Source organism: Acidovorax sp. Root217, from assembly GCF_001428645.1.
Taxonomy (GTDB): Bacteria; Pseudomonadota; Gammaproteobacteria; order Burkholderiales; family Burkholderiaceae_C; genus Acidovorax.
In genome coordinates this window covers 56,442-166,182 of record NZ_LMIH01000024.1, presented here as the reverse complement: position 1 = coordinate 166,182, position 109,741 = coordinate 56,442, and the positions used below count along the sequence as shown (strand labels likewise).

The 109,741-nt window shown below is 67.1% G+C and carries 112 protein-coding genes, 1 tRNA gene and 1 riboswitch; of the genes, 48 read left to right on the top strand and 65 right to left on the bottom strand.

Features of this window, described 5'->3' with window-relative positions; all coding sequences use genetic code 11:
• Positions 1–12: 12 nt before the first annotated feature.
• A complete protein-coding gene (locus ASE31_RS22405; protein ID WP_057204008.1) occupies positions 13–1,164 on the top strand; it encodes a GGDEF domain-containing protein in 1,152 nt (383 codons plus the stop codon).
• Positions 1,165–1,299: 135 nt separating this feature from the next.
• On the top strand, positions 1,300–2,760 hold the full coding sequence (locus ASE31_RS22400; RefSeq protein ID WP_082604305.1) for a GGDEF domain-containing protein: 1,461 nt from the start codon (positions 1,300–1,302) through the stop codon (positions 2,758–2,760).
• Between the two features lie 6 nt (positions 2,761–2,766).
• Here ASE31_RS22400 and ASE31_RS22395 read toward each other — a convergent pair whose 3' ends face one another.
• The 4 genes from ASE31_RS22395 to ASE31_RS22380 all read right to left on the bottom strand — a co-directional run bounded on the left by ASE31_RS22395 (position 2,767) and on the right by ASE31_RS22380 (position 5,878).
• Positions 2,767–3,876 (bottom strand): zinc ribbon domain-containing protein, encoded by a 1,110-nt coding sequence (locus ASE31_RS22395; RefSeq protein ID WP_057204006.1) that lies wholly within the window; start codon positions 3,874–3,876, stop codon positions 2,767–2,769.
• Between the two features lie 68 nt (positions 3,877–3,944).
• Complete coding sequence (locus ASE31_RS22390) at positions 3,945–4,733, bottom strand: DUF2145 domain-containing protein (protein WP_369819487.1); 789 nt, start codon at positions 4,731–4,733, stop codon at positions 3,945–3,947.
• Positions 4,734–4,852: 119 nt separating this feature from the next.
• Complete coding sequence (locus tag ASE31_RS22385; RefSeq protein ID WP_369818262.1) at positions 4,853–5,317, bottom strand: hypothetical protein; 465 nt, start codon at positions 5,315–5,317, stop codon at positions 4,853–4,855.
• A 78-nt stretch (positions 5,318–5,395) separates the two neighbouring features.
• Positions 5,396–5,878 carry a YiaA/YiaB family inner membrane protein gene (locus tag ASE31_RS22380; RefSeq protein ID WP_057204004.1) on the bottom strand — a complete coding sequence of 161 codons (483 nt, stop codon included), beginning with the start codon at positions 5,876–5,878 and terminating at the stop codon, positions 5,396–5,398.
• Positions 5,879–6,316: 438 nt separating this feature from the next.
• Here ASE31_RS22380 and ASE31_RS22375 point away from each other — a divergent pair, with 438 nt between their 5' ends.
• Positions 6,317–7,492 carry a trans-acting enoyl reductase family protein gene (locus ASE31_RS22375; RefSeq protein ID WP_057204003.1) on the top strand — a complete coding sequence of 392 codons (1,176 nt, stop codon included), beginning with the start codon at positions 6,317–6,319 and terminating at the stop codon, positions 7,490–7,492.
• A 13-nt stretch (positions 7,493–7,505) separates the two neighbouring features.
• Here the strand turns inward: ASE31_RS22375 and ASE31_RS22370 are convergent, their stop codons facing one another.
• Entirely contained in the window at positions 7,506–8,024 is a 519-nt protein-coding gene (locus tag ASE31_RS22370) for an Lrp/AsnC family transcriptional regulator (RefSeq protein WP_057204002.1), read from the bottom strand.
• A gap of 184 nt (positions 8,025–8,208) precedes the next feature.
• Here ASE31_RS22370 and ASE31_RS22365 point away from each other — a divergent pair, with 184 nt between their 5' ends.
• Together ASE31_RS22365 and ASE31_RS22360 are read left to right on the top strand one after the other, a co-directional pair.
• Positions 8,209–9,225: a 1-aminocyclopropane-1-carboxylate deaminase gene (locus ASE31_RS22365; RefSeq protein WP_057204001.1), complete on the top strand. Its 1,017-nt coding sequence runs from the start codon at positions 8,209–8,211 to the stop codon at positions 9,223–9,225.
• A gap of 263 nt (positions 9,226–9,488) precedes the next feature.
• Positions 9,489–10,487: a tripartite tricarboxylate transporter substrate binding protein gene (locus ASE31_RS22360; RefSeq protein WP_057204000.1), complete on the top strand. Its 999-nt coding sequence runs from the start codon at positions 9,489–9,491 to the stop codon at positions 10,485–10,487.
• Between the two features lie 178 nt (positions 10,488–10,665).
• Here the strand turns inward: ASE31_RS22360 and ASE31_RS22355 are convergent, their stop codons facing one another.
• Genes ASE31_RS22355 through ASE31_RS22345 form a run of 3 tightly spaced genes read right to left on the bottom strand, consistent with a single transcriptional unit; the run spans position 10,666 to position 14,081 of the window.
• Positions 10,666–11,190: a hypothetical protein gene (locus ASE31_RS22355; RefSeq protein WP_235514722.1), complete on the bottom strand. Its 525-nt coding sequence runs from the start codon at positions 11,188–11,190 to the stop codon at positions 10,666–10,668.
• Positions 11,191–13,161 carry an MFS transporter gene (locus tag ASE31_RS22350; RefSeq protein ID WP_057203999.1) on the bottom strand — a complete coding sequence of 657 codons (1,971 nt, stop codon included), beginning with the start codon at positions 13,159–13,161 and terminating at the stop codon, positions 11,191–11,193. It lies immediately after the preceding gene.
• 44 nt (positions 13,162–13,205) lie between these two features.
• A complete protein-coding gene (locus ASE31_RS22345) occupies positions 13,206–14,081 on the bottom strand; it encodes a hypothetical protein (protein ID WP_057203998.1) in 876 nt (291 codons plus the stop codon).
• Between the two features lie 119 nt (positions 14,082–14,200).
• Between ASE31_RS22345 and ASE31_RS22340 the strand changes: the two genes are divergently transcribed.
• The 8 genes from ASE31_RS22340 (at position 14,201) to ASE31_RS22305 (ending at position 21,087) form a co-directional block, all read left to right on the top strand.
• On the top strand, positions 14,201–14,932 hold the full coding sequence (locus ASE31_RS22340) for a helix-turn-helix transcriptional regulator (RefSeq protein ID WP_057203997.1): 732 nt from the start codon (positions 14,201–14,203) through the stop codon (positions 14,930–14,932).
• A 156-nt stretch (positions 14,933–15,088) separates the two neighbouring features.
• Positions 15,089–15,934 carry a TetR/AcrR family transcriptional regulator gene (locus ASE31_RS22335; protein ID WP_057203996.1) on the top strand — a complete coding sequence of 282 codons (846 nt, stop codon included), beginning with the start codon at positions 15,089–15,091 and terminating at the stop codon, positions 15,932–15,934.
• Positions 15,931–16,485 carry a DUF2867 domain-containing protein gene (locus ASE31_RS22330; RefSeq protein ID WP_057203995.1) on the top strand — a complete coding sequence of 185 codons (555 nt, stop codon included), beginning with the start codon at positions 15,931–15,933 and terminating at the stop codon, positions 16,483–16,485. The genes ASE31_RS22335 and ASE31_RS22330 overlap by 4 nt, the downstream gene beginning before the upstream one ends.
• Complete coding sequence (locus tag ASE31_RS22325; RefSeq protein ID WP_057203994.1) at positions 16,482–17,813, top strand: AarF/ABC1/UbiB kinase family protein; 1,332 nt, start codon at positions 16,482–16,484, stop codon at positions 17,811–17,813. Before ASE31_RS22330 ends, ASE31_RS22325 begins: the two co-directional genes overlap by 4 nt.
• Before the next feature lie 28 nt (positions 17,814–17,841).
• Complete coding sequence (locus tag ASE31_RS22320; RefSeq protein ID WP_057203993.1) at positions 17,842–18,222, top strand: DUF6463 family protein; 381 nt, start codon at positions 17,842–17,844, stop codon at positions 18,220–18,222.
• A gap of 147 nt (positions 18,223–18,369) precedes the next feature.
• On the top strand, positions 18,370–18,810 hold the full coding sequence (locus ASE31_RS22315; protein WP_057203992.1) for a YXWGXW repeat-containing protein: 441 nt from the start codon (positions 18,370–18,372) through the stop codon (positions 18,808–18,810).
• 135 nt (positions 18,811–18,945) lie between these two features.
• Positions 18,946–19,389 carry a YXWGXW repeat-containing protein gene (locus tag ASE31_RS22310; RefSeq protein ID WP_057203991.1) on the top strand — a complete coding sequence of 148 codons (444 nt, stop codon included), beginning with the start codon at positions 18,946–18,948 and terminating at the stop codon, positions 19,387–19,389.
• A 181-nt stretch (positions 19,390–19,570) separates the two neighbouring features.
• Positions 19,571–19,679: riboswitch (glycine riboswitch) on the top strand.
• Between the two features lie 94 nt (positions 19,680–19,773).
• Positions 19,774–21,087: a D-amino acid dehydrogenase gene (locus tag ASE31_RS22305; protein ID WP_057203990.1), complete on the top strand. Its 1,314-nt coding sequence runs from the start codon at positions 19,774–19,776 to the stop codon at positions 21,085–21,087.
• A gap of 12 nt (positions 21,088–21,099) precedes the next feature.
• Here ASE31_RS22305 and ASE31_RS22300 read toward each other — a convergent pair whose 3' ends face one another.
• On the bottom strand, positions 21,100–21,405 hold the full coding sequence (locus tag ASE31_RS22300) for a cytochrome c (RefSeq protein WP_057204135.1): 306 nt from the start codon (positions 21,403–21,405) through the stop codon (positions 21,100–21,102).
• A gap of 28 nt (positions 21,406–21,433) precedes the next feature.
• Entirely contained in the window at positions 21,434–22,648 is a 1,215-nt protein-coding gene (locus tag ASE31_RS22295; protein WP_057203989.1) for a sulfite oxidase, read from the bottom strand.
• A 231-nt stretch (positions 22,649–22,879) separates the two neighbouring features.
• Between ASE31_RS22295 and ASE31_RS22290 the strand changes: the two genes are divergently transcribed.
• Positions 22,880–24,034 (top strand): rhodanese-like domain-containing protein, encoded by a 1,155-nt coding sequence (locus ASE31_RS22290; protein ID WP_057203988.1) that lies wholly within the window; start codon positions 22,880–22,882, stop codon positions 24,032–24,034.
• A 15-nt stretch (positions 24,035–24,049) separates the two neighbouring features.
• Here the strand turns inward: ASE31_RS22290 and ASE31_RS22285 are convergent, their stop codons facing one another.
• The 3 genes from ASE31_RS22285 to ASE31_RS22275 all read right to left on the bottom strand — a co-directional run bounded on the left by ASE31_RS22285 (position 24,050) and on the right by ASE31_RS22275 (position 26,824).
• A complete protein-coding gene (locus ASE31_RS22285; protein ID WP_057203987.1) occupies positions 24,050–25,354 on the bottom strand; it encodes an FIST N-terminal domain-containing protein in 1,305 nt (434 codons plus the stop codon).
• 62 nt (positions 25,355–25,416) lie between these two features.
• Complete coding sequence (locus ASE31_RS22280) at positions 25,417–26,244, bottom strand: PhaM family polyhydroxyalkanoate granule multifunctional regulatory protein (protein WP_057203986.1); 828 nt, start codon at positions 26,242–26,244, stop codon at positions 25,417–25,419.
• 88 nt (positions 26,245–26,332) lie between these two features.
• A complete protein-coding gene (locus tag ASE31_RS22275; RefSeq protein WP_057203985.1) occupies positions 26,333–26,824 on the bottom strand; it encodes a copper chaperone PCu(A)C in 492 nt (163 codons plus the stop codon).
• A gap of 223 nt (positions 26,825–27,047) precedes the next feature.
• Between ASE31_RS22275 and ASE31_RS22270 the strand changes: the two genes are divergently transcribed.
• Together ASE31_RS22270 and ASE31_RS22265 are read left to right on the top strand one after the other, a co-directional pair.
• On the top strand, positions 27,048–27,692 hold the full coding sequence (locus tag ASE31_RS22270) for a glutathione S-transferase (RefSeq protein WP_057203984.1): 645 nt from the start codon (positions 27,048–27,050) through the stop codon (positions 27,690–27,692).
• Between the two features lie 39 nt (positions 27,693–27,731).
• Positions 27,732–28,145, top strand: a complete 414-nt coding sequence (locus tag ASE31_RS22265) for a VOC family protein (RefSeq protein ID WP_057204134.1) — start codon at positions 27,732–27,734, stop codon at positions 28,143–28,145.
• A 70-nt stretch (positions 28,146–28,215) separates the two neighbouring features.
• On the opposite strand, the gene ASE31_RS22260 is transcribed toward ASE31_RS22265, so the two are convergent.
• Positions 28,216–28,764 (bottom strand): Rrf2 family transcriptional regulator, encoded by a 549-nt coding sequence (locus ASE31_RS22260; RefSeq protein ID WP_057203983.1) that lies wholly within the window; start codon positions 28,762–28,764, stop codon positions 28,216–28,218.
• Between the two features lie 157 nt (positions 28,765–28,921).
• On the opposite strand from ASE31_RS22260, the gene nhaR reads away from it, so the two are divergent.
• On the top strand, positions 28,922–29,818 hold the full coding sequence (nhaR, locus tag ASE31_RS22255) for a transcriptional activator NhaR (protein ID WP_057203982.1): 897 nt from the start codon (positions 28,922–28,924) through the stop codon (positions 29,816–29,818).
• Positions 29,819–29,855: 37 nt separating this feature from the next.
• Here the strand turns inward: nhaR and ASE31_RS22250 are convergent, their stop codons facing one another.
• Both ASE31_RS22250 and ASE31_RS22245 read right to left on the bottom strand, forming a co-directional pair.
• On the bottom strand, positions 29,856–30,809 hold the full coding sequence (locus ASE31_RS22250) for a sugar kinase (RefSeq protein ID WP_082604303.1): 954 nt from the start codon (positions 30,807–30,809) through the stop codon (positions 29,856–29,858).
• Positions 30,802–31,194, bottom strand: coding sequence for a RidA family protein (locus tag ASE31_RS22245; RefSeq protein WP_007849612.1), 393 nt, complete (start codon positions 31,192–31,194; stop codon positions 30,802–30,804). Before ASE31_RS22245 ends, ASE31_RS22250 begins: the two co-directional genes overlap by 8 nt.
• A gap of 111 nt (positions 31,195–31,305) precedes the next feature.
• Here ASE31_RS22245 and ASE31_RS22240 point away from each other — a divergent pair, with 111 nt between their 5' ends.
• From ASE31_RS22240 to ASE31_RS22175, 14 genes are all read left to right on the top strand, one after another.
• Positions 31,306–32,907 carry an ABC transporter substrate-binding protein gene (locus ASE31_RS22240; protein WP_057203981.1) on the top strand — a complete coding sequence of 534 codons (1,602 nt, stop codon included), beginning with the start codon at positions 31,306–31,308 and terminating at the stop codon, positions 32,905–32,907.
• 24 nt (positions 32,908–32,931) lie between these two features.
• Positions 32,932–33,879 carry an ABC transporter permease gene (locus ASE31_RS22235; RefSeq protein ID WP_057203980.1) on the top strand — a complete coding sequence of 316 codons (948 nt, stop codon included), beginning with the start codon at positions 32,932–32,934 and terminating at the stop codon, positions 33,877–33,879.
• A 1-nt stretch (position 33,880) separates the two neighbouring features.
• A complete protein-coding gene (locus ASE31_RS22230; protein ID WP_057203979.1) occupies positions 33,881–34,750 on the top strand; it encodes an ABC transporter permease in 870 nt (289 codons plus the stop codon).
• Between the two features lie 61 nt (positions 34,751–34,811).
• The gene (locus ASE31_RS22225; RefSeq protein ID WP_057203978.1) at positions 34,812–35,876 is read left to right on the top strand and encodes an ABC transporter ATP-binding protein; all 1,065 of its coding nucleotides are present in this window, start codon (positions 34,812–34,814) and stop codon (positions 35,874–35,876) included.
• Positions 35,873–36,865: an ABC transporter ATP-binding protein gene (locus ASE31_RS22220; RefSeq protein WP_057203977.1), complete on the top strand. Its 993-nt coding sequence runs from the start codon at positions 35,873–35,875 to the stop codon at positions 36,863–36,865. Before ASE31_RS22225 ends, ASE31_RS22220 begins: the two co-directional genes overlap by 4 nt.
• A gap of 42 nt (positions 36,866–36,907) precedes the next feature.
• Positions 36,908–38,194: an amino acid deaminase gene (locus ASE31_RS22215; RefSeq protein ID WP_057203976.1), complete on the top strand. Its 1,287-nt coding sequence runs from the start codon at positions 36,908–36,910 to the stop codon at positions 38,192–38,194.
• Between the two features lie 14 nt (positions 38,195–38,208).
• The gene (locus tag ASE31_RS22210) at positions 38,209–39,171 is read left to right on the top strand and encodes a MurR/RpiR family transcriptional regulator (protein ID WP_057203975.1); all 963 of its coding nucleotides are present in this window, start codon (positions 38,209–38,211) and stop codon (positions 39,169–39,171) included.
• A complete protein-coding gene (locus ASE31_RS22205; protein ID WP_057203974.1) occupies positions 39,171–40,637 on the top strand; it encodes an amidohydrolase family protein in 1,467 nt (488 codons plus the stop codon). The genes ASE31_RS22210 and ASE31_RS22205 overlap by 1 nt, the downstream gene beginning before the upstream one ends.
• Before the next feature lie 99 nt (positions 40,638–40,736).
• Complete coding sequence (locus ASE31_RS22200) at positions 40,737–41,099, top strand: hypothetical protein (RefSeq protein WP_157412608.1); 363 nt, start codon at positions 40,737–40,739, stop codon at positions 41,097–41,099.
• A 151-nt stretch (positions 41,100–41,250) separates the two neighbouring features.
• Positions 41,251–43,434 carry a TonB-dependent siderophore receptor gene (locus tag ASE31_RS22195; protein ID WP_057204132.1) on the top strand — a complete coding sequence of 728 codons (2,184 nt, stop codon included), beginning with the start codon at positions 41,251–41,253 and terminating at the stop codon, positions 43,432–43,434.
• A gap of 20 nt (positions 43,435–43,454) precedes the next feature.
• Entirely contained in the window at positions 43,455–44,195 is a 741-nt protein-coding gene (locus tag ASE31_RS22190; protein WP_057204131.1) for an ABC transporter ATP-binding protein, read from the top strand.
• On the top strand, positions 44,192–45,619 hold the full coding sequence (locus ASE31_RS22185; RefSeq protein WP_057203972.1) for a DUF3526 domain-containing protein: 1,428 nt from the start codon (positions 44,192–44,194) through the stop codon (positions 45,617–45,619). The genes ASE31_RS22190 and ASE31_RS22185 overlap by 4 nt, the downstream gene beginning before the upstream one ends.
• Complete coding sequence (locus tag ASE31_RS22180) at positions 45,616–46,980, top strand: DUF3526 domain-containing protein (protein ID WP_235514721.1); 1,365 nt, start codon at positions 45,616–45,618, stop codon at positions 46,978–46,980. The genes ASE31_RS22185 and ASE31_RS22180 overlap by 4 nt, the downstream gene beginning before the upstream one ends.
• A gap of 127 nt (positions 46,981–47,107) precedes the next feature.
• A complete protein-coding gene (locus ASE31_RS22175) occupies positions 47,108–47,500 on the top strand; it encodes a 4-oxalocrotonate tautomerase family protein (protein WP_057203971.1) in 393 nt (130 codons plus the stop codon).
• Between the two features lie 120 nt (positions 47,501–47,620).
• Here the strand turns inward: ASE31_RS22175 and ASE31_RS22170 are convergent.
• From ASE31_RS22170 to ASE31_RS22050, 25 genes are all read right to left on the bottom strand, one after another.
• Positions 47,621–47,697, bottom strand: a tRNA-Met gene (locus tag ASE31_RS22170).
• Positions 47,698–47,717: 20 nt separating this feature from the next.
• Positions 47,718–48,116 carry a 50S ribosomal protein L17 gene (rplQ, locus tag ASE31_RS22165; protein WP_057203970.1) on the bottom strand — a complete coding sequence of 133 codons (399 nt, stop codon included), beginning with the start codon at positions 48,114–48,116 and terminating at the stop codon, positions 47,718–47,720.
• Positions 48,117–48,289: 173 nt separating this feature from the next.
• The gene (gene rpoA / locus ASE31_RS22160) at positions 48,290–49,282 is read right to left on the bottom strand and encodes a DNA-directed RNA polymerase subunit alpha (protein ID WP_007861735.1); all 993 of its coding nucleotides are present in this window, start codon (positions 49,280–49,282) and stop codon (positions 48,290–48,292) included.
• Between the two features lie 116 nt (positions 49,283–49,398).
• Positions 49,399–50,022 carry a 30S ribosomal protein S4 gene (gene rpsD / locus ASE31_RS22155; protein ID WP_057203969.1) on the bottom strand — a complete coding sequence of 208 codons (624 nt, stop codon included), beginning with the start codon at positions 50,020–50,022 and terminating at the stop codon, positions 49,399–49,401.
• A gap of 90 nt (positions 50,023–50,112) precedes the next feature.
• On the bottom strand, positions 50,113–50,517 hold the full coding sequence (gene rpsK / locus ASE31_RS22150) for a 30S ribosomal protein S11 (RefSeq protein WP_005793662.1): 405 nt from the start codon (positions 50,515–50,517) through the stop codon (positions 50,113–50,115).
• Positions 50,518–50,535: 18 nt separating this feature from the next.
• Positions 50,536–50,901, bottom strand: coding sequence for a 30S ribosomal protein S13 (gene rpsM / locus ASE31_RS22145; protein ID WP_008906516.1), 366 nt, complete (start codon positions 50,899–50,901; stop codon positions 50,536–50,538).
• 23 nt (positions 50,902–50,924) lie between these two features.
• On the bottom strand, positions 50,925–51,038 hold the full coding sequence (gene rpmJ / locus ASE31_RS22140) for a 50S ribosomal protein L36 (RefSeq protein WP_057203968.1): 114 nt from the start codon (positions 51,036–51,038) through the stop codon (positions 50,925–50,927).
• 145 nt (positions 51,039–51,183) lie between these two features.
• Positions 51,184–52,503, bottom strand: coding sequence for a preprotein translocase subunit SecY (secY, locus tag ASE31_RS22135; protein WP_057203967.1), 1,320 nt, complete (start codon positions 52,501–52,503; stop codon positions 51,184–51,186).
• Positions 52,504–52,527: 24 nt separating this feature from the next.
• The gene (gene rplO / locus ASE31_RS22130; protein WP_057203966.1) at positions 52,528–52,959 is read right to left on the bottom strand and encodes a 50S ribosomal protein L15; all 432 of its coding nucleotides are present in this window, start codon (positions 52,957–52,959) and stop codon (positions 52,528–52,530) included.
• Positions 52,960–52,969: 10 nt separating this feature from the next.
• On the bottom strand, positions 52,970–53,152 hold the full coding sequence (gene rpmD, locus ASE31_RS22125) for a 50S ribosomal protein L30 (protein ID WP_007861725.1): 183 nt from the start codon (positions 53,150–53,152) through the stop codon (positions 52,970–52,972).
• A 13-nt stretch (positions 53,153–53,165) separates the two neighbouring features.
• A complete protein-coding gene (gene rpsE, locus ASE31_RS22120; RefSeq protein WP_057203965.1) occupies positions 53,166–53,684 on the bottom strand; it encodes a 30S ribosomal protein S5 in 519 nt (172 codons plus the stop codon).
• 17 nt (positions 53,685–53,701) lie between these two features.
• Positions 53,702–54,067: a 50S ribosomal protein L18 gene (gene rplR, locus ASE31_RS22115; protein WP_007861721.1), complete on the bottom strand. Its 366-nt coding sequence runs from the start codon at positions 54,065–54,067 to the stop codon at positions 53,702–53,704.
• 11 nt (positions 54,068–54,078) lie between these two features.
• Positions 54,079–54,612: a 50S ribosomal protein L6 gene (gene rplF, locus ASE31_RS22110; RefSeq protein ID WP_057203964.1), complete on the bottom strand. Its 534-nt coding sequence runs from the start codon at positions 54,610–54,612 to the stop codon at positions 54,079–54,081.
• 25 nt (positions 54,613–54,637) lie between these two features.
• The gene (gene rpsH / locus ASE31_RS22105) at positions 54,638–55,033 is read right to left on the bottom strand and encodes a 30S ribosomal protein S8 (RefSeq protein ID WP_057203963.1); all 396 of its coding nucleotides are present in this window, start codon (positions 55,031–55,033) and stop codon (positions 54,638–54,640) included.
• 20 nt (positions 55,034–55,053) lie between these two features.
• Complete coding sequence (rpsN, locus tag ASE31_RS22100; protein ID WP_007861712.1) at positions 55,054–55,359, bottom strand: 30S ribosomal protein S14; 306 nt, start codon at positions 55,357–55,359, stop codon at positions 55,054–55,056.
• 8 nt (positions 55,360–55,367) lie between these two features.
• On the bottom strand, positions 55,368–55,907 hold the full coding sequence (rplE, locus tag ASE31_RS22095) for a 50S ribosomal protein L5 (RefSeq protein ID WP_057203962.1): 540 nt from the start codon (positions 55,905–55,907) through the stop codon (positions 55,368–55,370).
• A 9-nt stretch (positions 55,908–55,916) separates the two neighbouring features.
• Complete coding sequence (gene rplX / locus ASE31_RS22090; protein ID WP_057203961.1) at positions 55,917–56,237, bottom strand: 50S ribosomal protein L24; 321 nt, start codon at positions 56,235–56,237, stop codon at positions 55,917–55,919.
• Between the two features lie 9 nt (positions 56,238–56,246).
• Positions 56,247–56,615, bottom strand: a complete 369-nt coding sequence (gene rplN / locus ASE31_RS22085; RefSeq protein WP_057203960.1) for a 50S ribosomal protein L14 — start codon at positions 56,613–56,615, stop codon at positions 56,247–56,249.
• 194 nt (positions 56,616–56,809) lie between these two features.
• Positions 56,810–58,402 carry a glycerol-3-phosphate dehydrogenase/oxidase gene (locus ASE31_RS22080; RefSeq protein WP_057203959.1) on the bottom strand — a complete coding sequence of 531 codons (1,593 nt, stop codon included), beginning with the start codon at positions 58,400–58,402 and terminating at the stop codon, positions 56,810–56,812.
• Between the two features lie 175 nt (positions 58,403–58,577).
• Positions 58,578–60,308: an ABC transporter substrate-binding protein gene (locus ASE31_RS22075; protein WP_057203958.1), complete on the bottom strand. Its 1,731-nt coding sequence runs from the start codon at positions 60,306–60,308 to the stop codon at positions 58,578–58,580.
• A 101-nt stretch (positions 60,309–60,409) separates the two neighbouring features.
• Positions 60,410–60,718: a DUF2160 domain-containing protein gene (locus ASE31_RS22070; protein WP_057203957.1), complete on the bottom strand. Its 309-nt coding sequence runs from the start codon at positions 60,716–60,718 to the stop codon at positions 60,410–60,412.
• Positions 60,719–60,730: 12 nt separating this feature from the next.
• Positions 60,731–61,543 (bottom strand): carbohydrate ABC transporter permease, encoded by an 813-nt coding sequence (locus ASE31_RS22065; RefSeq protein ID WP_057203956.1) that lies wholly within the window; start codon positions 61,541–61,543, stop codon positions 60,731–60,733.
• A complete protein-coding gene (locus ASE31_RS22060; RefSeq protein WP_057203955.1) occupies positions 61,536–62,432 on the bottom strand; it encodes a carbohydrate ABC transporter permease in 897 nt (298 codons plus the stop codon). Before ASE31_RS22060 ends, ASE31_RS22065 begins: the two co-directional genes overlap by 8 nt.
• Positions 62,429–63,520: an ABC transporter ATP-binding protein gene (locus ASE31_RS22055; protein WP_057203954.1), complete on the bottom strand. Its 1,092-nt coding sequence runs from the start codon at positions 63,518–63,520 to the stop codon at positions 62,429–62,431. Before ASE31_RS22055 ends, ASE31_RS22060 begins: the two co-directional genes overlap by 4 nt.
• Position 63,521: 1 nt before the next feature.
• Positions 63,522–64,598, bottom strand: a complete 1,077-nt coding sequence (locus ASE31_RS22050) for an ABC transporter ATP-binding protein (protein ID WP_057203953.1) — start codon at positions 64,596–64,598, stop codon at positions 63,522–63,524.
• Between the two features lie 204 nt (positions 64,599–64,802).
• Here ASE31_RS22050 and ASE31_RS22045 point away from each other — a divergent pair, with 204 nt between their 5' ends.
• From ASE31_RS22045 to proC, 3 genes are all read left to right on the top strand, one after another.
• Positions 64,803–65,567, top strand: a complete 765-nt coding sequence (locus tag ASE31_RS22045) for a DeoR/GlpR family DNA-binding transcription regulator (RefSeq protein WP_057203952.1) — start codon at positions 64,803–64,805, stop codon at positions 65,565–65,567.
• 16 nt (positions 65,568–65,583) lie between these two features.
• The gene (glpK, locus tag ASE31_RS22040) at positions 65,584–67,077 is read left to right on the top strand and encodes a glycerol kinase GlpK (RefSeq protein WP_057204129.1); all 1,494 of its coding nucleotides are present in this window, start codon (positions 65,584–65,586) and stop codon (positions 67,075–67,077) included.
• 76 nt (positions 67,078–67,153) lie between these two features.
• Positions 67,154–67,990, top strand: coding sequence for a pyrroline-5-carboxylate reductase (gene proC / locus ASE31_RS22035; protein ID WP_057203951.1), 837 nt, complete (start codon positions 67,154–67,156; stop codon positions 67,988–67,990).
• Positions 67,991–68,007: 17 nt separating this feature from the next.
• Here the strand turns inward: proC and ubiA are convergent, their stop codons facing one another.
• Positions 68,008–68,892 carry a 4-hydroxybenzoate octaprenyltransferase gene (ubiA, locus tag ASE31_RS22030; protein ID WP_057204128.1) on the bottom strand — a complete coding sequence of 295 codons (885 nt, stop codon included), beginning with the start codon at positions 68,890–68,892 and terminating at the stop codon, positions 68,008–68,010.
• 173 nt (positions 68,893–69,065) lie between these two features.
• Here ubiA and ASE31_RS22025 point away from each other — a divergent pair, with 173 nt between their 5' ends.
• The 4 genes from ASE31_RS22025 to ASE31_RS22010 are packed head-to-tail and all read left to right on the top strand — an operon-like array spanning position 69,066 to position 75,092.
• The gene (locus ASE31_RS22025; RefSeq protein WP_057203950.1) at positions 69,066–72,500 is read left to right on the top strand and encodes a response regulator; all 3,435 of its coding nucleotides are present in this window, start codon (positions 69,066–69,068) and stop codon (positions 72,498–72,500) included.
• A complete protein-coding gene (locus tag ASE31_RS22020) occupies positions 72,497–73,339 on the top strand; it encodes a protein-glutamate O-methyltransferase CheR (protein WP_057204127.1) in 843 nt (280 codons plus the stop codon). Before ASE31_RS22025 ends, ASE31_RS22020 begins: the two co-directional genes overlap by 4 nt.
• Complete coding sequence (locus tag ASE31_RS22015; protein WP_057203949.1) at positions 73,339–73,947, top strand: chemotaxis protein CheB; 609 nt, start codon at positions 73,339–73,341, stop codon at positions 73,945–73,947. Before ASE31_RS22020 ends, ASE31_RS22015 begins: the two co-directional genes overlap by 1 nt.
• Positions 73,944–75,092, top strand: a complete 1,149-nt coding sequence (locus ASE31_RS22010; RefSeq protein ID WP_057203948.1) for a hybrid sensor histidine kinase/response regulator — start codon at positions 73,944–73,946, stop codon at positions 75,090–75,092. Before ASE31_RS22015 ends, ASE31_RS22010 begins: the two co-directional genes overlap by 4 nt.
• A gap of 37 nt (positions 75,093–75,129) precedes the next feature.
• On the opposite strand, the gene ASE31_RS22005 is transcribed toward ASE31_RS22010, so the two are convergent.
• The 5 genes from ASE31_RS22005 to recG all read right to left on the bottom strand — a co-directional run bounded on the left by ASE31_RS22005 (position 75,130) and on the right by recG (position 81,501).
• Entirely contained in the window at positions 75,130–75,504 is a 375-nt protein-coding gene (locus ASE31_RS22005) for a response regulator (RefSeq protein ID WP_057203947.1), read from the bottom strand.
• Between the two features lie 183 nt (positions 75,505–75,687).
• Entirely contained in the window at positions 75,688–76,188 is a 501-nt protein-coding gene (locus ASE31_RS22000) for a Dps family protein (RefSeq protein ID WP_057203946.1), read from the bottom strand.
• Between the two features lie 123 nt (positions 76,189–76,311).
• Positions 76,312–78,048, bottom strand: a complete 1,737-nt coding sequence (locus ASE31_RS21995; RefSeq protein ID WP_057203945.1) for a dipeptidase — start codon at positions 78,046–78,048, stop codon at positions 76,312–76,314.
• Between the two features lie 164 nt (positions 78,049–78,212).
• Entirely contained in the window at positions 78,213–79,178 is a 966-nt protein-coding gene (locus ASE31_RS21990) for a LysR substrate-binding domain-containing protein (RefSeq protein ID WP_057203944.1), read from the bottom strand.
• A 202-nt stretch (positions 79,179–79,380) separates the two neighbouring features.
• Positions 79,381–81,501 carry an ATP-dependent DNA helicase RecG gene (gene recG, locus ASE31_RS21985; protein WP_057203943.1) on the bottom strand — a complete coding sequence of 707 codons (2,121 nt, stop codon included), beginning with the start codon at positions 81,499–81,501 and terminating at the stop codon, positions 79,381–79,383.
• A 109-nt stretch (positions 81,502–81,610) separates the two neighbouring features.
• Here recG and ASE31_RS21980 point away from each other — a divergent pair, with 109 nt between their 5' ends.
• Positions 81,611–82,903 (top strand): HD-GYP domain-containing protein, encoded by a 1,293-nt coding sequence (locus ASE31_RS21980; RefSeq protein ID WP_057203942.1) that lies wholly within the window; start codon positions 81,611–81,613, stop codon positions 82,901–82,903.
• Positions 82,904–82,977: 74 nt separating this feature from the next.
• Positions 82,978–84,108 (top strand): tRNA preQ1(34) S-adenosylmethionine ribosyltransferase-isomerase QueA, encoded by a 1,131-nt coding sequence (gene queA, locus ASE31_RS21975; protein WP_057203941.1) that lies wholly within the window; start codon positions 82,978–82,980, stop codon positions 84,106–84,108.
• Here the strand turns inward: queA and ASE31_RS21970 are convergent.
• The 5 genes from ASE31_RS21970 to ASE31_RS21950 all read right to left on the bottom strand — a co-directional run bounded on the left by ASE31_RS21970 (position 84,095) and on the right by ASE31_RS21950 (position 88,351).
• Entirely contained in the window at positions 84,095–84,709 is a 615-nt protein-coding gene (locus ASE31_RS21970) for a hypothetical protein (RefSeq protein ID WP_057203940.1), read from the bottom strand. The two genes, queA and ASE31_RS21970, sit on opposite strands and share 14 nt — an antisense overlap.
• 37 nt (positions 84,710–84,746) lie before the next feature.
• On the bottom strand, positions 84,747–84,995 hold the full coding sequence (locus ASE31_RS21965) for a helix-turn-helix transcriptional regulator (RefSeq protein ID WP_057203939.1): 249 nt from the start codon (positions 84,993–84,995) through the stop codon (positions 84,747–84,749).
• A 53-nt stretch (positions 84,996–85,048) separates the two neighbouring features.
• Positions 85,049–85,618 (bottom strand): DUF2975 domain-containing protein, encoded by a 570-nt coding sequence (locus tag ASE31_RS21960; RefSeq protein ID WP_057203938.1) that lies wholly within the window; start codon positions 85,616–85,618, stop codon positions 85,049–85,051.
• 115 nt (positions 85,619–85,733) lie between these two features.
• Complete coding sequence (locus ASE31_RS21955; RefSeq protein WP_057203937.1) at positions 85,734–87,356, bottom strand: gamma-glutamyltransferase family protein; 1,623 nt, start codon at positions 87,354–87,356, stop codon at positions 85,734–85,736.
• 8 nt (positions 87,357–87,364) lie between these two features.
• Complete coding sequence (locus ASE31_RS21950; protein WP_057203936.1) at positions 87,365–88,351, bottom strand: tripartite tricarboxylate transporter substrate binding protein; 987 nt, start codon at positions 88,349–88,351, stop codon at positions 87,365–87,367.
• Between the two features lie 201 nt (positions 88,352–88,552).
• Between ASE31_RS21950 and ASE31_RS21945 the strand changes: the two genes are divergently transcribed.
• A complete protein-coding gene (locus ASE31_RS21945; RefSeq protein ID WP_057204126.1) occupies positions 88,553–89,464 on the top strand; it encodes a LysR substrate-binding domain-containing protein in 912 nt (303 codons plus the stop codon).
• Here ASE31_RS21945 and ASE31_RS21940 read toward each other — a convergent pair whose 3' ends face one another.
• The 9 genes from ASE31_RS21940 to trpE form a co-directional block, all read right to left on the bottom strand.
• Positions 89,465–90,175, bottom strand: coding sequence for a uracil-DNA glycosylase (locus ASE31_RS21940; protein ID WP_057203935.1), 711 nt, complete (start codon positions 90,173–90,175; stop codon positions 89,465–89,467).
• Between the two features lie 17 nt (positions 90,176–90,192).
• On the bottom strand, positions 90,193–90,993 hold the full coding sequence (trpC, locus tag ASE31_RS21935) for an indole-3-glycerol phosphate synthase TrpC (RefSeq protein ID WP_057203934.1): 801 nt from the start codon (positions 90,991–90,993) through the stop codon (positions 90,193–90,195).
• Between the two features lie 96 nt (positions 90,994–91,089).
• Positions 91,090–91,632 carry a hypothetical protein gene (locus ASE31_RS21930; protein WP_057203933.1) on the bottom strand — a complete coding sequence of 181 codons (543 nt, stop codon included), beginning with the start codon at positions 91,630–91,632 and terminating at the stop codon, positions 91,090–91,092.
• 69 nt (positions 91,633–91,701) lie between these two features.
• Entirely contained in the window at positions 91,702–92,277 is a 576-nt protein-coding gene (locus tag ASE31_RS21925) for a hypothetical protein (RefSeq protein WP_057203932.1), read from the bottom strand.
• Positions 92,278–92,292: 15 nt separating this feature from the next.
• Positions 92,293–93,324: an anthranilate phosphoribosyltransferase gene (trpD, locus tag ASE31_RS21920; RefSeq protein ID WP_057203931.1), complete on the bottom strand. Its 1,032-nt coding sequence runs from the start codon at positions 93,322–93,324 to the stop codon at positions 92,293–92,295.
• Positions 93,325–93,349: 25 nt separating this feature from the next.
• Positions 93,350–94,018: a LysE family translocator gene (locus ASE31_RS21915; protein ID WP_200961153.1), complete on the bottom strand. Its 669-nt coding sequence runs from the start codon at positions 94,016–94,018 to the stop codon at positions 93,350–93,352.
• Positions 94,015–94,599: an aminodeoxychorismate/anthranilate synthase component II gene (locus tag ASE31_RS21910; RefSeq protein ID WP_057203930.1), complete on the bottom strand. Its 585-nt coding sequence runs from the start codon at positions 94,597–94,599 to the stop codon at positions 94,015–94,017. The genes ASE31_RS21915 and ASE31_RS21910 overlap by 4 nt, the downstream gene beginning before the upstream one ends.
• Positions 94,596–94,949, bottom strand: coding sequence for a chorismate mutase (locus tag ASE31_RS21905; RefSeq protein ID WP_057203929.1), 354 nt, complete (start codon positions 94,947–94,949; stop codon positions 94,596–94,598). The genes ASE31_RS21910 and ASE31_RS21905 overlap by 4 nt, the downstream gene beginning before the upstream one ends.
• Positions 94,946–96,445: an anthranilate synthase component I gene (gene trpE / locus ASE31_RS21900; RefSeq protein ID WP_057203928.1), complete on the bottom strand. Its 1,500-nt coding sequence runs from the start codon at positions 96,443–96,445 to the stop codon at positions 94,946–94,948. Before trpE ends, ASE31_RS21905 begins: the two co-directional genes overlap by 4 nt.
• Positions 96,446–96,797: 352 nt before the next feature.
• Between trpE and ASE31_RS21895 the strand changes: the two genes are divergently transcribed.
• A complete protein-coding gene (locus ASE31_RS21895; RefSeq protein WP_057203927.1) occupies positions 96,798–97,388 on the top strand; it encodes a chalcone isomerase family protein in 591 nt (196 codons plus the stop codon).
• A 233-nt stretch (positions 97,389–97,621) separates the two neighbouring features.
• On the top strand, positions 97,622–99,256 hold the full coding sequence (locus ASE31_RS21890) for a methyl-accepting chemotaxis protein (protein ID WP_057203926.1): 1,635 nt from the start codon (positions 97,622–97,624) through the stop codon (positions 99,254–99,256).
• Positions 99,257–99,263: 7 nt separating this feature from the next.
• On the opposite strand, the gene ASE31_RS21885 is transcribed toward ASE31_RS21890, so the two are convergent.
• From ASE31_RS21885 to ASE31_RS21875, 3 genes are all read right to left on the bottom strand, one after another.
• Positions 99,264–99,977: a phosphoglycolate phosphatase gene (locus tag ASE31_RS21885; RefSeq protein ID WP_057203925.1), complete on the bottom strand. Its 714-nt coding sequence runs from the start codon at positions 99,975–99,977 to the stop codon at positions 99,264–99,266.
• 77 nt (positions 99,978–100,054) lie between these two features.
• A complete protein-coding gene (locus ASE31_RS21880) occupies positions 100,055–101,521 on the bottom strand; it encodes a hypothetical protein (RefSeq protein WP_057204124.1) in 1,467 nt (488 codons plus the stop codon).
• Between the two features lie 53 nt (positions 101,522–101,574).
• Positions 101,575–102,900: an SPFH domain-containing protein gene (locus tag ASE31_RS21875; RefSeq protein WP_057203924.1), complete on the bottom strand. Its 1,326-nt coding sequence runs from the start codon at positions 102,898–102,900 to the stop codon at positions 101,575–101,577.
• A gap of 229 nt (positions 102,901–103,129) precedes the next feature.
• Here ASE31_RS21875 and ASE31_RS21870 point away from each other — a divergent pair, with 229 nt between their 5' ends.
• The 3 genes from ASE31_RS21870 (at position 103,130) to ASE31_RS21860 (ending at position 106,547) form a co-directional block, all read left to right on the top strand.
• The gene (locus ASE31_RS21870) at positions 103,130–103,864 is read left to right on the top strand and encodes a response regulator transcription factor (RefSeq protein WP_057203923.1); all 735 of its coding nucleotides are present in this window, start codon (positions 103,130–103,132) and stop codon (positions 103,862–103,864) included.
• Positions 103,861–106,008 (top strand): HAMP domain-containing sensor histidine kinase, encoded by a 2,148-nt coding sequence (locus tag ASE31_RS21865; protein ID WP_235514719.1) that lies wholly within the window; start codon positions 103,861–103,863, stop codon positions 106,006–106,008. The genes ASE31_RS21870 and ASE31_RS21865 overlap by 4 nt, the downstream gene beginning before the upstream one ends.
• A gap of 149 nt (positions 106,009–106,157) precedes the next feature.
• Complete coding sequence (locus ASE31_RS21860) at positions 106,158–106,547, top strand: hypothetical protein (RefSeq protein WP_057203922.1); 390 nt, start codon at positions 106,158–106,160, stop codon at positions 106,545–106,547.
• Positions 106,548–106,569: 22 nt separating this feature from the next.
• Here the strand turns inward: ASE31_RS21860 and rpe are convergent, their stop codons facing one another.
• Entirely contained in the window at positions 106,570–107,250 is a 681-nt protein-coding gene (rpe, locus tag ASE31_RS21855) for a ribulose-phosphate 3-epimerase (protein ID WP_057203921.1), read from the bottom strand.
• A 29-nt stretch (positions 107,251–107,279) separates the two neighbouring features.
• Between rpe and apaG the strand changes: the two genes are divergently transcribed.
• The gene (gene apaG / locus ASE31_RS21850) at positions 107,280–107,687 is read left to right on the top strand and encodes a Co2+/Mg2+ efflux protein ApaG (RefSeq protein WP_057203920.1); all 408 of its coding nucleotides are present in this window, start codon (positions 107,280–107,282) and stop codon (positions 107,685–107,687) included.
• On the top strand, positions 107,684–109,669 hold the full coding sequence (locus ASE31_RS21845; RefSeq protein WP_057203919.1) for a site-specific recombinase: 1,986 nt from the start codon (positions 107,684–107,686) through the stop codon (positions 109,667–109,669). The genes apaG and ASE31_RS21845 overlap by 4 nt, the downstream gene beginning before the upstream one ends.
• Positions 109,670–109,741 lie beyond the last annotated feature (72 nt).

Genomic DNA, 109,741 nt, shown 5'->3' with positions numbered 1-109,741 from the left:
GCACACGACTCCATGGACTTCCAGCTCGACCTGGCCACCGTTCTCCTTCTCTACAACACCTCCCTCATCGCCGGTGCCCTGAGCATCTTTCACATTCGCCGCCACTCGTGCCGACCGCAGGGCCTGGCGCCTCTGGCTACGGCCTATCTGATGCTGGCGGTGGGGGCGATCCTGGCTTGGCGCGGCGAAAGCGCAGCCCTGCCGATGTGGATGTGGACCCATGGCAGCCTGCTGCTGGGTACCGGCGGATACGCCCTTTTCTGGGCGGGGGTGCGCGGCTTCAGCGGCCGCAGGCGGGTGCCCTGGCGGGCCGTGGTGCTGCTGCCACTGGCATGCCTGGTGGTGGGCATCGCCACGGGCTTTCCCCTGCAGAACCTGCTGCGCGCAGGCGCCTTCCACGCCACAGCTACACTGGTGCTGGCCGCCTGCACGTTCGAGATACTGTGCGACCGCCGCAGCGAACCCCTGCCTTCACGCATGCTGATGGCCGCCTTTCTGGGGCTGAGCGGCAGCATCTATGCCTTGCGGCTCGCCTACATCCTCAGCGGCACGGCAGGCTCCACCGGCTTTGCCTGGGCGTTCTCTGTGCAGATGTTCTGCCACTTCGGCATGGCACTCATGGTGGCCGCACTGTCCAATGAACGCGCCGAGATCCGGCTGGAACAGGCGGCCCACACCGACCCGCTGACCGGAACCGGCAACCGGCGCTGGCTGGAATCGCGGCTGCCCGCCCGGTTGCCAGCCCAAAGCGCCATCGCCCAGCTGCACCTCGACCACTTCAAGCAGATCAATGACCGCTTCGGCCATGCCGTGGGTGACCGGGTGCTTGTGGAGTTTGCCCGGTGCCTGCAAGGGCAGTTGCGCAGCTCGGACCTGCTGGCGCGCATGGGAGGCGAGGAGTTCGTGGTCTACCTGCCGGCGGTGACGCAGGCGGAGGCCCAGGCGATTGCCGAGCGGCTGTGCGCCCAAGTCGCCCTGCTGCGCATCGAGGCACAGGGATCGCCGATTTCCGTCACGGTGAGCATAGGCCTGGCCTGGGTGCATGACACAGGCATCTCCGCGGACACATGGTTCAAAAGAGCTGACGATGCCCTGTACCAGGCCAAGCAATCGGGGCGCAACCAAGTCGTTCTGGCGGCAGGCACTGCCGCGCAGGCGGCCTGAGCGCCTGGAAATGTCCCACCCGGACACAATCTTCCACAGTTGTCGGCAGTGTTTGCTGCCGAGCCCCCTGGGGCGCTGAGAGATTTCGCGGCTACAGTGGGTCCAAATCGCCTTGGGCGCCCTGAACTTCAACGCATGCCGTCTTTGCTTCGCCCCCCTTCACCCGGCACCGCCGCTGGCCCGCTGACGGGCTGGGGCCTGTGCGCAGGCATCGGCCTGCTGGTCTTTGCCGCGTCGCTGCTGGGCATCGTGACCCGGCCGCTGGGGTTCATGGCCGCCTTCTGGCCCGCCAATGCCCTGTTGCTGGGTTTGCTGGTGCGCTACCCACGCCTGGCGGCATCGGGCACCTGGGCTGCGGCTACCCTGGGCTATGTGGCCGCGGACCTGGTGACCGGCACCGCCCCCCTGGCAACGCTGTGGCTGGCCAGCGCCAATCTTTGCGGCGTGGCCATGGGCTGGTGGCTGTTCGGCCAGGTGCCGGTGGCCACACGCTTCCTCAAGCGGCAGATGTCGGCGGTGCTGATGTTCGGCATCTGCGTGGCCAGCAGTGCGGCGGCGGCGCTGGCGGGTTCGGGCACGGGCCCATTGCTGTTCAACACCACCTGGCTGACGGCACTGGGCATGTGGTTCTGCACGGAGCTGATCAACAGTGTGTTGATCCTCCCGGTGATCCTCAGTCTGCCGACCCCGCAGGAGGCGCGGCGCACGCTCAAGAAGCGCCGCTGGTCCCGGCGCCGCTGGAAGTACGCGGCGCCCCTGCTCGCGTTGGCGGCCAGCGAGGCGGCGGCGATCGCCATTGGCGGCCCCGGGGCGCTGGCGTTTCCGGTGCCGGCACTGCTCTGGTGCGCACTCACTTACGGCGTATTTGCCACCAGCGTGCTGTCCATGCTGACCTGCTTTGGCCTGGCGATCGCGGCCGGCGCGGGCATGCTGGAGCTGGCGTTCGCGCCCAACCAGGCCTGGGCAGTGTTCTCGCTGCGCGTGGGGATCTCCTTGCTGGGGCTGGGCCCGCTTTCGGTGGCCACGGCCAAGGCGGCGAGCGTCGAGGCCATGCGCCGCCTGCACCGCGTGGCCAGCCACGACTTTTTGACCGATGCGCTGGCACGCCGCGCCTTCATGGCCCAGGGCAGCAAGCTGCTGGCCCGCCTGGCGCGCGAGCGCAGCAGCGTGGCCGTGCTGATGCTGGACCTGGACCACTTCAAGCGCGTGAACGATACCCATGGCCATGCGCAGGGCGACAAGGTACTGCATGGCTTTGCCGCCACGGTCAGCGAGGCGCTGCGGCCCGGTGACCTGTTCGGCCGGCTGGGTGGCGAGGAGTTCGCCGTGGTGCTGCCTCGCATCCGCCAGGCCGATGCCATGGCGGTGGCGCGGCGCCTGTGCAAGCAGGTACGCAACCATCCGTTCGCCGTGCCGGGGCAGCGCGACCCGCTGCACGCCACGGTCAGTATCGGCCTGGTCGTGTGCACCGGGGTGTCTCTGCAGGACTCGCTGGGCGCGCTGATGTCCGATGCCGATGCCGCGCTCTACGAAGCCAAGGCAGCCGGCCGTGACCGCGTGCAGCTGCATGAGCCCCAGCAGGCGCCGGGGCGCTGAAGGGGATCAGGACACACCGCCGGGCCCTGCAGGTACGGCAGGCGTGGACGCGATCACGGGCAGGATCTGCGGTGCCGGAGCGCCGCTCGCACCGGTTCCACAGGCGTGGCAAAAGCGGGCGAATGCGCTCTTGCGGGTGGTGCACACGCCGCAGTGGTCGAACAGGCCGATGCCGCAGTGCGGGCAGAAGTCGATCTTCTCGCTCTTCAGGTCCACCGGCCGCTCGCAGCCTGGGCACACGCTCTTGGCCAGGCGCGCCAGGGCCACGTCGTAGCTCAGCTCCTTGCGGCGCTCCTGGTCGGGCAGGGCCTCGGCGAGCTTTTGCCGCTCCAGGTAGCGGTTGAGGGCCACGATGGCATAGCGCCCCACCAACACCGTGATGCCGATGCCCACCACGTAGCGCACATAGCCGCCGTAGCTGGGCAGGTAAGGCACCAGCTCCACGAAGAAGGCGAACAGCGCGAAGAAGATGAAGCCCCAGACGAAGGGCCAGTAGGTGCCCTTGCGCTTCTTGACGAACAGCCAGCCGGCAATGGCCAGCAGCGGCAGCGTGAGCGCCAGCCGGTACAGGAAAACGCGCAGCTCGAGCTTGCGCTGCTCGACGGACATGCGTGCATAGCCCTCGGACTCCATCTCGCTCTGGCGCTGCTGCGCGGCAGTGGCGCCCTGGTGCGCGTCGAGCGAAGCCTGCTGCTGCGCCTCCACGGCCTGCTGGGTCTTGCGCTCGGCGAGCTTGAGCACGTCGAGCCGCTGCGTGCGCGCGATCACCTCGGGGTCCTGGTCGGCGCGCTGCGTGGCGCTGCGCGTGGCCAGCCAGTTGTTGAAGGTCTCGCGCTCGGCCGCGCTTTCGCTGCGCGCCTTGCTGCGCTGCAGTTGGGCCTGCTGCAGCGCGGTCTCAGCGTCTTCCTCGGCCTTCTGCGCCGTGCGCACCTCGTTGCGCACCGCGTCGAAGGCGGCCTTGTCGACGAAATCCTCGACCTGCAGGCGCTTTTCGACCTGGGGCAGGTCACCAACGAGGGTGCCGCCCAGCCCGATCAGGAAGCCCGCGAAGACGAAGGCCACCAGCCACAGGCCGCGGCGGAACCATTTTTCGGACAGGCGCAGCGATTTGCTCATGGGCACATCTCCCTCGTGTTGGTGGCAGTCAAAGGCATCTGGCGTGCAGACGCATTGTCACGAAAACTTCAGTTCTTGAGCACCAGGGTGGCCGGCGCCGAGCCCAGCTGCGCACGCTGCAGCCACGCCAGCATCGAATCGACGGTCACGGTCTCGATGCGGTCCGAGTAGCGCTTGTCGTTGGGATGGTCGTCGAACGCGATGTTCGCCGAGCCCACGCGCCCGCCCATGCGGGTCAGCGGCCCGATCTTGAGCGTGGTGGGCTCGTAGCCCTTGAACTTGAGCCAGGCCTGCGCCTGCTCGCGCGAGTTCACCGAGGTCGGCTCCATGGCGGCGGCCAGTGTCTCCAGCGCCCACTGGTTGGACTGCTGGTACTTGGTGCCCCAGGCGTAGCTGACCATGCTGTAGGCAGGCTGGTTCATGACCTTGGTGCGGCCCTTGTCCTGCAGCAGCACGAACAGGCGCTGCTGCACCTCGGGGCTGGGCACGGCCCATACGGCTTCGTAGCGCCACAGGTCATCGAGGAAGAACTCGCCCAGGCCCTGGCGGTAGACATGGCCCACGGCGGTGCCGCATTCGTTGAGCTTGTGCGCCACACGCCAGGGGCCCTCGGGCGTCTTGTAGGCCCAGCCCAGGTGCGAGTAGCGCACGCCGTACTTGCTCAGGTCCTGGCCGGCGCGGCCCAGCATCACGACCTGGGCGCCGGTGGCGTCCAGCGCCTGGGAGGTGCGCTCGGCCAGCTGCATGCCGCGCTCCACACTCTTGGCCGGTGGCGGCTTCTGGGCCTCGCACGAGCGGCCTGCATGGGCCTGGGTGGCCGTGAACACGGCGGCACCGGCAATGAGCGCTGCGCCCATGGCCCAGCGCATGGAAGCGCGGCGCACGGCGCTGCTGCGGCGCGAAGCAGGCTGCAGCGGCAACTGGATGGGCATCTGGATGGCGCGATGGACGGTGGTTGGCATGGTGGCGGACCTCATCACAGACGCTCGTTGTACAGCAGCGCGCGGCCGATGGCATTGGGCACGAAGGCCAGGGCCTCGCCGGCCACCGACAGCACCACACCCGAGCCGATCACGGTGCAGACCACGACCGTGCCGACGGCATGGGCCGAGGCGCCCACGCCTTTGCCCACCACTTCGACGCTGACGCGGGCGCCGTCCGAGGCGCGCTCCAGCACGTACACCGTGCCGACGGCGGAGACCTCCACGGCCCGCACGGCCAGCACGGCGCCACCGACCGACAGGGCGGCAGGCAAGGCCACGATGGCACCGGCAGCCGCCGAGCCGACCGAGGCCGTGCCCACGATGGAGGCCACGGGCAGCAGCGACAGCGCGGCCGAGGCCTCGCTCTGTGCACGGACCGGCAGGCTGGCCATGGCCGTGAGGAAGCTGGCGGCCAGCAGCATGCGGGCCAGGGTACGTTGCAGGGTCTTGTTCATCATGATGGATCACTCCTTCGGGTTGGGTGGGCCCGGCGCACACAGGCGACGGGCCATGGATTCAAAAACCGGCGGCGCGGCTCAGCCGTTGTTGCCGGGCGCAACCTGGGCGGCTTCGCGGCGGCCTTGCAGGCGGGCATCGAGCAGGTCGGCCTCGTGGCGGTCGCGCAGCATCTTGGCCAGCGTGAAGGCGGTGGTGATCAGGTACAGCCAGCTCACCCCGAGGAAGGCCTTGTAGGTCTGGTTGACCTCCATGCTGAACAGGCCCCAGCCCGTCAGGCCCATGGCGACCGCAAAGCCGCCCCACACCACCAGCTTCCACATGGGGGTGTCGCCAGCGCCACGGCGGCCAGCGCTTTCGTTGTCCCGCACGAACTTGGCCAGCACGAAGGCGGCCGAGAGGCAGAACACATAGCCCATCACCATGAACGCGCGCTCCAGCTGTTCTCCGGGCAGCCAGGCCAGGCCGACTGCGCACAGGAACACGGCAATGCCGAACGAGATCCAGACCTGGAGCTGCCAGGCACGGGTGTCACGCTGAACGACGAAAGGAGATGCTGACATATAGGCGGGTGGCCCTGGGGCCTTGGTTGAACACGGAACGAATAGTGGCAAAGCCCCATCCGGCTGTCCGCATTGAACCACCACAGTGGCGTTGCGCAGGCTGCCGGGTATCGTTTTCCGGTACTTGGTCACACTTTGACACCCTTATCCAATCCGAAAGTTGCGTGCTGGTGCGTGCGCGGCAGAAGGCATCGAAGCGAAACGCCCGAAAACCGAGGATCGCTGGGTAGTACCGACAAGCCCGGGGCGGCCCCCTGGGCGCCGGAGGTGATACCCGGCGAGACCGGTTTTTCGGGCGTTGCAGCCGGTGCTCCTTCTGCCGCACACGCTCCTGGTCACCCACCGAAGCGCATGGGCGACAGCCGATGCCTTCCCCGTCTTCGACAATCCCGCCGATCACGGGCCCGCCCCGTACCCCCCGAATTTCCAGGAGCCCCCATGACCAAACCCTTTGACATCGTCGTCCACGGCGCCACCGGCTTCACCGGCCGGCTGGTGGTGGAGTACCTGCTGCAGCGCTACCCCGTCGGCAGCGGCCTGCGCTGGGCCATGGGCGGGCGCAGCGCCGACAAGCTGGCCGCCGTGCGCGACGAGCTGGGCGCCCCGGCCGATACACCCCTGGTGGTGACCGACAGCGCCAGCATGGAAAGCCTGCAGGCGCTGATGGCGCAGACCCGCCTGGTGCTGACCACCGTGGGCCCCTACCAGCTGTACGGCAACGAACTGGTGGCCGCCTGCGCTGCGGCCGGCGTGGACTATGTGGACCTGTGCGGCGAGCCCGCCTGGATGCGCCACATGATCGACGCGCACGAGGCCACGGCCCAGGCCAGCGGCGCGCGCATCGTGTTCTCGTGCGGCTTCGACTCGATCCCGTTCGACCTGGGGGTGTTCGTGCTGCAGCGCGAGATGAAGGCACGCTTCGGCCATCCCGCCAGCCGCGTGCGCGGCCGGGTGCGCAAGATGAAGGGGACCTTCTCGGGCGGCACGGCGGCGAGCCTGAAGGCCACCATGGCCGCCTCGGCCGCCGACCCCAAGGTGCTGGACCTGCTCAAGAACCCGTTCTCGCTCACGCCGGGCTTCGAGGGCCCGCGCCAGCCCACGGGCCACAAGCCCATGTTGGACGAAGCCCTGGGCATGTGGGTGGCGCCCTTCGTGATGGCCGCCATCAACACGCGCAACGTGCACCGCTCCAACTTCCTGCTGCAGCATGCCTGGGGCACGGATTTCGTCTACGACGAGATGCTGGTCACCGGCCCCGGAGAGAAGGGCGAGGCCATCGCCAATGCCGTGGCCGGCGACAAATCCATGGGCTCGGACAAGGGCCCCAAGCCGGGCGAAGGCCCTTCGCGCGAGGAGCGCGAGGCCGGGTTCTACGACGTGCTGTTCCTGGGCGATGATGGCCAGGGCAACACCCTGCGCGTGGGCGTCAAGGGCGACCGCGATCCGGGCTATGGCTCCACCTCGAAGATGATCGCCGAGGCCGCGGTCTGCCTGCTTCAGGAAGCCACCGGCACTCCCGGCGGCATCTGGACCACCGCGCCCGCCATGGGCGAGCCGCTGGTGGCGCGCCTGCAGGCAAATGCCGGGCTGACGTTCGCCGTCGAGACGGCTTGATCCCCGCTGCTGGTCACAAGGCCAGCGGCAGCTCCGTGGTGGACAGCACGTTGCGCAGCACCATGAAGGAGCGCACCTGCCGCACGCCCGGCAGGTAGATCAGTTGCTCGGCGTGCAGGCGGTTGAAGCTGTCGCTATCGCGCGTGCGCACCAGCATGAAATAGTCGAACTCGCCCGTGACCACATGGCACTCCATGCAGCCCGAGATCTTCACGGCGGCCTTCTCGAAGGCCGCGAACGACTCGGGCGTGGAGCGGTCGAGCACCACGCCGATCATCACCAGCATGCCGGCCCCCACGGCCTTGGGGTTGAGCAGCGCCACCACCCCATCGATGAGCCCCAGGCGCCTGAGCCGCTCCACCCGGCGCAGGCAGGCGGGCGGGCTCAGGTGCACCTTCTCGGCCAGGGCCACATTGGACAGGGAGGCATCGCGCTGCAGCAGGCGCAGGATGGCCTTGTCGGTGCGGTCGAGCTCGTCCGTCATTCCAGCGCTGGCCGGCACGCTCTTGTCACGAACTTTTGTTGCGCACATGGTTGGTTTCGTGGAATCAATAGGAATTAATTTCCATTTTCACATACCAAAACTCTGAAATCCACTCCATTTTCACAACCACGTTAAACGCAGCTTTTCCTACGATGGAGGCACTGCAGGCAAGGCGCCACCGAAGCGCCCCTGCGAGTGATTCCTCACCCTTCCATCGCACACGAGAACCGCCATGAACCTGCAGAAATTCGCCCGCCACCCGCTGACCTTCGGGCCCTCGCCCATCACGCCGCTGCCGCGCCTGTCGGCCCACCTGGGTGGCAAGGTGCACCTGTATGCCAAGCGCGAGGACTGCAACAGCGGCCTGGCCTTTGGCGGCAACAAGACGCGCAAGCTCGAATACCTCATCCCCGAGGCGATTGCCGGCGGCTACGACACGCTGGTCTCCATCGGCGGCATCCAGTCCAACCAGACGCGCCAGGTGGCGGCCGTGGCGGCCCACCTGGGCATGAAGTGCGTGCTGGTGCAGGAGAACTGGGTCAACTACTCCGACGCGGTGTACGACCGCGTGGGCAACATCGAGATGTCGCGCATCATGGGTGCCGACGTGCGCCTGGACGCCGCAGGCTTCGACATCGGCATCCGCCCCAGCTGGGAGCAGGCCATGGACGACGTGAAGAAGGCCGGCGGCAAGCCCTTCCCCATCCCCGCTGGCTGCTCCGAGCACCCGTACGGCGGCCTGGGCTTCGTCGGCTTTGCCGAGGAAGTGCGCCAGCAGGAGAAGGAACTGGGGTTTGCGTTCGACTACATCGTCGTGTGCTCGGTCACGGGCAGCACGCAGGCCGGCATGGTGGTGGGCTTCGCGGCCGATGGCCGGGCGCGCAAGGTGATCGGCATCGACGCCTCGGCCAAGCCCGAGAAGACGCATGCCCAGGTGCTGCGCATCGCGCAGAACACCGCCAAGCTCGTCGAGTTGGGCCAGGAGATCACCGCAGAGGACGTGGTGCTGGACACGCGCTACGGCGGCCCTGAGTACGGCCTGCCCAGCGAGGGCACGCTCGAAGCCATCCGCCTGTGCGCGCGCCAGGAAGGCATGCTCACCGACCCGGTGTACGAAGGCAAGTCCATGCACGGCATGATCGACATGGTGCGCAAGGGCGAATTCCCCGAAGGCTCCCGTGTCCTGTACGCGCACCTGGGAGGGGTGCCGGCGTTGAACGCCTACAGCTTTCTTTTTCGCAACGGCTGAAGCACCGCGCGATGAAACGGAGCAGCAGCGCCTGGACCGACTGGCGGGCCTGGCGCTCATCTGAACCCCTCTGACTCCCACCATCGACCCGGGCATGCCCACGGGTCGCCGCCATGATCCCGTGCATCCACGGCCATGGCGGCTGCGCAAACATCTGCAGCAGCGACAGGCATGGCCGGTGCGAGACGAAGGCTGGTGCGCCCTGCCGCCTGTTCGCAGCCAACAACGGCCGGCCGACCAGCCCTCACCCGAAGGATCGCCAAATGAAGTGCTTGCATCTGAACCGACGCACAAGCGTCGCCGTGTTCGTGGTAGCCATTGCAGTGACAGGGCTGGGTGGAGGGGCCAAGGCACATGCCGATGGCTACCCCGTCAAACCGGTCCAGCTGGTTGTGCCCTTCCCGCCTGGCGGGGCCGTCGATATCGTGGGCCGCCTGATCAGCAAGAAGCTGGGCGAGCGCCTGGGCCAGCCGATCGTGGTCGAGAACAAGGCCGGGGCAGGCACCATCGTGGGCGCATCCTTCGTGGCCAATGCTCCTGCCGATGGCTACACGCTGCTGATCAGCTCCGGCTCCACCTTCACCGTCAACCCCGCGCTCAACAACAAGCTGCCTTACGATCCACTAAAAAGCTTCGAGCCGGTCGGCATGGTGGCGCGCGTGCCGCTGATCCTGCTGGCCCATCGCGATGTGCCTGTGGACAACCTCAAGCAGCTGATCACGGCAGCGCACCAGGCTCCCGACAAGTTCTCCTACGGCTCGTTCGGCAGCGGCACCACCGGCCATTTCGCCGCCGAGCTGATGTGGTCTGCCACAGGCATCAAGCTGCTGCACGTGCCCTACCGGGGAAGCGCGCCGGCCATGAGCGACCTGATGGGCGGGCAGATCCCGTTCACCATCGACACGGTGGCCGCGGCGCTGCCGCAGCTCAAGTCGGGCAAGATCAAGGCCATCGTCGTCACGGGCGCCGCGCGCGCCACGCGGTTGCCCGATGTACCGACGGTGGCGGAAAGCGGCTTTGCAGGTTTTGCTGCCGACTCGTGGCTGGCCGTTGTCGCGCCCCGCGGCCTGCCCGCCCAAGCAAAGGCCAGGTTGGAAAAGGCGCTGTCCGAAACCATGGCGGATGCCGAGATACGCGGCAAGCTCATCGCCAGTGGCCTGGAGCAGGCCTACGCCCCCGGCAACACCGTGCTCGCGCAGATCGAGGACGAACTACCGCGCATGCGGGCGATTGCCCAGCGCGCGAACATCCGCGCGGAGTGAACGCGGCCACGCAGCACCTGGGCAGCGTGCTCGAAAGCTGCTTTGCAGGTGGCGGGGTCTGCCTTGCAGGGCGTGATCGGGATGGCCTGGTCCAGGCTGAACAGCCAGCCACGAAGCGCAGCAGGCACTCGGGCACCAATGGGTATGAGCCCCCTGACCGAATCGGCAAGGCCCGGGTTCAGGAGCGCAGCCAGGCCATGAGGTGCGGATAGGGAGTGGCCCCTGCCGATGCCTGCGCGGGCGTGGCCGCCAGGCCCGCCGACACCAGCCCAGCGGCGCCCAAGTAGACGCCCAGCTCGAAGGTGGTGCGCAGGCCCTGGGACCGGCCATGGTAGCCACCGTCATGGAACAGCACCTCGGACGGCAACTGAAGGTGCCGCAGGGCCGCCCAGGCCCATGCCGTGGCCTCGATCTCGCCGCCATGCGGCACCGGGGGCAGTTCGGCGAGCGCGTCGTCCATGTGGGCACGCAAGGCTGCCGGCACCACGGCCAGGTGCCCGGCTTCGTGCAGCAGGTCACCCGGCCAGCGCAGCTGGTCCAGGTCCACCTGCAGGCCACCCTGCACGATGCGCAGGCCCAGCAGGAAGCTGTCAGCTGGCACCTCTGCCTCGGTCACCTCCAGGCCAATCCCGCGCAGAAAGGCCACGATCCGGCGCGCCAGCGCCACGCGCTCTGGCGCTTGCAGGGGGTCGGCGCCCAGCACTCAGGTGCCCAGCAGATCGGCCACACGCGAGCGCAGTAACGCGGGCTGCACGTCCGACGACGCCACGGCGTGCCCCACGTTCAGGCCCACGCGGCTGTAGAAGCCGCGGCGGAAGGGGCGCACCATGGCCCCGCCCTGCTCGATGCGGCTGAAGTACGAGCCCCACAGGTTGGTCAGCGCCATGGGGATCACGGGGGCGTTGATGCCTTCTTCGCGCGCCCGCTCGATGATCTTCATGATGCCGCCCTTGAACTCCTGCAGTTGCCCGTCCTTGGTGATGCCGCCTTCGGGGAAGATGGCCAGCAGGTCGCCTTCGCGCAGCACCTGGGCCGCGCGCTCGAAGGCAGCGTCGTAGATGGCGGGGTCTTCCTTGTAGGGCGCGATCGGGATGGCCTTGGCCAGGCGGAACAGCCAGCCGAGCACCGGCACGCGGAAGATGCGGTGGTCCATCACGAAGTAGATGGGCCGGGGGCTGGCGGCCATGAGCAGCACCGCGTCGATGAAGCTCACGTGGTTGCAGGCCAGGATGGCAGCGCCCGTGGTGGGCAGGTTCTCATCGCCCTGCACCTTGAAGCGGTAGACGAAGCGCGAGGACACCCAGGCCACGAAGCGCAGCAGGTACTCGGGCACCAGCATGAAGATGTAGAACGCCACCACCGCATTCGCCAGGCCGGTGAACAGAAAGATCTGCGGCACGGTGAAACCGGCACCCAGAAGCGCGCCGGCGATCAGCGAGCTGGCGATCATGAACAGCGCGTTCAGGATGTTGTTGGCGGCGATGATGCGCGCGCGGTGCGTGGGCTGGCTGCGCATCTGGATCAGTGCGTACATGGGCACGCTGTACAGGCCGGCGAACAGGCTCAGCAGCGCCAGGTCAAGCATCACGCGCCAGTGCTGGCTTTGCGCGAGGAAGGCCCCGAGACCCATGATCTCCGACGGCGGCAGGCTGCGCGCGGCAAAGTACAAATCGATGGAGAACACGCTCATGCCGATGGCGCCCAGGGGCACCAGGCCGATTTCCACATGGCGGCGCGACAGCACCTCGCACAGCAGCGAGCCGATGCCGATGCCCACCGAGAACACCACCAGCAGCAGCGAGGCCACCTGTTCGTTGCCGTGCAGCACCTCCTTGGCCAGGCTCGGGAACTGCGACAGGAACACCGCGCCGAAGAACCACATCCAGCTGATACCGAGCAGCGAGCGGAAGACCACCATGTTGCCGTGCGCCAGCTTGAGGTTGCGCCAGGTTTCGGTGACGGGGTTCCAGTTGATGACCAGGCCCGGGTCGGTGGCCGGGGCCGAGGGAATGGCCTGCGCCACCACCCGTCCGACCAGTGCCAGCGCCACGCAGGCGATGGCCACCGTGGTGTGGCCGATGCCCGGCAGCGCCACCAGCAGGCCGCCCGCCACGTTGCCCAGCAGGATGGCGACAAAGGTGCCCATCTCCACCATGCCGTTGCCGCCGGTGAGTTCGCGCTCGGTCAGCACCTGGGGCAGGTAGGCGAACTTCACCGGGCCGAACAGCGTGGAGTGCATCCCCATGAGGAAGGTGCACAGGAGCAGGATGGGCACGTTGCCCATCACGAAGCCCACGGCCGCCACCAGCATGATGGCGATCTCCAGGTTCTTCACGAAGCGGATCATGCGCGTCTTGTCGTACTTGTCCGTGAGCTGGCCCGAGGTGGCAGAAAACAGCAAAAACGGCAGGATGAACAGCGCCCCGATCACCAGCCCCGCCATGGCCGGCGGCAGCCAGTCCACGCTCAGCTGGTAGGTCACCATCACCGTGAAGGCAAACTTGAACAGGTTGTCGTTGGCTGCGCCGGAGAATTGCGTCCAGAAGAAGGGCGCAAACCGGCGCTGGCGCAGCAGGGCGAACTGGTTGGGGTCCTCATGGCCGCCGTGGCTGCCCTGAACGCCGGGGCTGCCGTGCAGGGGGCTCACGCCCGCAGAAGGGGTCTCGGTGCTCATGCGTCTCTCCTCGTTGGCATCTTGGTGTGTAAGAACGACATCTCTCAGGCGCCCTGGCGGCGTGCATTGCGCGCCGTGGTCGACCGGCTTTGCGTCCGGTGCTGGCCGCCATTCTGCCCGGTTGCGACGACAGTGCGAGGGGCATTCGTGCGTTGCAGCAACGCTGCCAGCGCAGACAGCACGGGCAAGGCAGCGCCGGCCGCGATCAGGTGCTTGAGGCTGTGGCCCGACACCCACTGCCCCGTGGCCTCCAGGATCGCATGGTCGGCGGCCTCGAACAGCTTGGCCACGCCGTAGAAGGCGATCACTGCGCCCAGGTGCACCGCCAGGGAACCCGCGCGACGGGGCAGCACGGCCAGCGCCAGCACCACCAGCATGCCCCCCAACTGCACCACCGCCCAGGGCAGCACGTTGCCGGACAGCGCCCACCACAGCACGGCAGAGGTGCCGCCCAGCAGCACGGCAACCGCCGTGGCGATGCCGGCCCGCGGGCTGACGCGGCCCGCGGCCGCCAGCCCCAGCAGGCCTGCGAACGGCAGCACCATGCCCAGCCGGTCCCAGAACAGGCCGAAGTCGCTGGGACGCCAGTGGTAGAAGGACGAACCCACCGAAGTGCACACCAGCCCGGCCAGGAACAGGGCAACGAGGGCGCGGGATACCCCGTCCATCGCGGCATGCGGCAAGCGCACCAGCCAGGCCAGGCCCAGAATGCCCGCGATGGCAAACGGAAGGTTGCTCAGCACGTCGACCGCACAAGGAATGCCCAGCAGCGTGCGCTGGTCGGCAAACCCGTGCTGGTGGGCACTGTCCAGCATCGCCGGCCCGAACAGGGCCATGCCCAGCAAGGCACAGGCGCCAACCAGAAGGCAGGCCTCTGGCCGGGACAGGCCCGTGGTGGAAGGAGCGGAGGGCAGTGGCATGGTGCGGCGTCTCGGGAGTGGTTGATGCAGCGCAGTGTGGGCAGGCTCCACGCCGAACGAGTACCGAAATCAGTGCAAAGGGCTACCGGAAACACCGCAGGTACCGATAATCGATACCCATGAGCACCACCGCCGACCTCGTCACCGCCCTCAAGAAGGAACTCAAGACCGCGCAGATGACCTACGCCGACCTGGCGCAGCAGCTGGGCATGGCAGAGTCCAGCGTCAAGCGCATGCTGGCCAAGGGGGACATGCCGCTGTCGCGCATCGACGCCATCTGCCGCGCGCTGGCGCTCGACTTTGCCGACCTGGCGCGCCGCGTGGCCGACAGCCAGCCCCTGCTCAAGGAGCTGACGCAAGAGCAGGAAAAAGCCGTGGTAGCCGACAAGCGGCTGCTCTTGATGGCCATCTGCGTGCTCAGCCAGTGGACGCTGGAGCAGGTGACGGGCACCTACCGCCTCTCGGAGGCCGAAGGCATCAAGTACCTGGCCCAGCTCGACCGCATCGGCATCATCGAGCTGCGGCCGCTCAACCGCTACCGGCTCAAGCTGGCCAAAACCTTCCGCTGGCGGCCCCATGGCCCGGTGATGAACTACTTTCGCGAGCATGCGCTGCTCGACTACTTTGCCGGCGGCTTCGATGGCGCGGGCGAGGGCGTGCTGTTGGTGCACGGCACCATCAGCCGCAGCCTGGCCCCCGCCTTCATGGAGCGCATGCAGCGCGTGGCCCAGGACTTTGCGCAGCAGCACCTGGCCGACCAGAAACTGCCGGCCCGCGAGCTGGAGGGCTATACCTTGCTGCTGGCCCTGCGAAGCTGGGAGTTCGAGGCTTTCACAGGCATGCGGCGCTGAGCAGCACCGCTGCTTTTCCGACAGCGAAACACCTCGCCAACCTGCCTGGACATGCCGGCAGATGGGCTTCATGTTGCCTGCGCGCTTCCGAACCCGCTTGACGGCTTAAACAGAATTAACTATTCTTTAAATACCAAATTAATGGGATTTAAAGAAATGAAAACCACTCGCCAGCAGCAGGACGCTACGCGCCGCCAGATCGTGGCCAGCGCGGTCGATCTGATGACGCGCCAGGGCTTCGACGGCACGACGATGAAGGACATCGCGCGCGCGGCCGGCATTGGCGATGCGACGATCTACAAGTATTTCCCGACCAAGGACCGCATCGTGCTGGGCTATCTGGACGAAGCGGTGCGCAGCGCCCTGGCCGATACGCTGGCCACACCGGGCCTGGCGGACTACGGCCTGCAGGAAAAGCTGCAACGCCTGACCGACGCCGTGCTCGAGCGCCTGCTGCCCGACCGCGAGTTCGTGGCCGGGGTGCGCATCCTGGCCAGGCGCTCGCCGCTGTCCATGCTGGCCGAGCCGCTGGCGGCACGCCAGGCGCTGCGCGAGGCGGTGACGGGCTTCATCGAAACGGCCGAATCCCAGGGCGAGATCGAGCCCTGCGATTTCAAGGGGGTGGCCAGCGGCCTGTACGGCGACTACCTGGCGGGCGTGGTGGCCTACTGGCTGGCCGACGAATCGGACGAGTTCGCGGACACCACGCAACTGGTGGACCTGTCGCTGGGCGTGCTGGTGCTGGCGCTGCGCGCGGGCCTGGTGAACCGCGTGCTGCAGCTGGGCGGCTTCATGCTGCGCAGCCAGATGGCGCGCTTCATGCAGCACGGCAGCGGCCTGGTGGGCGTGCTGCGCATGGCCAAAAGCGCGTTGGGGGACACGATGGTGCCCGCGATGGATACGCCGCCGCGCACACCGCGCGCGCGCCCGTCGGCCCCGCCCCCCGTGGCCGATGCGCCCAAGCCCGCTCGCAAACCCCGTGCCCGCAAGGCCGCGCCATGAGCCCCGCCCGCACCGTCCGCGCCACCGCACTGCCCCAGGGCAGCGTGATCGCATCGCGACTGCCCGGCGCACAGTTCGCCGACTGCTTCGAAGCGGCCGACCCCACACCCGACAGCAGCGCGCTGCAGACCTGGCTCGACATGGTGAAACAAACGCCGGGCTGGGCACGCGCGCTCATGGCCCTGCGCAACCGCCTGGTGCGCATGGTGGGCCTCAAGGCTGTGGGGCAATTGCATGACGGCACCCGCCAGACTGAGGCGGGCTACCGCGTGGGCGATCTGGTGGGTTTCTTCGAGATCCGCCACCTGGGCGAGCGGGAGGTGGTGATGGGCGTGGACGACCGCCACCTGAACGTGCAGGTGTCGCTGCACAAGCGCATGCAGGACGGGCAGGCCGTGCTGGCTCTTTCCTCCGTGGTGCACATCCACAACGCGCTGGGCCACGCCTACATGGCCGTGATCGCGCCGTTCCACCGGCGCATCGTGCGGACCCTGCTGGCCCGGGCACAAGGCCTGGCTTCGGCAGGCACATTGGCGCAGCCCCGCGCATGACAGGCGCCAAGCCACCCCGCACCGGCACGCTCGCGCGCGGCACCATCACCGGCATCACGGCCGCGCGCCTGGGCCTGGCACAACTGGGCCAGCGCTTGCGGCCTGCCCACGCCGACGAAGTGGCACAGGCCGATGCCCAGGCCCGCCACGAGGCGGCCATGGGCCGCATCCTGTTCCAGGCCATGGGGCAGTTGCGCGGCACGGCGCTCAAGGTATCGCAGATCCTGAGCATGGACACCAGTTTTTTGCCCGAGGGCGTGCGGCGCGAGCTGGCGCGCGCCTGCCACCAGGCCACGCCGCTCAACCGCGCGCTGGTGGGCCGGGTGTTCCGCCAGGCCTTCGGGCAGGAGCCCGAGGCCCTGTTCACCCGCTTCGAGCCCCAGGCCTTTGCCGCCGCCAGCCTGGGCCAGGTGCACGGCGCCGAGCTGGCCGGGCATGGCGCCGTGGCGGTCAAGGTGCAGTACCCGGGCATTGCCTCGACCATCGCCTCGGACATGCGCCTGTTGCGCACCACCCTGCGTGCCCTGGCGCACAGCGACCTGCCGCTGCCCGGCGATGTGGTGGTGGAACGGGTGATGCAGGAGATCGAGCGCACGCTGCTGCACGAGGTGGACTACCTGCACGAGGCCCGGCAGCTGCAGTGGTTTGCCGAACATGCGGCGCTGCCGGGCATCGTGGTGCCGCAGCCCATCGCCTCGCACACCCGCGCGCAGGTGCTCACCCAGCAGTACCTGCCAGGCGTGCACCTGGGTGAATGGTTGCGCAGCGAGCCCACGCAGGCCGCACGCAACCAGGCCGGCCAACTGCTCTGGGACTGGTTCATGCACTGCACCTTTGGCCTTGGGCACATGCACGCGGACCTGCACCCGGGCAACTTTCTGTTCCTGCCGGACGGGCAACTCGGCGTGCTCGATTTCGGCTGCACGCGCGAGCTGTCGCCGGCCTTTCGCACCGGGGTGCTGCAGGCCTGGCGCGCGCTGCTGCAACCCGCGTCGCCTACCCATGCCCAAGGCGCGCTGCGGGCCTACGTGGCGCTGGGGCTGGTCGATGCAGCAATGGATGTCACCACCTTCACCGACGAGCTGATGCCCGCCCTCTCGATCATGCAGGCCTGGCAGACCGAGCCCTTCACAGAGCCGGTCTTCGACTTCGCAGGCAAGAGCCGGCCACCCGCCCCCGTGGCGGCGCAGCAAAAAGTGCTGGCCAGGCACCTGGCCGGCGTACCGCCCGAACTGCCGGCTTTCGAGCGCGCCTGGCTCGGGCTCATGCACCTGCTGACCGAAATCCGGGCGCAGGTACGCACGCAGGCCGACCGCTGGATCGGCTGACCGCCGCCCCACCCACAAGGAGAACTCCATGCACAGCCTCGCCCCGACCCTTGCCATGCTGGCCGCCCGCCCCTGGAAAGGCCGCTGGCTGCTGGCGGTGGCACTGCTGCACACGCTGGTGGCCGCCGTGCTGTTCGCGCCCCAGTGGCAGGCCTTGTGGCAGCGCGGCGTGTTCAATGCAGTGGCGGGCGATGTCCATATGGGCAACGCCATCTGGTTCCTGCTGTTCGGTGCCGTGCTCGCCCTGCTGGCCTGGGAGGTGATGGCGCTGGAGCGCAGCCAGCCGGCCGTGGCACTGCGCCCCATGGGCTGGTGCCTGCTGGCCCTGGTATTGGCCGGCGTGGTGCTGATGCCGGTGTCCGGCTGCTGGCTGGTGCTGCCGCCGGCCCTGGCCTTGCTGGTCCGCTGATGTGACATAAATCACGCTTTGGGCGCGCAAGCCGCGCCGCAGCAACACCCGCTTACAACTCTTCGCACGAGCACTACACCGGCTTGACGCAAAACGCCCACGATCAAGGCTCCGGTTCCGAAAGGAATCATTTCCAAGGAGACCTTCATGGCCCGCATCGCCCTCGCCGTCGCTTCCCTGGCCTTGCTGTCGCTGGGTGCCGTTGCCCCGGCGCTGGCATCCCCCAGCGCCACCGTCGTCATCCAGACCGGCAACCCTTACTACCAGCATCCCGTGCAGCGCCCCGCCCTGGCGCCGCTGCAGGTCACCCCGGTGCAGTACCACGCACCGCCCCCACCCCGCTACGAGGCGCCACCCCACGCGCGCCGTGGCATGGCCTGGGTGCCCGGCCATTGGGAATGGCGCGGCGGTCGCCACGTGTGGATCCAGGGCTACTGGGTCAAGGCCCGCCCCGGCTACAGCTACCGTGAACCGCGCTGGGAAGAGCGCGACGGCCGCCACCACATGCGCCCCGGCGGCTGGGACCGCGATGGCGATGGCGTGCCCAACCGCCACGATCGCCGCCCGGACAACCCCTACCGCAACTGACGGGGGCCTGCCGGCTGCCCTGGTGGCGCCGGCCCCGCTCGCCTACAGGGACCAAGGCGCAGCGCCTACAGACGTGGCGCCGCTGCCTGCCCACCATACAAAGGCGATACAACAACATTGAAGAAGGAGTCATCCATGGCTTACAAAACCACTTACGCAGCCCTTATTGCAACCACTCTGGCCCTGGCAAGCCTCTCGTCCGTAGCCACGGCCCAGCCGGTGCACCAAGGTACCGTGGTGATCCAGTCGGGCCCCCAGGGGTACCAGGTGATCCCCGCCCCTCCACCACCCCGCCGTGAAGCGGTGCCACGCCCACGCCGTGGCCAGGTCTGGGAAGAAGGCCATTGGGACTGGCGTGGCGGCCGCCACGTCTGGGTCGCCGGCCACTGGGTCAAGGCCCGCCCGGGCTACGCCTACCGCCAGCCCACCTGGCAGGAACGCGATGGCCGCTGGGAAATGCGCCGTGGCGGCTGGGACCGTGATGGTGACGGCGTTGCCAACCGCAACGACCGGGACCGCGATGGCGATGGCGTGTCGAACCGCCGCGACAGCAACCCTGACAATCCGCGCCGCAACTGACACCTGACCGGGCCACTGCCCGGTCTTGTATCAGCAACGAACGCCGCACATTAGCTGCGGCGTTCGCTTTTGTGCGCTGGCCTCGCCCTAGAATGGCCCCCGCAGGAGAGCAAGCGGCACCGCCCGCTTCACCGAAGGCGCAAACTCCCATGCACGCTCAGGTTCCGTACTGCACCATTCATCAAGGCCGTCTGGAGAGCCGCTACGCCATGTAGCGCACCGAAGGAGCAAGCCGCAGCCCATGAGGGGCGGCGGTGAATCTCTCAGGTACCAAGGACAGGGGGAGCGGCAGCCGGGCCATGACGTGCCCGCTGCGCGTTGTTGAGACCCACACCCGCAGCGACACCGACAGGCCCGGCGATTGCCCTTCCAGAGGCTTTCAAAATGCGTGTGATCGTTCTTGGCGCCGGCCTGCTCGGCGTGACTTCGGCCTATTTCCTGCAGCAACTCGGCCACGAGGTGACCGTCATCGACCGCCAGGGTGCGCCCGGTGCGGAAACCAGCTTTGCCAACGGTGGCCAGATCTCGGTGAGCCATGCCGAGCCCTGGGCCAACCCCAGCGCGCCACTCAAGGTGCTGCAGTGGCTGGGCAAGGAAGATGCCCCCCTGCTGTTCCGCATCCGCGCCGACATGCGCCAGTGGCTCTGGGGCCTGTCGTTCCTGCGCAACTGCACACCGGCACGCACGCGCCACAACATCGAGCAGATCGTGCGCCTCGGCACCTACAGCCGCGACACGCTGCAGCAGCTGCGCGCTGCCACCGGCATCGCCTACGACCAGCGCACCCGGGGCATCCTGCACTTCTATACCGACCAGAAGGAGTTCGATGGCGCCCTGGCCCCGGCCGAGCAGATGCGCCAGCTCGGCTGCGAGCGCCAGGTCATCAGCGCCGACGAGGCCGTGCGCATCGAGCCGGCCCTGGCGCACATCCGCCCGCAGCTGGCTGGCGCCACCTACACCGCGGAGGACGAGTCGGGCGATGCCAATACCTTCACGCGCGAGCTGGCACAGCTGTGCGAGGCAGCGGGCGTGCAGTTCCGCCTGGGGCACCACATCACGGCGCTGCGCGAGGCCGGCGGGCGCATCGACCATGTGGAGGTGACCACCGCAGAGGGCCGCTTCGAGCGCGTACACGGCGACGCCTTCGTGCTGGCCATGGGCTCGTTCAGCCCGCTGCTGGCACAGCCCCTGGGCATCCGCCTGCCCATCTACCCGGCCAAGGGCTACTCGGTGACCATGCCGGTCAAGGACGCATCGATGGCGCACCAGGTGAGCCTGACGGACGATGAGTACAAGCTGGTCTTCTCGCGCTACACCAGCGAACGCGGTGACCGCCTGCGCATTGCCGGCACGGCCGAACTCAACGGCTACAACCGCGACCTCAACCAGGTGCGCTGCGACGCCATCGTGCGCCGCGTGGAGCAGTTGTTTCCCGGCGCGGGCGATGCCAGCCGGGCCCAGTTCTGGACCGGCCTGCGCCCCGCCACGCCGAGCAACGTGCCGCTGATCGGCAAGACGAAACTCGGCAACCTGTTCCTCAACACCGGCCACGGCACGCTGGGCTGGACGCATGCCTGCGGCTCGGGCAAGTCGGTGGCGCGCATCGTGAGCGGCCTGGCGCCGGAACTGGACTTCGCGTTCACGGGCATGCCGCAGAGCAGCGTGCCCAGCCTGTTGCCTGCGGCGTCGAAGGCCTGAGCAAGCGCACGGTCAGGGCGCGGCGCCCGAGGCCTGCGCGACGAAACTCGCCAGCGCCCGCATGTCCTTGTCGCTGAGCTTGTCGGCATAGGACGGCATGACGCCGATGCCCGCGCGCAGGGCACGCAGCACGCGCTCGGCGTTGGGCTTGAGCTCGTCCAGGATGGGGCCCACCTGCCCCTCGGCTCCGGCCGCCTGCAGCGTGTGGCACACGGCACAGGAGGGCTGGATCTTGCCGAACAGCTCCTTGCCCCGTGCCAGTTCGCTGGCGTCGGCGGCCCCAACGGCGCCGGTGACCAACGCCAGCAGCGCGGCCATGGCCGTGGTGCGCAAACTGCTCACCACCTCAAGCGACTGCCACGGTCACACCGTGGTCGCGCCAGCTCGTGTTGTTGTAGCCGCCCAGGTTTTCCTCGCGCTGCTCGGGCTGCACGTTGCCAGCCGTGTCGGTGGCGCGGCTGAGCAGTTCGTGCGAGCCTGCGGCCAGGCGCACGGGCAGCACGAACTGGCGCCACGCAAAGCGGCCCAGGTCAGGCCCGATGAGCTGGGCCGCCTGCCAGGTCTTGCCGCCATCCACCGAGACGTCCACGCCCTTGACGCCGCGCGTGCCGCCAAATGCCACGCCATGCACCTGCACCTGACCGGCCTTGAGCGTGCCTTGCTCGGGCAGGGGACCGTTGATCCAGGACTTGGTCGTCATCTCCCACACCGAGGGCTGCTCGGGGCTGGCCTTGGTGCCGGGCGGCGACATGCGGTAGCCGTGGGACATGATGCGCGCCTGGGACTGCTCGGCACCGAAGGCCACGCGCTTGACGTACTTGATGTTGTTCACCCCCTGGTAGCCCGGCACGATCAGGCGCAGCGGCCCACCATGTGCCAGCGGCATCGGCTCGCCGTTCATCTCCCAGGCCAGGATGGCATCGTCCAGCGCCTGGATGGGCACCGAGCGCTCGACCACCACCGTGAGGGGGTCCACGCCCTCGGGCAATTTCTCGCCACCCGTGCCGGTGAGGTAGGCAGCACTGCCCGCCAGTCCACCCAGGGCGGCCACCACGTTGCGCAGCGGCACGCCGCTCCAGACCACGCAGCCTGCCGCACCCACCGTCCACGGCGTACCGCTGGGCTTGCTGGGGAAAAAGCCGCGCCCGTTGCCCGAGCACTGCAGCACCGTGGTCACGGTCTCGATGCCCAGGGTCCGCAGTTCGGCCAGGGTCAGCGTGCGCGGTGCCTTTACGCCCTCGATGGAGACGCTCCAGGCATCGCGGTCGGCCACGATGGCGGCATCGGGCGCGGGCAGGTTGTTGCGGATGTACAGCTGGCTCGATGGCGTGACCACGCCCGTGCCGAACGCCGCGCGGCGCGTCTCCAGGGTGCTGCTGCTGTGCACGATCAGGCTGCCAGGGTTCTTCCATCCCGCATAGGCGGGCAGCGGCTTGGCCGCTGCGGCCGGCACGGCCTGGGCATGCACCCCCCTTGTCCATGCGGCCAGCCCCAGGGCGCTCAGTGCGGCAGCGCTGCCGGTGAGCAGGTGGCGGCGCGGCAAGGTCACGGGATTCTTCATGGAACGGTCCTCCAGAGTTGACAAAGCAAAGGCAGTGTTTCCGCAGTCGGCACCGGTCGCAGACGGCCGCCAGGATGCAGGGCATATCCCATTCTGGTATGGCAGCCCCGATTTGCCCTGGGGGTTTGTGAGAGCAGGTGTAAGAAATGGCAACAACACCGCGAAGGACGTGTGTTCGGTAGCGCCCTGGTGCATATTTGACATCGGCTGACAGACTCCGGAGGAGACACCATGTACCGCACAACACGCCCTGCCTTGCTGTCCCTGTTGCTGCTGTTGCTCAGTCCCCTGGCCCAGGCCCAGCTCACGGCCATCGTGGCCGTGGAGCCCACGGCCACGATGGCCGCGCACAGCATCCTGCGCAGCGCGTTCGAGTCGGGCCTGTCCAAGGCCGCGGGCCAACCCGCCACCGTGGCCACCAGCGAAGACCTGGCCGATGTCATGCGCGCCACGCGCAGCGCGGGCTACGACGTGTTCATCGGCCCGGCCCAGGTGGCAGCCTCGGCGCTGCAGCGCGGGTACGAGCTGGTGGGCGCCACCCAGAAATCGGACCTGTACCTGCTCGTGGGCTCCCCCCAGGTGGCCAATGTGGCGGCGATGAAAGGCCAGCGCCTGTACCTGCCCCAGCAGGACTCGATCTACACCTACATGGCACGCGGCATGCTCAATGAAGCCGGCCTGTCGTTCCAGGACCTCAAGTCGGTGCTGCACGAGAAGCACCCGCAGGCGGGCTTGAGCGCGCTGGTGCTGGGCAGCACCGATGCCACCGTGGTGCGGGCGGATGACTGGGCCGAATGGTCCGCCACCCACAAGGGCGATGCGCGGGTGCTGGCGACCTCGCAGCCGGTGCCGGGTGGCTTCTCGATCACCGTGAAGAAGGACTTGCCCGCCGACGTCAGGGCACGCCTGGCGCAGTGGTTCGCCTCGGGCTCCAGTACCGTGGGGCTGAGCCCGGTGGCCCTGCGCCCCGAAGCACAGGAGTACCGCCGCGTGGCGGAACTCGGCCTTTTCACCCCCAACAGCCTGCCTGGCGTGAACCGCATCACGGCGCGCGAGGCGCAGAAGCTGCAGGCGCAAGGAGCGGTGGTGGTCGACACGCGCACCGAGAAGGAATTCAAGGCCAAGCGCATCCGCGGCGCCGTGTTCGCGGCCTACGTGGAGAAAAGCCTCAAGGACGTGGCTTTCAACGCCGCTCAGGATGACTTCCAGGCCCTGGAGAAAGTGGACCGCAGCAAGCCCGTGATCTTTGCCTGCAACGGGGCTGAATGCTGGAAGTCCTACAAGGCGGCCAAGGTCGCGGCCAGCAAGGGCTACAAGACGGTGTACTGGTTGCGCGGCGGCCTGCCCGAGTGGGATGCCGACGGGCTTCCGACCGAAAGTAGCTGACCAGTCTGCCGGCCTTCAGGTGAAGACCGTGAGCACGCCCGTGTAGCCGTACAGGTGGTGGTGCGCGATCTCGCCGCCCGCGAAAAAGCCCGTCAGCGGCACGTCGCCCAGCGCATGGCGCACGATCTGCAGCTCTGCGCTGGGTCCGCCGAAGTGCGGGCCACCGCGGCCTGAGCAGCTCACGTAGATGGCGCCGCGAATGCGCCGACCGCCCTGCGCCGCGGCCGGGCCATGCGCCGCAGCTCCGGGCGCCGGGGCCATGGCGCGGCCCGTATGGTCCTGCGACTCCAGGGGCGCAGGCTCCAGTTCCTCGGGCTCCAGCTCCTCGCGGATCTCGGCGCAGATGCGCATCAGGTCGGCGCGTGCCGCCGATACGTTGCGCTGGCAGAAGGCCAGGTGCATGCCGGGCTCCACCCGGTCGCCAAGGGCCACCCCCCGGCGCGCGCCGTCCAGGCCGACGATGTGGCGCACGCGGGTGTCGGTGCCAAAGTGGCCGGTGCGCTGCGGGCCCCGGGGCTGCTCTCCGGCATCCACCAGCCCGGCCAGCGTGGCGCGCACCTTGCGCAGCGCGGGCTGCGGATCACCGTCGAGCGATACCTCCAGCGTGTCGAGCAGCACGTCGAGCGCCGGCTCGCCATCGAGCTGCAGCACCACGTTCTCATGCGCAGCAGTCACACGGCGCAGCGGCCCCACGGGCTGGCAGCCCTGGGTGACGCGCGAGACCAGGGCCACCCCGGAGCCGAAGGCCACCCCCGACATGCCGCCATCAAAGACACCGCTGGCACCACCCTGCCCGGCAATATTGCCGTCACCGGCGACCGCGAACTGCACGCCCGCCCCGCGGCTGGCGCTCAGGCCGCCAAACAGGTAGCCGGTCTCCGTGCGCGCAGCCATTTCGGCCAGCAACTCGGCCAGCTCGGGTGTGTGGCCGTCGGCATGCACCAGCGCCGTGTGGGCCACGAAGCCACTGGACGGTTGGCGCGGCAGCGGGGCCACGCCCGAGAACACGCGGTACTGGTCGGGCGAGACATCGAGCAGCATCACGGACAGTGCAGGCTCGTCGAAATACTCGGCATTGTTGACGGCCACGCCCACGCCCACGGTGCCGCTCCAGTCGGTCACGCCGGGCAGCTCGCTGGCCAGGTGGTCGAGCAGGGCCTGGGCATCGCCCGCATAGTGGTCGGTGATGTAGAGCAGGCCCAGCGTGGGGGCACTCGCGTACTGGGGCAGCGCCATCTGCGCGCGCAGCTGCGCCAGCGCCAGGGCCGCAGCCATGCGCCACTGGGGGTGGGTCGCATGGCCGGAGGGAAAGAGTGTCATGGTGTGTGTCTTCTCGCAGGCGGTTGCGCGGCGCCCGCCCGCGCGGGACGCACAGGCCGGGGTCAGCCTGCGCTCTTGCGCGGCGCGCGCTTGGCCGCAGCCGTTGCCTTTTTCGCGGCCGGCCGGGCCTTGGCTACAGGTTTGGCCGCTGCCTTTTTGGCGGCGGGCTTGCGCTCGCCCGACATGCTCTTCATGCCTTTGGCAGCGAACTGGCTGGCCATGCCGGTGGCCGTCTTGATGGCCTCCTTGGCCAGGCCGGTGGCCATGTTCTTGGTGGTATCGAGGGCAGTCTGCTTGGCCGCATCCTTCATGGCATTGGCGGCGATCTGCTGGAACTGGCCGGTGAGCGCGCCCCACCACTGCAGCGGGTCCACCACGGAGGCGTCCGGTGCCGAGGCAGCGGACTTGCCTTTCTTGGCCTTGCCAGGCGCCTGCACCTCGGGCTCGGCCTCTGCCTGCTCAGGCTCCTCTTCCTTCGCGCGGCCGGTGACGCGGGCAGCCGCACCGGCGACGGCCCCGGCCGCACCACTCACCGTGTCGGCCGCCTTTTGCACGCCGCTCATCACCGTATCGGCGGTCTTCAGTTTGAAGGCGTTGGCCACATCCCCCATGCTGAAGTTCATGCCTTTGAGGGTGGCCAGGGTCATCTTCTGCACCTCCAGCGCCTGGATGGTAGCGGCCAGCGCGCGGGAGTTCTGCTCCAGCCAGAATTGCACGGCCTTGAGTTCGTCGATGCGCTTGTCCAGTTCTTCGACGCTAATGGTCGGTGCCACCCAGTTCGAGAGGTTGGGCAGTTGCGGAATGCTGGTCGACGCACCCTTGGCCAGGCTCTGCAGGAAATCGAAACCGGGGACGAATTTGCCGAAACCAAAGTTGGATGTGTCGCTCATGGCTGCTCCGCAAGAAGGGGGTTGGAACCTGTCTTGACAGCTTACCCCAATGAGTGGCGGCTGGCGATGGCCTGCACAGGCCCCTGGCTCAGTGTTTGTGCCCATGCGCCGGGGCTGCCGCCCCAGGCTGTGCACCCGGCGCGCTGGCCGCCACGGGCACGGTCAGCTCGAGTTTGCTTTCAACTCCCTTGGCGTCCTTGAACGTCAGCGTGAGGGGCACGGTGCTGTCCTTGGCCAGGGGGGCCTTGAGGTCCAGCAACATGACGTGAAAGCCACCGGGCTTGAGCTCCACGGCCTTGCCTGCGGGCAGATCGAGCACCGGTACGGCGCGCATGCGCATCACGTCGCCATCGACCTTCATCTCATGCACCTCGGTCACGCCAGCGGCGGGGGATGAAGCGCTGACCAGGCGCGCGCCCTGCGGTGCCGTGAGCTTCATGAAGGCACCGGTGCCCTTCTGGCCTGGCACGCTGGCGCGGGCCCAGGCGCCCTCGACCTTCACGTCGGAAACCTGGGCCAGCGCGGGGGCGGCCAGCAGGGCGCACAGGGTGAGGCCGGTGAGGGTGCGGGAGAAAATCATGCAATAGGCTCCTGGAGAACGGTGGCGGCGCGGATGGCGGGGCCAGGGCGGCCGCTCCTGAGAATGGAAGGGATTGCGCAGCAAGCGCGTGCTCCCTCATTGTAGGGAGGGCCCCCTGGCACGCCGCCGCGCGTCATCTGCGCGACGCGCCCGGCCCCGGCCAGCCCCTAGCATGGCGGCTGGCGCACACCAATGGCCCCCAAGGCAATACAGGAGACACCCCATGCTCACACTCTGCGGCTTTTCGGCCAGCAACTACTACAACAAGGTCAAGCTCGCGCTGCTCGAAAAGGGCGTGCCCTTCACCGAGGAACTGGCCTGGATCGGCGAAACCGACCGCAGTGCCAGCCCGCTGGGCAAGGTGCCCTACCTGCGCACCCCGGGCGGCACGCTGTGCGAGTCGGCCGTGATCGCCGACTACATCGAGTCGGCCTACCCCGCGCATCCGCTGATCCCGGCCGACCCGTTGGCCGCCGGCAAGGTGCGCGAGCTGATCACCTTCATGGAACTGCACCTGGAACTGGTGGCGCGCAATCTGTACCCGCAAGCCTTTTTCGGCAGCACGGTAAGCGAGGCCGCGCGCGAAAAAGTCGGCGCCCAACTGGCCAAGAACGTCGCGGCATTCGCCCAGCTCACGAAGTTCAGCCCCTTCATCGGCGGCGACACGTTCACGGCGGCGGACTGCGCGGCCATCGTGCACCTGCCCCTGGTGTCCTCGGCCACCAAGATCATCTACGGCCGCGACTTCTTGGCCGACCTGCCGGTGCGTGAATACCTGGCCCGCATGAATGAGCGCCCCCATGTGGCGCGCGTGAACGCCGACCGCAAGACCAACACCGCTGAAATGCTGGCCCGCCCCAAAGGCTGACGTCGCAAGGGGGTGCGCATCGGCTGCTATCCTGCGCCGATGCACAGCCTTTTCCACCTTGCCTTCAACGTCACCGATCTCGACGCAGCCCGCCGCTTCTACGGCGGCGTGCTGGGCTGCCGCGAAGGCCGCAGCACCGACACCTGGGTCGATTTCGACTTCTTCGGCCACCAGATCTCATTGCACCTGGGCACGCCGTTCGCCAGCGCCGCCACCGGCCATGTGGGCGAGCATCTGGTGCCCATGCCGCACTTCGGCGCCATCCTCGAATTGCCCGCCTGGAAGGCCGTGGCCGAGCGGCTGCGCGCGGCCGGCACGCCCTTCGTGCTCGCGCCCCAGGTGCGCTTCGAGGGGGAGCCCGGCGAGCAGTGGACGATGTTCTTCCGCGACCCGAGCGGCAACCCGATCGAGATGAAGGGTTTCAAATCCATGGAGCAGGTGTACGCGGCCTGAGAGGCTTAGCCGACCCCTGCCCTGAAAAATCGGGCGCAGGGGGTGGCCACCCTCCCCCTGGCACGCCTCTTCAGCGCCGCTGCATCAGCGGCATGGTGCCCAGTGCGAACACCGAGTTGGGCACCCCCACCCCGGCCATGCGCGGCTTGGGCTTGCTTGTCGGCACGGCGCGGGCACGCTGCTGCGGCTCGACCGCATCCACCACCACGCCACGCTCGATCTCCTGGGCCACCAGTTCCGCCAGGCTCACGGACTGCAGGTAGTCCATCACCCGGCTGTTGAAGGTGATCCACAGCTCGCCCGTCATGGCCGTCATCTGCGCGGCCTGGCCCTGGCCCAGCCCCTGGGTGTCATCGCCCTTGAGGTTCTCCACCGCCAGGATGATCTCGGCCACGGACACCTGCTCGGCGCGGCGCGCCAGGGTGTAGCCGCCGCCGGGGCCGCGCGTGCTGTCCACCAGCCCGGCGCGCCGCAGCGCGCTGAACAGCTGCTCCAGGTAGGACAGCGAGGTGCCCTGGCGTGCACTGATGGTCGACAGTGCCACAGGACGCATCTGCTGGCGCAGTGCGAGATCGGTCATGGCCGACACGGCAAGTTGCCCTCGGGTAGTGATACGCATCTTTGACTCCTTGTGAACGTTGTATGGCCAGGGTTCGGTGCCCGAAGGGGCGTTCCGCGATCTGTCCATGTACGTACTGTAGGGATCTTGACACTTCGCGTATATTCGATTTATTGAGTTTTTTACTTCGATTTTTGCGAAGTATCAAGGAGACGGCATGAACTTCAAACACCTGCGCTACTTCTGGACCACGGCCAAGGCGGGCGGCATCATGCGCGCTGGCGAGCAGCTCAACACCTCGCCGCAGACACTGTCGGGCCAGATCAAACAGCTGGAGGAGTGGCTGGGCCATGACCTGTTCAGGAAGCGCGGCCGGGGGCTGGAGCTGACCAGCGAAGGCCGGGTGGCACTGGGCTATGCGGAGCAGATCTTTACCCTCGGCGACGAGCTCGAAAAGTCCATCCGCCTGGCACGAGGGCAGTCGCGCCCGATCACCTTCCGGGTGGGCGTGGCAGATTCGGTGGCCAAGTCGGTTGCCTATCACCTGCTGGAGCCGGCGATGGGCCTGGCCGAGCAGGTGCACATGACCTGCCACGAAGGCAAGTTCCCCGAGCTGGTGGCGCAGCTGAGCCTGAACCGGCTGGACCTGGTGCTGGCCGACGAGCCGGTCTCCAAGAAGATCGGTGTCAAGGCCTTCAACCACGGCCTGGGCACCAGTTCCATGAGCTTCTTTTGCGCGCCGACCCTGCGCAGCCAGCTGCAAGGCCCGTTCCCCAAGTGCCTGCACGGCGCGCCGATGCTGATCCAGGGGCCCATGTCCTCGGTGCGCCAGCAGCTCGACCACTGGTTCAACAAGCACCAGCTGCAGCCACGCCTGGTGGGGGAGTTCGACGACAGCGCGCTGATGAACGCCTTTGGGCGCGAGGGCCGCGGGGTGTTCACCTCGCCCACGGTGCTGGAGGAGGAGACCCAGGCCCAGTTCGGGGTGGAGGTGATCGGCCGCTCTTCGGAACTGGTGGAGGAGTTCTTCGCGATCTCGGTGGAGCGGCGCATCAGCCACCCCTGTGTGGCCGCCATCACCAAGGCGGCGCGGTCCGACCTGTTCGCGCAGTGACGGCGCGGGGCACCGGCCCCGCACCACCCACCGCTGCCTACCCTGCAGCCACCTGCACCTGGCGCGCGTACGGGAGCGGCGCGACGGCGCCATAGCCCTGCACGGCCAGTGCGGCCGCCGCGTTGGCATAGCGCGCCGCCGCGAACACGTCGTCGCCCTGGGCCAGGCGGGCCAGCAGGTTGCCGCAGAAGCAGTCGCCCGCACCGGTGGCATCCACGGGGGTGACACGCTGGCCGGGCATGCGTTCGCGGCGCTGGCCGTTGCTGGCCAGCGCCCCCTCGGCCCCGAGCTTGAGCACCACGGTGGCCGCGCCCCGGGCATGGCCCCAGTCGACGATGGCGTCCGGGTCGGACAGGCCCGTCAGGGCCTGCATGTCCTCCAGGCTGGGCAGGAAGATGTCGCACAGCGCCACGGCCTGCGCGATGCAGGCCTGGGCCCGCGCCAGCGGCCAGAGCTTGAGGCGCAGGTTGGAGTCGAAGGCCACCAGCGTGCCGGCCTCGCGCGCCAGGCGCATGGCCTCGAAGGCGGTGTCGCAGGCCTGGGGCGAGATGGCCAGCGAAATGCCCGACAGGTGCAGAATGCGCGCGGCCTGCAGCACGGCGGTGGGCTCGCCGGCCAGCCATTGCGGCGACATGCGGCTCGCGGCCGAGCCCGCGCGCAGGTAGCTGAACTCGTGCCCGGCATCCCCGTGCGAGACGAAGTAGATGCCCGTGGGGTGTTCGCCATCGCCCTGCACCGCGCGGGTGTCCACGCCCTCGGTGTGCCACAGCGCGGTGAGCGCCTGGCCGAAGCTGTCCTGCCCGATGCGCGTGAGGTAGGCCACGCGCGCGCCGGCCCGCGCCGCCGCGATGGCGGCGTTGCTGGTGTCGCCGCCGAAGCCGCGCAGGTACTGCGGCTGGCCGGGGTGGATCTGGTTGAACTCGACCATGGCCTCACCCAGCGCGGCCACGTCGAAGCTCCTGCCCTTGGAGGTGTTGGCGCGCTCAGGCACGGGGCTTGTAGGCGGTGACGTCGATCTCGACCTTGGCGTCGATCATGAGGCGCGACTCCACCGTCGAACGCGCGGGCCGGTGCTCGCCGAAGCACTCCATGTAGACGCGGTTGAAGCTGCCGAAATCGCGCGCATCGGCCAGCCAGACGCTGACCTTGGCCACGTCGGCCAGGGTGCAGTCGGCCAGCGCCAGGGCATCCTTGACGCGCTGGAACACCTGGCGCGTCTGCGCCTCGATGCCGCCGACGATGACCTGGCCCTGGTCGTCCGTGGGCACTTGGCCCGAGACGAAGACGAAGTCGCCGGCGCGCGTGGCGGGCGACAGGGGCCGCGCCTGGCGGTCGGAGGCGATGGGGGACTGGCCCAGCAGTTCTACATGGCTCATGCAAGCTCCTTGTGTAATGAATTTACATAAATCATCGAAAAAAACCCGTTTGACTTTCACAAACGAGTCATCTACGATTAAAAATGTAATTTTATTACTTATGGAGCCACGATGCAATCCTCATCCATCCGTGATCGGTTGACGCTCGCAGTGCCTGTGCAAACCGCACGGCGCCGTGTTCTTGGCCTGGCGGCAGCCACTGCCGCCATGGTCGTGGCCCTCGGCTCGGGCCTGCCGGCCCAGGCGGCCCCTGCCAAGGGGGGCGCAGCCAACCTGGCGATGGTCGGCGAGCCCCAGGGGCTGGACCCCATGGTCAGCACGGCCGACCTGGTCGGCACCATCATGCAGCACGTCTACGAGCCGCTGTACACCTTCGACGCGAACTGGGCCGTGGCGCCCATGCTGGCCGAAGGCCTGCCCACCGTGTCCAAGGACGGGCTGACCTACACCATCGCCCTGCGCAAGGAAGTCAAGCTGCACAACGGGCGCGACCTGAACGCCGACGACGTGGTGGCCTCGCTGCAGCGCTGGATGGAGCTGTCGCCGCGCGGCAAGGCAGTGGCCAAGGAGGTGGCCTCGCTCACCGCCAAGGGCCCGCTGTCGGTGGAGCTCACGCTCAAGGCGCCCTATGCACCGCTGCTGGCCCAGCTGGCGTTGCCCAGCGGCATGGCCGCCATCATGGCCAAGGAAAGCATTGCGCCGCAACTCAAGGACTTCATCGGCACCGGCCCCTACAAGTTCAAGGAGCGCCGTCCCGACCAGTTCACGGTGCTGGTGCGCCACGACAGCTACAGCGCCCGCAAGGAGGCGCCGAGCGGCTATGCCGGCCGCCGCGAGGCCCTGCTCGACGAGCTGCGCTTCGTGCCCGTGCCCAATGCCAACACCCGCGTGGAAGGCGCCCTGTCGGGCCAGTTCCAGTACGCCGACCTGCTGCCCGTGGAAGCGGCCGGCCGCATCGACAAGGGCGCCCCGGCCGTGGTGCCCATCGTGACGAAGAACTTCGGCTTCCCCTACATCGTCTTCAACACCAAGGAAGGCGTGCTGGCCGCGCAGCCGCTGCGCCGCGCGGTGCAGACCGCCGTGGGTTCGGGCGAACTGCTGGCCGCAGGCTTTGGCGACAACCGCTTCTTCGTGGTGGAGCCCAACTTCTTCCCCAAGGGCACGCCCTACTACTCGGACGCGGGTGGCAAGCTGTACAACGAGCGCAATCCGCAGGCCGCCAAGGACCAGGCCGCCAAGGCCGGCTACAACGGCCAGCCGGTGCGCATCATGGCCAGCCGCCAGTACGAGTTCCACTACAACATGGCGCTGGTGATGGCCGAGCAGCTCAAGAAGGCCGGCTTCAAGACCGAGTTGCAGGTGGTGGACTGGGCCACGCTGGTGCAGCGGCGCAACGATGCCAAGCTGTGGGACGTGTACTTCACGCACTCGGGCCTGTTCCCCGAGCCCATGCTCTCGCCGCCACAGCTGGGAGAAGGCGCGCCGGGCTGGTGGGACTCACCGGCCAAGAAGGCCACGCTCACGGCCTTCAACCAGGAGACCAACATCGCCAGGCGCGGCCCACTGTGGGGTGCCGTGCAGCAGGTGGTGTACGACGAAGTGCCCTTCATCGAGGTCGGCAAGTTCAACGGCCTCTCCGCGCGCTCGGCCAAGCTCGAGGGCTACACGCCGGCGATCTGGCCGTTCTTCTGGAACACCGGCCTGGCCAAGTAAGCCCACCGCACAAGGTTCGTTGCCATGCGTTTTCTGATGACCCGCCTGGGCGGCGCCCTGGTGGTGCTGGCCCTCGTCGCGGTGCTGGTGTTCGCGCTCACGCGCCTGGCCTCGGGCGACCCGGTGGCGCTGCTGCTGGGCGAGCAGGCCACGGCCGAGGACATCGCCGCGGCGCGCGTGCAGTACGGGCTCGACAAGCCCCTGCCCACGCAGTTCGTGCTGTGGATCGGCGAGTTGCTGCAGGGCAACCTGGGGCAGTCGATCTTCCTGCAGCGCCCGGTGGCGCAGGCCCTGCTCGAACGCGCTGAGCCCACGCTGTTCCTGGCGCTGTTCGCCGTGGGCATCGCCGCACTCATCGGCATCCCCTGCGGCATGGCCGCAGCCATCTGGCGCGGCAGCCCCGGTGACCAGGCGCTGAGCGGCGTGGCCATGCTCGGGGCCAGCGTGCCCAGCTTCTGGCTCGGGCTGATCCTGATCCAGCTGTTCGCGGTCAAGCTTGGCTGGTTTCCGGCCTCGGGCTATGGGAATCCGGAGTCGCCGCTTGCGGAACGATTGACCCACCTGCTGTTGCCGGCGCTGGTGCTGGGCCTGCTCAATTCGGCACTGATCATCCGCTTCACGCGCGCCTCGATGCTCGACATCCTGGGCGAGGACTATGTGCGCACCGCGCGCGCCAAGGGCCTGGCCGAGGGCACGGTGATGGTCAAGCACGTGCTGCGCAATGCGCTGGTGCCCATCGTCACGGTGCTGGGCCTGACACTGGCGCTGATGATCGGCGGCACCGTGGTTACCGAAACCGTGTTCAACCTGCCCGGGGTGGGCAACCTCGTGGTGCGCGCCGTGCTGCGCCGCGACTACCCGGTGATCCAGGGCACGCTGCTGGTGATCGCAGCGATCTACGTGTTCATCAACCTGGCCATCGACTTCCTGTACACGCTGGTCGATCCGCGCATCCGGCTGGAGGGCCAATGACATGGTGCAACGCCTGATCCGCAATCTCACAGACTACTGGCTGCCGCTGGCGCGGCGCCTGTTCTCGCGCAAGGTGGTGCTGGCCTCGGCCATCCTGCTGGCGCTGGTGGTGGCCGTGGCCACCGTGTTCCCCTGGGTGTCGGATGCCGACCCCAATGCCATCTCGATCAGCGAGCGGCTGAACGCGCCCTCGGCCGCGCACTGGGCCGGCACCGACGAGCTGGGGCGCGACGTGATGCTGCGCATCGTGCACGGCGCGCGCTATTCGCTGCTGATCGGCGGGCTCACCGCCGCGGGTGCCGTGCTGTTCGGCACGCTGCTGGGCATGTTCGCGGGCTTCTTTCGCCGGCTGGACGCGCCGCTGATGCGCGTGGTGGACGCGATGATGTCCTTCCCCGACATCCTGCTGGGCATCGCCCTGGTGTCCATCCTGGGCGCCTCGCTGTGGAACGTGATGCTGGCGCTGGTGATCGTCTACACGCCGCGCGTGGCGCGGGTGGTGCGCGCTAGCACGCTGGTGCTGCGCGAGCTGCTGTTCGTGGACGCAGCACGCGCCCTGGGCGTGCGCACGCCGCTCATCTTGCTGCGGCACATCCTGCCCAACCTGGTCTCGCCCATCCTGGTGCAGGTGACCTTCATCTTCGCCTACGCCATCCTGGCCGAGGCCGGCCTGTCCTTTCTGGGCGTGGGCGTGCCGCCGGACATCCCCACCTGGGGCACCATGATCGCCGGCAGCCTGGAGTCGGCCGACCGTGCGTTCTGGACCATTCTCTACCCGGGCCTGGCCATCGTGCTCACCGCCCTGTCGCTGCAGATGCTGGGCGACGGCGTGCGCGACCTGCTCGACCCCAAGCTCAAGAAAGCCTCGTGAGCCCCGCTTTCGCCCCACCCACGCAAGCGCCCGCCCGCGGGCGCGCTACGAAGGTATCTCCATGACCACCCACACGGCTGCCATGGCCGCCCCGCGGCTCGAAGTGCAGGGCCTGTCCACCTCGTTCGCCACCGACGCCGGCCGCATCCAGAGCGTGGCCGACGTGTCTTTTGCCATCCACCCGGGCCAGACGCTGGCGCTGGTCGGTGAATCGGGCTCGGGCAAGTCCGTCACCAGCCTCACGCTGATGGGCCTGCACGCCAAGACCTCGCAGGCGCAGGTGGACGGCCAGGCCTGGTTCACCCGGCGCGACGGCCGGCGCGTGGACCTGCTGGCCCTGCCCGAGGCCGAGCGCCGTGCCCTGCGCGGCAACGAGATGGCGATGGTCTTCCAGGAGCCCATGACCAGCCTGAACCCGGTGCTCACCGTGGGCGAGCAGATCGCCGAATCCGTGCGCCTGCACCTCAAGCTCGACCGCAAGGCCGCCCTGGCCCACGCCCAGCGCATGCTGGAGCTGGTGGAGATACCGGCCGCAAAACAGCGCGTGCACGAGTACCCGCACCAGTTGTCGGGCGGCATGCGCCAGCGCGTGATGATTGCGCTGGCCATGGCCTGCAGCCCGACGCTGTTGATCGCCGACGAGCCCACCACCGCCCTGGACGTGACCATCCAGGCGCAGATCCTCGCGCTCATGGGCCGGCTGCAAAAGGAGACGGGCATGAGCATGCTGTTCGTCACCCACAACCTGGGCGTGGTGGCGCAGTACGCCGATGCGGTGGCCGTGATGTATGCGGGGCGCATCGTCGAGTCGGCATCCGTGCACGACCTGTTCGCCAAGCCCGAGCACCCCTACACGCGTGGCCTGCTGGCCTGCCTGCCCGGCGTTGCCCGGCGCCATGCCGTGGCGGTGGCCGGGCAACGGCCGCGCCTGGTGGCCATACCGGGCCAGGTGTCGAGCCCGCTCGCGCCGCCGCCGGGTTGCGCCTTCGCGCCACGCTGCGAGCGCCGCATCGCGGCCTGCGATGCGCGCATGCCGGCCCTGTCCGACGAGGGCAGCGCAGGCGCCAGCCGCCGGGTGCGCTGCATCCGTGTGAATGAGCAGCCCATTGAAGAGGTGGCTGCATGAACGCCGTGTCCATGGCTCCGACCCCGGGCGACAACCTCATCGAAGTGCGCGGCCTGCGCAAGTATTTCGGCAGCGGCCCGCACCCGGTGCGCGCGGTGGACGATGTGAGCTTTGCCATCCGCCGCGGCGAAACACTGGGCCTGGTGGGCGAATCAGGCTCGGGCAAGAGCACCATCGGCCGCCTGCTCACCCGCCTGGTGGACCCCACGGCGGGCCAGATGCTCTACCACGGCGAGGGCGCGAGTGGGCAGGACCTGGCCGGAATGAGCCAGGGCCAGTTCCGCCCGCTGCGCTCGAAGATCCAGATCATCTTCCAGGACCCGTACGCCAGCCTGAACCCGCGCATGCGTATCCGCGAGGTGCTGGGCGAGGCGCTGGACACGCACAAACAGGCGCGCGGTGCGGCACGCCTGCCGCGCATCCACGAGCTGCTCACGCAGGTGGGCCTCAGGCCCGAGCATGCGGAGCGCTTTCCGCACGAGTTCTCGGGCGGGCAGCGCCAGCGCATCGGCATTGCGCGCGCGCTGGCCGTGCAGCCGAACTTCATCGTGGCGGACGAGCCGCTGTCGGCACTCGACGTGTCGATCCAGGCCCAGGTGGTGAACCTGCTGGGCGACCTCAAGGAGCAGTTGGGCCTGACCTTGCTGTTCATCTCGCACGACCTCGATGTGGTGGAGTACCTGTGTGACCGCGTGGTAGTGCTCTACCTGGGCCGCGTGATGGAGATCGCGCCCACCGGCGCGCTGTATGCGCAGCCCGCGCATCCCTACACGCGCGCCCTGCTCGCGGCCGCGCCCATCCCCGATCCCGCGCAGCGGCGTACCATCCCCCTGCTTCAGGGCGACCTGCCCAGCCCCGCCAATCCGCCCTCGGGCTGCGTGTTCCGCACACGCTGCCCGCATGCGGTGGCCGAATGCGCCAGCGCCGACATGGCCCTGCGCCCCGTGGGGGCGGACCACTGGAAGGCCTGCTGGCGCGACGACATCTGACCGGCGCAGCCCCGCTGCGCCCCACCAACATGACGAAACCACATGACCACCACCACTGACTTCACGCTGGACGCCACCAGCAAGAGCTTTCCCATCGCGGCAGCGCCCTGCCGCGCCAGCGAGATCGGCGCACGCGGCTGGAACGTGCTGGCCGACGACCTGGCGTTCCCCCTGGCGGTGCTCCGCCGCACGGCGCTGGCGCACAACCTGGCCTGGATGCAGGACTTCGCGCAGCGCAAAGGCATCGCCCTGGCACCGCACGGCAAGACCACCATGTCGCCCCAGCTCTTCGCACAGCAGCTGGCGGCCGGCGCCTGGGGCCTGACCTTCGCCACGGCCTTCCAGGTCGCGGTGGGGGTGGAGGCCGGTGCGCGCCGCGCCATCATCGCCAACCAGGTGGTCTGCGATGCCGACCTGGACGCGCTCGACGCGCTGCTGGCCCGCCATGCCGACCTCACCGTGTGGTTCCTCGTCGATTCGCTCGCGCAGCTCACGCTGGTCGAGGACTGGAAGCAGCGCCGTGGCAGTGCCCGCGTGTTCAACGTGCTGCTGGAGATGGGCATCCCCGGCCAGCGCACGGGCTGCCGCACGCTGGACGAGGCACTGGCGCTGGCGCGCGCGCTGGCGGCGTCGAAGGCCGTGCAGTTCGACGGCATCGAATGCTATGAAGGCGGCGTGGCGCGCTGCGACAACGAGCACGACGCCCGCGAAGTGACCGCCCTGGTGCGCCGCGTGATGGACGTGGCGCGGGCCTGCGACACCGAGCACCTGTTCGCACGCGACCGCATCCTGCTCACGGCCGGCGGCTCGGCCGTGTTCGACCTGGTGGTGCCGCTGCTGCAGGCCCAGGGCCTGTCGCGCCCGGTGGAAGGCGTGCTGCGCTCGGGCTGCTATGTGACGCACGACCATGGCAACTACGCGCGCTTTCTGAAGAACGTGGAGCAGCGCGAAGGGCTCGACGCCTCGCTGCGCCCGGCGCTCACGGTCTGGGCCATGGTGCAGTCGGTGCCCGAGCCGGGCCTTGCCCTGCTGACCTGCGGGCGCCGCGACATCTCCTACGACCTGGAGATGCCCATCCCCGTGCAACTGGCGCGGCGTGGCGAGCGCACGGCAGCTGCCGTGCCCGCCGGCTGGAGCGTGAGCGCACTCAACGACCAGCATGCCTACCTGCGCTTCGATGCCGCAGCGGGCGTAGGCAGCGCGCCCCAGGTGGGAGACCGCGTGGCGCTGGGCATTTCGCACCCCTGCACCACCTTCGACAAATGGCGCTGGATGCCGCTGGTAGAAGACGATGGCGCCATCACGGGTGCCATCAGCACGCGGTTCTGAGGCCGGAGAAGCGCATGAACAGCAGCCTGCCTCCGTCACCATCGTCCACCGTGCCGCCCAGCCCCACGCCCGGACTGCTGCAGCAGTTGCGCGAACGGCAGGACAGCCTGCCTGAAGCGCAGCGCAGCGTGGTGCGCGCCGTGCTCGAAGACCCGCGCGCCGCCGTGGCCGCCACGGTGGAGCAACTGGCACAGCAGGCCGGCGTGTCCATGCCGACCATCGTGCGCACCTGCCGCAGCTTTGGCTACGACTCGGTGCGCGAATTCATGCTGGCGCTGGCCCAGGACCTGGCCGTCTCGGGCTCGTACCTGCACCGCAGCGTGTTGGCCGAAGACTCGGCGCAGGACGTCTCCAGCAAGATCATCCACGCGGCCGTCGCCTCGCTGACCGAGCTGGGCCGGCGCATCGACGTGGACGTGATCGACCAAGTGGCCGCCAGGCTCGCCAAGGCGCGGCGCATCGACTGCTATTCGGTGGGTGCGGCGTCGACCTTCACGGCCAGCGAGCTGCAGAGCCGGCTGTTCCGCCTGGGCCTCACGGCGAATGCGATCTTCGATGCGCACCAGCAGTTGGTATCCGCCAGCACGCTGGGCCCCGAGGGCGTGGCCTTCGTGGTCTCGCACGTGGGGCGCATGCCCTACACGGTGGAAGCCGCCCGGTTTGCGCGCTCGCAGGGTGCCACGGTGATCGCCTTGACCCAGCCAGGCACGCCGCTGGCAGAAACGGCCGACCTGGTGCTGGCCGTGTCGGTGCCGCAGGACGCGGTGATGCGCGTGGGCACCGAGGCCTACCTGGCCCACCTGGTGGTGATCGAGATCCTGATGGTGCGCCTGGCGCAGCAGCTGGGACCGGTGGCCACGCGCGGCCTGCAGCAGTTCAAGCAGCTTTTGCACAAACACGGATTCGACAGCGCCGAGTATTCGGGCGCCATGGACCCCGGCCCGGGCCTGCACAAGCCGGGCCAGAAAGACAATTGATGGCAGCAACGCAAGCGACCCTGCTGAAGAACGGAACCATCATCGAAGGCACCGACCGCCCCGGATGGGTGGGCGACCTGCTGCTGGCGGGCGAGCGCATCCTGGCCCTGGCCGCTCCCGGCGCCATCGACCCCGCCTTGTTCGCCGGCATGGCCGTCGAGACCATCGACTGCACGGACCGCGTGATCGCGCCCGGTTTCATCGACGTGCACACGCACGACGACGCCGCCGCCATCGACGCGCCCGACATGCTGCCCAAGCTGTCGCAGGGCGTGACCACCGTGATCGTGGGCAACTGCGGCATCTCGCTGGCGCCCATGGTGACCGATGCGCCGGCGGCGCCGCTGTCGCTGCTGGGCAAGCACCAGTTCCGCCACGCCAGCATGGCCGCCTATGCGCGCGCCGTCGATGCCGCGCAGCCCGGCGTGAACGTGGCGGCGCTGCTGGGCCACACGGCGCTGCGCATGCGCCACCTGCCCGAGCTGGGCCGCGCCGCCACGGCCAGCGAGCGCGCCGCCATGGCAGCCGACATGCAGGAGGCCATGGACGCGGGCGCACTGGGCCTGTCGTCCGGCGTGTTCTACAAGGAGGCCTATGCGGCCGACCTCACCGAGCTGACCGAGCTGGCCAGCGTGGCGGCGCGCAACGGCGGCGTCTACGCCACCCATATCCGCGATGAGCTCGCAGGCATTCTGCCGGCGCTGCAGGAGGCGGCGCTCACGGCTCGGCAGGCCGGGCTGCCGCTGGTGCTGTCGCACCACAAGTGCGCAGGGGCCGCCAACTGGGGCCGCACGCGCGAGACGCTGCCGCTGATCGAGTCGCTGGCCCAGGGCCAGCCCATCAGCCTGGACGTGTATCCCTACACCGCCGGCTCCACGGTGCTGCGCACCGACTTGGTGGACGGTGTGATCGACATCCTGATCACCGGCAGCCAGCCCCACCCGGAGATGGTGGGCCGCTACCTCAAGGATATCGCCCGCGAATGGGATGTGAGCGAGCAGGCGGCGTGCGACCGGCTGCAGCCCGGAGGCGCCTGCTACTTTCAGATGCGCGAAGACGACGTGGAGCGCGTGATTGCGCACCCGCTGGCCATGATCGGATCGGACGGCCTGCCGCACGACGAGCGCCCGCACCCCCGCCTGTGGGGCGCTTTTCCGCGCGTACTGGCCTGCTACTGGCGCGAAAAAGGAGTGCTGCGTCTGGAAGAGGCTATCCACAAGATGACCGGCCTGTCGGCCCAGCGCTTTCGCATCGGCGAGCGCGGGCGCCTGGCAGCCGGCTGCATGGCCGACGTGGTGGTGTTCGACCCGCTGCGTGTGCGCGATACCGCCAGCTACGAGCAACCCGTGCAGTTCAGCGAGGGCATCGAGCAGGTATGGGTGAACGGCGTACTGAGCTATACCGCTGCCGGCCGGGCTACCGGCGCGCGCGCCGGGCGCTTCATCCGCCGGCAGGCAACGGCCTGACCCGGGCCGGCGGCCAGGAGGTGCCGGACAGCATCTCTTGGCCCCGCCCGGCCCGCCTCGACTGAGAATTGGTTCTCAATAGTATGATTCGCATCCACCATGCGGATCTCGCGCCCCCTCCTCTGGCTTTTGCTGCTCACGCTGTGCCTGCACCTGACGGCAGGCATGGGCCTGCACGCCGCAGAGCACCTGGGGAGCCAGCGCGCGGCGGTAGCGCAGGCCATGGCGTCCGACGAAGACAGCGAGGCTGGGCAGCCCGGCAAGACCTCTGTCGAGGCAGGTGTGTGCGCCTGGTGCCTGGCCCACGCCCAGCAGGCGGCCGACCTGGCCACGGCCCCGCCCGTGCATGGCGCTGCGCAGGCCTGGGCCCGGGTGCGGCCGGTGCCGGATGCGGTGGCCTTCATCCCGCATCCCGGCCATTGGCCGTTCGCGTCACGCGACCCTCCCACCGCGCAGGCCTGACCCTGCGCACTGCGTTGGGCTGAACGTCCCTTCCTCACCGACCTTGCGGTTGCCGCAGGCCGGTGCATCTCTTCCTGGTCCGCGCCACCGCGTTTCCGCGCCTGCACGCAGCAGCCATGCGCGCGAGACCCTGCCCCTTCGAATGCCTTTCATGACCACCGCCACGCTTCGCACGGGTATTTCCGTGCCCGTTTCCCTCCACCTGCGCCCCCACCCTTTGGCATGGGCCATTGCTTGCGCGCTGGTTGCTCCGGTCTTCGCGCAGACTGCACCGCCCCCCGTGGCCCAGGCGCCTGGGCAGCTGTCCACCATCGAGATCGTGGGCCGCACCGAGTCCGGGGCCTACCACGCCGATGAAGCGGCCGGAGCCAAGTCGGACCTGCCGCTGCGCGAGCTGCCGCAGTCGGTGCGCATCGCGACGCGCCAGGCCATCGACGACCTGGGCGCCACCAAGCTCGACGACGTGCTCGACTATGTCGGCGGCGTATCGCGGCAGAACAACTTTGGCGGGCTGTGGGACAACATCGCCATCCGCGGCCTGCCGGGCAACGAGAACACCGGCATGGCCACGCTGCTCAACGGCTTCTCGTCCAACCGCGGCTTCAACGCACCGCGCGACCTGGCGGGGGTGGAACGCATCGAGTTCCTCAAGGGCACTGCTGCCGCGCTGTACGGCAGCAGCGAGCCGGGCGGCACGCTCAACATCGTCTCCAAACGTCCGCTGTGGAAGGCGGCCCACTCCGTGGAAAGCTACGTGGGCAGCCATGGGCTCAAGCGTGGCGCCTTCGACAGCACGGGCCCCCTCGGCGAGAACTTCGCCTACCGCCTCAACGTGGCGGTGGAAGACCGTGACAGCTTTCGCGACCAGGTGACGGCGCGGCGCGAAGTGGTGGCGCCCGCCTTCACCTGGAAGCTGGGCCGCGACACGGTGCTGGAATATGCCGGTGAGGTGCTGCGCCAGGCCACGCCCCTCGACCGCGGCGTGGTCGCGGTGAACAACCAGCTGGGCACCATTCCCCGCAGCCGCTTCCTGGGCGAACCGGCCGACGGCAAGGTGACGGTGGAGAACCAGACGCACCAGTTCATCCTGTCGCACGAGTGGAACCCCACCTGGCGCAGCCGGTTCGGCCTGTCGTACCGCGAGACCTCGGTGAATGGTTTCTCCACCGAAGCCACCGCCTTGCAGGCCAATGGCAGTTTGACGCGACAGCGCCGCTTTCGCGATTTCGAGTCTGACGACATCGCGCTCCAGGCAGAGTTGCAAGGCAATCTGAAAACAGGGGCCATCGAGCACGAACTGCTGCTGGGGGTGGAGAGCTTTCGCTTCAACATGGACTCTCTGATGCTGCGGGCGAACCCGACCACCGCTGCGCCGTATGCGGTCAACATCTACAACCCGGTCTACGGCCAGGCCCAGCCCACGCCGGCGGCCAACACCGACACGCTGGAGCACCAGCGCAATACGGCGTTCTACCTGCAGGATGCGATCAGGCTGGCGCCCGACTGGCGACTTGTGGCGGGCGTGCGCATGGACAACTACCGCCAGTCCCTGGAGAACCGCCGGACCCACGCCACGGCGAGCCAGGAACCCTCTTCCACCTCACCGCGGGTCGGCCTGAGCTGGTTGCCAACATCCCAGTGGACGGTCTATGCCAATACGGGCCGCTCCTTCCGCCCGAACGTCGGCTCGGACGTGGCGACCCGCGCATTCGAACCGGAGACGGGCCGGGCGCTGGAACTGGGCACCAAGTGGGAAAGCGCGGACAAGCGCATGGGCGCCACTGCGGCGCTGTTCGATATCCGCAAGCGCAACGTGCTCACGGCCGACCCGGGCAACAGCGGCTTTTCGGCGGCTGCTGGCGAGGTCCGCAGCCGGGGCCTGGAATTTGATCTGGCGGGCCAGGTGACGACGCACTGGCGGGTCAACGCGAGCATGGTGTTCAACGACGTGGAGATCACCAAGGACAACACCCTGGAAGTGGGTGGCCGCCTGCTCAACGTGCCCAAGGTCAACGGCAGCGTGCTGGCGGTGTACGAGAACATGCTGGGCAATGGGCAGCGCTACGGCGTGGGCGGCGGCGTGACCCACGTGGGCCAGCGCCTGGGCCAGGCGCGCACGCAAGGCGAGGCCAACGCAGGCACGCCGGCCTTCGACCTGCCCGCCTACACCACGGCCAAGCTGGTCGCGTACTGGCGCCTGTCGCCCACGCTGCGGCTGACGCTGGACGTGGACAACCTTTTCGACAAGACCTACTACACCAGCTCCTACAGCCGCGTGTGGGTGACCCCGGGCACGGCCCGCACGGTCACCATGGGCCTGCAGGCGAAGTTCTGAACACGATGGGCACGACGACCATGGCAAACCACCATCTCCCAGCACCTGTACTGCAGGCCCGCGCCGTCACGGCCGGCTACGGCGGCCGCCCCATCCTGCAGGGCCTGGACCTGCAGGTGAACCGGGGTGAAATCTACGCCCTGCTGGGCTCCAACGGTGCGGGCAAGACGACCACGTTGAGCCTGTTCCTGGGCTTTCTTGCGCCCAGCGCGGGCAGCCTGCGCGTGCAAGGCACCGACCCCGTGGCCGACCCGGACGGGGCACGCAGGCAACTGGCCTATATCCCCGAGAACGTCGCACTCTACGAGCACCTGAGCGCGCGCGAGAACGTGGCCTACCTGCTGGACCTGGCGGGCCAACCCGAAGGCGCGCAGGCCATTGACCAGGCACTGCTGGCCGCCGGGTTGGCCGCTGCGGCCCACGGCCAGCGCGTGGCGGGTTTTTCCAAAGGCATGCGCCAGAAGGTGGCGATTGCACTGGCGCTGGCACGCAAGGTTCCGGCGCTGCTGCTGGACGAGCCCACCTCGGGCCTGGACCCGCAGGCCACTGCCGAGTTCAACCGGTTGCTGGCGCTGCTGCGCTCGCAGGGCGTGGCGGTGCTGATGGTGACGCACGACCTGCTGAGCGCAGCCGACGTGGCCGACCGCATCGGCTTCATCGATGCCGGGCGCCTGGTCGAGGAAGTGGCGGCCAGTGGCGACGAGCGCTTTGACGTGCGCGCCCTGCACCGGCGCTACGCCACGCCGGGAGCCACGGCATGAGCCGCGCCGTCACCCGCATCGCGCGCGAGGAGTGGCGCCTGATGCTGCGCGACCGCGTGGCCGTGCTGGGCCTGGCGCTGCTCACGGTGCTGACCCTGGTGGCCTCGCTCACGGCCTGGGAATCGCGCCGCGCAGCCGATGCCGAGCGCGCCCGCTACCAGGCGCAGGCCAACCAGGAGTTCGAGGCCCAGCCCGACCGCCACCCGCACCGCATGGTGCACTACGGACACTTCGTGTTCCGGCCGCTGAACCCGCTGGCGGCATTCGACGCGGGCATCGATGCCTACACCGGGCACACGCTGTTCCTGGAGGGTCACCGCCAGAACAGCGCCAACTTCGGCGATGTGCGCCAGTCGTCCCTGCTGCTGCGCTTCGGCCAGCTCACGCCGGCCTTCGTGCTGCAGGTGCTGGCGCCGCTGCTGCTGGTGTTCCTGGGACACGCATCCCTGGCACGCGAGCGCGAGTCGGGTACCTTGCGCATCTTGCTGGCGCAGGGCGTGCGACCGGGCCAGATCGTGCGCGGCAAGCTGCTGGCACTGGCCGGCGCGGCGGCGCTGGCCCTGCTGCCCGCCGCCCTGGCGCTGGCCTGGATGGGTGCGCTCTCGCAACCCCTGCGCTCGGCAGCGCTGTTGGCGGGCCATGCGCTCTGGCTGCTGCTGTGGGCGCTGGCGGTGGTGGGGCTTTCCGCGCTGTTTGCGCGGCGGCGCGATGCCTTGCTGTGCCTGCTTGCCCTGTGGACGGTCACCGTGATCCTGGTGCCGCGGCTGGCGGCCGATACGGCCGCCTATGCCCACGGGCTGCCCACCCGCCTGGAGAGCGACATTGCCGTGGCGCGCGACCTCGCCGCCATGGGTGACAGCCACAACCCCGACGATCCGTACTTCGCGGGCTTCCGCCAAAAGGTGCTGGCGCAGTATGGCGTCGCCAGGGTCGAGGACCTGCCCGTCAACTACAAGGGCCTGCTCGGCATGGAAGGCGAACGCATGACCAGTGAGCTCTTCAACCGCTATGCCGCCGATTCCTTCGACCAGCAGGGGCGGCAGAGCGCCTGGATGGACCGCGCCGGCCTGATCAGCCCACTGCTGGCCCTGCGGCGTTTATCGATGGCCACGGCGGGCACCGACCTGGCCAGCTACCGGCGCTTTCTGGAGCAGGGGGAGCACTACCGCTACACGCTGATCCAGTCGCTCAACCGCCTGCAGGCGCAGAAGATCCGCTATGCCGATGACCGCAACCCCACCCGGCAGAACCGCGTGGACCGCACGCATTGGCACGACACTGCGCATTTCCAGTACCTGCCGGCCACACCGGCGGCCGTTTTGCAGTCGGTGCTGCCGGCCGCAGCCACGCTGCTGGCCTGGCTGGCAGCACTGCTGGCGCTGCTGGCCTTCAGCGCGCGGCGCCTGGGCAGGAGCACCCGATGATGCGCTGGCTTGCCCATGAATGGCGCCTGGTCTGCCGCTCACGCCTGTGCCTGTGGGCCCTGGTGCTGCTGTGCCTGCTGTCCGCCGTGTCCCTGGTATCGGGCGCGCGCGAGGTGGCACGCCAGCAGGCCCACATCACACGCCTGGCTGCGCTGCACGAGCGGGACGTGCAGGCCGTGGCCAGCCGCTTTGCCAAAGGCGGCGATGCGGGTTACGCTGCCTACTACACATTCTACGACACGCAGGACCCGCCTTCGAGCGCAGCCTTCCTGGCCCTGGGCCTGCGCGACGTGGCGCCCTATGTGCTGCGCGTGCGCGCCCTGGGGCTGCAGGCCCAGCTGTACGAGGGGGAGACCTTCAACCCCGAACTCGCGCTCGCAGGGCGTTTCGACTTCGCGTTCGTGCTGATCTACCTGGCGCCGCTGTTCATCATTGCGCTGCTGCATGACCTGGTGTCGGGCGAGCGCCAGTCGGGCCGGTTGCGCACGCTGCTGGCCATGCCGGGGGCGGGTACGCGGCTGTGGCTGCGCCGCGCGGGCCTGCGCACGGCGCTGGCCATCGCCAGCCTGGCCCTGCCGCTGCTGGCAGCCGCAGCCGTGCTGCCCATCGGCATGGCGGCCCTGGCAGGAGCGCTGGCCGTGGTGGTGGTCTACGCGGCCTTCTGGGGCACCGTGTGCGTGCTGGTGGCCGCCCGGCCCTGGAGCTCCACCGCGCATGCCACCGCGCTGATAGGCTGCTGGGTGGTGCTCACCCTGGTGTTGCCCACGCTGGCGCAGATGGCCATCACGCGCAGCATTCCCGTGGGCCAGGGCGTGGACCTGATGCTCGCGCAACGCCAGAACGTGCACGGCGCCTGGGACCAGCCGCGCGATGCCACGATGCACAAGTTCTTCAAGACCCACCCCGAGTGGAAGGACACAGCCGCCCTGCCGGTGCAGTTCCACTGGAAGTGGTACTACGCTTTCCAGCAACTGGGCGACGAGAGCGTGGCCGGCGAGGTCAGTGCCTACCGCAGCGGGCTCACGCGCCGCCAGCATTGGACGGAACGCCTGGGCTGGCTGCTGCCCGGTGTGGCGGCCCAGGGCGCACTGCACGGACTGGCGCGCAGCGACCTGCCAGCCCAGCTGCGCTACCAGGAGCGCATAGAAACCTTCCACAGGGAAGTGCGGGAGTTCTACTACCCCTATGTCTTCAACGAGCGCCCGTTCGGCCCCGCAGACTTTGCCCGCCGGCCCCGCTTGTCGGCCGTGGCGCTCGCCCCCTCAATGCCGCTGGCGCCGCTGGTGGCCATGCTGGCCTGGGTGCTGTGCCTGGGTGGCCTGTGCGCCCGCGCATTGAAGCGGGTACAGGCATCGGCCTGAACATCGGCGGGGTGGCTTTGCACGCGCTGCAAAGCCGCTTCCCGCGGGCCGCCGTGTCCGAAAACAGGGCCGAAAACTACAGTGGAGGCACCAACAACCCGCCACCACTGACCAGGAGTTTTCCACCATGCCCATCATCAACGTCAAGGTCTCTGCCGAACGCTCGGCCGCCCTTTCGCAGCGCATCTCGGACACGCTGCTCGAATTGTCCACCCGCATCCTGGGCAAGAACCCCAAGATCACGGCGGTCACCGTCTCCTACGTGCATCCCGAGGACTGGATCGTGGGCGGCAGCAGCCTCGCAGCACAGGGCAAGCGCAGCGTGTACCTGGACATCAAGGTGGTCGACGAGACCAACACCAAGGCCGAGAAGGCGCGCTACATCGCCGAAGTGTTCGCCGCATTCCAGGGGCTGCTGGGCGAATTGCACGAAGAAAGCTACATCTACGTGCAGGACGTGCGCGCCACGGCCTATGGCTATGGCGGCAAGACACAGGAGTTTCGCCACCAGCATCCCTAGTGACCGCCTGCGGATGGCCAGCCAGGGGGCTTTCAAGGATGGAAGCCCCGACAAAACCGGCCCAGAAACAAAAAAGCCCACTATCAAGTGGGCTTTTTTTGAAGCGGCTAACCGCTATATTGGTTGCGGGAGGAGGATTTGAACCTCCGACCTTTGGGTTATGAGCCCAACGAGCTACCAGACTGCTCCATCCCGCGGCAAGATTGAATTATATACCTTATTCTGCGGCTGCGGCCGAAGAATTTTCAGTTTTTTCATCGCCACGGTCGACCAATTCAACCAGGGCCATGGGCGCATTGTCGCCAACGCGGAAACCCATCTTCAGGATGCGGGTGTAACCACCGGGACGCGCGTTGAAGCGGGGGCCCAGGTCGTTGAACAGCTTGGTGACGCTGTCACGGTCGCGCAGGCGGTTGAAAGCCAGGCGGCGGTTGGCGACGGTGTCGACCTTGGCCAGGGTGATCATGGGCTCGATCACGCGGCGCAGTTCCTTGGCCTTGGGAACGGTGGTCTTGATGACTTCGTGCTCGATGATCGAGTTCATCATGTTCTGCAGCATCGCAAGGCGGTGCGAGCTGGTGCGATTGAGTTTGCGGAGTCCGTGTCCGTGGCGCATGGTGCTTTCCTTCTACTGTCTATGTAATTAAATCGGGCAGCCGTATCAGGTACTGCGCGAGGCACTGTTGTTCCCTCGGGGGGGAACGAAAAGTCCCCCTTACGGCAAGACCGCGGGGGACTCTGGAAACCAGGGTCCCTCTTTCGGGGAACCCGGGATTATAGCGGTTTTGATTAACGCTTGTCCAGACCGGCTGGTGGCCAGTTCTCAAGCTTCATGCCAAGCGTGAGACCACGCGATGCGAGCACTTCCTTGATTTCGTTGAGCGACTTGCGGCCCAGGTTAGGCGTCTTGAGCAGCTCGTTCTCGGTGCGCTGGATCAGGTCACCGATGTAATAGATGTTCTCGGCCTTCAGGCAGTTGGCAGAACGCACGGTCAGCTCCAGCTCGTCCACAGGGCGCAGCAGGATCGGATCGAACGTGGCATTGCCGCGTGGGCCTGCAGGTGCGTCGAACGCAGCCAGCTCGCCACCTTCCAGCTGTGCGAACACAGCCAGCTGCTCCACCAGGATCTTGGCCGATGCACGCACTGCGTCTTCGGCAGTGATGGCACCGTTGGTCTCGATCTCGACGACCAGCTTGTCCAGGTCGGTACGCTGCTCCACACGGGCGCTTTCCACGGTGTAGCTCACACGCTTCACAGGGGAGAACGAGGCGTCCAGCACGATGCGGCCAATCGACTTGGTCGATTCGTCGGCATAGCGGCGCAGGTTGCCCGGCACGTAGCCACGGCCCTTTTCCACCTTGATCTGCATGTCCAGCTTGCCACCGGCCGACAGCGTGGCAATCACGTGGTCGGGGTTGACGATCTCGACGTCATGGGGCGTCTGGATGTCGCGCGCGGTCACCACGCCTTCACCATCCTTGCGCAGGCTCAGCGTGACTTCGTCACGGTTGTGCAGCTTGAACACCACGCCCTTGAGGTTCAGCAGGATGTTGACCACATCTTCCTGAACGCCGTCAATGGACGAGTACTCATGCAGAACGCCTGCAATGGTGACTTCCGTCGCTGCGTAACCCACCATGGACGAGAGCAGGACGCGCCGAATGGCGTTGCCCAGCGTATGGCCGTAGCCACGCTCGAACGGCTCCAGCGCGACCTTGGCACGGTTGTGGCCAAGCTGCTCGACATTGATCGCCTTGGGTTTCAGCAAATTGGTTTGCATTCAGACTTCCTCTCAATACCCCCAGCTCGTTACACCGGTAAGGCTGGTGAAGCGCCTAAACCGCGATGCCTCGCGGTTCAGGTACGGTTTTCTCGAAATGTGATTCGAACTAGCGATTAGCGCGAATACAACTCAACGATCAGCGATTCGTTGATGTCGGCGCCGAACTCGTCGCGGTCAGGCACCTTCTTGAACACGCCTTCTGCCTTCTCGGCATTGACGTCCACCCAGGCGGGCATGCCGACCTGTGCAGCCAGTTGCAGTGCTTCGACGATGCGGTTCTGCTTCTTGGACTTTTCGCGCACGGCCACGACATCGCCGACCTTGACCAGGTACGAGGGGATGTTGACGGGCTTGCCGTTCACGGTGATGGCGCAATGCGACACCAGCTGACGGGCTTCTGCACGCGTGGAGCCAAAGCCCATGCGGTACACGACGTTGTCCAGACGCGATTCCAGCAGGAACAGCAGGTTGGCGCCGGTGTTGCCCTTGCGGCCATCAGCGGTCTCGAAGTAGCGGCGGAACTGCTTTTCCAGAATGCCGTACATGCGCTTGACCTTCTGCTTTTCGCGCAGTTGCAGGCCATAGTCGGACGTGCGGGCACCGGAGGTGCGGCCGTGCTGACCAGGCTTGGAGTCGAACTTGCACTTGTCCGCAATGGAGCGACGTGCGCTCTTGAGGAACAGGTCGGTGCCTTCACGGCGGGAGAGTTTGGCCTTGGGGCCGAGGTAACGTGCCACTTGAACTTCCTTTTTGTCATCTACCGCAAACCATTGCGGGAGCCGCCTGTGTCGCTCTCGCGTACGCAGGCGGCGGTGGGCTTGTGAAAATTAGATACGACGGCGCTTTTGAGGGCGGCAGCCGTTGTGCGGGACTGGCGTCACGTCGGAGATCGACGTGATGCGGATGCCCAGGGCACCCAGTGCGCGCACCGAGGATTCGCGACCAGGACCTGGGCCCTTGATCTCGACGTCCAGGTTCTTGATGCCTTGGTCAATGGCGGCGCGGCCAGCCACTTCCGAAGCCACCTGGGCAGCGAAAGGCGTGGATTTGCGCGAGCCCTTGAAGCCCTGGCCACCCGACGAGGCCCACGACAGGGCATTGCCCTGGCGGTCCGTGATCGTGATGATCGTGTTGTTGAACGACGCATGCACGTGGGCAATGCCGTCCGACACGTTCTTGCGAACCTTCTTGCGAACGCGCTGTGCTGCGTTATTGGCTGGAGACTTGGCCATATTGATCTTTCAATCTCTTTATTTCTTCAGTGCAGCAGCACCCTTGCGCGGACCCTTGCGGGTGCGGGCATTGGTGCGGGTACGCTGACCACGCATCGGCAGACCACGACGATGGCGGAAACCACGGTAGCAGCCAATGTCCATCAAGCGCTTGATGTTCATGGTGGTTTCGCGGCGCAGATCACCTTCAATGGTGAATTGCTCGATCTGCTCACGAATTTTTTCCAGGTCGCCGTCCGTCAGATCCTTGATCTTCTTGGAGTAAGCGATTCCGGTTGCTTCGCAAATCTTGCGAGCGCGAGTCCGACCAATGCCAAAAATGGCGGTCAGACCGATTTCCGCGTGCTTGTGGGGCGGAATGTTAATGCCAGCGATACGTGCCATATGCGTCCTCTAATACTTTCCAATCAACCCTGGCGCTGCTTGTGACGCAGTTCCGTGCAGATCACGCGCACCACACCTTTGCGGCGGATGATCTTGCAGTTGCGGCAGATTTTTTTGACCGAAGCCGAAACTCTCATTGCATTCTCCTAAAACTTTTGCATCCGTCCCGGCATCTTGCACGGAACACAATTTGTGCCCGCGACAAACATCGTGGGGCGCCAACTAAACCAAACCTTGCATTCAGGAAACCAACCGCAGAAAGCGCCTGGCCACCGTCACCCGTCAACCGCCCTGATTGCCTTTGAAATTGGCTTTCTTGAGCAGCGACTCATACTGTTGCGACATCATGTAGTTCTGGACCTGGGCCATGAAGTCCATGGTCACCACCACAATGATCAACAGCGAAGTTCCACCAAAGTAAAACGGTACGTTGTACTTCAGAATCAAGAACTCGGGCAGCAGGCAGACGAAGGTGATGTAAACCGCCCCCGCCAGTGTCAGTCGCACAAGAATCTTGTCGATATAGCGGGCCGTCTGCTCACCAGGACGAATCCCGGGAATGAACGCACCGCTCTTCTTCAGGTTGTCTGCCGTTTCACGGCTGTTGAAGACCAGCGCCGTGTAGAAGAAGCAGAAGAAGATGATCGCAGCAGCATAGAACATCACATACACCGGCTGACCAGGCGTCAGGGCAGAAGAGATGTCGCGCAACCAGCGCATCGACTCACCGGCACTGAACCAGTTCACCACGGTGGCTGGCAGCAGGATGATGGACGACGCGAAGATGGGAGGAATCACACCTGCCATGTTCAGCTTCAAGGGCAGGTGCGACGATTGTCCACCATACACCTTGTTCCCCACCTGCCGGCGCGCATAGTTCACCAGGATCTTGCGCTGACCACGTTCCACGAACACCACGAAGTAAGTCACCGCAGCGACCACCAGCACGATGAAGATAGCTGCCAGAATGCTCATCGCACCTGTGCGCACCAGCTCCAGCAGGCCACCGATGGAGCTTGGCAGACCGGCCGCGATACCTGCAAAGATCAGGATCGAGATACCGTTGCCAAGACCACGTTCCGTGATCTGCTCACCGAGCCACATCAGGAACATGGTGCCTGCCGTCAGGCTGACCATGGCCGTGATGCGAAAACCCATGCCAGGGCTCAGCACCAAGCCGGCCGAGCTCTCCAGCGCCACGGCAATGCCGAGCGACTGGAAAATGGCCAAGCCCAGCGTGCCGTAGCGCGTGTACTGGGTGATCTTCCTGCGGCCGGACTCGCCTTCCTTCTTGAGCTGTTCAAACGTCGGGACCACGTAGGTCATCAGTTGCATGATGATCGATGCCGAGATGTACGGCATGATCCCCAGTGCAAAGACGGTAAAGCGCGAGAGCGCTCCACCCGAGAACATGTTGAACAGGTTCAGGATGCCGCCTTGCTGGCCGCTGAATAACTGCTGAAGTTGGGCTGGGTCGATACCAGGCACCGGGATATGAGCCCCGATGCGGTAAACGATCAGCGCAAGCAACAGAAAAACCAGGCGACGACGCAGGTCGCCGAACTTGCCGGTTTTTGCAATTTGAGCCGCGCTAGTTGCCACAGGTGCCTTCTTTCAGAACCAAAATCAGGCCAGGCTGCCGCCAGCAGCTTCGATAGCCGCCTTGGCACCCGCTGTAGCGCCAACACCCGTCAGCTTGACAGCCTTGGTGAGCGTACCGGTCTTGATGACCTTGACCACCTTGGCCAGCTCGCCGATCAGGCCGGCTTGCTTCAAGGCAAGCACGTCCACTTCGGCCAGGCCCAGCTTTTCCAAGTCGGTCAGGTTGACTTCGGCATTGAACTGCAGCAGGTGCGACTTGAAGCCGCGCTTTGGCAGGCGACGTTGCAAAGGCATTTGACCGCCTTCGAAACCCACCTTGTGGTAGCCGCCTGCGCGGGACTTCTGACCCTTGTGACCACGGCCAGCGGTCTTGCCCAGACCGGAGCCGATACCGCGGCCTACACGGCGCTTGGCATGCTTGGCGCCGTCTGCGGGCTTGATGCTATTGAGTTCCATGATCTATCTCTCAGAGGACTTTGACCAGATAGCTGATCTTGTTAATCATGCCGCGCACTTCGGGCGAGTCCTGCAGTTCGCTGACGCTGTTCAGCTTGCGCAGACCCAGGCCACGGACGGTGGCGCGGTGCGATTCCTTGGTGCCGATAGGGCTGCGCACCAGTTGAATCTTGACGGTTTGTTGCGTAGTCATTTACAGCTTCCAATCAGGCGAAGATGTCTTCGACCGTTTTGCCGCGCTTGGCTGCCACTTGCGAAGGCGTCGTGGAGTTCACCAGTGCGTCAAAAGTAGCGCGGACCATGTTGTAGGGGTTGGACGAACCATGGCTCTTGGCCACGATGTCGGTCACGCCCAACACTTCGAAGACAGCGCGCATGGGGCCGCCAGCGATGATGCCGGTACCCTTGGGGGCCGGTGCCATCATCACATGTGCAGCGCCGTGGTGGCCAGTCACCTGGTGGAAGATCGTGCCGTGCTTCAGCGTGACCTTCACCATGTTGCGACGGGCTTCTTCCATCGCCTTTTGCACGGCAGCAGGCACTTCCTTGGACTTGCCCTTGCCCATGCCCACGCGGCCGTCACCGTCGCCGACCACAGTCAGTGCGGCGAAACCGAGGATACGGCCACCCTTCACGACTTTGGTGACGCGGTTGACCGCGATCATTTTTTCGCGCAGACCGTCGTCACGACCTTCGTCTTGCACTTTGGGTTGAAATTTAGCCATTTTGTATTCCGCTCCGCTTAGAACTGCAGGCCAGCTTCACGGGCTGCGTCGGCCAGAGCCTTGACGCGACCGTGGTAGGCAAAGCCTGAGCGATCAAATGCAACCTTCTCAACGCCAGCAGCCTTTGCCTTTTCAGCAATGCGCTTGCCGATGGCCGTGGCTGCAGCGGCATTGCCGCCCTTGCCCGAACCACCGAGTTCCTTGCGGACGTCGGCTTCTGCGGTGGAGGCGCTTGCCAACACCTTGCTGCCGTCGCCGGAAATGACGCTGGCATAAATATGGAGATTCGTGCGGTTCACGGTCAGACGGGCCACGCCTTGCTGTGCAATGCGGATACGGGTCTGGCGCGAACGACGAAGACGCTGCTCTTTCTTGGTCAACATGTTGCAGCTCCTTACTTCTTCTTGGTCTCTTTGATCGTGATCTTCTCGTCCGCATAGCGGATGCCCTTGCCCTTGTAGGGCTCGGGTGGACGAACAGCACGGATCTCAGCGGCAATTTGGCCAACGCGTTGGCGGTCGGCACCCTTCACAACCACTTCCGTGGGGGTGGGGGTGGCCACCGTGATGCCAGCGGGCATCTCGATGTTGACCGGGTGCGAATAACCGACAGCCAGGTTGAGCTTGGCGCCGGAGGCGGCGGCCTTGTAGCCCACGCCGATCAGGGTCAGCTTCTTCTCGAAACCCTTGCTCACGCCCACAACCATGTTGTTGACGAGTTGGCGGATCGTGCCGCTCATGGCATTGGCTTCGCGAGAATCGTTGACAGGCTCAAAGCTGAGCTTGCCGTCGTTGCTCGACACCTTCACCAGCACGTTTTGCGCCAGCGACAGAACACCACCAGTACCCTTGACAGAGATCTGGTCGGCTTTAACGGACACATCCACGCCAGCGGGGATGGTCACGGGCATTTTTCCTACTCGGGACATTTCAGTTTCTCCTCAATGTCGCGGGTTAGGCCACGTAGCAGAGCACTTCGCCACCGACACCGGTAGCGCGCGCCTTGCGATCGGTCATCACGCCCTTGGGGGTGGTGACAATTGCCACACCAAGACCGTTCTGGACTTGCGGGATGGAATCGTAGCCTTTGTAGACACGCAGGCCAGGGCGGCTGACGCGCTCGATGCGCTCAATCACCGGGCGACCTGCGTAGTACTTCAGGGCGATTTCGAGTTCGGACTTGCCGGATTCGGTCTTGACCTGGAATCCGTCGATATAACCCTCGTCCTTCAGCACCTGGGCGATGGCAATCTTCACTTTGGAAGAAGGCACCAGAACCGTGGCTTTGGCGACCATCTGTGCATTACGGATGCGGGTCAGCAAGTCAGCGATAGGATCACTCATGCTCATGTTGTAATTCTCCTGCCTGCTTACCAGCTGGCCTTGGTGACACCGGGGATGTCGCCTGCAAAAGCCAGTTCACGGATCTTGGCGCGGGCCAGACCGAATTGACGGAAGGTACCGCGCGGACGACCGGTGATTTCGCAACGGTTGCGCTGGCGCGTGGGGTTCGCATTGCGGGGAAGCTTCTGCAGGCCCAGGCGGGCTGCATCACGCTCTTCGTCGCTGCGCTTGGCGTCACCGGCAATCGCCTTCAGTTCCGCATACTTCGTTGCGTACTTGGCGGCCAGTTTTTCGCGCTTCAGTTCGCGCTGGATCAAAGCTACTTTAGCCATACCCTGCCTCAGTTCTTGAACGGGAAACGGAAACCAGCGAGAAGAGCCTTGGCTTCTTCGTCGGACGTGGCCGTCGTGGTGATGCTGATATTGAGACCACGCAAGGCGTCAACCTTGTCGTATTCAATTTCAGGGAAAATGATCTGTTCCTTGACGCCGATGTTGTAGTTGCCACGGCCGTCGAAAGCGCGACCGGAGATACCACGGAAGTCACGAACGCGGGGCAGAGCCACGGTCACGAAACGGTCCAGGAACTCATACATCTGCACGCCACGCAGCGTGACCATGCAACCGATGGCCTGGCCTTCGCGGATCTTGAAACCGGCGATAGCTTTCTTGGCCTTGGTGACCACGGGCTTTTGACCAGCGATCTTGGTCAGGTCCGCCACGGCGTTGTCCATCACCTTCTTGTCCGAGACTGCCTCGCTCACACCCATGTTGAGCGTGATCTTGGTCAGACGGGGAACCTGCATGGGCGAGGTGTAGCCGAACTGCTTGATCAGTTCGGGAGCGATCTTGTCGCGGTAGATTTCTTGGAGTCGTGCCATGTTTGCCCCTTAGGCCACCTTGATTTCAGCGCCGCTGGACTTGTACACGCGAATGCGTGCGCCGTCTGCCTGCACCTTGATGCCCACACGATCAGCCTTGCCGGTAGCCGCATTGAAGATGGCTACGTTGGACTGGTGAATAGGCATGGACTTTTCAACGATGCCGCCCGTCGTACCCTTCATGGGGTTCGGCTTGGCGTGCTTCTTGACGACGTTGATACCGTCGATCAGCACATAGGAATCGTCCTTGCGCGACGACACCGTGCCGCGCTTGCCCTTGTCGCGCCCTGTCAGCACGATGATTTCGTCGCCCTTGCGAATCTTGTTCATGGCGCGTCCTTAGAGAACTTCAGGAGCCAGGGACACGATCTTCATGAACTTTTCGTTACGCAGTTCACGCGTCACGGGTCCAAAGATGCGGGTGCCGATAGGCTCCAACTTTGCATTCAGCAACACTGCTGCGTTGCCGTCGAATTTGACGAGCGAGCCATCACCGCGGCGGATACCCTTTGCGGTGCGAACGACCACTGCGCTGTAAACCTCGCCTTTTTTGACGCGGCCACGCGGAGCGGCTTCTTTGATGCTCACTTTGATGATGTCGCCAACGCTTGCATAGCGACGCTTCGAGCCACCCAGCACCTTGATGCAAAGGACGGACTTGGCGCCGGTATTGTCGGCAACCTCTAACCGAGATTCTGTCTGGATCATTTCAATATTCCCAACTTGCACCAGAAGACCACGGCCCCAGAGAACTTCTCAAGGGCTGCAGATCAGCCAGTCAGTCTTGGGCCCGTCGTCCGCACCGCAAACCATTTGCAGCACTTCCCGCTGGGCAGAAACTTCACGTAGGAAACGCGAAGCCCTCGATTATTGCCAAAGCACAAGGCGAAGTCAAGTGCCTATCACACTGGCGCGTGCAAATATTGCTCGGCAAGTGACAAAAACGCATCCAGTTGTGGATCGGCGCCCAGTTCCTCCTGCAGGAGGGCCGCCACCCGAGGGGCGCTGGCGATGGCCTGGCGGGCGTCCAGGAACAGCATGCGCGAGCGGCGGGCCAGAACATCCTCCACCGTGCAGGCGTACTCGAAGCGTGCGGCAAAGCGCACCATGGCCTCGGTCAGGCCGCCACCCAGGTCCACCCCTGGGCCCGGCAGCGCCTGCACGCACGAGGCCTCACCCCCGTAGGAATGCAAGCCCTGGGCGTCGCTGATGCGGTGGCGCACCGGCTCGGCGGGCGTGCCCACCAGGGGCAGGCGGTTGGTGACGCCGGCGGCCGTCTCCGGCAGCAGGCCTACGGTGAAGCATTTTTGCAACACGTCCTCGGCCATGGCGCGGTAGGTCGTCCATTTGCCTCCGGTCACGGTCACCAGGCCGCTCTTGCTGGCCAGCACGGTGTGCTCGCGGCTGATCTTCTTGGTGTTGTCACCGTCGTCGTCCTGCGGCTTGACCAGGGGGCGCAGGCCCACCCAGATGCTGCGGATGTCGGCCACCTTGGGGGCCCGGGTGAGGTAGCGGGCCGCCTCGTCGAGGATGAAGGCCACCTCTTCCTTGAAGGCCAGGGGCTCGCGCACCACGTCCTGGCGCGGGCTGTCGGTGGTGCCCAGAATGAGCTTGCCCAGCCACGGCACGGCAAACAGCACCCGGCCGTCGGCCGTCTTGGGCACCATCAGGGCATGGTCGGAGGGCAGGAATTCGCGGTCCACCACGATGTGCACGCCCTGGCTGGGCGCCACGATGGGCTTGACAGGGCGGCCGATGGCGTCGCCATCCATCTGGCGCAGGGCATCCACCCAGACGCCGGTGGCGTTGACCACGGCCTTGGCGCGCACGGTGAACTGGCGGCCGCTGGCGCTGTCTTCGCAGACGAAGCCGGCCACCTTGCCGTTGTCATGGACCAGCGAGGTCGCCGGGCAGTAATTGACCAGCAGCGCACCCTTGGCGGCCGCCGTGCGGGCCAGGGCCAGCGCCAGGCGGGCATCGTCGAACTGGCCGTCCCAGTACTTCACGCCGCCCTTGAGTCCGTCCTGGCGGGCGTTGGGCAGGCATTGCAGCGTCTTGGCGCGGCCCAGGAACTGGGTGGACCCCAGGCCCGCCTTGCCGGCCAGGGCGTCGTACATCATCAGGCCGATGCCGTAGAACGGCGTCTCCCACACCTTGTAGGACGGCATGACGAAGGCCAGGGGCTGGGCCAGGTGGGGGGCGTTGTTGAGCAGCGTCGTGCGCTCGTGCAGGGCCTCGCGCACCAGCGCGATGTTCCCCTGGGCCAGGTAGCGCACGCCTCCGTGCACCAGTTTGGTGGCACGCGAGGAGGTTCCCTTGGCAAAATCGTGCGAATCGACCAGCACCACGCTGAAGCCCCGGGCCGCCGCGTCCAGCGCCACACCGAGGCCCGTCGCCCCGCCCCCGATCACGGCCAGGTCGTACTGGTGCGGCGCGGCAAGGCGGTCAAGGAGGTCGGAGCGCCGCGTGGGCAGGGGAGCGAAAGCGTGGGTCATAGGTGCTGATTGTCCACAGGCACGGGGTCTAGGCTAGGGTAAACCCTGAATTCTTGACACCTGCGGGGCGGATTGGCCTGGTGGGCCTCCCGCGCCCGCGGGTGCGGAGGAGAAAAATGGCGTCCGGCTGTCCATGGATAGATGGACAGGGACCGGCCGCCAGGGGCCTGGGCGCTCAGCGCGCCTTGCCATCCTTCCAAGCCTGCAGCAGCTTGTCGTAGGCAATGGTTTCGCCCTTCGGCTTCTCATTGGCCAGCTTGGCCCAAGGGGCCTGCTTGTCGCTCAGCCACTTGGCGGGTGCGCTCTTGGGGTTGAGCTTGGGCGCGCAGTGGGCCATGCCGGCGCGCTCCAGGCGGGCCATCACCTGGTCCATCTCATCGGCCAGCGTGTCCATGGCGCCCTGGGGGGTCTTTTCACCCGTGACGGCCTGGGCCACGTTCTTCCACCACAGCTGGGCCAGCTTGGGGTAGTCGGGCACGTTGGTACCAGTGGGCGACCATGCGACGCGGGCCGGGCTGCGGTAGAACTCCACCAGGCCGCCCAGCTTGGGGGCAGCGTCCGTCATGGCCTTGGACTGGATGTCGCTTTCGCGGATCGGGGTCAGGCCCACGAGGGTCTTCTTGAGCGAGGTGGTCTTGGCCGTCACGAACTGGGCGTACAGCCAGGCAGCAGCGGTCTTGTTGGCGTCATGGCCCTTGAAGAAGGACCACGAACCCACGTCCTGGTAGCCGTTCTGCATGCCCTGCTTCCAGTAGGGGCCGTTAGGGCCGGGGGCCATGCGCCACTTGGGCGTGCCGTCGGCGTTCACCACGGGCAGGCCGGGCTTGACCATGTCGGCCGTGAAGGCGGTGTACCAGAAGATCTGCTGGGCGATCTGGCCCTGGGCCGGCACGGGGCCGGCCTCGCCGAAGGTCATGCCCGTGGCTTCCTTGGGCGCGTACTTCTTCATCCAGTCCACGTACTTGGTCAGTGCATAGACGGCTGCGGGCGAGTTGGTCGCACCACCACGGGCCACCGAAGCGCCCACGGGCGTGCACTTGTCGTCGGCCACGCGGATGCCCCATTCGTCGATCGGCAGGCCATTGGGCGCGCCGATATCGGCCGTGCCGGCCATGGACAGCCAGGCATCGGTGAAGCGCCAGCCCAGCGAAGGGTCCTTTTTGCCGTAGTCCATGTGGCCATAGATGGCCTTGCCATCGATGGTCTTCACGTCGTTGGTGAAGAATTCGGCGATGTCCTCGTAAGCGCTCCAGTTGAGCGGCACGCCCAGGTCGTAGCCGTACTTGGCCTTGAACTTGTCCTTGATGTCCTTGCGGTCGAACAGGTCGGCGCGAAACCAGTACAGGTTGGCGAACTGCTGGTCGGGCAATTGGTAAAGCTTGCCGTCGGGCGCCGTGGTGAACTTGGTGCCAATGAAGTCCTTGAGGTCCAGACCGGGGTTGGTCCACTCCTTGCCGTCGCCTGCCATGTAGTCGGTCAGGTTCATCATCTTGCCGTAGCGGTAGTGGGTACCGATCAGGTCCGAGTCCGAGATCCAGCCGTCATAGATCGACTTGCCCGACTGCATCGAGGTCTGCAGCTTCTCGACCACGTCGCCTTCCTGGATCAGGTCATGCTTGACCTTGATGCCCGTGATCTCCTCGAAGGCCTTGGCCAGGGTCTTGGATTCGTATTCATGGGTGGTGATGGTCTCGGAGACCACGGAGATCTCCTTGACCCCCTTGCCCTGGAGCTTCTTGGCAGCATCGATGAACCACTTCATCTCGGCCATCTGCTGGTCCTTGCTCAGCGTGGAGGGCTGGAACTCGCTGTCGACCCACTTCTTGGCTTCGGCCTCGCCCGCCATGGCCGACTGCCCGGTCACGACTGCTACCGCCAGTGCCAGCGCTGTATACCGCGTCTTCATAGTGCCTGTCTCCTCATAGTCATCTCCCCATTGGATACACAAGGGTCGCCCGGCTCCGGGGAAGGTTTGAGCCGTGCAACGGGAACATTTCCAGGGCGCCTTCAGCCTTTGCGCATGATCAGGCCGAGCAGCAGCATGGACAGCACGAAGCTGAACCAGATCGACGGGTCCTCGCCCAGCTCGAACCACTGCGCGAGCTTGCCGCTCACGCCCACGAAGATCAGATTCACGTAGGCCGCAGACAGCAGCCCGATGAACAGGCGGTCGCCGCGCGTTGTTTCCAGGGGCAGAAAGCCCTTGCGCATGGTGGTGGGGGACTTGAACTCCCACACCGCCATGCCAGCCAGCATCAGCACGATGCACGTAAAGAACACCGCCACCGGCAGGGTCCAGGCCATCCACTCGAACATGGCAGCTCCTTCTTAAACGCGGCCCATCGCGAAACCCTTCGCGATGTAGTGCCGCACAAACCAGATCACGATGGCGCCCGGCACGATGGTGAGTACGCCGGCCGCGGCCAGCGTTGCCCAGTCCATGCCCGAGGCGCTCACGGTGCGCGTCATGGTGGCCACGATGGGCTTGGCGTTGACGCTGGTCAGCGTGCGCGCCAGCAGCAGCTCGACCCAGCTGAACATGAAGCAGAAGAACGCCGCCACGCCCACGCCGGCCTTGATCAGCGGCAGGAAGATGGTCACGAAGAAGCGCGGGAAGCTGTAGCCGTCGATATAGGCGGTTTCGTCGATCTCGCGCGGGATGCCGCTCATGAAGCCCTCCAGGATCCACACCGCCAGCGGCACGTTGAACAACAGGTGGGCCAGCGCCACGGCGATGTGCGTGTCCATCAGTCCCACCGTGGTGTACAGCTGGAAGAAGGGCAGCAGGAACACCGCAGGCGGCGTCATGCGGTTGGTCAGCAGCCAGAAGAACACATGCTTGTCGCCCATGAACTGGTAGCGCGAGAATGCGTAGGCCGCCGGCAGCGCCACGGTGAGCGAGATCACCGTGTTGATGCCCACGTAGATCAGGCTGTTGATGTAGCCCGAGTACCAGGACGCATCGGTGAAGATGGTCCTGTAGTTGTCCCAGGTGAAGTGCTGGGGAAAGAACGAGAACGAGGACAGGATCTCCGCATTCGTCTTGAAGCTCATGTTGATCATCCAGTAGATGGGCAGCACGGCGAAAATCAGATAGGCGATCAGGAACAGCGACCGCTTGTGGAAGCGTTTTTCATTCATGGCCGGCCCCTTCGTTGCTGGCGGTGCCTACGCGCTGCATCCAGTTGTAGAGGATGAAGCACAGGAGCAGGATGATGAAGAAATAGATCAGCGAGAACGCCGCCGCCGGGCCCAGGTCGAACTGGCCCACGGCTTTGGTCGTCAGGTACTGGCTCAGGAAGGTGGTGGCATTGCCCGGCCCGCCGCCCGTGAGCACGAAGGGCTCGGTGTAGATCATGAAGCTGTCCATGAAGCGCAGCAGCACCGCGATCATGAGCACCCCCCGCATCTTGGGCAACTGGATGTAGCGGAACACCGCGAACTTGCTGGCCCCGTCGATGCGCGCCGCCTGGTAGTAGGCGTCGGGAATGGAGCGCAGCCCGGCGAACGCCAGCAGCGCCACCAGCGGAGTCCAGTGCCACACGTCCATCAGCAGCACCGTGAGCCAGGCCTGCGTGGCATTGCCGGTGTAGCTGTACTCGATGCCGATCTCCTGCAGCATGCGGCCCATGAGCCCGATATCGGCTCGGCCGTAGATCTGCCAGATGGTGCCCACCACGTTCCAGGGGATCAGCAGCGACAGGGCCACCACCACCAGCACGGCCGACGACTTCCAGCCCTGCGCGGGCATGGACAGCGCCAGCATGATGCCCAGCGGAATCTCCACCGCCAGCACCGCCAGCGAGAAGGTGATCTGGCGCCACAGCGCGGCGTGCAGCTCCTCGTCGCGCATCACGGCGGCAAACCATTCGGTGCCGACGAACACGCGCCGCTCGGGCGAGATGATGTCCTGCACCGAGTAGTTCACCACCGTCATCAGCGGCAGGATGGCCGAGAAGGCCACGCAGATGATGACCGGCAGGATCAGGAACCAGGCCTTCTGGTTCACGGGCTTGGTCGTGGTGCTCATGGGGTGACCTCCGCTGCCAGCAATTGTTCGTTCTGGTAGAAGCAGGTGTGCGTTCCCAGCACCTGCAGCCATGCCGTGTCCCCGGCCGATGGCAAGCGGGCCTCCGGCGCAAAACGTGCCTTGAGCGTGTGCTCGCCCACCCGCGCGGTCAGCATCAGGTAGGTGCCTATGTCCTGCACCTGCACCACGGTGCAAGGCAGGGCCCCTGGCTGCTGCGGCTCGGCCAGGGCCAGGTACTCCGGCCGTATGCCCACCTGCAAGGCGCCCTCGGGCAGCGTGCGGCCCACGGGCACCGACAGGCGGTGCCCGGCCACCGAGAGGTTCGCGCCATCGCGCTGCGCGGGCAGGAAGTTCATGCCCGGCGAGCCGATGAAGTGGCCCACGAACACATGCGCGGGGCGCTCGAACAGCGCATCGGCCGAGCCCACCTGCACGGCGCGGCCGCGCGTCATCACCACCACCTGGTCGGCAAAGGTCAGCGCCTCGACCTGGTCGTGCGTCACGTAGATGAGCGTGAGCTTGAGTTCGTGGTGGATCTGCTTGAGCTTGCGCCGCAGTTGCCATTTGAGATGCGGGTCGATCACCGTGAGCGGCTCGTCGAACAGCACGGCCGCCACGTCCGAGCGCACCAGGCCGCGGCCCAGCGAGATCTTCTGCTTGGCATCGGCCGCCAGGCCCGCCGCGCGCTGGTTGAGCTGGCCACTCATCTCCAGCATCTCGGCGATCACGCCCACACGCTGCTTGATCTGGTCTTCGGGCACCTTGCGGTTGCGCAGCGGGAAGGCCAGGTTCTCGGCCACCGTCATGGTGTCGTAGATCACGGGGAACTGGAACACCTGGGCGATGTTGCGCTCCTGCGGGCTGGCGCGTGTCACGTCACGGCCGTCGAACAGCACCTTGCCATGCGAGGGCACGAGCAGGCCCGACATGATGTTGAGCATGGTCGTCTTGCCGCAGCCCGAGGGGCCGAGCAGCGCGTAGGCGCCGCCGTCCTCGAACTCCATTTTCAGGGGCAGCAGCGCGTAGTCGCTGTCCTGCTTGGGGTTGGGCTTGTAGGAATGCGCCAGGTCCAGGCTGATACGTGCCATCTCAACGCCCTCCCAGGCGCACGGGCGCCCATACCAACTGGCCATCGGCACCGAACACATAGGCCTGCGCCGGGTCCAGGTGCAGCGCCAGGGGCGTGCCCAGTTCGAAGTAATGCACACCAGTGAGCTGCGCCACCAGGTCGCCCCAGGGGGTCGAGGCATGCACGAAGGTGTCAGAGCCCGAAATTTCGGCCAGCTCCACCGTGCCGTTCACGCCCACGTCGCCGGGGCGGGCCTGCACGCGCAGTGCGCTGGCGCGCACGCCGACGGTGACAGCGCCGGCCGCCGTACCCTCTGGCAGCGGGATGGACAGCGTGGCTCCGCCTTGCAATTGCACGCCTTGCGCTGCCACGGTGGCCGCGATCAGGTTCATCGGCGGGTCGCTGAAGGCACGCGCCACGCGCAGCGAATTGGGTGCATGGAACACCTCGGCCGTGGGGCCGTACTGCAGCAGGCGGCCCTCGTCGAGCACGGCGGTGTAGCCGCCCAGCAGCAGGGCCTCGCCCGGCTCGGTGGTGGCATAGACCACCGTGGACTGGCCGGCGGCGAACAGCTGGGTCAGCTCCTCGCGCAGCTCCTCGCGCAGCTTGTAGTCCAGGTTCACCAGCGGCTCGTCGAGCAGCATCAGCGGCGCGCCCTTGGCCAGGGCCCGGGCCAGCGCCACGCGCTGCTGCTGCCCGCCCGAGAGCTCGGCCGGGTAGCGGTCGAGGAACATCTCGATGTGCAGGCGGGCGGCGATCTCGCGCACCCGGGTGTCGATGTTCTTTTCGCCGCGAAGCTTGAGCGGCGAGGCGATGTTGTCCGCCACCTTCATCGAGGGGTAGTTGATGAACTGCTGGTAGACCATGGCCACATTGCGCTCGCGCACCGGCACGCCGGTCACGTCCGCACCGTCCACCCGCACGGTGCCGGCGGTGGGCGTGTCGAGCCCGGCCATGATGCGCATCAGGCTGGTCTTGCCGGCTTGCGTGGCGCCCAGCAGCACCGTCACGGCACCGCTGTGCAGCGCCATGCTCATGTCATGGAGCCAGGTCTGCGCCCCCACCCTCTTGCTGATGCTGTCCAGTGCCAGCTGCATCACGCATGCCTTTCCATAGTGCCCCTCGAGGGGCCTGTTGTGCCAAACCGCTGGCGCAAGCGCACAGCGGTCGTTTGTTTTCGATTGCGTTCATTCTTGTTCTTTTGTGATCGTTTCAAATCAAGGTTTACCCTTAACGGGTTCCTTTTTGTTCCATTTAAAGTACATCCACTCCATTGGCTTCTTTCTTGCTGCCGAATCTGCGTGAATACCAATCCCCGACAACTCCTGCTCCTTGAAGAAGTGCGCGCACGCAAATCCGCCAGCGTCGAGCAACTGGCCGACACCCTGGGCGTGACCCTGCAGACGGTGCGCCGCGACGTGCAGCGCCTGGCCGAATCGGGCCTTCTCACGCGCTTTCACGGCGGGGTGCGCGTGCCCAGCTCCACCGTGGAGAACCTGGCCCACACGCAGCGCGAAACCCTGCATGCCGAGGGCAAGGCGCGCATTGCACGCGCCGTGGCCGAGCAGGTGCCCAACGACTGCTCGCTGATCCTGAACATCGGCACCACCACCGAGGCGATTGCCAAGGCGCTGCTGCACCACCGCGGCCTTCGCGTGATCACCAACAACCTGAACGTGGCCGCCATCCTGAGCGGCAACCCCGAATGCGAGGTGATCGTGGCCGGCGGGGTGGTGCGCACGCGCGACCGCGGCATCGTCGGCGAGGCGGCGGTGGACTTCATCCGCCAGTTCCGCGTGGACATCGCGCTCATCGGCATCTCGGGCATCGAGCCCGATGGCTCGCTGCGCGACTTCGACTACCGCGAGGTGAAGGTGGCGCAGACCATCATTGCCCAGTCGCGCGAGGTCTGGCTGGCGGCCGACCAGAGCAAGTTCAACCGCCCGGCCATGGTGCAGCTGGCCACCTTGCAGCAAATCGACCGGCTGTTCACCGATGCGCCGCCGCCCGAGCCCTTCCCTGTACTTCTGCAGGACGCCGAGGTGATTTGCACCGTGGCCGCCTGACTTATCCTTGTTTGCCATGACCTACCTGCTTGCACTCGACCAAGGCACCTCCAGCTCCCGCAGCATCGTCTTCGACGAGCTGGGCCACATCGTGGCCCAGGCCCAGCGCGAGCTGCCGCAGATCTACCCCCAGCCCGGCTGGGTTGAACACGACCCCATGGAGATCTGGCGCACCCAGTTGGCCACAGCCCGCGAGGCGCTGCAGAAGGCGAACATCCAGGCCAGCGCCATCCGCGCCGTGGGCATCACCAACCAGCGCGAGACCACGGTGCTGTGGAACCGCAAGACCGGCCTGCCGGTGCACCATGCCATCGTCTGGCAGGACCGCCGGGCCGAACCCGCCTGCGCCGCACTGCGCGAGCAAGGCAAGGCAGGGACCATCCAGGCCAAGACAGGCCTGCTGATCGATGCCTATTTTTCAGGCACCAAGCTGCAATGGCTTCTGGACCACGTGCCCGGCGCACGCGACCAGGCAGAGCGCGGCGAGCTGGCTTTCGGCACCGTGGACAGCTGGCTCATGTGGCAGCTTACGCACGGCGAGGTGCACGTGACCGATGTGAGCAACGCCTCACGGACCATGCTGTTCAACGTACACAACAACCAGTGGGACGACGAGCTGCTGGCGCTGCTGCGCATTCCCAAATCGCTGATGCCCAGCGTGCAGCCATCGAGCTCGCATTTCTGCGACGTTGCGCCTGACCTGCTGGGCCACGCCGTCCGCGTGGGCGGTGTGGCAGGCGACCAGCAGAGCGCGCTGTTCGGTCAGGCCTGTTTCAGCGCGGGCATGGCCAAGAACACCTATGGCACGGGCTGCTTCATGCTGATGCACACGGGCACCACCTTCCAGACCTCGACGAACGGCCTGCTCACCACCAGTGCGGCCCAGGCCGGCACGCAGACCGAGTTTGCGATGGAGGGCAGCGTCTTCGTGGGCGGCGCCGTGGTGCAGTGGCTGCGTGACGGCCTGCGCGCCATCTCCACCAGCGGCGAGGTCGAGTCGCTCGCGCAGAGCGTGCCCGACTCGGGCGGCGTGATGATGGTGCCGGCCTTCACCGGCCTGGGCGCCCCTTACTGGAAGCCCGATGCGCGCGGCACCATCACCGGCCTGACGCGCGGCTCCACCCTGGGCCACATCGCGCGCGCCGCGCTCGAGAGCATCGCCTACCAGAGCGCCGCCCTGCTGCTGGCCATGAGCCGCGACGCCGTGGCCGCTGGCGGCGCTCCGGTGAGCGAGCTGCGCGTGGATGGCGGAGCCTGCATCAACGACCTGCTGATGCAGTTCCAGGCCGACCTGCTGGGCATACCCGTGGTGCGCCCGGCCGTGATCGAGACCACGGCCCTGGGCGCCGCCTACCTGGCAGGCCTGTCGAGCGGTGTGTACGGCAGCACGGCCGAGCTCTCGCAGCTGTGGCGTGCCGAGCGGCGCTTCGTGCCCACCCTGGGCAAGGCGCGCGCGCAGGAACTCATGGAGCGCTGGGAGCTGGCCGTGCGCCAGGCCACCCTGGAATGACGACCCGGGTGGTCGGCGGGGCGGCTACCATCATGCCCCTGCCGTTCCCTTGTCTTCGTTCTTCCGACTGCACACCATGAGCCAGACCACCGCCTCCCCTTCCCTTCCCATGATCGCCTTCATCGGCGGCGGCAACATGGCCAGCGCCATCATCGGTGGCCTCATCCGCCAGGGGCACCCAGCCAGCCAGATCGAGGTGGTCGAGCCCTGGGCCGAAACGCGGGACGCCTTGCTCAAGAACCATGGCCTGCAGGCACAGCCCGAGGCCGGCCCTGCCCTGCAGCGCGCCCGCATCGTGGTCTGGGCTGTGAAGCCCCAGACTTTCAAGGACGCGGTTGCCCAGACCCGCGCGCACACAGAGGACGCCCTGCACCTGAGCGTGGCCGCCGGCATCCGCTCGGACAGCATCGCCCAGTGGCTTGGCAGCGAGCGCGTGGTACGCACCATGCCCAACACCCCGGCCCTGGTGGGCAAGGGCATGAGCGCTCTGTATGCCCGCCCCGGTGTGTCACCAGCGGAGCGCGAGAGCGTGCAGGCCATCATGGCCACCACGGGAGAATACTTGTGGGTGGACACCGAAAAACAGCTCGACGCTGTGACGGCCCTCTCGGGCTCGGGCCCGGCCTATGTCTTTTACTTCCTGGAAGCCATGGCGCGCGCGGGCACGGCCATGGGACTGTCTGCGGAGCAGGCGCACCAGTTGGCAGTAGGCACCTTCGTGGGCGCCTCGGAGCTGGCGCGCCGCTCCGACGAACCGCCGACCGTGCTGCGCCAGCGTGTCACGTCCAAGGGTGGCACCACCTATGCAGCCCTGCAGTCCATGGAAAAGGATGGCGTGGGCGAGGCCTTCGAGCGCGCGATGAAAGCCGCCGAGCAGCGCGCCGACGAACTGGGCAACGAGTTCGGGGCCTGAGCCCTGGAGATTGCTATTCAGTTGGCAGCCATCTGCCGCAGCAGATAGCTGCCGGCAATGCCGGCAAACACCGTGGCGCCCAGCCAGTGGTTGACCCGGAAGGCGATGAAGCAGCCTTCGCGGGTGCGGTGGCGTATCAGCGTCCAGTGCCAGACACCCTGCGCCAGGGCTGCGGCCGTGGCCAGCCAGTACACCGGGCCCAGGCCATAGGGCGCCAGCGCCACGCCCCAGATGCCCAGGAACAGCAGGTAGAACAGCACGATGGCCGCCACGTCGAAGCGGCCCAGGGTGATGGCCGAGGTCTTGATGCCGATCTTCAGGTCGTCGTCGCGGTCGACCATCGCGTACTCGGTGTCATAGGCCAGCACCCAGAACAGGTTGCCGAGCCACATCCACCAGGCCACGGCGGGCACCTGACCCTGCACGGCGGCGAACGCGATCACGATGCCGAAATTGAAGGCGATGCCCAGCACCGCCTGCGGCATGGAAATCACGCGCTTGGAAAACGGGTAGGCAATGGCCACCAGCAAGGCGGGCACGGACCAGGCGATGGCCGCCGCATTGGTGGTCAGCACCAGGCCGAAGGACACCAGGGCCAGCACCGCGCCCAGGGTCAGCGCCTGCTTGACGGAAACGGCCCCGGTGGTCACGGGGCGGGCCGCCGTGCGCTTGACGTGGCGGTCGAAGTCGCGGTCGGCCACGTCGTTCACGCAGCAGCCGGCGCTGCGCATGAGGAAGGTGCCCAGCACGAACACCGCCAGCAGGTGCCAGCCTGGAAAACCGTCTGAGGCAATCCACAGCGCGCTCAAGGTGGGCCACAGGCAGACCAACCAGCCGGCGGGCCGGTTCCAGCGGATCAGGTCGAGGTACAGGGACAGGCGGCTGCGCGAAGGGGCGGGCATGGCGAAGAAGGCGGCAAAGAAGGGCAATGTTGCCCGTCGGGCGGGCGGCACCGGAATGTAGCAGCCGCGCGGACCCCACTCGCCGCACCTGCGTTGCAGGAAATGTCCTACACCGGGAATTTGTACAAACCCGTTACATTGTCCGGTTGCCCCTCACCCGGAACCCGCTTCGCATGCCCCGATCACCGAGTACCCAGGCCGCCCAGCGTTTTGCCATTCCCCGCAGCCTGATGGCGGGGTTCGTCGTGGCGGCCCTGGCCACGCTGGTCATTGCCTTCGTCAATTACCGCGCCTCGGAAGTGCGGGCAGATGCCGTCGCCGCCATGGACCGCACCTCGCAAGGCATGCGCCAGCTATCGCTGGTGCACTCCGCGATGAAGGACCTGGAAACCGGCCAGCGTGGCTACCTGCTCACAGGCGATGCCTCGTACCTGCAGCCCTACCTGCTGGCACAGAACGTCCTGGACCGCCAGTTGACGGCCCTCAAAACCAGCACAGGCAGCAATCCAGGCCAATTGCGGCTGGTGGTCCAGATCGAGGATCTGACCAAGCAGAAACGCAGCGAGCTTGCCGAGACGGTGGCATTGCGCAAGGCCGGCAATGCAGAGGGTGCCATGGCCCTGGTGCGCACCGACGCGGGCAAGAACATCATGGACCGCATCCGGGACCTGGCGTCCGACTTGGCCGGCCTGCAGACCCAGGAGCTGGAGGACCGCCGCCGCGGCTGGGAAGAGGCGACATCCCTGTCGGCATACTATTCCTGGGGTGGTTCACTGGTGCTGCTGGTATTGATTTGCGTCTCCGCCGCACTGACCGCACGAGAGCACCAGCTCAAGGCGCGCCAGAACTGGGTGGTGACGGGCCTGAGCGGCTTGGCCCAGCGCCTGCAGGGTGACCGCCGCGTCGAGGAGATCGGCGAGCTCGCGCTCGAATACCTGGCCACCTACCTCAACGCCAAGGTGGGCGCGGCCTACGCTGTTGACGAGCAGGGTGGTTTCACCCTGTTCGGCGGCTACGCCCTGCCGCGCGAGCGCCTGGCGCAGAAACTGATCGATGGCGAGGGTCTGGTGGGCCAGTGCGCGCGCTCGCGCGAGCTGTTGCACGTGCGCGACGTGCCGGCCAACCACCTGACCGTGTCCTCCAGCACGGGCGCGTCGGCGCCGGCCGAGTTGCTGGTGGCACCCGCCATGGAGAACGGCGAGGTGTTTGCCGTGATCGAGCTCGGCTTCTACCGCGCGGTGGACGAATTCGAGCACCGCCTGTTCAAGCAGGCCTCCGAGATGCTGGCCGTGGCCATCCGCTCGGGCCAGGACCGCAGCCGGCTCGAAGCCCTGCTCGAAGAGACCCAGCGCCAGTCCGAAGAGCTGCAGGCACAGCAGGAGGAGCTGCGCGTCAACAACGAGGAGCTGGAGCAGCAAAGCCGCATCCTGCAGGAGTCGCAGGCGCAGATGGAGCTGCAGCAGACCGAACTGGAGCAGACCAATGCACAGCTGGAAGAACAGACCCAGCAACTCGAGAACCAGCGCGAGGAGCTGCTCGCCGCCCAATCGGACCTGACCGAGAAGGCGCGCGAGATCGAGCAGACCAGCCAGTACAAGAGCGAGTTCCTGGCCAACATGAGCCACGAACTGCGCACCCCGCTCAACTCCACCCTGATCCTGGCCAAGCTGCTGGCCGACAACAAGGCCGGCAACCTGACGAGCGAGCAGGTGAAGTACGCGCAGACCATCTCCTCGGCCGGCAACGACCTGCTGGCGCTGATCAACGACATCCTGGACCTGTCCAAGATCGAGGCCGGCCAGGCCACCATCGACATCGAGAGCGTGGACATCGCCCGCGCCATGCAGTCGCTGGTCGACCCGCTGCGCCCCATCACAGAGGAGAAGGGGTTGAGTCTGGCGCTCACCATCGATGCCAACGTACCGGCCACCATGGACACCGACGCCCTGCGCCTGGGCCAGGTGCTCAAGAACCTGCTGTCCAACGCCGTCAAGTTCACCGAGCAGGGCAGCGTGGCGCTGCATGTCTCGCACCAGCCAGGCGACCTGCTCGCCTTTGCCGTGCGCGACACCGGCATCGGCATTCCCGAGCACCAGCAGGAGCTGGTCTTCGAGGCCTTCCGCCAGGCCGATGGCAGCACCCACCGCAAATATGGCGGCACCGGCCTGGGCCTGTCGATCTCGCGCGATCTGGCCCAGTTGCTGGGCGGCAGCATCGCCATCCACAGCACGCCAGGCCAGGGCAGCGAGTTCACGTTGACCGTGCCGCGCCATGCGGTGCAGTCCGACGAGCCGTCCACCGGCCGTGCCTTCCAGGCCCCCCAGAGCGCCACCAGCGCGCCGCCTCCGGCGCCAGCCTCCAGGCCTGCCCGGCCAGCGCCGACAGCCCCCGCCATCCTGCCCGTGGCAGCGCGCCCCAAGGGCGAGCGCAACATCCTCGTGATCGAGGACGACGTGCGCTTTGCCAACATCCTGAACGACCTGGCGCAGGAGATGGATTTCCACTGCATTCTGGCCCACACGGCCACGGAGGGCCTGGCTGCGGCCACCCTGCACCAGCCCAGCGCCATCGTGCTGGACGTGAACCTGCCCGACTTCTCGGGCCTCGGAGTGCTCGACCAGCTCAAGCGCAACCCGGCCACGCGGCACATCCCGGTGCACGTGGTATCGGTGGCCGACTACTCGCAGGAGGCCATGGGCCGCGGCGCCGTCGGCTACGCGCTCAAGCCCGTCAAACGCGAAGAGCTGGTGCACGCCCTGCAGCGCCTGGAAGCCAAGTTCACCCAGGGCATGCGCCGCGTGCTGGTGGTGGAGGACGACGAGCGCCAGCGCGAGAGCGTGCGCGCCCTGCTGGCCAGCGACGGCGTGGACATCGTGTGCGTGGAAAACGCCACGGCGGCCCTGGAGTACCTGCGCAACAGCACCTTCGACTGCATGGTGATGGACGTGAACCTGCCCGACCTGAGCGGCTACGAGCTGCTCCAGGCCATGTCCGAGCAGGAGGACGTCTCCTTCCCGCCCGTCATCGTCTACACCGGCCGCGCCCTGACGCGCGACGAGGAACAGCAGCTGCGCCGCTTCTCCAAGTCCATCATCATCAAGGACGCACGCTCACCCGAGCGCCTGCTCGACGAGGTGACCCTGTTCCTGCACCAGGTGGAGTCCGAGCTCTCGGTGGAGCGCCGGCAGATGCTGCAGGTGGCGCGCAGCCGCGACGCGGCCTTCGAGGGCCGCACGGTGCTGGTGGTGGAGGACGATGTGCGCAACGTGTTCGCGCTCTCCAGCATCCTGGAGCCCACGGGCATCTCGGTGCAGATCGCGCGCAATGGCCGCGAGGCGCTCGAGTTCCTTGAGCGCTCGGGCGGCACCGGGCCCGCCGTCGACCTGGTGCTGATGGACATCATGATGCCGGAGATGGATGGCTACACCGCCATGCGCGAGATCCGCAAGCAGCCCGCCTGGCGCAGGCTGCCCATCATCGCCCTCACGGCCAAGGCCATGAAGGACGACCAGGACAAATGCCTGGCCGCCGGCGCCAACGACTACATCGCCAAGCCGCTGGACGTGGAAAAACTGCTGTCGCTGGTGCGGGTGTGGATGCCCAAGTGAGCGCCCACCCGAAGACGGCCAGGATTGCCGACATCGAGCAGCGCCTGCTGCTGGACGCGATCTACTACCGCTACCACTACGACTTTCGCGGCTACGCGCAGGCCTCGCTCAAGCGGCGCCTGCAGACCGCGATCTCGCGCTTTGGCTGCCAGACGCTGTCGCAGCTGCAGGACAAGGTGCTGCACGACGCGACCGTGTTCCCGGCGCTGCTCGAATACCTCACGGTGCAGGTCAGCGAGATGTTCCGCGACCCGCGCTACTTCAAGTCGCTGCGCGAGCAGGTGATCCCCATCCTGCGCACCTACCCCTCGCTCAAGGTCTGGGTGGCCGGCTGCAGCAACGGCGAGGAGGTGTACTCGCTGGCCATCCTGCTGCACGAAGAAGGCCTGCTCGAACGCACCATCATCTACGCCACCGACATCAACCAGCAGGCCCTGCAGGCCGCCGAGGCCGGCGTGTTCGACCTGGCGCGCGTGGCGGCTTTCACCGAGAACCATGCACGCTCGGGCGGCAAGACCTCGCTGTCGGACTACTACTCCGCCGGCTACGGCCGGGTGGTGTTCGACCGTGCGCTGCGCAAGCAGGTGGTGTTCTCCGACCACAGCCTGGCGACGGACACGGTGTTCGCCGAGGTGCACCTGGTGTCCTGCCGCAACGTGCTGATCTATTTCGAGCGCGAACTGCAGAACCGGGCGCTGGGCCTGTTCAAGGAGGCGCTGTGCCGCAGGGGCTTCCTGGGACTGGGATCCAAGGAATCGATGCGCTTCACCGAACAGGCCCCGGCCTTCGACGACTTCGTGCTCGAAGACCGCATCTACCGCAAGAAGGTAGGCAGCTGATGGCTGCTTCACAGGGATACCCGCACGGCCCGCGCGCCTTCGATGCCATCGTGATCGGTGGCTCGGCGGGCGCCATCGATGCGATCTCCACCATCCTGCCATCGCTTCAGGCGCAGACCCGCGTGGCGGTGCTGGTCACACTGCATCTGCCGCGCGAGGCCCCCAGCCTGCTGCCCGAGATCTTTCGCCCGCGCTGTGCGCTGCGCACGGCCGAGGCGCAGGACAAGGAGCCCATCGAGGCCGGCAGCGTGTACTTTGCCCCACCCGACTACCACCTGCTGGTGGATGCCGGTCCGCAGCTGGCGCTGTCGGTCGATGCGCCCGTGCACTTCTCGCGCCCGTCCATCGACGTGCTGTTCGAATCGGCGGCGGACATTTATGGAGAGCGTTTGATTGGTATGCTCCTGTCCGGCGCCAACCACGATGGCGCCCGTGGCATGGTCGCCATCGGCGCTGCAGGGGGGCTCTGCATCGTGCAATCCCCCGCAAGCGCCTCCATGTCCGCCATGCCCCAGTCCGCGCTGGACCTGATGGCGCCGCACCACATCCTCCCCCCTTCGGAGATCGCATCCCTGCTGACCGAATTGCAAATGCGGAGAATCCTGTGAGCCCCACCCTTCTCCACCCCCAGCCACCGCCAGCCGAGCGCATCAAGTGCCTGGTGGTGGACGATGTGCCCGAAAACCTCGTGGCCGTGGAAGCCCTGCTGCACAGCGACAGCATCGAGGTGCTCAAGGCCCAGTCGGGCCCCGAGGCGCTGGAACTGCTGCTGCTGCACGGTGACGTGGCGCTGGCGCTGCTGGACGTGCAGATGCCCGAGATGAACGGTTTCGAGCTGGCCGAGCTGATCCGCGGCAGCGAGCGCACGCGCCACATCCCGCTGATCTTCATGACCGCCGGCTCGCGCGACCAGAACTGGCAGTTCCGCGGCTACGAGACCGGGGCCGTGGACTTTCTGTACAAGCCCATCGATCCGCAGATGCTGGCATCCAAGGCGGGCGTGTTCTTCGAGCTGTTCCGCCAAAAGCGCAGCCTGGCCCGCGAACTGCGCGAGCGCACCGAGGCGCTGCGCATCAACGAAATGTTCATGGCGGTGCTCAGCCATGACCTGCGCACGCCGCTGATGGCCATCGGCGCGGCGGCCACGGCGCTGCAACGCCAGCCCCTGGCGGCGGACAAGGCACAGGCGCTGGCCGGCCGCGTGCTCAGCAGCAGCCAGCGCATGGCACGCATGATCGAGGACCTGCTGGACGTGACGCGCATCCGCCAAGGCACCGGCCTGGCGATGCGCATGGCCCCCGTGGACCTGCATGCCGTGCTGCAGCGCTCGCTGCAGGAGATACGCACCAGCTTTCCCAACCATGTGATCAGCACCAGCGACCAGGGGAATCTGGCCGGCATGGGCGACGAGGAGCGCCTGTGCCAGCTGGCCATCAACCTCATCGGCAATGCGGTACACCACGGCGATCCTGCGGTGGCGATCCATGTGGCACTCGATGGCACCGACACGGACACCGTCGCCTTGACGGTGAGCAACGGCGGCACCATTCCGCCGGCCCTGCTTCCGCAGTTGTTCAGCCCGTTCCGGGGACGTGACCAGGAACCGGGACGCCACCAGGGCCTGGGGCTGGGCCTGTTCATCGTGCAGCAGATCGTCCGCTCGCATGGCGGCCGGATCGATGTGCAGTCCGAAGACGGCACCACGCGCTTCCATGTGGTTCTGCCGCGCTGCGGCGCTGCGGCTGCGGGCTGATCGGACGACTACCCGCCCGCGCCGGCAGCGCAGGAAGTCAGTGTCCGGCGGGCGTCTTTTCGAGGGTGGACTGCACCTGCACCAGCAATGCTTCCAGATCTTCCAGCTCGAAGGGCTTCATCAACGTGCGCACATGCGGGCCCCAGCCCGATGGATGCGCGCCGAGGTCGTAGCCGGTGCAAAGCACCACCCAGCGCTGCGGGTCCACCGCAAGCACCTGCCGGGCCAGATCCGTGCCCGACAGCCCAGGCAAGCTCACATCGGTCACCAGCAGGTCAAAGCTGCCGGCCTTTTCGAGTTCGAGCGCCTCTTCGGCAGTAGTGCAGGTCGTGATCGCGCGCCCCTCGCCCTCCATCAGCATGCCGATGGTTTCGCGCAGTTCGGGGTTGTCCTCTACATAAAGGATTCGCATAGGGCGTCGTGTTCTCGAAGGCTGGCCGTGGTTGAAATAGGCAAATGCCAGCGGCGATCATTCCGCATAGCGCTGGCAGAGCTTGTAGGACGAGCACCCAAGGTGCAGCGCCGTATTGCGGAAAAGACCGTGCGGGAAGAAAAACGGGGCCCCGTGGCCCCGTTCGCGCGGCGGACGGGCGGTTTATTCTTCGAGCAGCGAGCGCAGCATCCACGCGGTCTGCTCGTGCACGGTGAGGCGCTGGGTCAGCAGATCGGCCGTGGGCTCGTCGCTGGCCTTGTCGGCCAGGGGGAACAGGCTGCGCGCCGTGCGGGCCACAGCCTCATGGCCTTCGACCAGCACGCGCACCATGTCCAGTGCCTTGGGCGGCTTGCTCGGCGCATCGGCGACGGTGGCCAGCTTTCCGAAGTCGGCATACGAGCCGGGAGCGATGTGGCCCAGCGAGCGGATGCGCTCGGCAATCGGGTCCACCGCGGTCCACAGCTCGGTGTACTGCGCCATGAACATGGTGTGCAGGGTGTTGAACATGGGCCCGGTCACGTTCCAGTGGAAGTTGTGCGTGGTCAGGTACAGCGTGTAGGTGTCGGCCAGCAGGCGCGACAGGCCCTGGGCGATGGCAGCGCGGTCTTTTTCGCTGATGCCGATGTTGATGGTGGGGGCAGTGGACTTGGCGGCTTTGGCCATGGGGGCTCCTTCGTTGGGATGGTGGTCGATCAATCGATGGAAATACGCCGCGCCGGTGGACCGGGAAGGCTCCCGGCCAGGGCGCGGCGGCTTGCGGTCACTTTAGCGCAAGCGCCTTTTCCCTCACTGCATCTGGCCCAAATTGCCGATGCGCACCAGCATCTCGGTGAACATCTGCATGTCGGCATCGAGGTCCACCACCTCCTTGAATTCCTTGGCGTTGTGGGCCGTGTACTTCTTGCCGGGCATGGCGGGGCCGAAGTTGATGGCGTTGGGCATGAGCTTGGCCGTGGTGCTGCCCGCAGTGGACACCGGCTGGGATGGGAGGCCCGTGGTGTCGCCGAAGGTGTTGAGCAGCGTGGACAGCCAGGCGCCCTTGGGGTCACGCGCCATCCAGTTGCCCTGCTGGTGGTCGATGATCACGGGAACGGACGCCTGCGCGGCCCAGTCGTTGACCTTGACCTTGGTGGCGTGCACCAGGGCGTCGGGCGTCCTGCCGCGCGGCATGCGCACGTTCACCAGCACGTCGACCATGCCATCCTTCTCGCGCACCAGGTTGGGCGACATGGTCAGCGGGCCCATGAAATCATCGCCATAGGCCAGACCGATGGTGCGGCCCAGGTAGTCCGTGCCATACAGGTCGGCAATGTAGCGCACGGCGTTGGCATAGCCGGTGGGCGCCACGGGCACGTCGGATTCGCGCAGGAACAGTGCCAGGCGCGGCAGCGGGTTCACGCCTTCTTCGGGGCGCGAGCCGTGGGCGGAGGTGCCCGTCACCTTGATCTGCACCGCGCTGGCGTCCTGCACCACATCGATGCCGAAGCTGCCGCCCTGGGGCGTGTACTTGGTGATGAACGCCGCCTTGGCCGCGTTCAGGCGGGCCGCCACGGCAGCCAGGTCACCGCCCTGCAGACGCGCGGTCGCGGTCTGCGGCACGGCGTTGGTGGAGGCGGCACCGGCCATGGCTGCGATGTAGGTGAAGCCGGCCGGCGCATCCTGCAGCGGGAACGAGGTGCGCAGTGCGCCCGAGCCTTTCTCTGCGACCACGGCCGGGTACTTGCTGTCGAGCACGATGTTGTACTCCGGCAGCTCGGTCTTGGTGCGGTAGTACTTCATGGCGTCGCCACCGGTCTCTTCGGTGGTCTCGATCATGAGGCGGATGGTGCGCGACAGCGGCAGGCCGCTGTCCTTGACGGCCTTCATCGCATACAGCACGGTGGCGATGGAGCCCTTGTCGTCGATGGAGCCGCGGCCATACAGGTTGCCGCCCACGCGCGTGAGCTTGAAGGGGTCCAGGCGCGTGCCGTCCTCCAGCACCCATTCGTCGGCCACCACGGGCACCACGTCGGCATGCGTGAGGATGCCGAATTCCTCCTTGCCCGTGCCCGACAGCTTCACTTCGAAGATGCGGTTGTCCACGTTGCGGTACTCCAGGCCGAAATCCTTGGCCATGCCTTCGACCAGCGCGCCGAAGGCGATGATGGCCTTGTCCTCGTGCGGAGGCACCTTGTCGTTGCGGAACGTGGGAAGGGCGACCATGCGCGCCGTGGCATCGATCACCGCAGCCTGGTTGCGCAGGCGGTTGTACAGGCCCAGCAGGCGGCTGATGTTGACCAGGTCGTCGCCAGCCAGCGGCACCTTGGCCTTGTAGGCAGCCACGCTGGCCTGCAGCATGGGGTTCTCACGCGCGGCCTGTGCCAGGAACTCTTCAAAGCTGCCCTGGGCGGCGGCGGGCAATGCAGCCACCAGGCGGTCCATCTGGACCTTCTTGATCGTCGTGGCCTGCGGCGCGTTGGTCGTCACGCTGGAGCAGGCGGCGAGGCCCACGGCGAGGCCTGTGGCCATCAAAATCTTCTTCATCTCTGTAGCTTCCTTGGGAATTGGGGAGCGCGGGACCGGTGCGGGCTGCATGTGGCGCAGCTTTGCAGCACCGGGCCCCGTGTATGGCACGCCGGCGGGCACCGCGCGGCGAAAGTGTATCGCTGCCGGCCCCCCTTGCGCCAGGGCGGTCGGCGGCGGCCCTGTCAAGACAGGCGCGTGACGCCCGGCAGCTCGCAGGCGTAGATCGCGTTGCGCAGCGCCGCAATGGCTTCGTAGCGCGTGAAGCTGCGCCGCCAGGCAAGCACCACGCGGCGCATGGGTGGCGGGCTGCCATCGTCCTCGCGGATGGGGATGTAGCGGATGTAGTTCTCGTCGCTCTTGCGCCGGCGCGACACCGTGAGCAGCGCATCGCGCGGCACCGACAGGCGCGGCACCAGGGTCACGCCCATGCCGGCCGCCACCATGTGCTTGATGGTTTCCAGCGACGAGCCCTCGAAGGACCTGCGGATGCCCTCGGCGTTGCTGGCAAAGCGCGCGAACTCGGGGCACACCTCCAGCACATGGTCGCGAAAGCAGTGGCCCGCGCCCAGCAGCAGCATGGTTTCGCTCTTGAGTTCGGCGGCAGAGATGGATTTCTGCGTGCCCAGCGGGTGGGTGCTGGGCAGCGCCGCCATGAAGGGCTCGTCGTACAGCGGCGCCATGGCCAGGCCGGTGTCGGGAAAGGGCTCGGCCAGGATGGCGCAATCGATCTCGCCGGTGCGCAGCATCTCCAGCAGCTTGACGGTGAAGTTTTCCTGCAGCATCAGCGGCATCTGCGGGGTGCGTGCGATCGAGTGGCGCACCAGGTCGGGCAGCAGGTAGGGGCCGATGGTGTAGATCACGCCCAGGGTCAGCGGCCCGGCCAGGGGGTCCTTGCCGCGCTTGGCGATCTCCTTGATGGCGGCCGCCTGCTCCAGCACGCTTTGCGCCTGGCGCACGATCTCGTCGCCCAGCGGGGTGACGGTCACTTCGCCGGCGCTGCGCTCGAAAAGCTTCACGTCAAGTTCCTCTTCGAGCTTCTTGATGGCCACCGACAGGGTGGGCTGCGACACATAGCAGGCATCGGCGGCGTGGCCGAAGTGCTTTTCGCGCGCCACCGCGACGATGTATTTGAGTTCGGTGAGGGTCATGGAGATTCCAGACGGGTAGACCCTGCATTGTGCAGCGCCGCGCGCCCGACAACCCAGGGCGTGGTGCCGCAGCGGTGCAGAAAGAAGGTCGACAGCAGCACAAGAATCCTCGCACAGGCTGCAACGGCAGGGATGGCCAGTAGGTGGGACACGGTGACGGCCGGCCACGGCTTGGCAACTGGGGCTTGCGTCATGGCGGGGGTCAGGCTTTCAGGTAGTCGGATTTTCCACCCAGCCAGCGCATCACGTGGCGCTCGGCCAGCTCGGCGTGGCGGTCCAGCATCATCGGCGCGAGTTCGCGCGCCCATTCGAGCAGGTGGGTGTCGGTGGCCAGGTCGGCAAAGCGCAGCAGCGCGTCGCCCGACTGCCGGGCCCCGAGGAATTCGCCCGGCCCGCGGATCTCCAGGTCGCGCCGGGCAATCTCAAAGCCATCATTCGTGTCCGACATGGCCCTCAACCGCTCCTTGGCGGTCTCTCCCACCCGGCCGCTGTCGTTGGTGGAATACAGCAGCACGCAGGCCGATGCCGCCGCACCGCGCCCCACGCGCCCGCGCAGCTGGTGCAGCTGCGACAGGCCGAAGCGCTCGGCATGCTCGATCACCATCAGCGAGGCATTGGGCACATCCACCCCGACCTCGATCACCGTGGTGCTCACCAGCACGCCCATCTGTCCGCTGCTGAAGAGCGCCATCACGGCCTTCTTTTCAGCCGTCGGCATGCGCGAGTGCAGCAGGCCGACCATGACGCCGGGCAGGGCCTCGCTTAGGTCGGCATGGGTGGCGGTGGCATTGCTCAGGTCCAACGCCTCGCTTTCCTCGATCAGCGGGCACACCCAATACACCTGTCGTCCGTCATTTACCTGGGCGCCAATGCGAGCGATCACTTCGTCCTTGCGGCTGTCGGCAATGAGCTTGGTGACGATGGGTGTGCGCCCAGGCGGCAGTTCGTCGATCACCGAGACATCGAGGTCGGCGTAGTAGCTCATGGCCAGGGTGCGCGGAATGGGCGTGGCGCTCATCATCAGCATGTGCGGCTCCATGCCCTGGTCCGCCAATTTCTGACGCAAGGAAAGGCGCTGCGCGACGCCGAAGCGGTGCTGCTCGTCGATGATGGCCAGCGCCAGGTTCTTGAAACGCACCTGGTCCTGGATGACGGCATGCGTGCCCACCACCAGCGCGGCCTCGCCGCTCTCGACCAGGGCCAGCATGGCCGTGCGTTCCTTCTTCTTCTGCCCGCCCACCAGCCAGGCCACGCGGCGGCCATGCGCCGCCAGCAGCGGCTCGAGCCAGCCGATCATCTTGGCGAAGTGCTGCTCGGCCAGGATCTCGGTGGGCGCCATCAGCGCGCACTGCCAGCCCGCGTCCATGGCGATGGCGGCGGCCAGCGCCGCCACCACGGTCTTGCCCGAGCCCACGTCGCCCTGCAGCAGGCGGTGCATGGGCACGCGGTGCGCCAGGTCTTTGGCAATCTCCACCCCAACCCGCCGCTGGGCGGCGGTCAGGGAAAAGGGCAGCACGGCCATCAGTTGCTCGTGCAGCGGCAGCACGCCGTCCACCACCTTGCGGGGGCGCAGCACCGGTGCGCGCAATTGGTCGCGCTCGCGGCGCGACTGCTGCTGCGACAGCTGCTGTGCCAGCAGCTCCTCGGCCTTCAGCCGCTGCCAGGCCGGGTGGCTGTGGTCCTCCAGCGTAGACAGCGACACATCCGGCGTAGGGTGGTGCAAAAAAGTGAGCGCCTCGCGCAGATTGAACGCGCGGTAGCTGCCGTTGTCATGCCGGAAGACGGCGTACGGCGGCTCGGTGCCGGCGGGCAGGGTTTCGGACAGGTCCACCCGGCTGAGCGCCCCCACCACCGCCCGGCGCAGGTAGGCCTGCGGCAGGCCAGCCGTGGTCGGGTAGACGGGGGTCAGCGCGGCCGGCAGCTCGCCGCCGGCCTGGCGAAAGGCCGGGTGCAGCATCTGCCGGCCCCAGAAGCCGCCCTTGACCTCGCCCCGGATGCGCAGGCGCGCGCCCACGGCCAGGGTCTTCTGGTGCGAGGGGTAGAAACTGAAGAAGCGCAGCTCGCAGGTGCCTGAAGCGTCTTCCACCTGCACAAGCAGTTGTCGGCGCGGGCGCAACTGCACCTCGCAGGCCGTCACGGTGGCTTCGATCTGCACCATCTGGCCATCGCGGGCGCTGGACAGCGGCGTGATGCGGGTTTCATCCTCGTAGCGCAGCGGCAGGTGCAGGGCCAGATCGATGTCGCGCTTCAGACCCAGCTTATGCAGTGCCTTTTGCGCCACGCTGGCGGTGGAGGGCTTGCTGGGAGCAGCAGCCGCGGGCATTTTGTTCAAAGGTTATCCGGCAAGGCGAAGGTTTCAGCGGCCAAAAAGGCTACCATGGTTACTGTTTATTACCTGATTTCGGCAGACCCCGGCGACCCGGACAGATTCCATGCTCAAGCGCATCAGTATTCAGCATCTCACGTTGGGCATGTACCTGCACGACTTCTGCGGCTCCTGGATGGACCACCCCTTCTGGCGTGCCAAGTTCGTTCTCAAGGACCCCAAGGATCTGGCGCGCATCAAGGATACGGCCATCGAAGAGGTGTGGATCGACATTTCCAAGGGCCTGGACGTGGCTGCGGGCGTGCGCTCCACCTCGCGTGAAGAGGCGGACATCCAGGTCGAGACGGACTTCAGCATGCTGGAGAACCTGCCCCCCCTGGTGGTCGACCCCCCGCCCCCTCCAGCCCCTCCCGCGCGCCGCCAGACACGTGGCAAGGCCCCCGCCAGCATGCACGGCGAGTTGCAGGCGGCCGCCTCGATCTGTGGCGAGGCCAAGCAGGCCATGGTCTCCATGTTCCGGGAAGCACGCCTTGGCAAGGCCGTGAATTCCGAGAATGCCCGCGGACTGGTGGAGGAGATTTCCGACTCCGTCACACGCAACCCGGGGGCCCTGATCAGCCTGGCCCGGCTCAAGACGGCGGACGACTACACCTACATGCACTCGGTGGCGGTGTGCGCGCTCATGGTGGCGCTGGCCAAGCAGATCAACCTCAATGAGGAGCACACCCGCAGCGCCGGCATGGCGGGGCTGCTGCACGACCTGGGCAAGGCGGCGATCCCGCTGGCGGTGCTCAACAAGCCGGGCAAGCTCACCGACAGCGAGTTCGCCATCGTCCAAACCCATCCGCAAGAGGGCTACGACATGCTCAAGGAGGGTGGCAGCGTGGAAGATGCGGTGCTCGATGCCTGCCGCCACCACCACGAGAAGATGGACGGCTCGGGCTACCCCGGCAAGCTCAAGGGCGACGAGATCAGCTTGATTGCCCGCATGACCGCCATCTGCGACGTCTACGACGCCATCACCTCCGACCGCCCCTACAAGTCCGGCTGGGACCCCGCAGAGTCGCTGCGCCGCATGGCCGAGTGGACCAAAGGCCATTTCGACCCCCGGCTGTTCCAGGCCTTCGTCAAGAGCATCGGCATCTACCCCGTGGGTTCGCTGGTGCGGCTGACGTCCGGGCGCATCGGCGTGGTGATGGAGCAGGGCCAGCAATCGCTGACCTCGCCCAAGGTGAAGGTGTTCTTCTCCACCAAGTCGGACATGCGCATCCCGCCCGAGGTGGTGGACCTGGCTGCACCCGGCTGCACGGAAAAGATCGTGGCGCGCGAAGATCCGGAGAAATGGAAATTCCCGGACCTCAACGAGCTGTGGTCGGGCTTTTCCGGGCAGGCCTGGTAGACAGTCCGGGCGTGGGAAAATAACGCCCTGTTCGTTTTCCCCCTTGGTACGGGCCCGTCCGGCCCTCAAGCTCCATGACTGTTTCTGCCACGCCGGCCCCGCGCCACTTCACGCTCAGCGATTTCGACTTCTCGCTGCCCCCCGAACTCATTGCCCAACACCCCGCTGCAGAGCGCAGCGCATCGCGCCTGCTCGACGGCCGCGCGAGCGCACCGGTGGACCGCATCTTCCGCGAGCTGTCTGACCTGCTGCAAAGCGGCGACCTGCTTGTCTTCAACGACACGCGCGTGGTCAAGGCGCGCATCTTTGGCGAAAAGGCCAGCGGCGGCAAGCTGGAGCTGCTGATCGAGCGTGTTTTGCTCGGCAACGAGGTCGTGGCCCACATGAAGGTGAGCAAGAAGCCCCTGCCCGGCGCCGTGGTGCACATGGCGGGTGGTCTGCGCGGCGGCGGTTTCAATGCCACCCTGCTGTCGCGCTGGCCGGCCGAGGACGATGGCCCGCTGTTCCGCTTTGCGCTCCAAGGGCCGGCCGGCGAGACTCCGCACGAGCTGATGGAGCGCCATGGCCACCTGCCATTGCCTCCCTACATCGAACGCCAGCAGAATGCCGACCACGATCCCGACGCCACAGAAGATGCCCAGCGCTACCAGACCGTGTTCGCGCGTGCGCCCGGCGCGGTGGCCGCGCCTACCGCGGCCCTGCATTTCGACGAGCGCGTGCTTGCCGCGCTGGCCGAACGCGGCGTGGAGCGTGCGAGCGTCACGCTGCACGTGGGCGCCGGGACCTTCCAGCCCGTGAAGACCGAGAACCTCGCCGAACACCAGATGCACAGCGAGTGGTACGAGGTGCCCCTGGCCACGCTGGCAGCGCTCGAGCGTTGCCGCCAGCGCGGCGGCCGTGTGGTGGCGGTGGGCACGACGACGGTCCGCACGCTCGAATCCTGGGCGCGCAGTTGCCAGGCCTCGGGCGATACGAACATCTTCATCACCCCGGGCTTTGCGTTCCAGGTGGTGGACCTGCTGCTCACCAACTTCCACCTGCCCAAGAGCACGCTGATGATGCTGGTGAGCGCCTTTGCGGGCTATGACCGGATCCGGGAGCTGTACCGCCATGCCATTGCACAGCAGTACCGCTTCTTCAGCTATGGCGATTCAATGTTGCTGGAGCGCCAGCGCCCCCAGGAAGCCACGCTCAGCAGTTCGTGACGGTGGCAATGCGGGGCGCGGCCCCCAACTCCGGCAGGCGATTGGCCGAGGGCAGGCGCACGCAGTAGACGCCGGCCTCGCTTTCCACGCGCGTGACACGGCCAGCATACGCGTTCTGCCACTCCTTTTCGGTGAGGGTGCCCAGTGCCCGTGGAGCAGCGCTTGCCGTATTCGCAGCGAGCGCCGCAGCGGCGGGTGAACCATGGCGGCGCTGCCATTCCCGCTCCTGCCGCGCGGCACGGGCCACGCCCTCGGGGCTCCATTGGATGGCGGGCACATCGCGGCCATCGGAGGCGGCGGGCAACGGTGCAGGAATCGCCACCAGGCCCGGGCCTGTGCCCTGCGGCAAAGCCAGAACAGCAGGTGAGTGCCCACTGCGGCCCTCGCGCACCGGCCCAGGCCGAGGTCCGGCCGACCGGGAGGGCTGCGCCGCCACCGGCTCTGGCGCGGGCGTTCCGGACACCGGTGCCGCAGCCTGCGGCGCCGTGATCCACAGAACTTCCATCGCCTGCCTGGCGGGCGGCTCAGGCACCCGCACGGCCGATGCCGGCAGCACCAGCCGCCACAGCAGCACCCCGTGCAGCAGCAGCGAAACCGCCACGGCAGCCCCAAGGCGCTGTCGGCCCGGGCGGTGGCCGTCAGGTGGCCACATCGTCCACGGCGCCGTCGTCCACACCATTCTCGGGCGCCATCCAGGCCAGCAGGTCACCCGGCTGGCACTGCAGGTAGTCGCAGATGGCAGCCAGGGTCTCGAAGCGCACGCCCTTGACCTTGCCGCTCTTGAGCAGCGAGAGGTTGGCTTCGGTGATGCCCACGTGCGCCGCCAGGTCGCGCGACTTCACCTTGCGGCGCACCAGCATTTCATCGAGCCTGACGACGATGGGCATGGCCACCTTTCCGGCGCGCGCCCTGGTCGTTGAACAGGCAGGCCCCCAGGCGGTCAGACAAACGCACTGGACTCCTCCTGCAGGCGCTGGCCCTCGGCCATCACGTGGGCCAGCAGCAGCATCATCAGGCCGACGATCAGCACGCTCATTTCGAACGAGCCCACTGACAGCGCCATCTGCCCGCCGCGCTGGCCCGAGGCCAGCCAGGACAACAGCGCCGTCACCGCCGCGCCATGCACCAGCGAGGCCACGAACATCGCGATGAAGCCCCAGCCCACGCCACGAAAGCCGCGCACTGCCGCAGGGCCGAACACCTCGCCACGCAGGAAGGCCGTGCAGATGCGGTGCAGGCACCACACGGTGAACAGCATGGCGGCGGTCGGCAGGCATTCGATGGCCAAACCCACCAGGCGCCAGCTCGCCTCGATCTGCAAAGGGGCGGCAATGTTTGCCTGCAGCGCCTGCGAGGGAAGCAGCATCTGCGCCAGGCCGCCCGATTCGCCATGGCCCAGCAGCAGCCAGCGGGCCACGGAAAAGCACACGCCCGCCAGCGCGCACAGCAGGGTCAGCGCGTGCAGCCCGCGGGACAAGCGCCGGAAGGCCGGGCTTTGGATGGATGCCATGGTGGTTGCCTTATATTTTCTGTAAAACAATAATAATATTCTGCCATACAGAAATAAAAAGGCAATCACCTGGTGCGCAACCGACCCCCAGGACCGACAGCCGCTCTGTGATGCGTCAGAAAGCGACCGCGTGCCCGTCCTTGCGCGGGTCGGAGCCAGCGATGTAGCTGCCACCGTCACGCAGCACCAGCTGGGCGCCGCCGAAGGCGAAGACGCCATTGCCCTCCTCCACCGTGACCTCGTGGCCGCGTGCGCGCAGTGCGGCGACCACGGCGGGGTCGAAGGCCGGCTCCACCGCCACGCCCTTGCCACCCGTCACGCGCCAACGCGGGGCGTCGGCCGCAGCCTGCGGGTTCTGGCCGTAGCGCAGCACGCGCAGGGCCATCTGCAGGTGGCCCTGGGACTGCATGGGGCCGCCCATCACGCCAAAGGCCATCTGCGGCGTGCCGTCGGCATGCATGGCAAAGGCCGGGATGATGGTGTGCGAGGGGCGCTTGCGCGGGCCCACCTCGTTGGCATGGCCGGACTCCAGCGTGAAGCCGTGGCCCCGGTTCTGCAGGCTGATGCCGGTGCCCGGCACGACCACGCCCGAGCCGAAGCCCATGTAGTTGGACTGGATGAAAGAGACCATCATGCCCGAGGCATCGGCCGCGGCCAGGTACACCGTGCCGCCGGGGCGCGGCGTGCCGTGACCGGGGTCGCCGGCCTGCGCGGCATCGATCAGTTGCGCGCGCTGCGCCAGATAGTCGGCGTCGAGCAGGTCGCGAGGCGTCACGGCCTGCATGGCGTCGATGTCGGCGTTGTACTCGTGCAGGTCGGCCAGCGCGAGCTTCATGGCCTCGATGCTGGCGTGCACCGTGTCCACGTGGTCCAGCGGCTGGCCGCCGATACCGTGGGATTCGAGCATGCCCAGCGCCATCAGTGTGGCGATGCCCTGGCCGTTGGGCGGAATTTCATGGACTACCGAATCGCCGAAGCGCTGGCTCACGGTGCCCACCCAGTCAGCCTGGTGCGATGCGAGGTCATCCTCGGTGATGGCGCCGCCATGGGCGCGGGAATGCTCCACCATCTGGCGCGCCAGCGTGCCAAGGTAGAAGGCCTCGCCCTCGGTCTGGGCAATCAGCTCCAGCGTGCGCGCATGGGCTTCGCTGCGGAAGATCTCGCCCGCGCGCGGTGCGCGGCCACCGGGCATGAAGCACTCGGCAAAGCCGGGCTGGGAGCCAAGCTTGGCAGCGCCCAGCGCCCACAACCGGGCGATGGTGGGAGAGACGGGAAAGCCATTGCGCGCGTAATCGATGGCGGGTTCGGCCAGCTTCGCGAACGGCAGCTTGCCCAGGCGTTTGGACAGGGCCACCCAGGCGGACACAGCGCCCGGCACGGTGACGGCGTTCCAGCCCGTCTCGGGCAAGCCTCCACGCTCGGCAAAGTATGCGGGGGTCCATGCAGCGGGCGAACGGCCCGAGGCGTTGAGCCCATGCAGTTCCTTGCCGTCCCAGACGATGGCGAAGCCGTCGCTGCCCAGGCCGCAGCCCGTGGGCTCGACCACGGTGAGGGCCATGGCGGCAGCGATCGCGGCGTCCACGGCGTTGCCGCCGGCCAGCAGCATGCGCAGGCCGGCCTGCGCGGCCAGGGGCTGCGAGGTGGAGACCACATTGCGCCCCATCACCGCGCTGCGGTGGGAGGCATAGGGCAGGGCCCAGTCCAGGGCGGGGGTGTCGGCAGGGGTGCGTGCGTTCATCGTCTCGGTCACTCCACGGAAATCTTGTGCTGGCGGATCACGGTGGCCCAGCGGGCGCTGTCGGCCTGCACCATGGCGGCGAACTTGGCGGGGGTGCTGGGGGCAGCGGGCTCCACGCCGAGCTTGGCCAGGCCTTCGGCCACCTCGGTCGACTGCATGGCCTTGGCAAAGGCCTTGTGAATGCGGTCGACCAGTGCCGGCGGTGCGCCAGCCGGCAGGTACACGCCGAACCAGGTCACCGAAGAATAGCCGGGCAGGCCGGACTCGGCCATGGTGGGCAACTCGGGCGCCAGCGAACTGCGCTTTTCGCTGGTCACGGCCAGGGCACGCAGGCGGCCGCCCTTGACATGCGGCATGCCCGTGGGCAGCGAGTCGAACAGCACGTGCGTCTGCCCGGTCACGAGGTCGGGAATGGCCAGGGCCGTGCCCTTGTAGGGCACATGCATCATCTCGATGCCGGCCTGGGCGCTGAAGGCCGCGGCGTTCAGGTGCACGATGGTGCCATTGCCGCTGGTGGCGTAATTGAGCTTGCCGGGGTGGGCCTTGCCGTAGGCAATCAACTCGCCTACCGTTTTCACGGGCAGCGAGTTGGTCACCAGCAGCACACTGGGTGCGTCGGCAAGGTGGGCCACGGGCGTGAAGTCCTTGCGCGGGTCATAGGCCAGGCGCGGCATCAGGTGGGGCGAGATGGCATGCGTGCTGCTGGTGGTGAGCAGCAGGGTGTAACCGTCGGGTTGCGCCTTGGCGGCTTCGGCCGCGCCGATGGTGCCGCCGGCACCGGGGCGGTTGTCCACCACCATCTGCTGGCCCAGGTCCTGCGCCACGCGCTGCGCGACCACGCGGGCCACGAGGTCGGTGGCACCACTGGCCGGGAAGGGCACGATCACCCGCACCGGGCGGTCGGGCCAGTTGGACTGCTGCGCATGCGCGCCCGCACACACCGCCACAAGGCAGGCCAGGCCGAGCACGCTACGGCCCCAGGACAAAAGACGCATACGAAGCACTCCAGAAATGGACAGAACAGGAAAGGCCGGGCACGCCCTCCCCAGACTCCCCTGGAACGGCGTGCAACAGGCCTTCATCTTAGGAATGTGGCAGTCGCATGACCACCACCAAATCAGCAAACAGCTTTGCCATTACGGCAAAGTGCTTCGGTTTTTGAGATGATCCACGGCAAACCCAAGCACTGCCATCCCATGCGCGCCCAACTCCTGCAAGACACGGCCCTGCGCTACTTCCTCGAAGTGGCGCAAAGCGGCTCGCTCACCGAGGCCTCGGCCCGGCTGCACGTGGCCGCCTCGGCGCTGAGCCGGCAGATCGCCGGGCTTGAGTCGCAGTTGGGCACACCGCTGTTCGAGCGCCACCCGCGCGGCATGGTGCTCACGGCGGCTGGCGAGATCCTGGCCACGCATGCGCGCCGCACGGTGCTCGACGCCGAGCGGGCGCTCGGCGAGATCGGCGCGCTGCAGGGCCTGCGCGCGGGCCAGGTGCGCCTGGCCACCTCGGATGCGTTTGCCAATGAACTGGTGCCGCGCCTGTGCGTGGAGTTCCAGCGCACGCACACCGGCATCCAGTTCGAGGTGCAGTCCCTGCCCACGGCCCAGGTGCCTGGTGCGGTACGCAGCGGCGCGGCCGACATCGGCCTGTGTTTCAGCCGCGCGCCACACAAGGACATTGATGTGGCCTACCGCCAGCGGGCACCGGTGCTGGCCCTGGTGCCTCCCGGCCACCCGCTGGCCGGTGCGAAGAGCGTGACACTGGCTCGCATGGGCCAGTACCCGCTGGCCCTGCCGCCACCCGAGACCACGGTGCGCCAGATGATCGACATCGTCTGCAGCCGCCAGGGCCTGCAGCTGGAGCCGGTGCTGGTGAGCAACCACGTCAAGACCATGCTCCACTTCGTGGCGAACGGGGGTGGGCTGTCGGTGTCCAGCGAGATCGCGGCGCGCCACATGGTGGCGGCTGGCGACATCATCGCGCTGCCCATCGGCGACCAGGGCATGGACCTGCGCGACCTGGAGCTGCAGACCCTGTCGGGCCGCAGCCTGCCCGTGGCGGCGCAGGCCTTCCTGGAACTGCTCCGGGAGCGCTTGCCCGGGTCCTGGTGACTACGCCTGGTTTTCGTGGCGCAAACGGAACTCGCGTGCCTTGCCGAAGTGGCCGTTGCCGATGAAGGGCACGGGGGGCCGCAGCGCCGACAGCGGCGAGGGGTGGTTGGAAGTGAGCACCAGGTGCCCACGGTCAGCCGGAATCCACACGCGCTTGGACTGGGCATGCGCGCCCCAGAGCATGAACACCACCGGGCGCCCACCCTCGGCCACATGGCGGATCACGGCGTCGGTCAACTCCTCCCAGCCCTTGCCGGAATGGCTCGCGGCCTGGCCCTCTTCCACCGTGAGGCCGGTGTTGAGTAGCAGCACGCCGTTCTTCGCCCATTTCACCAGGCTGCCGCCCGGCTCGGGCCAGGCCGGAAACGGCGTCTCCAGGTCACGCTGCATCTCCTTGAAGATGTTGCGCAGCGAGGGCGGCAATTGCACACCGGGCGCGACGGAGAACGCCAGCCCCTCGGCCTGGCCACGCCCGTGGTACGGGTCCTGGCCGAGGATGACAACGCGCACCTGCTCGGGTGGGGTCAGCTCCAGCGCGCGCAAAGGCTTGGGCGGGAAAATGGCAGCGCCGGCGGCCAGGCGCTGTTGCAGATAGCCCAGCAGCGCCTGGCCACGCGGGCCGGCAAAGAAGGCATCGACCAGCGGCTGCCAGCCGGGAGCCACAGGCCAGTCAGCGGGGTCGGCGCTTTGCAGTTGGGTGGCGTCGGTCATGGGTGGCAGGCCGTGGATCAGGCGAACAGGTTCGCCAGCGCCTCGCCGGGTTCAGGCGCGCGCATGAAGGCCTCGCCCACCAGGAAGGCATTCACGCCCGCATCGCGCATGGTCTTCACGTCGGCCGGCGTGAGGATGCCGGACTCGGTGACCAGCAGGCGGTCGGCCGGCACGTTCTTCTGCAGGTCCAGCGTGGTCTGCAGCGACACCTCGAAGGTGCGCAGGTTGCGGTTGTTGATGCCCACGAGGCGGGTCTTGAGCTTGAGCGCACGCTCGAGCTCGGCGCCGTCATGCACCTCGACCAGCACCGCCATGTCCAGGCTGCGCGCAATCGCCTCGAAGTCGGCCATCTGCGCATCGTCCAGGCTCGCCGCTATCAGCAAAATGGCATCGGCGCCCATGGCCCGCGATTCGTAGATCTGGTAGGCGTCGACCATGAAGTCCTTGCGCAGCACGGGCAGTTGGCAGCTGGCGCGCGCCTGCTTGAGGGCATCCACGCTGCCCTGGAAGAACTGCTTGTCGGTCAGCACCGAAAGGCAGGCCGCGCTCACCTTGCCATCGCCATCGGCATAACTCTGTGCGATATCGGCAGGGATGAAGTCGGCGCGCAGCACGCCCTTGCTGGGGCTGGCCTTCTTGACCTCGGCGATCACCGCCGCCTGGCCTTTGGCGATCTTGGCGCGCAGCGCGCCCTCGAAGTCGCGCGTGAGCACGCGGCTCTCGGCATCGGCACGCATCGCGGCCAGGGGCATGCGCTTGGTGGCGGCGGCCACTTCTTCGTGCTTGACGGCAACGATCTTGTTGAGGATGTCACTCATGGAAAAACCTTCACAAAAATTCAAACTGGCCCTGCCCAAGTGCACCACGAAGATTTCGACACACGCAAAATCAGCGTTGGCGTGGCACTGCCCTGACTACATGCCCTGCATTGGCTCGAAGTTCCGAAGACCAAGACGACGGTTCAAATGCTCCAGGCATTGATCAACCAATGCCTCCTCCCGCCTGGAACCGCGCAGCAAAATCACGCGCGTCAGGAGAATCTTCGTGCCTACTGGCCCAGGATGCAGTATCAGGCGACACGTGAATGTCGGACTCTTCGCTGTTGCAAAGAACTCCCAGCTCAAGCGGCACCCTTCATGTAAAACGAGAGTGTCTTGCATTTTCAGGCCCCAAGGCGTGAGCGTGCGACGTTGAAAATCCAAGACCCAGCCCCGCGACTGGTTGCGCTGGAATTGACGCCGCAATGCAATGGTTGCGCAGCCAACCAACACCACACCCACAGACCAGAAAATGCTCCAGAGATACTGTGCCCGCAAATCCAGCGTCATCATCACCGTGGCCAGCACAACCAATATTGAAATGCCACAAAACGGCACACCGACCGTCAGGTCAGCAAGGCTGCCGCCCCCGATGCTCAACGGGAGCCACGCCCTGGGTCGCTGTTCGATCGCGGCCACCCAGGCATGCAAACGGCGCAGACGTACGAGCCCAGGAGAAGGTTTGTCTGCCACAGCCAGCCCCCTGACTCAATGGGCAGGTACCAGCCGGCCGCCCGAACGCCGGATACCGAGGCGGTCCACCAGTTCATCCACGCACTGGTCGAGAGCGCCCATCTGCATGGACAGCGTTTCGGTGTCGGAGGACTGAAGTTCCACTGCGCACAGGGTCGCAATCGGACCCGCCGTTCTGTGGCGGAACTCGACTTCGCAGGACAGGGCACCATCGCCTGGAGGGCCGGGGATGATGCCAATGGAATGTGCAGGGTCGAGTGGAATGGCCGAACCGCCTCGGGTTGGCTGCAGCGTGCGCCGGGACATGTCCAGCACCCATTGCACCCGGTATGCGAAATACCGCACCTGCCACCAGCACATTCCCAAGCCGCTGGCCACGACCAGCCCAATGCCCCACCACGCGTTGGCGACCGCGGGTTGCAGGACGAGCAGCAGAACATAGCCCGTTCCCCAAACGAACAGGATGTTCCACGGAGGGGTCCAGGTGGACCTTTGGTGCACTCGCTCTGGCAGGTAGAGGCAGGCGTCCTCCCTCACGGCAGCCGCGAGGTCGTTGACGTCCCGCAACGTGCGGTGCCCCTGTGTTGTCATGCGCTGCTGCAGCGATCAGGCCGCCAGCGCGTGCGTACGCGCCACCAGTTGCTCAAGCCGGGCCAGCGCGGCACCCGAGGCGATTGCGGCGCGGGCCTTCTGCAGGCCGTCGGCGATGGAGCTGGCCACATTGGCGGCGTAAAGCGCGGCGCCGGCGTTCAGGCAGACGATGTCCTGCGCGGCACCGGTCTCGCCCTTGAGCACGCCGATCAGCATGTCGCGCGACTGCTCGGGCGTTTCCACCTTGAGTGCGCGGTTGCTCGCCATGGGCAGGCCGAAGTCCTCGGGATGCACCTCGTACTCGGTGATCTGGCCGTTCTTCAATTCACCCACCAGGGTGGCGGCGCCCAGGCTCACTTCGTCCATGCCGTCGCGGCCATAGACCACCAGCGCATGCTCGGCGCCCAGGCGCTGCAATGCGCGCACCTGGATACCGACCAGATCGGGGTGGAACACGCCCATCAGGATGTTGGGCGCGCCAGCCGGGTTGGTCAGCGGGCCGAGAATGTTGAAGATGGTGCGCACACCGAGCTCACGGCGCACGGGGGCCACGTTCTTCATCGCCGGGTGGTGGTTGGGCGCGAACATGAAGCCGATGCCCACCTCGGCGATGCATTGGGCAATCGCCTCGGGCGTGAGGTTGATGTGGATGCCCAGCGCCTCCATCACGTCGGCGCTGCCGCTCTTGCTCGACACGCCGCGCCCGCCATGCTTGCTGACCTTGGCGCCCGCAGCAGCCGCCACAAACATCGAGCAGGTGGAGATGTTGAAGGTGTTGGCCCCGTCGCCGCCGGTGCCCACGATGTCCACCAGGTGTGTGCTGTCGGGCACGTGCACCTTGGTGGAGAACTCGCGCATGACCTGCGCGGCGGCCGTGATCTCGCCGATGGTTTCCTTCTTCACGCGCAGGCCGGTGATGATGGCCGCCATCATCACCGGCGAGAGCTCGCCGCTCATGATCAATCGCATCAGGTGCAGCATCTCGTCGTGGAAGATTTCGCGGTGCTCGATGGTGCGCTGCAGCGCTTCCTGGGGGGTGATGGACATGGTGTGGTCTCCGTCTCGCAATTTTTTAAGCGGCAGGCCGGTCCGAGAAGGCCAGCTTGAGGCCGAAGCCGATGAACATCGCCCCGGCGACGCGGTCCAGCCAGTGCATGCCGCGCTGCACGGCGCCCACGCGGCGCGCCATGAAGCCGGCGGCCAGCGCCCAGCCCACGTTGACGGGAATGGCGTTGAGGTTGAACAGCACCCCGAGCAGCACGAAGGCCAGGGCCTTGCTGTCCGTGCCCGGCGCGATGAACTGGGGCACAAAAGCCAGGAAAAAGATCGCCACCTTGGGGTTGAGCACATTCGTCCAGAAACCGCCCATGAACACGCTGCGCAGCGACACGGCCGCAGCCGGCGCGGCCTGCGCCGCCGCGATGGCGGCACCGCTGCCGCCATCACCCGAGGCCTTGGCGAACAGCATGCGCACTCCCATCCACAGCAGGTAGGCCGCGCCCACCCACTTGAGCACGGTGAAGGCCGTGGCCGACGCGGCCAGCAGCGCACCCACGCCCACGGCGGCGGCAAAGATGTGCACGAAGCAGCCGGCCGTGATACCCAGGCCCGCCACGATGCCGGCCCGCACGCCCGAGCGCAGCGCGTTCGAGACGATGTAGAGCACGTCCGGACCGGGCGTCAGGTTGAGCAGCCAGCCGGCCGCGATGAACACCAGCAGTTGGTGCGTCTCGATGATCATGGCCGGGGCTCCAGGAAGTTCTTGAGCATGGCGTGGCCGTGTTCGGTGAGGATGCTCTCGGGATGGAACTGCACGCCCTCGATGTCCAGCGTCTTGTGGCGCACGCCCATGATCTCGCCGTCGTCCGTCCAGGCGGTGATCTCCAGCGCCTCGGGGCAGTCGGCCCGCGCGATGGACAGCGAGTGGTAGCGGTTGACCGTGAACTTCTCGGGCAGGCCGGCGAACACGCCTTTCTGCGTGGTGGTGATGACGCTGGTCTTGCCGTGCATCAGCTGCTGCGCGCGCACGATGCTGCCGCCGAAGGCCGCGCCGATGGCCTGGTGGCCCAGGCACACGCCCAGAATGGGCAACTTGCCGGCGAAGTGCTGGATCGCAGCCACCGAGATGCCGGCCTCGGCCGGTGAACAGGGGCCGGGCGAGATCACCAGCCGGTCGAGCTGGCCGGCGGCCAGGCGCTCAGCGATCTCGTCCACTGTGATCTCGTCGTTGCGGTGCACCTCGACCTCGGCACCGAGCTCGCCGAAGTACTGCACGATGTTGTAGGTGAAGCTGTCGTAGTTGTCGACCATCAAGAGTTTCATGCTGCGCTCCCTGCGGTCTGGCCCGCGTCGCTGGCGTGCCCGGCGCGCAGGCGCGCGAACTCGCGGTGTTCGTAGGCAATGGAGGCTTCCATGATGCCCCGGTAGATGGCCTCCACCACGTCGGCCTGGCCGCCCTGTGCCAGGGCGCGCTCGCGCACCCGGTCCACGATGGCCTGTATGCGCGCCTCGTCGCGCACCTGCACATCGCTGTGCTTGATGCGCGCGGCCTGCGTCATGTAGCCCGAGCGCTGCACCAGCAGCGGCACGAGGATGTCGTCGAGTGCGTCGATTTCACGGCGCACGTCGGCCATGGTGGTGCAGTGCTGCACCTGCTCGATGGCGCGGCTCATTCCAGGCCCTCCTCGACGAGCTCCGCAGCGCGCAGCAGGGCGCGGGCCTTGTGCTCGGTTTCCTTCCACTCGAGCTCGGGCACCGAATCGGCCACCACCCCGGCGGCCGCCTGCACGTAGAGCGTGCCGTTCTTGATGATGCCAGTGCGGATGGCGATGGCCACGTCCATATCGCCGGCATAGCTCAGGTAGCCGCAGGCACCGCCGTAAAGGCCGCGCTTGGTGGGTTCGAGCTGGTCGATGAGCTCCATCGCATGCACCTTGGGCGCGCCGGTGAGCGTGCCCGCCGGGAAGGTGGCCTTGAGCACGTCGATGGCGGTCATGCCGTCGTTCAGGATGCCTTCGACGTTGCTCACGATGTGCATCACGTGGCTGTAGCGCTCTACCGCGAAGGCCTCGGTCACCTTCACGGTGCCTGTCTTGGCGATGCGGCCGATGTCGTTGCGCGCCAGGTCGATCAGCATCACGTGCTCGGCCCGCTCCTTGGGGTCGTTGATGAGTTCGACCTCGGCCGCCTTGTCTTTCTCGAGCGTGGCGCCGCGCGGGCGCGTGCCGGCCAGCGGGCGGATGGTAATCTTCTGCCCGTCCGGCGTGCTCTCCTGGCGCACCAGGATCTCGGGGCTGGCGCCCACCACATGGAAGTCGCCGAAGTCGTAGAAGTACATGTACGGCGAGGGGTTCAGCGAGCGCAACGCACGGTACAGCGACAGCGGGCTTTCGGTGTAGCGCTTGTGGATGCGCTGGCCCACCTGCACCTGCATGAAGTCACCGGCGGCGATCAGCTCCTTGGCGCGGTCCACCGCAGCCAGGTAGTCGACCTTGGAAAAATCGCGCTGGGCGGGGTGGCTCTCGGTGGGCTTGACCACCGGGGCGCTGACCGAATACTTGAGTTGCTCCTTGAGCTCGCGCAGGCGCTTCTTGGCCTTGGCATAGGCTTCGGGCGTGGCCGGGTCGGCGTAGACGATGAGGTAGAGCTTGCCCGAGAGGTTGTCGATGACCGCCAGTTCCTCACACTGCAGCAGCAGGATGTCGGGGCAGCCCAGGGTATCGGGCGGGCAGGTGTTCTCGAGCTTCTTTTCGATGTAACGCACAGCGTCGTAGCCGAAGTACCCTGCCAGGCCACCGCAAAAACGCGGCAAGCCGGGGCGCAGCGCTACCTTGAAGCGCTTTTGGTAAGCCGCGATGAAGTCGAGCGGATTGCCTTCGGCAGTCTCCACCACCTGGCCGTCGGTAACGACCTCAGTGCGCGCCGCAGCACCGAAACCGCTGGCGCGCAGCAGGGTGCGCGCCGGCAGGCCGATGAAGCTGTAGCGCCCGAAGCGCTCGCCTCCCACCACGGATTCGAGCAGGAAGCTGTGCTTGCCGCCCTCCTTGGCGCGCGCCAGCTTCAGGTAGAGCGAGAGCGGGGTTTCCAGGTCCGCAAAGGCCTCGGCCATGAGCGGAATGCGGTTGTAGCCTTCGCCGGCCAGGCTTTTGAATTCAAGTTCAGTGATCACGGGGAGAGCTCCCAGCTGTCACAGCGCGTGTCCCCGCCAATGGGCATTGGGGGCGCTGCGGTTCATTCAATCGGCCCTGACAAGGGCCACGGGTGCACGCTGGGGCGGTTCGCCCAGGTGCCATCAGGCGTTCAGGCAGACAGGCTGACGCCAGGGCCAGGCTCCCCGGTCGCTGCAACCTGTGATGAACACGTGGTGAATGAACATGGGCCAAAGTGTAGCAAAGGTCTTGGAGCTTTCGGGTTTTTGGCATGCAATCACCATGAAGAACCACTCGAAAACCCTGTTGCGCCCGTTGCACGGTCTTGCAACAATTAGAAACGAACGGTCGTTCTATTTTGAGGAGACAAGCATGAGAAACATGGTGCGATGCGCTGCACTCGCCGCCGCATGCCTTCTGGCCGGGGCCACCATGGCCCAGCCCATCACGGTGTCCAACGTGAAGTACGAAGAGACCACCCAGGTGGCCGACAGCACCCTGCAGCTCAATGGTGCGGGCGTGCGCTACAAGGCGGTGTTCAAGGTCTACACCGCCGGGCTGTACCTCGAAAAGAAGGTTGGCACACCGCAGGAGGTGGCGAGCCAGAAGGGCCCCAAGCGCATGAGCATCACCATGCTGCGCGAGATCGATTCCACCGAACTGGGCAAGCTGTTCTCGCGCGGCATGGAAGACAACATGGACCGCGCAGCCTTCTCCAAGCTGATCCCCGGCGTGCTGCGCATGAGCCAGATCTTCTCGGACCACAAGAAGCTCATGGCGGGCGACCAGTTCCAGGTGGACTGGATTCCCGGCACCGGCACGGTGATCACCGTCAAGGGCAAGCCCCAGGGCGAGCCCTTCAAGGAGCCCGAGTTCTTCAACGCCCTGCTGGGCATCTGGCTGGGCAATGCGCCAGCGGACTGGAAGCTCAAGGACGCGCTGTTGGGCAAGCAGCCCGCGTAAACAGCGCCCCCTCCCGGGAAAGCACCTACCTACTTCTGTCACCCGGCAGACACAGCGCCTGCAAACCGCAGGCGTAACCTTCGAAGAACCTGTTCAAGCCCCGGCAGCGTGTGCATGCGCCATCCGCCGCACGCTCCTGCCGGGCCATATCCTCGCCACCCGCGCCCAGGAGCGATCCGCCGACAACCCCCGCCCTTTGACCCTGCACCTTCGTTCGCGCGCCTGACCACACCATGAAACCAAGCAACCTCTCCGTCGGCCTGCGCCTGGGCCTGTCCTTCGGCGCCATCCTGCTCATCACCGCGCTCCTCGCCGCCACCGGCATGTGGCGCATCGCCAGCCTGCAGGGCGCCAGCGAGCGCGTGGCCACGCAGGAGATCGAACAACAGACCCTGGTGGAGAACTGGGCCGCCGACATCCGCCTGAACTGGGTGCGCACCGAGGCCTTCCTCAAGGCCATCGACCGCGACTACATGGAAAAGCTCACGGCCGACACGCAGGCCACGGCCAAGGGCATCGAGACCAAGGTCCAGCGCGTCGAAGGCCTGGTGCAGGGCGACAGCAACCGCGCGCAACTGGCTACCATTGCCGCCGCGAGCAAAGCCTATAGCGACAAGCTCGCCGAGATCCGCGAACTGCACCGTGGTGGCGAGCCGAATGTACCCACGCTGGTGGACAAGGAACTGCGCCCACTGGCCGACCGGTACCTCAAGTCCCTCGATGACCTGCGCACCGCCATGGCCACGCAACTGGCCGCGAGCCAGAGCGACACCGGCGCGCTGGCCAAAGCCAGCCAGGTGCTGCTGGGCGTGGGCACGCTGATCGCGGTGGCGCTGGGCGCGCTGCTGGCCTTCACCGTCACGCGCTCCATCGTGCGGCCGGTGCAGCAAGGCAAGCAGGCGGCCGAAAGCATTGCCGATGGCGACCTGACGCACCCCATCACCACCACGCACAACGACGAAACCGGCCAGTTGCTGCAGGCCCTGGCCACCATGCAGTCGCGGCTGGCCACCATCGTCGGCAATGTGCGCCACAGCGCCGAGGGCGTGGCCACCGCCAGCGCCGAGATCGCCTCGGGCAACAACGACCTGTCGGCCCGCACCGAGCAGCAGGCGTCGGCGCTCGAAGAAACCGCCGCCTCCATGGAGGAACTGGGCTCCACCGTGCGCCAGAACGCCGACAACGCACGCCAGGCCAACCAGCTGGCGATGAGCGCCTCGACCGTCGCCATCCAGGGCGGCCAGGTGGTGGCCGAGGTGGTGGACACCATGAAGGGCATCAACGAAAGCAGCAAGAAGATCGCCGACATCATCAGCGTGATCGACTCCATTGCCTTCCAGACGAACATCCTGGCCTTGAATGCCGCAGTGGAAGCCGCCCGCGCGGGTGAACAGGGCCGGGGCTTTGCCGTGGTGGCCAGCGAGGTGCGCAACCTGGCCCAGCGCAGCGCCGAGGCGGCCAAGGAGATCAAGGGCCTGATCGGCACCAGCGTGGAGCGTGTGGAGCGCGGCAGCGCCCTGGTGGACCGGGCCGGCGCCACCATGAGCGAGGTGGTGGCATCCATCCGCCGCGTGACCGACATCATGGGCGAGATCAGCGCCGCCAGCAGCGAGCAGAGCTCGGGCGTGGGCCAGGTGGGCGAAGCCATCACGCAGATGGACCAAGCCACGCAGCAGAACGCAGCGCTGGTGGAGCAGAGCGCTGCAGCGGCCGACAGCCTGAAGACCCAGGCCGGGCAGTTGGTGGAGGCGGTGGCCGTGTTCCGGCTCGGTGCGAACCACCATGCCGCGCCGGTCGCTGCGCCCCGGGCTGCCAGCAATGCCTCGCGCCTGCTACCGGCGAACGGACAGCGCCGCATCGCGGCCTGACAAACCCTCAGGTTGCGGCCGAGAACTCCGCGAGCGCATCCACGAAGCCATCAGCATCCACGGCCCGCACCGGCTGACCGTGGTTGTAGCCATAGGTCACCAGCACCACCGGGCAGCCGGCGGCGCGCGCAGCCTGTGCATCGTTGCTCGAATCACCGACCATCAGCGTGCGTGCCGGCGTGGTGCCCAAAGCCTCGCAGGTCTTGAGCAGGGGCAGCGGATCGGGCTTCTTGCGCTCGAAGCTGTCGCCACCAAACACCTGAGAAAAATAACCGTGGAGCCCCTTGGCCTTGAGCAGCGGCACGGCAAAGTCCGTGGGCTTGTTGGTCAGGCAGGCCAGGCGCAGTCCTGCGGCCTGCAGCGCCTGCAGACCGGCCATCACACCCGGGTACACCTGCGCGTACTGGCCATTGATATCCAGGTAATGCCGCTGGTAGCTGGCCCAGGCAGCGGGGTACAGCGACTCCACCTGCGCGGCATCTGCCGCCTGCCCGCCAGACGCCAGCACATGGCCCAGCACGGAACGGAGCAGGTGCTCCGAACCCTTGCCCACCATGTGCTCGATGTGCTCGGCCCCGATGGCAGGCAGCGCCAGCTCGCGCAGCATGCGGTTGAGCGCCTCGGCAAAGTCCCCGAGCGTGTCCACCATGGTGCCATCCAGGTCCACGATGGCGGCGTCCACGCGGGACAGCAGGGCAGACAACGGTGGCGATGCGGACATGCGAAGAACTCCTCGGAATGCGGATGAAGAAAGGCCGGGCAGCGCTGCCCGGCCTTGGCGAGTTTAAAGGCGCCGGCTTACCGCAGACTCAAGGTCTGGCGCTTCCACGCCGGGTCCTGCCAGCGCTGGAACAGGGGCAGCGCAGCCACGTCGCCGGTCACCCGCTCGGTGGCCAGGCCTTCCAGGCGCACGATCTCGAAGCTGCGGCGGTAGCGGCCCTGGCCGCGGGCCTCGCGCGCCACCAGCATCTGCTGGCCGCCAGGCACCCAGCCGGCCCATTCGGCCACGCCGGTCTCGGGCGCGCTGGCGGCGGGTGGCAGCACGTCGACCAGCCATCCCTCTGCCGTCTTGCGCAGTACCCACAGTTCGCGCCAGCCTTCCAGGGGCTGCACGGCCAGGGCAACGGCCGTGCCCTCGCGGTTCACGCTGGCCGAGGCGGCCCAGACCACGCCGTAGGTGCAGCGGCGCACCAATGGTGCCTTCACCCCCTTCTGGACATCGACCAGCAGCACGCAGGTCTCGCCGGGCGCTCCGGGCTCGGTCACGATGCCGGGGCGGTTGCCCTGGGCGGCGGGCAGGCTGGTGGGCACCAGGGCCCAGCGCACGGCGCCCACGCGCATGGCGGCGTCGTTGTAGGCGGACTGGTCTTCGTCGGGCAGATCGTTCTTGCTGACGCCGGCGAACTCGGCCAGGGCGCGGGAGGCCGCAGCCGCCACGGCCGCGCCAGCGATGTCCCTGCGCGCCTGCTGGAAGGCCATGGCGCTCCACACGCCGGCGCGGCGCATCTGGATGCGGTTGCGCACATAGGGCGACAGGCCCGCCACGTCCACGCGCTCGAGCACCTGCGACTGCCACTCCTGCACACGGGCCCGCTCGTGCGCCGGCAGATCCGGGTTCACGCACTCGGGCCGGGTGAGCGCCAGGGCGGCGCGGGCGCGCTGCTCGCCATCCGCCACTGGCATGGCCAGCACGCGGCGAAAGGCCTCGCCGTCGTAGCAGACCTGCATGCGGCCTTCGACCTCGTAGGTCGTGAAGCGCACCCCGTAGCCGTTGGCCACATCCAGGTGGGCCGACAGGGTGGCGCCCGATGCCTTGCCCGGCACGGCGGCCGAGGCGCGGCGCGCCAGCCGGTCGGCCAGCGTGCCCAGTGCGTCGAAGGCCTGTGCGCCCTGCTCTCCCGCCAGTGCACTGGCCGGTGCCGCCTGCAGGTAGGCGGCGGTGATGCCGATGCCCAATGCTTCGGCGCCCGGAGTGTCGCGCACGAAGCGCAGTACCGACAGCAGCGCCGGGCCCTCGGCCTCATCAAGCGCCACGCGGCGCACGTCGCTGGTGCGGATGAAACCGCCGCGCTCGCGCTTGTGGTCCCATACCTGCAGGTAATCGAGGCGCTCGCCGCGCACTTCGAGCACCTCGCCCTGCCACAGGGCGGACTGCTGCTGGGCCGAGTCACGCGGCGCGGCGCGCAGGCTGGCCTGGTCCTGCACGACGATGGCGCTGCCCAGGGCGCTCGGGGTGGCGGGCTGCACGGCGGCGGTGGCGACCATGGTGGCGGCAGAGGCGATGGCCGCGACGAGCGTCAGGGTGGTGCGGTTCATGTTCATTGCTCCGTGGCTTGGGTCGTGGAGGCGTCGTCGGCACCGGCGGCGGCCTGCGCGGCCACGGCCTGGGCGTTGCGGTTGCCGCCCAGCAGCGCGGCACCGATGAAGTCGCCATTGGTCGGAGGGGGCGCGATGATGACCTGGATCTTGTCCGACAGCTTGTCGGCCAGCGTCTTCTGGATCAGCAGCGGGTGGCGCGTGACCAGCGCGCCTTCGCGCGCCATCTGCTCGGCGTTGACCTTGCCGATGCGGTCCATCCGGTAGGCCTCGGCCTCGGCCAGCTTCTGGCGCGCGTCGGCCTCGCCGTTGGCTTCGATGCGGCGGGCCTGGGCGTTGCCCTCGGCGGCCTTGATGCGCGAGACCTTCTCGGCTTCGGCCTCCAACTGGCGCTGCTCGATCTGGCGCTGCTTGAAGGGCAGCACATGCTTCATCGCTTCTTCCTGGGCGCGGGCGGCGATCACCTGTTCGCGGGCGGAGGCTTCGGCGGCCACTTCGCGGCGCACCTTGTCGGCGCTGGCGTCGAGCTCGGTTTCCTTCACGCGCTTGTCCTTGAGCTCCAGCGTGTAGCGCATCTTCTCGGAGGCCAGCTCCTCGGCCAGCAGGCTGTCCATGCCGCGGCGGTATTCAGCGGGCAGGTCCACCTTGCCGATCTGCACGTGGCGCAGCAGCACGCCATCGGCAGCCAGGCGGGTGCGCAGCTCGGTCTCGATGATCTGCTGGATTTCGGCGCGCTTGGAAGAGAAGATCTCGCGCACCGTGTAGCGGGCGAACACCTTGTAGATCAGGCCTTGCACGGCAGGCTCGACGATCTCGGCACCGATGTTGTCGGGCAACTGGGCCGAGCGCGCGGCCATGGCGGCCGGGTCCAGCGCGTAGCGCACGCTCAGGTCCAGGCCGAAGGACAGTCCTTCCACCGACTGCAGCGGCGCGCCGCCCGTGGCCTGGCGCATCTGCTCGGGGCGGTAGGTCTGGTCGCGCAGGGTGAACACACGCACGCTGTGCAGGCCGGGCAGCACCCACACGCTGCCATCGCGCCACTGGCTGACCGAGCCGGTGAACTGGTTCACGCGCACACCGAGTTCGCCCTGGTCCAGGTGCTGCACCGGGGGGTTGCGGTACACCATGGCGCCAGCGGCCACCACCGCCGTGCCGGCAACCAGCCAGCCCAGGGTGCGGGGCGACGGCAGGGCCAGGGGGCGGGAGGCAGCGATGGGAGCGCCTGCAGCGATCTCGTCCTGCACGCCGTCCAGGGTGGGTTCCACGGCAGGCGCGGCGGCAGGGGTGCGGCGCAGGGCACGGGTGATGCGGTTCCAGGTGGCTTTCATGGTGTCTTCCCTCGTTGATTCGGTTCGGTGGGTGGTTTCTCTGCGGCGCCGGATTTCCGTGCTGCATTGGTGTCCAATTCTTCGCATTCCCCCCGGAAGCAACAATGCGGCGCACCCACCAAAGCGCTCACGCCGGGCGTGCAAAAGCTCCCACCCCGGAAGAAAAACTCACACCGCTGCCGGCGGGGGCCCGGGATAATCCCGGCAGCACCACTCTCAGAACCTGTTCATGACCCGCATCGCCGTGATCGAAGACGACCTGCCCACCAGCAACCAGTTGGCCGGCTGGATCCGCAGTGCGCGCAGCGGCATCGTGATCGACCAGTGGTTCACCCGCGACGAGGCCGAGGCGGCCCTGGCGCGCGAGCACTACGACGCCGTGGTGCTGGACATCGAGCTCGGCCGCGAGCGCCATGCGGGCGTGGCCCTCATCAACGCCATCAACAAGCTGCGCCAGGGCACGCCGGTGCTGGTGGTGTCGGCCATGCCGGCGGCCATCTACCGCAGCATCATGAAGGCGCTGGACGCCTGGGACTACCTGCAAAAGACGACCTTCGAGGAGGCCGACTTCATCGAGACCTTCCTCGACATCCTGCGCACCACGCAGACGACCCAGGCTGCGGCATCCGTTGCCGCGGCTGCCGCCGCACCGGGCGACGCGCTGGTGCTCGACCCACTGTGGCAGCGCACCCCCACCTGGCGCGGCGAGCGCATCAACCTGCCGCTCACGGCGCAGCGCATTCTGGCCACGCTGCACCAGCGTAGCGGCGAGGTGGTCTCGTACGACGAGCTGTTCGAGGTGGTCAAGAGCGGGCGCAACCGCGACAACGTGCGCAAGCACGTGAGCACCATCCGCGAGGCCCTGCGCGAAGTGGACCCGGCCTTCGAAGGCATCGAGAACGTGCCCATGCGCGGTTTCCGGTGGGTAGGCTCGCCGCTGGCGCAGGGCCGCCTCAAGACATGATCAAGCGCCTGCTGCGCCCCGGCCTGGAGATGCCCCGGCTCGAGATGCCTCGGCTGGGGCTGCCGGCCTTTCGCCTGCGCATCCTCGTGCGCAGCGTGTTCATCCTGCTGGCGGTGGCCACCGTGGCGCTCAGTGTGGTGCTGCTGCGCGAGGAGAAGGAGCGCGCCTGGCAGAGCTACCAGCACGGCTTTGAGCGCAGCCAGGCCGAGGTGATGGCGCGGCTGCGCCACCCCTCGGGGCAGCTCGCACTGCTCAACGCCGGCAGCCTGGGCCAGGGCGCCACGCCGCTGGCCCCGCTGTTGCTGCCCTACTCGGCCATCGACTTCGACGACCAGAACAAGGCCCAGCAGGCGGTGGAGATGGCGGGCTGTTCGGTGCAGTACCCCGATGGCTCCTCTGTCTGCGCGGCCATCGGCAACAACCCCTACGCAGGCGGCTTCATCTACATCGTGGGCAGCTTCTACGCAGGCGAACTGGCCGCGCGCGAACGCGGCGCGCTGGACCTGGCGGCCGTGCACCGGGCCCGCGTGACGCTGGACATGCGCGGAACCACCAGCCGCTGGGTGGCGCCCTTCGAGGCCATGGCGCCAGCCAGCGGCACGGCGGCCGGCACCAGCCCCGGGGCACGTGGCCGGCTCACGGGTTTTGTGGACAACGGCGGCGAGGCGCTCGATGCGCGCGCGCGCCCGGTGCGCGATTTTCGCGGCTGGTTGTGGCAGAACGGCCAGTGCCGCGACCTGGCCGGCGCTGCGCCCGACTGCCTGCGCCGCAGCTTCTATTCCATCCGCCTGCCGGTGGAGCTGTTCCGCGAGGCGCTGTTCCGCAAGGAGCGCCTGGTGTGGCCGCCCGAAGACCTGGGCAGCATGCGCGTGCGTGTGGAGATGCTTGCGCCCGGCGATGGCCCGGCACTGTTCGACAGCAACACCCCCGGCGCGCAGCCCGGCGCCTCGCTCACCGAGGTCACGCGCAGCCTGCTGCCCGGCGAAAAGGTGCAGGTGCGCAAGATGGGCGATGGCGAGGAGAACACCCTCACCCTCAAGGGCAGCGAGGTGCAGGCCGAGCCCTCGGCGCCCTGGCTGATCCGCCTGGTGAGCTGGCTGCCGCTCGATGCGCCCGATGCGCGCACCACGCCGGCGGGCCTGGACATCCTCGACACGCCCACGGGCAACTACGTGGTCAGCTTCACCGGCAACCTGCGCGGACTGGAGCAGGGCCTGGCCGCCGTGGCCACGCGGATGTCCTGGTACCTGGGTGCCATGCTGACCGCCATCGCGCTGGCCTGGCTGATCGTGGAGGTAGGGCTGCTGCGCCGCGTGACCGCCCTCACCCGCCGCGCGGCCGCCGTGTCGTACAACGTGCAGGACGGGCACATCGGCCCACGCCTGGGCGACCTCGATGTCTCGGACCTGCGCGGCTCGGACGAGCTGGGCATCCTCGCGGGCGGCCTGGCCGACCTGCTGCAGCGCGTGAAGGACGACATCCAGCGCGAGCAGCTGCGCGCACAGCAGGAGCGCGACATGTGGCACGCCGTGGGCCACGAGATCATGTCGCCCCTGCAGTCGCTGATGGTGCTGCATGGGGGCCCTGGCGACCCAGGCCACCGCTATGTGCAGCGCATGCAGCAGGCGGTGCACGTGCTCTATGGCACGGCATCGCCGGCCGAGGCGTTGCAGGCGGCCGACGTGCCGCAGGGCCGGCTCGACCTCGACGCCTTTTTGCGCCACGTGGCGGACAACGCGCACTTCGCAGGCATCGTAGACGTGGTGTACCAGGGGGGCGCGGGCACCGTCATCGTGCGCGCCGACGAATTCGCGCTGGAAGACGTGGTCACGCACATCCTGCGCAATGCTGACCGCTACCGCCCTGCGGGCACGGCCATCACGCTCACGCTCACGGCCTCGGAATCCACCGCCAGCGCCACGCTGCACAACGTGGGGGTCACGATTGCCGACGAGCTGTTGGGCCGCATCTTCGAACTCGGGGTGTCCGACCCCGACCTGCCCACACCCGTGGGCGAAGGCGAGCACCGAGGCCAGGGGCTGTTCGTGGCCAAGACCTACATGGCCAAGATGGGCGGCACCGTCAATGCGCGCAATACGGCCGACGGGGTGGCTTTCACGCTGACGTTCCAGCGGCTGGGTTAGGCAAGGGCGGCAGGAAGAAGGCGCCACGGCGCACGACTGCGGTCGGCGCTGTCCGACAGGGTCCGAGGGGATGCAGGGCTACGCTGCATCCATCCTTTAGCAACCGTGTTGCACCCTGTCATTTGCGCCCTGCGCAAGGAGCCCTCGCCATGAAACGTTTCGCCTTTTTCGCCCCCGTTGTCACCGCCGCCCTGCTGGCAGCATCTGGCGCCGCTTTGGCACAGTCGCCTTCCTCGGAGGCCACGGCCCGCTATGAGCAGGATCGCCAGAAGTGCATGACCAACAACACCCAGGACAGCATGGCGACCTGCATGCGCGAGGCCACCAACGCGCTGGATGCATCACGCAAGGGCCAACTGAGCGACCCCGGCCCGATCGCAGCGGCCAACGGCACCGACCGCTGCAGTGCCTTCCAGAGTGCGCAGGAGCGTTCGGAATGCGTGCGCCGCGTCGAGAGCAGTGCCGTGAGCGGCTCGGTCTCTGGCGGCGGCGTGCTGCGCGAATCGACGACGACCACCATCATCGTCCCCGCAAAGTAAGCGAAAGTCGCCTGCGGCGGGCTCAGCCCAGTTGCAGGCGCATGGCGTCGATGACGCCCTTGTAGTCCGGCTTGCCGAAAATTGCACTGCCCGCCACGAAAGTATCGGCACCCGCATCCGCCACCCGGCGGATGTTGTCCGTCTTGATGCCGCCATCCACTTCGAGGCGGATGTCCTTGCCCGAAGCTTCGATGCGGCGGCGCACGTCCTCGATCTTGCGCAGGGCCGAATCGATGAAGCTCTGGCCGCCGAAGCCGGGGTTCACGCTCATGATCAGGATCAGATCGATGTCGTCGATCACCCAGTCCAGCACGTCCAGCGGTTCTGCCGGGTTGAACACCAGGCCGGGCTTGGCGCCCTTGGAGCGGATGGCCTGGATGCTGCGGTGCACATGGCCCGAGGCATCGGGGTGAAAGCTGATGTAGTCTGCCCCGGCATCGGCAAACGCGGCCGCCAGGGCGTCCACGGGCTCGATCATCAGGTGCACATCCACCGGAATGGCGGTTCCATCGGCCGTTTTGGCATGCGGCTTGAGCGCCTGGCACACCATGGGGCCGAAAGTGAGGTTGGGCACGTAATGGTTGTCCATCACGTCGAAGTGGATCCAGTCCGCTCCGGCGGCAATGACATTGCGCACTTCTTCGCCCAGGCGGGCAAAATCGGCGGAGAGGATCGAGGGGGCTATGCGAAAAGGTCGGCTCATGCCCCAATTGTCGCAGTTACCATTCGCCCATGCCAAAGTACCAGTTTGACGTGCAAGTGCAGCCCGAGTACCTGCCGGAGCAGTCTGCCCCGGACACAGGGGTGTTCAGCTTCGCCTATACGATCACCATCACCAATGCCGGGGATGCGCCCGCCCAGTTGATCTCGCGCCACTGGATCATCAGCGACTCGCGCGGCCATACCGAAGAGGTCAAGGGCCTGGGCGTGGTGGGGCACCAGCCCCTGCTCAAGCCTGGCGAATCCTTCCAGTACACCAGCGGTTGCCGCCTGCGCACGGCCAGCGGCACCATGCACGGCACCTTCCATTGCGTGGGCGAGGAAGGCGAGCCCTTCGATGCCAAGGTGGACCTGTTCATGCTGGAGGCGATCAACCAGGGTCCTACGGGACAACCCCTGACCGGCCGGGTGCTGCATTGAGCCGCAGCGTCGATCTGGCCACCATCCTCGCGCGGCTGGACCCGGACGCCGACCTGGCCCATCGCCACCTGTGGCTGATCGGCCTGCTCGACTGGGTGCGCGGCAAGCGCGACTCGGTGCCCGGCGCCGTCGGCCGGCTGCAGCTGTTCCTGGACGCGGCGGAAGCCCGCCCCGAGGTGCAGGCCAAGCTGCAGGCATGGTGGGCAATGCTGGTCGACACGGTGGACATCACCACCCTGCTGGCCGACTTCGGCTTTGCGCCGCGCACGGCCCTGGCCAGCGAGGTGGCCGAGCGCCTGCGCAACAAGCTGCTGCCGGCAAGCCCCGAAACCATCGATGCCTCGGAGCTGTTCATGCTGGCCCTGCCCGGCGGGTTCGACGCCCAGTGGGTGGCCGCACTGGAAGAGGCCCAGCTCACACGCCTGGTGCGCCTGCTGGCACCCACGGACACGGGCGGCGCCTCGCGCTGGCAAAAGGCCCTGCTCGATGCCATCACCTACTGTGCCGGACAGATCCTCTCGACCGGGTTCGCACCCGAGCTGCGCCTGCGCATGAGCGAGACGGCGCGCGAATCCCAGCCCTTCCACGCCCTGATCCACGACGTGGAGAGCCTGCGCGTGGAGGTGCTGCACGGCTTGCGCACGCCCGAGCGGCTCGATGCTGCGGTGCAGCGCCTGCGCGAGCGGCTGGAAGCCTGCCGCGCCGCCGCCGCCACGGTGTACACGCATTTCGAGGAAAACGGCATCTCGGTCGGTCTGGTGTTTCGCCTGCGCCAGCTGCGCGAGCGCATCCTGCGCGTGCGCCAGTTGCTCGACTGCCTGCTGTCGCCCCAGCCGGCACTGACGGCCGCCAAACTCATGGCCAATCTGGTGCTGGTGGGACAGGAGCGGCGCAGCCTGCGCGCGCTGTTTGCCTCCAACTCCTCGCTGCTGGCGGCCAAGGTGGCCGAGCGCAGCGCCGAGACGGGCGAGCACTACATCACCCGCACGGGCGCCGAGTACCGCTCCATGGTGAAGAAGGCAGCAGGCGGCGGGGCCCTGATGGCCTTCACCACGCTGGCCAAGTTCGGCCTGTATGCGCTGGCGCTGTCGGCCTTCTGGGGCGGCTTCTGGGCGGGGGTGAACTACGCCGTCACCTTCGTGCTGATCCAGCTGCTGCACCTCACGGTGGCGACCAAGCAGCCCGCGATGACGGCACCGGCCATGGCCGCCAAGCTCAAGGAGCTTGGGGCCAGCGATGCCATCGAGTCCTTCGTTGACGAGATCACCCACCTGGTGCGCTCGCAGGTGGCGGCCGTGCTGGGCAATGTGCTGGTGGTGTTCCCGGCCGTGCTGGCCCTCGCCTTGCTGATCGCCCAGGCCACCGGTACGCCGGCCATCACGGAAAAGCAGGCCGAGCATGTGTTCGAGTCGCTGCACCTGCTCGGGCCCTCGCTGTTCTTCGCGGCCTTCACCGGGGTGCTGCTGTTCCTGTCGAGCATCATCGCGGGCTGGACGGAGAACTGGTTCGTGCTGCACCGCCTGGACTCGGCCATGCACTACAACCCGCGCATCACGGGGCTGCTGGGCCATGCGCGCGCAGCGCGGTGGGCGCGCTTCCTGCGTGAAAACCTCTCGGGCTTCGCGGCCAACATCTCGCTTGGCTTCATGCTCGGCCTGGTGCCGGCCATCGCGGGTTTCTTCGGTCTGGGCCTGGACGTGCGCCACGTGACGCTCTCCACCGGGCAGATCGGCGCGGCCTGCGCGGCCCTGGGCATGGCCGTGCTGCACATGCAGGCGTTCTGGTGGGCTGTGGCCGCCATTCCGCTGATCGGAGCGCTCAACGTCACGGTGAGCTTTTACCTGGCCTTCAGCCTGGCGCTGCGCGCGCAAAGCGTGAGCGGCGTGGACCGCTCGCGCATCTATGCTGCCATACGCGGGCGCATGGGATCGGCCCCCTTGAGCTTCTTCATGCCGGGGCGCGGACGCCCATCCCTCGGTTGATGCACGCGGCAACGGCCCGCGCACAGCTCCTTACAAAGCTCGAAACTGTCCTACAAGAAGCACGGATGGAGA

What these genes read in the sequence shown, in the direction of transcription:
- ASE31_RS22380 (WP_057204004.1), bottom strand. Translation starts at nt 5,878, where the DNA reads ATGTCAGCATCTCCTTTCGTCGTTCAGCGTGACACCCGTGCCTGGCAG.
- rplE (WP_057203962.1), bottom strand. Translation starts at nt 55,907, where the DNA reads ATGGCACGACTCCAAGAAATCTACCGCGACAAGATCGCTCCCGAACTG.
- ASE31_RS22025 (WP_057203950.1), top strand. Translation starts at nt 69,066, where the DNA reads ATGCCCCGATCACCGAGTACCCAGGCCGCCCAGCGTTTTGCCATTCCC.
- ASE31_RS22005 (WP_057203947.1), bottom strand. Translation starts at nt 75,504, where the DNA reads ATGCGAATCCTTTATGTAGAGGACAACCCCGAACTGCGCGAAACCATC.
- rpsE (WP_057203965.1), bottom strand. Translation starts at nt 53,684, where the DNA reads ATGGCTAAATTTCAACCCAAAGTGCAAGACGAAGGTCGTGACGACGGT.
- rpmJ (WP_057203968.1), bottom strand. Translation starts at nt 51,038, where the DNA reads ATGAGAGTTTCGGCTTCGGTCAAAAAAATCTGCCGCAACTGCAAGATC.
- ASE31_RS22350 (WP_057203999.1), bottom strand. Translation starts at nt 13,161, where the DNA reads ATGAGCACCGAGACCCCTTCTGCGGGCGTGAGCCCCCTGCACGGCAGC.
- ASE31_RS21990 (WP_057203944.1), bottom strand. Translation starts at nt 79,178, where the DNA reads ATGACCCTCACCGAACTCAAATACATCGTCGCGGTGGCGCGCGAAAAG.
- rpmD (WP_007861725.1), bottom strand. Translation starts at nt 53,152, where the DNA reads ATGACTACGCAACAAACCGTCAAGATTCAACTGGTGCGCAGCCCTATC.
- ASE31_RS22015 (WP_057203949.1), top strand. Translation starts at nt 73,339, where the DNA reads ATGGCTGCTTCACAGGGATACCCGCACGGCCCGCGCGCCTTCGATGCC.
- recG (WP_057203943.1), bottom strand. Translation starts at nt 81,501, where the DNA reads ATGCCCGCGGCTGCTGCTCCCAGCAAGCCCTCCACCGCCAGCGTGGCG.
- ASE31_RS22370 (WP_057204002.1), bottom strand. Translation starts at nt 8,024, where the DNA reads ATGTGCGCAACAAAAGTTCGTGACAAGAGCGTGCCGGCCAGCGCTGGA.
- nhaR (WP_057203982.1), top strand. Translation starts at nt 28,922, where the DNA reads ATGAACTTCAAACACCTGCGCTACTTCTGGACCACGGCCAAGGCGGGC.
- trpD (WP_057203931.1), bottom strand. Translation starts at nt 93,324, where the DNA reads ATGTCCATCACCCCCCAGGAAGCGCTGCAGCGCACCATCGAGCACCGC.
- ASE31_RS22265 (WP_057204134.1), top strand. Translation starts at nt 27,732, where the DNA reads ATGCACAGCCTTTTCCACCTTGCCTTCAACGTCACCGATCTCGACGCA.
- ASE31_RS22210 (WP_057203975.1), top strand. Translation starts at nt 38,209, where the DNA reads ATGAACAGCAGCCTGCCTCCGTCACCATCGTCCACCGTGCCGCCCAGC.
- ASE31_RS22325 (WP_057203994.1), top strand. Translation starts at nt 16,482, where the DNA reads ATGACAGGCGCCAAGCCACCCCGCACCGGCACGCTCGCGCGCGGCACC.
- ASE31_RS22240 (WP_057203981.1), top strand. Translation starts at nt 31,306, where the DNA reads ATGCAATCCTCATCCATCCGTGATCGGTTGACGCTCGCAGTGCCTGTG.
- ASE31_RS22310 (WP_057203991.1), top strand. Translation starts at nt 18,946, where the DNA reads ATGGCTTACAAAACCACTTACGCAGCCCTTATTGCAACCACTCTGGCC.
- ASE31_RS21875 (WP_057203924.1), bottom strand. Translation starts at nt 102,900, where the DNA reads ATGAAAGCCACCTGGAACCGCATCACCCGTGCCCTGCGCCGCACCCCT.
- rplF (WP_057203964.1), bottom strand. Translation starts at nt 54,612, where the DNA reads ATGTCCCGAGTAGGAAAAATGCCCGTGACCATCCCCGCTGGCGTGGAT.
- ASE31_RS22180 (WP_235514721.1), top strand. Translation starts at nt 45,616, where the DNA reads ATGATGCGCTGGCTTGCCCATGAATGGCGCCTGGTCTGCCGCTCACGC.
- rpsN (WP_007861712.1), bottom strand. Translation starts at nt 55,359, where the DNA reads ATGGCTAAAGTAGCTTTGATCCAGCGCGAACTGAAGCGCGAAAAACTG.
- ASE31_RS21945 (WP_057204126.1), top strand. Translation starts at nt 88,553, where the DNA reads ATGCGCGCCCAACTCCTGCAAGACACGGCCCTGCGCTACTTCCTCGAA.
- ASE31_RS22385 (WP_369818262.1), bottom strand. Translation starts at nt 5,317, where the DNA reads ATGATGAACAAGACCCTGCAACGTACCCTGGCCCGCATGCTGCTGGCC.
- rpsK (WP_005793662.1), bottom strand. Translation starts at nt 50,517, where the DNA reads ATGGCCAAGTCTCCAGCCAATAACGCAGCACAGCGCGTTCGCAAGAAG.
- rplR (WP_007861721.1), bottom strand. Translation starts at nt 54,067, where the DNA reads ATGTTGACCAAGAAAGAGCAGCGTCTTCGTCGTTCGCGCCAGACCCGT.
- ASE31_RS22260 (WP_057203983.1), bottom strand. Translation starts at nt 28,764, where the DNA reads ATGCGTATCACTACCCGAGGGCAACTTGCCGTGTCGGCCATGACCGAT.
- proC (WP_057203951.1), top strand. Translation starts at nt 67,154, where the DNA reads ATGAGCCAGACCACCGCCTCCCCTTCCCTTCCCATGATCGCCTTCATC.
- rplQ (WP_057203970.1), bottom strand. Translation starts at nt 48,116, where the DNA reads ATGCGCCACGGACACGGACTCCGCAAACTCAATCGCACCAGCTCGCAC.
- ASE31_RS22295 (WP_057203989.1), bottom strand. Translation starts at nt 22,648, where the DNA reads ATGAAGAATCCCGTGACCTTGCCGCGCCGCCACCTGCTCACCGGCAGC.
- ASE31_RS22345 (WP_057203998.1), bottom strand. Translation starts at nt 14,081, where the DNA reads ATGCCACTGCCCTCCGCTCCTTCCACCACGGGCCTGTCCCGGCCAGAG.
- ASE31_RS21915 (WP_200961153.1), bottom strand. Translation starts at nt 94,018, where the DNA reads ATGATCATCGAGACGCACCAACTGCTGGTGTTCATCGCGGCCGGCTGG.
- ASE31_RS22200 (WP_157412608.1), top strand. Translation starts at nt 40,737, where the DNA reads ATGCGGATCTCGCGCCCCCTCCTCTGGCTTTTGCTGCTCACGCTGTGC.
- ASE31_RS22075 (WP_057203958.1), bottom strand. Translation starts at nt 60,308, where the DNA reads ATGAAGACGCGGTATACAGCGCTGGCACTGGCGGTAGCAGTCGTGACC.
- rpsM (WP_008906516.1), bottom strand. Translation starts at nt 50,901, where the DNA reads ATGGCACGTATCGCTGGCATTAACATTCCGCCCCACAAGCACGCGGAA.
- ASE31_RS22320 (WP_057203993.1), top strand. Translation starts at nt 17,842, where the DNA reads ATGCACAGCCTCGCCCCGACCCTTGCCATGCTGGCCGCCCGCCCCTGG.
- ASE31_RS22290 (WP_057203988.1), top strand. Translation starts at nt 22,880, where the DNA reads ATGTACCGCACAACACGCCCTGCCTTGCTGTCCCTGTTGCTGCTGTTG.
- ASE31_RS22185 (WP_057203972.1), top strand. Translation starts at nt 44,192, where the DNA reads ATGAGCCGCGCCGTCACCCGCATCGCGCGCGAGGAGTGGCGCCTGATG.
- glpK (WP_057204129.1), top strand. Translation starts at nt 65,584, where the DNA reads ATGACCTACCTGCTTGCACTCGACCAAGGCACCTCCAGCTCCCGCAGC.
- ASE31_RS22375 (WP_057204003.1), top strand. Translation starts at nt 6,317, where the DNA reads ATGACCAAACCCTTTGACATCGTCGTCCACGGCGCCACCGGCTTCACC.
- ASE31_RS22405 (WP_057204008.1), top strand. Translation starts at nt 13, where the DNA reads ATGGACTTCCAGCTCGACCTGGCCACCGTTCTCCTTCTCTACAACACC.
- ASE31_RS21995 (WP_057203945.1), bottom strand. Translation starts at nt 78,048, where the DNA reads ATGAAGAAGATTTTGATGGCCACAGGCCTCGCCGTGGGCCTCGCCGCC.
- ASE31_RS22365 (WP_057204001.1), top strand. Translation starts at nt 8,209, where the DNA reads ATGAACCTGCAGAAATTCGCCCGCCACCCGCTGACCTTCGGGCCCTCG.
- ASE31_RS21880 (WP_057204124.1), bottom strand. Translation starts at nt 101,521, where the DNA reads ATGGTCGCCACCGCCGCCGTGCAGCCCGCCACCCCGAGCGCCCTGGGC.
- ASE31_RS22390 (WP_369819487.1), bottom strand. Translation starts at nt 4,733, where the DNA reads ATGGGCGCAGCGCTCATTGCCGGTGCCGCCGTGTTCACGGCCACCCAG.
- ASE31_RS22060 (WP_057203955.1), bottom strand. Translation starts at nt 62,432, where the DNA reads ATGAGCACCACGACCAAGCCCGTGAACCAGAAGGCCTGGTTCCTGATC.
- ASE31_RS21950 (WP_057203936.1), bottom strand. Translation starts at nt 88,351, where the DNA reads ATGCGTCTTTTGTCCTGGGGCCGTAGCGTGCTCGGCCTGGCCTGCCTT.
- ASE31_RS22400 (WP_082604305.1), top strand. Translation starts at nt 1,300, where the DNA reads ATGCCGTCTTTGCTTCGCCCCCCTTCACCCGGCACCGCCGCTGGCCCG.
- ASE31_RS21885 (WP_057203925.1), bottom strand. Translation starts at nt 99,977, where the DNA reads ATGTCCGCATCGCCACCGTTGTCTGCCCTGCTGTCCCGCGTGGACGCC.
- rpoA (WP_007861735.1), bottom strand. Translation starts at nt 49,282, where the DNA reads ATGCAAACCAATTTGCTGAAACCCAAGGCGATCAATGTCGAGCAGCTT.
- ASE31_RS21925 (WP_057203932.1), bottom strand. Translation starts at nt 92,277, where the DNA reads ATGACAACACAGGGGCACCGCACGTTGCGGGACGTCAACGACCTCGCG.
- ASE31_RS21890 (WP_057203926.1), top strand. Translation starts at nt 97,622, where the DNA reads ATGAAACCAAGCAACCTCTCCGTCGGCCTGCGCCTGGGCCTGTCCTTC.
- ubiA (WP_057204128.1), bottom strand. Translation starts at nt 68,892, where the DNA reads ATGCCCGCCCCTTCGCGCAGCCGCCTGTCCCTGTACCTCGACCTGATC.
- ASE31_RS22340 (WP_057203997.1), top strand. Translation starts at nt 14,201, where the DNA reads ATGAGCACCACCGCCGACCTCGTCACCGCCCTCAAGAAGGAACTCAAG.
- ASE31_RS22220 (WP_057203977.1), top strand. Translation starts at nt 35,873, where the DNA reads ATGAACGCCGTGTCCATGGCTCCGACCCCGGGCGACAACCTCATCGAA.
- ASE31_RS22335 (WP_057203996.1), top strand. Translation starts at nt 15,089, where the DNA reads ATGAAAACCACTCGCCAGCAGCAGGACGCTACGCGCCGCCAGATCGTG.
- ASE31_RS21980 (WP_057203942.1), top strand. Translation starts at nt 81,611, where the DNA reads ATGCTCAAGCGCATCAGTATTCAGCATCTCACGTTGGGCATGTACCTG.
- rpe (WP_057203921.1), bottom strand. Translation starts at nt 107,250, where the DNA reads ATGAGCCGACCTTTTCGCATAGCCCCCTCGATCCTCTCCGCCGATTTT.
- ASE31_RS22315 (WP_057203992.1), top strand. Translation starts at nt 18,370, where the DNA reads ATGGCCCGCATCGCCCTCGCCGTCGCTTCCCTGGCCTTGCTGTCGCTG.
- rplN (WP_057203960.1), bottom strand. Translation starts at nt 56,615, where the DNA reads ATGATCCAGACAGAATCTCGGTTAGAGGTTGCCGACAATACCGGCGCC.
- ASE31_RS21965 (WP_057203939.1), bottom strand. Translation starts at nt 84,995, where the DNA reads ATGCCCATCGTCGTCAGGCTCGATGAAATGCTGGTGCGCCGCAAGGTG.
- ASE31_RS22175 (WP_057203971.1), top strand. Translation starts at nt 47,108, where the DNA reads ATGCCCATCATCAACGTCAAGGTCTCTGCCGAACGCTCGGCCGCCCTT.
- ASE31_RS22230 (WP_057203979.1), top strand. Translation starts at nt 33,881, where the DNA reads ATGGTGCAACGCCTGATCCGCAATCTCACAGACTACTGGCTGCCGCTG.
- ASE31_RS22225 (WP_057203978.1), top strand. Translation starts at nt 34,812, where the DNA reads ATGACCACCCACACGGCTGCCATGGCCGCCCCGCGGCTCGAAGTGCAG.
- ASE31_RS22050 (WP_057203953.1), bottom strand. Translation starts at nt 64,598, where the DNA reads ATGCAGCTGGCACTGGACAGCATCAGCAAGAGGGTGGGGGCGCAGACC.
- ASE31_RS22080 (WP_057203959.1), bottom strand. Translation starts at nt 58,402, where the DNA reads ATGACCCACGCTTTCGCTCCCCTGCCCACGCGGCGCTCCGACCTCCTT.
- ASE31_RS21895 (WP_057203927.1), top strand. Translation starts at nt 96,798, where the DNA reads ATGAGAAACATGGTGCGATGCGCTGCACTCGCCGCCGCATGCCTTCTG.
- ASE31_RS22280 (WP_057203986.1), bottom strand. Translation starts at nt 26,244, where the DNA reads ATGAGCGACACATCCAACTTTGGTTTCGGCAAATTCGTCCCCGGTTTC.
- ASE31_RS22305 (WP_057203990.1), top strand. Translation starts at nt 19,774, where the DNA reads ATGCGTGTGATCGTTCTTGGCGCCGGCCTGCTCGGCGTGACTTCGGCC.
- ASE31_RS21940 (WP_057203935.1), bottom strand. Translation starts at nt 90,175, where the DNA reads ATGACCGACGCCACCCAACTGCAAAGCGCCGACCCCGCTGACTGGCCT.
- ASE31_RS21955 (WP_057203937.1), bottom strand. Translation starts at nt 87,356, where the DNA reads ATGAACGCACGCACCCCTGCCGACACCCCCGCCCTGGACTGGGCCCTG.
- ASE31_RS22000 (WP_057203946.1), bottom strand. Translation starts at nt 76,188, where the DNA reads ATGGCCAAAGCCGCCAAGTCCACTGCCCCCACCATCAACATCGGCATC.
- ASE31_RS21860 (WP_057203922.1), top strand. Translation starts at nt 106,158, where the DNA reads ATGAAACGTTTCGCCTTTTTCGCCCCCGTTGTCACCGCCGCCCTGCTG.
- ASE31_RS21870 (WP_057203923.1), top strand. Translation starts at nt 103,130, where the DNA reads ATGACCCGCATCGCCGTGATCGAAGACGACCTGCCCACCAGCAACCAG.
- ASE31_RS22205 (WP_057203974.1), top strand. Translation starts at nt 39,171, where the DNA reads ATGGCAGCAACGCAAGCGACCCTGCTGAAGAACGGAACCATCATCGAA.
- queA (WP_057203941.1), top strand. Translation starts at nt 82,978, where the DNA reads ATGACTGTTTCTGCCACGCCGGCCCCGCGCCACTTCACGCTCAGCGAT.
- ASE31_RS21865 (WP_235514719.1), top strand. Translation starts at nt 103,861, where the DNA reads ATGATCAAGCGCCTGCTGCGCCCCGGCCTGGAGATGCCCCGGCTCGAG.
- rplO (WP_057203966.1), bottom strand. Translation starts at nt 52,959, where the DNA reads ATGGAACTCAATAGCATCAAGCCCGCAGACGGCGCCAAGCATGCCAAG.
- ASE31_RS22285 (WP_057203987.1), bottom strand. Translation starts at nt 25,354, where the DNA reads ATGACACTCTTTCCCTCCGGCCATGCGACCCACCCCCAGTGGCGCATG.
- rplX (WP_057203961.1), bottom strand. Translation starts at nt 56,237, where the DNA reads ATGAACAAGATTCGCAAGGGCGACGAAATCATCGTGCTGACAGGGCGC.
- ASE31_RS21960 (WP_057203938.1), bottom strand. Translation starts at nt 85,618, where the DNA reads ATGGCATCCATCCAAAGCCCGGCCTTCCGGCGCTTGTCCCGCGGGCTG.
- ASE31_RS22070 (WP_057203957.1), bottom strand. Translation starts at nt 60,718, where the DNA reads ATGTTCGAGTGGATGGCCTGGACCCTGCCGGTGGCGGTGTTCTTTACG.
- ASE31_RS22275 (WP_057203985.1), bottom strand. Translation starts at nt 26,824, where the DNA reads ATGATTTTCTCCCGCACCCTCACCGGCCTCACCCTGTGCGCCCTGCTG.
- ASE31_RS22235 (WP_057203980.1), top strand. Translation starts at nt 32,932, where the DNA reads ATGCGTTTTCTGATGACCCGCCTGGGCGGCGCCCTGGTGGTGCTGGCC.
- ASE31_RS22300 (WP_057204135.1), bottom strand. Translation starts at nt 21,405, where the DNA reads ATGGCCGCGCTGCTGGCGTTGGTCACCGGCGCCGTTGGGGCCGCCGAC.
- ASE31_RS21905 (WP_057203929.1), bottom strand. Translation starts at nt 94,949, where the DNA reads ATGAGCCGCGCCATCGAGCAGGTGCAGCACTGCACCACCATGGCCGAC.
- ASE31_RS22065 (WP_057203956.1), bottom strand. Translation starts at nt 61,543, where the DNA reads ATGAATGAAAAACGCTTCCACAAGCGGTCGCTGTTCCTGATCGCCTAT.
- ASE31_RS22215 (WP_057203976.1), top strand. Translation starts at nt 36,908, where the DNA reads ATGACCACCACCACTGACTTCACGCTGGACGCCACCAGCAAGAGCTTT.
- ASE31_RS22055 (WP_057203954.1), bottom strand. Translation starts at nt 63,520, where the DNA reads ATGGCACGTATCAGCCTGGACCTGGCGCATTCCTACAAGCCCAACCCC.
- apaG (WP_057203920.1), top strand. Translation starts at nt 107,280, where the DNA reads ATGCCAAAGTACCAGTTTGACGTGCAAGTGCAGCCCGAGTACCTGCCG.
- rpsH (WP_057203963.1), bottom strand. Translation starts at nt 55,033, where the DNA reads ATGAGCATGAGTGATCCTATCGCTGACTTGCTGACCCGCATCCGTAAT.
- ASE31_RS22195 (WP_057204132.1), top strand. Translation starts at nt 41,251, where the DNA reads ATGACCACCGCCACGCTTCGCACGGGTATTTCCGTGCCCGTTTCCCTC.
- trpC (WP_057203934.1), bottom strand. Translation starts at nt 90,993, where the DNA reads ATGAGTGACATCCTCAACAAGATCGTTGCCGTCAAGCACGAAGAAGTG.
- ASE31_RS22190 (WP_057204131.1), top strand. Translation starts at nt 43,455, where the DNA reads ATGGCAAACCACCATCTCCCAGCACCTGTACTGCAGGCCCGCGCCGTC.
- ASE31_RS21910 (WP_057203930.1), bottom strand. Translation starts at nt 94,599, where the DNA reads ATGAAACTCTTGATGGTCGACAACTACGACAGCTTCACCTACAACATC.
- ASE31_RS22360 (WP_057204000.1), top strand. Translation starts at nt 9,489, where the DNA reads ATGAAGTGCTTGCATCTGAACCGACGCACAAGCGTCGCCGTGTTCGTG.
- ASE31_RS22330 (WP_057203995.1), top strand. Translation starts at nt 15,931, where the DNA reads ATGAGCCCCGCCCGCACCGTCCGCGCCACCGCACTGCCCCAGGGCAGC.
- ASE31_RS22245 (WP_007849612.1), bottom strand. Translation starts at nt 31,194, where the DNA reads ATGAGCCATGTAGAACTGCTGGGCCAGTCCCCCATCGCCTCCGACCGC.
- ASE31_RS22395 (WP_057204006.1), bottom strand. Translation starts at nt 3,876, where the DNA reads ATGAGCAAATCGCTGCGCCTGTCCGAAAAATGGTTCCGCCGCGGCCTG.
- ASE31_RS22270 (WP_057203984.1), top strand. Translation starts at nt 27,048, where the DNA reads ATGCTCACACTCTGCGGCTTTTCGGCCAGCAACTACTACAACAAGGTC.